A 115,343-nucleotide genomic window follows, 5' to 3' on the forward strand; every position below is an offset into this window, starting at 1 on the left:
TTGATCTAACTTAAGATCTCTTACTTGATTAGCATAAGTTTTGTAATATGTATCAGGATAACCATAACGAACAATGTCAAGAATAGAATTTAGTACTCTACCATTAGTTTCCCAACCGCCTGGCAAGCCTAAAATTTGATTAGTTTGGTCTTTTAAGAATTCTTCTTGAGTAATTGGACGTTTATCTAAAACTTCACGAAGTTCTTTTACTACTTCAGAAATAGATTCTTTAGTTTTGTCAGTTTGTATTGGAGAAATGCTTAAGAAAGGACGTTGGGCAGCAGTATCAGCTAAAAAGCTAAATACTCCATATGACCAATGTTTATCTTCACGCAAATTTAAGTTAAGGCGGGAAGTAAACACACCACCTAAAACATTATTCATAGTGTTAACTGCTAGTTCATCAGCATTAGATCTTTGAGGAGCAATATGACCAGCAACAATAATAGATTGGAGTGAGCCAGGACGGTCAACTAAATAAACAACGGGTTTGTTTTGATGATTTACTTGGGCAATATTTTTCTTTGGTACTTCGCCAGATTTCCAATCTTTAAATAATTTTTCTAGTTTTGGAACAATTTCTGAAAGGGTCGTATCGCCAACAACTACCAAAGTAGAATTATTTGGCTTAAACCAGGTTTGATGATATTTAACCACATCAGCTTGGGTCATGTTTGTAATAGATTGAGGTGTACCAGAGCCGGTAAATGGTTGGCTGTAGGGATGACCTTTTCCATAAATTAAACCTGGCATTAGTCTTAAAGCAATAGAAGTTGGGTCAGCTTTTTCTTGTTCTATCCCATCAAGTTGTTGTTTTTGTAAACGCTTAAATTCTTTTTCTGGGAAAGAAGGGTTTAAAACAACATCAGCAAAAATATCTAAACTTTGGTCTAGGGTAGATTTAAGGCTACCTAAACTGACGCGGGAAGTATCTAAATCAGAAAATGCACCTAAATTAGTTCCTAAATTAGCTAAATCTTCGCTAATTTTTAAGGAATCACGGTTTTTTGTTCCTTCAGTCAACATTGACATAGCCATATTAGCTGTTCCTGGATTTGGATCTGCTGCATAGCCCGCATCTACTACTAAATTAAGGCTAATAAGTGGAGCAGAATGACGTTCTGCTAGGATTACTTTTAAGCCATTGGATAAAGTAGCACGTTGAAGGTCTGGGAAAGTTATTTCTGGTGCCGGGCCTAAGTCAGGCAATTTGCTACGGTCAACACCTTTTGCTTCATTGGTAAACTCAGGAAATGGAGTAACGGTTAAAGTGTAAGAACCATCTGAAAGCCATTTTTTAGCAGTTTCTTGTAAATCTTTAGCAGTCGCTTCTTTAACTCTTTTAAGGGTAGTTTTGTAATAATCTGGATTTCCTGCATAAATTTGATTCATAGCTAAAATGTCAGATTTACCACCAAACCCGCCAATACGCTCTGCACCACGAATAAATCTAGCGGCATATTGTGCTTTAATACGTTTAAGCTCGGCTTCTGTTGGCCCTTCAGCTAAAAATCGCGCTACTTCTTCATTAACAATAGTTTCTATTTTATTTAAGTCTTCACCAGGGCGAGCAAAAACTTGAACATAAAATTGTCCACCAATTTCATTTATATCAATTGACGCACTTGCTTCAGAAGCAATTTGTAAGTCATAAACTAGACGTTTGAAGAGTCGGGAATTTTTACCTGCTCCAAGTACATCACTAGCTAGGTCTAAATAATCAGCTTCTGCTGATCCCCATTGTGGAATATTCCAAACCTTAAACATTGCTGCTTGTGGTACTCGGTCTTGGACTGTTTGACGGCGTTCACCAGTCATTTTAGCAATTGCTACTTGATGTCTAGCAATAGGAGGGCCAGCAGGAATATCACCAAAGTATTTTTCTACCTTTTCTTTAACTTCATTGGCGTTAACATCACCTGCTACAACTAACACAGCATTAGCCGCGCCATAATAGGTCTTAAACCATTCCTGCACATCTGGAAGCGATGCAGCATTAAGATCTTCCATTGAACCTATTACAGTCCAAGAATAGGGATGTTGAGCCGGATAAGTAGCTTTAGTTATTAGCTCAAAGGCTACTGCATAGGGTTGATTTTCACTTTGACGTTTTTCGTTTTGCACTACACCGCGTTGTTCATCAAGTTTTGCTTGATCAATTGCTCCTAAAAGATGCCCCATTCGGTCAGATTCTAGCCATAAGACCATATCTAAGGCAGATTTAGGGACATTTTGAAAATAGTTAGTGCGATCATTATTAGTTGTTCCATTTAGATCTGTTGCACCAATTGTTTCAAGAGCTTGAAAATAATCTTTGTTATAGTTTTCGCTACCGTTAAACATTAAATGTTCAAAGAGGTGAGCAAAGCCGGTTTTACCAATTTTTTCATTTTTTGAACCTACGTGATACCAGACATTGACAGCAACTATTGGAGCTTTGCGGTCTTCATGTACAAGTAAGGTTAAACCATTTTTTAGGACAAACTTTTGGTAAGGGATATCTAAATCGCTACTAGCATCAACAGTTGTTGGAGATGATGGATTATCTCCAGAACTTGCTTTTACACTAGTAAAGACTAAGCAGGCTAGTATAAAGAAAAATACTAGTAGCTTTGTTTTTCGTAGCATACTTTTAACTCCTTTTTGTAAGGTTGAATTTTAATTAACCTATGTAGATAGAATAATTACAAATTATAAATAATTTAACAAAACTAGCATTATTTCAAAGCACCTGATAAAAACTCAACTTTAAATGGCGATAAATAATCCAAGTTTGTATCTTTATGTATTTATTGATTTTTGAGTTAAACGGCGGGCGAAAACTTTTTGTTTTTGTTTTAAGCAACTATTAAACAAATTATAAAAAGCCCAACAAGCAGTTGTTGGGCTTAATAACTTAAAAGCTTATCCTAAAGCCAATTTGAATTTGGCGAGGAGCAAAAGCAGAACGGAAATTTTGTTTTGGAACAATAAAACGTCCATTATCTTGAGTTGGTAAAAGTGAATTACCTTGAGCATTTGGAGAGAACACCCTAGCAAAATCACTAATATTTACACGATTAAATAAGTTAAAAAATTCTACAAACCCTTGTATTTGAATAGTTTCACCTATTCTTACTTTTCGAGATAGCCTTAAATCAACATTAGCAAATCCTGGAGTAATGCCAGCATTTCTACCTATGCCATTAGGACGATCACCAGGCGGGTTATCCCCATTTTGGTTAAGATCAACACCTGCTAATAAATTGTAGGGGCGACCAGAATTTAAGTTAACAATTGTAGAAAGTTGGAAGTCCCCCAACAGACGATTTTTTAAGTAGCCAAAATCTAACACACCAGATAAGACAAAACGACTACGTAAGTCTTGTATAGACAGGGAACGCTCATTGCCAATATTTAATGGATCTTGGGTTTCTTGTACAATGGTACGAAAATCTAAACTATCATCAATGGCTTTTGAAAAAGTGTAATGAGCTAGTAGGCTAAAGCGTTTATCAAATTTTCTTTCAAATTGAAAAGTTACAGCATGGTAGTTGCTATTAAAAGCTGATTCATATTCAAAAATTCCACCAGTACGAGGATTAACCCGGCCAGTTAAGGCACTTTGGACAGCACTGCCAGCAACCGGGCGAACAATAGGATTAATTTGACGCACGGCAAAAAGTTTTACACCTTGAGAAAAGTTATAACTGAGGCTAAGAAAAGTTTTTGGATCTAAAGCATAATCAATTGTAGCTGTAAGTTGTTGGCTATAGCTGTCTTGCAGGTTAGGATCAACATTTATTTCCTGGCTTAATTGTTCAACAAATTGAACTTGTGCAGGAATTTTATCATTACCTGGAAAACGTCTATTAGGTTGGTTATAGGCCAGAACAGAAAGAGGAAAGGGAAGTACAGGAATTTTTACAGCAGCACCACTTACTTCTGCTGCGCCTAATACGCCTACTAATGGCACGCCAGAAAAAATTCCATAAGACAATCCAACTTTTAATTTTTCTAATGGACGATAGGAAATACCAATTCTAGGAGAAAAAATTCCACTATTTCGAGGAGTAAAACCAGCCTGGTTAGTATCAAATCTAATGCCTGCGTTTAAGAATAAGTTTGGTTTTAATTTAATTTTATCTTGAACAAAAAGAGAGATAAACCGAGCATAAGTTATTAATTGTTCATTTCCAAAGCCTTGTAAGAAAGTTCTTGGAATAGGTAAATTAGCTAGTCCGCTAATTCCAAATTGCTGACCTACAGCATTAAGAAATTGGATTTGTTCAGGAGTTCGTAAATTAGGGTCAAAGGCTTGAAGTCCAGAAATTACAGGTGCAGTTGGGCTAAGTTGTAGCGGAGTAAAAGTAGCTTGCCCACCAAAGAAAAAAGGCAATTGGCCCTGCATATCAAGATAGCCAAAGTTAATCCCAAACCTTATATCATTTCTTCCTTTAGCAATTGAAGTGTTATTAACAAATTGATAAGAATTTTCTAGTCTATTACCTGGCAATACTTGGTTACGTCCTAGAATTATTCCCCCTTCAGGAGCAATTAAAGTTAGCAGTGGGCCTTGGTTATTGTCTAAAGAAAGTAGTTTAGTAGTCCGACGACCATAAAGCACACGAGTTTCATTAACTAAGTTTAAGTTAGTATTAATGTAAGTGTTGCTAGCTGCAAAAGAGTTATCATCTTGGCGTAAAACTGCGCCATTAGTTTCAGCTATTAGACCACCAAAAGGCTCAAAAGCACCATTATAATTAAACCCGCCATTGTAGCGAACCCAAAGTAAATTGCTTGGAGTGATGCGAAAATCTGCACGTGCTAAAAACGCGCTACTTCCAACTGCTAAAGGCACAGCACCATTTTTTACATCTAAAAAACCTTGTCGTCTTAGAGCAGCAATTGTGTTATCAGTAATAGTCACAATATTACTTTGTTGAATAGTCAAACGTTCAAATGAGGTAAAGAAAAAAGCTTTATCTTTTTTTATTGGCCCGCCCAAAACAGCACCAAATTGATATTGTTCATAAGGGGGTTCTTTGCTTACAAAAGTATCTCGCGCACTAGTTTCATCATTACGCAAAAAGAAAAATAAATTGCCATTAAATTGATTGCCGCCAGTTTTAGTAACAATGTTAATTGCTCCTCCAACTGCTCGACCAAACTCAGCAGAATAAGTGTCGGAAACTACTTGGAATTCCTGCACAGCTTCCTGGCTAAATGTTGAACGGGATGTTCCTGTCACCACGTCATTATTATCTACACCATCAATAGTAATATTGTTAAATCTAGCAGGTAGGGCATTAAATGAAATTCCTGAAGATGGAGCAGTACCTTGTGCAGGTACTCGGTCGGCGGTGGCACGTGCTGAAGTAAGCGTAAAATCTAAAAAATTTCGTCGGTTAATTGGCAAATTATTAATAGAGTTTTGGCTAATATTGGTGCTAGTTTCTGTTTTAGTTTGGTTAATACCTGCGTCTGCAAACACTTCTACTATTTCAGAATTTTGACCTAATTTTAATTTAAAGTTAATTAGTGAAGTTGTTCCAAGTGCTAAATCTCGTGTTGTTATTTGTTGGGAAAACCCTTCTGCTTCTATGCTTATTTCATAAGTTCCGGGGGGTAATTGCACTAAATTAAATGCTCCATCTTGATCAGATGTAATTTCACGGGTGATATTAGTCGTTAAATTTTTTGCTCTAATGGTTGCTGCTATAATAGTAGCACCTTGTTCATCTGTAACACTTCCTGAAATATTTACTGTTGTTGCTCCACCTTGTGCATAAATTGATTTAATTGATAGAGTTAAGAAAAGACATAAAAACATAATAAAGATAGATCTTCTCATAGAGTATTACCTTTGTTTACTTAGGTTATGGAGTTTAATTTTAGGTTTATTTATGATAATTTGCTTAGTAAGTTTTTAGAGTGGATATTGTTTCAAAGTTAAGAAAAAAAGTAAAGAGATTAGTTATGCTTACTTAGATTATAAATGTTAATTAGTTAATAAATTAGAAAATAAATTAGAAAATAATTGCTAAGAAATAAGGAAATTATTAAGTGCGTTATTTGTATATAATTGAAAAATAAATAGATAGATAAGAATATCTATTATTTTTGCAGCAAATTTATAATTAAAAAGTCTTGGAAACAACAGACTATATTCAATTAGTAATTTGTTGTTTCCAAGCTATATTGTTAGGCAACAGCCTTACCAGTGCGTTTTTTGGTTTGTTCTTGAGATTCTTCTGTTTCTACAGTTGCTAACTCACTAGCTTTAAGTGGGCGAGTTGTTGATGTTGCTTCTTGACGATTTTTAGGAACTAATTGATAACGCAACATTAGTTCTTGTTTAGTTAAAAAAATATGTTTTGGTTTTCTGCCATTTTCAGCAGCTTGTAAAACTTGTTCAAATGTCATTACTTCTGCACGATCATCTTGATCAATCCAAACATAGGTATCACTCATATTTCTTAAGACCTCCAGGCGATATTGAATAATTAATAATGAATTCGATGGTAAACTATGATGAGTTTCGATATATTCAGCTACGGCTACTTCTTGAGCCGCCTGATTTTCAGCATAAAATTTTTGAAAATCTTGACATTTATGTTTAATTGAACAACAAAGACTACAAACAATTGTGTTTTTAATATGGTTAAAAACAGGACAGTATATTTTTAAGCTATTTTTTGTTATTTGAATATTATTTGTTGTTTGTCGCTTATTCATAAATTAAAAAATTTTGCTCAATAGTAAATTTTTAAACTAACAATAAATTTTTAAGAAAAAGTTTTGTTAGTAGTTAAGACATACAAAATATAGACGATTTATAATAAAAATAAAATAAAATAATGTCAAGTCAAATAAAATATTTTATTTGACTTAAAAGAGGATTTTGGCAGATTATTGAAAAGCATTAAAAAAAATAAAAATTTTAGCTTTATCTAAAACAAACTTAGCTTCTATTCTATATAACAAAAAAGTAACCCTGTTCCTAATAAGTTTAACGTGGAGTTTGACAGCGAAAATCTATGAGGCCAATAGATGTCATCAGAATTATTTTAGTTGGAATATTAGCGGCAATAGTTTTTACCCCACCAATTCTAGTTGGTTGGACAGTTCCAATGCTGCATAGAAGAAAAATTTTTTATTTTCCCTGGTTAATTTTTGCTCGAGGTACTTGTGCCATATGTCGAATTGATATGCATGTAAAAGGCAAAGAACATATCAAGAGAGATTCTTATTTAGGAAAACTTTATATTTCTAATCATCAAAGTGCTTTAGATATAACTTTATTAGTAGCAAATTATCCATTACCTTTTTTAACAAAAAAAGAAAATCTTTATCTTCCTTTTATTGGTTTAGCAGGACTACTAGCAGGAAGTATAGCTTTTGACCGAGATAGTGGTTCAGAACGTCGTAAGGTTTTAGAAAAAATTGTTGATAGAGCAAAAAACCATACTGCACTTTATATTTTTCCTGAAGGCACTCGTAGCAAAACTGGCGAACTACAGAAAAAAGTTTTTCCCGCATTACTTAGAATGGCTTGGCGTGCGGGTTTAGAAGTTGTTCCAATTGCTTTACATGGTTCTTATTTAGTTGTTGGACATAAGGCCCCACCGGGCGGGCGTTATCCAGTTTTTATTGAAATAGGGGAACCTATTGCGGCTAACAAATTTGATAATGACAAAGTATTTGCTAATTATTGTTGGGAACAGGTTATAAAACAGCATGAAAGTGTTTCTGCTGAATTTGCTGAACTAGAAGCAGTAACTAGTAAAAAAGTAATTAGTGCAGAGTCTTAATATTTTAGCTATTTATTAATTACTTTTTTTGGCTTTTATTCAAGATAAATTGTTTTTTGCTAAAACAAAATTAGGGTCTATTTTTATTGCTTTCTCGCAACTTTCTATTGCTTTCTCCCATTGACTAAGCCCATTATAACAAACACATATATTGTTATAAATTATTGGATTATTAGAATCTATTTCTAATGCTTTTTTGGAAATATAAATGCTTTTTTCAAAATTCCCCACATTAAGAAAAGCTAAACTTAAATTTATATAATTGGCTAGAGTTGCTTTTGGTGCATTCTGATCAGCTTTTCTTGATAAAGTAAAATCATAATTATTTTTTGCTAATTCAAATTGAGGGTTTATTTCTAGAGCTTTTTTGCAAGCAATTTCCGCCTCTGAATATATAAAAATATTGTTATAAGCTATACACATATTATTATAAGCAATAAAACTATTTGGATTAATTTCTACTGCTTTTTCAGAAACTAAAATAGCTGAATAATTGTCACCTTTTTGAATTAATTCTAAACTTAAATTAACAAAATCCTTGTCTGTAAAATTAGCTGGAGGGGATTTAATATAGCCAATAATATCTTCTGAGGAAGTTAAAATTTTACCTGTTGCTGCTAATTGAGATTTAGCAAAATTAAGATTATTTCTTGCTAATTGATAGTTTGGATTAAGCCTTAAAGCGTTGTTTCCTGCTTCTATAGCTTTTTCCCATTCTTGAAGATTATTGTAAGCAGAACAAAGATTATTGTAAGCGTCTGGATTATTAGGATTTATCTTAAGTGCTTCTTTACAATCTTCTACTTCTTCTTGATAAAGTCTAACTTGACCATGAAAGTAACTAAGCATCAAAAAACTTTTTTCTTTTAGGTTAACTTCTCTAATTTCTTTTGTTTCTCCATTAATATAGTAAAAATGAATTGCATTGTTTATAAAAAGATCTTTATAAGTGCTAATAGAAATGATTACTAAAATAGTTAATGTAATAGCAAAAGAATATTTTTTAATCCAAAGATTAGTAAAATACTCATCAAATGATAAGTTTTTTAACTTTACTATATATACTATATAGCAAATAGTTATTATTACTATAGAAAACCAGCAAATATACTCATGCTTAATAATAAAAAACTGGTCATGATTAAAGGCAAAAGCACGGTTCCAAGGAAACCCACTTGACCAAGAGTTATAGATCATAAAAGCAAAAATTCCACTGGTTAAGTAGTAAAGCAAGGTTAATTCAATGCTAAGGCCAACAATCCAGGGAACAAGCCAAGTAAGATATTGAATTCCAAAACCAGGACTCAAAAATAAGAAAAGGGAAAAAGTAAAACCTATTTGAAAAAACAAAGGTATTTTTTTCCCAACAAAGTTTATTAAAAACGCAAATAAAGCTATAAGAGCTATTATTAAAAATTTGCCTTGATTAGCATAAAAATCATTTAGCCAAAGATTATCGCTTAAATATGTATTAAAGATTCTTGACGCTCCCCATAGTCCATAAAAGCTATTATAGCCAAAAGTATGTTTAGCTATTTGCATAGGAACTTGGACAATATAGGGCATGGAAAGGAGCATCCAAATAATTGCTGCTGATAAAAAATATTCAATGCGCCTTTTATTATTACTTAAGTAAAAAAATATACAGGGCGCAACAATCATTGGGACAATCTTAACATTCATGCTTAATCCATAAAATAAGCCAGCTAGAGTTAAGTTGCTTAATCCAAATCTAGTAAAATATTTATAGATTGTTTCTGGTAAATAACTTCTTAATTTGTCGCCACTTACATCTATTAAATAAACAGAGAGCAATAAAAAGAAAATAAAGTTAGGATCTGTATTTCCATGAAAACCAGATACCATTATAGAAATTGGCGCAAAAATCATTAAAATTAAGGCCGTTTTTGGTAGATTTTCCTTTCCCTTTATTTTTAAAAGAATTTTATAAGTAATTAATAAACTACCTATATCAGATAGTGATGAAAAAAGTCTTAGCCAAAAAGCTAAATCAATTTTTGTCAAGGATTCTAGTAGTTGTACAAATTTAACTACATTTACTGTAAATGGTGGGTGGTTAAAATAGTCTAAGTTAGTGTAAAGACCTGCTCCTGTTTGCTTTTGTGTGATTTCAGAAAAAAGCCTCCAAGTTGTTATATCATTTGTTCCTTCTGTTTTGGCTGCAATAAATATCTTAAGTAAAAAAACTCCTATAACAAGAAAAATAATGTTATTCCAAATCACATCAATAAAATTACTAGTTAGGGTTTTCTTATTATTGATAGTTATTTGAGACTGTTGATCAACTTCATGAATTTGAGGCTCTTCAGACAAAGTTTCTTGGCTAGTTTTCTTATCATTTACTTGAACAACAGGTAAAACTTTATTTGTTATAAGAGCTTTTTCAAGAGGTATTTTTTTAGTTTTATTATTTTTCGTGAGGTTTTTCATAAAATTTAGGGGCTTTTTCTATTTTTTAATTAGTAAAATCTTCTGCTGGTAAAAAATTAGCTTTTAAGTAACTTACTGTATCATATAAAGTTTCTTGGGGATCCCGCGAAACAAAACCAAGCTCACGTTCTGCTTTGCTTGAGTCTAGATACCAAAAATAATCTGCCATTTCCACAGAAACTACTTCAATAGGTGGGACTTTTCCCCAATGTCTATAAAATGAGTCGGTTATTTTAGCTCCCCAAATAGATGCTTTAGAGGGAATACTTAATTTTGGCCCAGATATTTTGGTTATTCTTTCAAGCTTTCCAAAAAACTTTTCAAATGTCCAATTTGGGCCACCTAGTAAGTATCTTTCCCCGTTTCGACCGCGTTTCATTGCATTAGCAAAAGCAATTGCTGTGTCTCGAACATCAACAAAATTTATTCCACCTTTAGGAATTACAGGAATATCCCGCGACATAAATTTCAAAATGTCATTAGTTGAGCTAAGGCGGTCATCTCCAGGCCCAAGCAGTAAACTAGGGTTAAGTATCACTAGTTCAACCTTACCCTTACACATATGGCGGGCAGTTTCTTCTTGATAGACTTTGCTACCGTAATAGGGCCAGCGGGAACAAATTTCTATTGGAGTAGGCCAGGTTTCGTCTGGAATTTCTTCACCTGTTTTAGTAATGGCAATTGTTCCACTAGTTGAAGCCATCACAATACGACGGACATTAGCTTTTTTGGCTGCCTCGCATAATATTCTAGTTCCATCAATATGAACTTCATGCATTTGTCTTTTATCATCTAGGTTTCGGGAAACTTTACCTGCTAAATGGTAAATTTCCGTCACTCCTTCAACTGCTTCTGTTACAGTTTTAGAATCAGTGATTGAGCCTGTAATAATTTCTAAGTTATTTGATAAAAAATCTGGTATAGTTGAGCTAGCTAATATACGTAAATTTTCTTGGCCTTTCTCTAAAAGGTGATTTATCAAATGTTTACCTAGAAAACCTGTTGCTCCAGTAATTAAAGTTTTTGACATGATGACTCCAAATTGCTTTTGATAACTTGCAAAAATATCACAACAAAAGCTTAAATGTGGAGTTAACACCGCTAACCACGTATTAATCATTAATTTTAAGGCTAAATTTTATGGATAACTTAGTAGAAAAACTAGACCCAATATTTGTAGTAGATTTATTTCCAAAACTTAATGGTAAATTAATAAATTTATTAAAAAGTCTTGAGCCTCAAGAATGGCAAAATCCTACAATTTGCCCACTTTGGACTGTTAAAGATATTGTTTCTCATTTGCTAGATACTAACTTAAGGAAAATTTCTATTTATAGAGATAATTATTTTTGCGAAAGTGGGCAAAATATAAATTCCTACCAAGATTTAGTTGCTTACTTAAATCAACTAAATGCTGATTGGGTAAAAGCGACTAGTAGAATTAGCCCTAAAATTTTAATTGACCTGCTAGATCAAGCAACTAAAGAAGTTTATCTAGTCCTAAAAGCCTTAGATCCTTTTCAACCTTCTATTTTTTCAGTTGCCTGGGCAGGTGAAGAAACGTCTGATAACTGGTTTGATATTGCTAGAGAATATACAGAACACTGGCACCATCAACAGCAAATTCGCCTAGCTACTAATCGAGTTGAGCAAGATAGAATTGACACTAGAGAGCTTTATTTTCCTGTCCTAGATGCTTTTATGCGAGCATTACCATACACTTACAGAAATACTAATACAGAAGAAAATACTTTACTTAAATTTAATATTACTGGTAAATCTGGAGGCAGTTGGTTTTTACTACGACAAAACAATAATTGGCAATTAGTTAAAAAGTTAAGTTTAGCTATTACTACAGAAGTTAATATTGACCAAAATATTGCTTGGAGACTTTTTACCAAAGGAATAGACAGGCAATTAGCTCTAAAAGATATTAGTATTATTGGGGATACAGAGCTTGCTCAACCTGTTATAAATATGCTTTCTGTGATGGCTTAAAATAAAGTAAATCAAAGATTTCTTCTTTTTAAAGAAAGGAATATAATTTAATAGTAACTCCTCTAAATACAATATGTTATTAAAACGGTAGTAAAAAGGGGGACTATTATGCTACAGACAAAATTAATTCCTTTTTTAAGTATGTTGCTAGTACAAATACTAATTTTATTTTTACTAGTTCAACCTATCAAAGCAACGTCAGCAGTAATGCTTACAGATGAAGACTTAATTGTTAGCTCAAGAGCAATAATTTATGGAAAAGTTATTTCTATAGAAAGCCAATATGATGAAAATCAGGAAAATATTTCTACCTATATCAAAATAAAGGTCAAACAAGTTTTTAAGGGAAAGTTGTTTGAAAAAGAAATAGTTATTCGTCAAATGGGCGGCACAGTAGGTGATATAACACAAAAAGTTATTGGCACCCCAGAGTTTAAGCTTAACGAAGAGGTGTTACTTTACCTAAATACGGCTGATGATGGAGCCTTAAGAGTTGCTCATGTTTTTATGGGCAAGTTTTCAGTAATTAAGGATAAAGATAAAACTTATGTTCTGCGTCAAGTAGGCTCTGCAACAATTATTGAGCCTCAAGGACGTTCTAAAGAGCAAACCATTACTAACAAAATGGAATTTGCTGCTTATGTTGACAAAATTAAATCTGTTCTTAGCTCAAAAATTGAGCGAGTTAATGAATATGAGTTAATTAATAGAGATCGTCCGTTGCTAGCTATACCTAAAGAATATAAACCTAATATTAGTAATGGAGTAATTCAGCCACAATTTACATTTGCTGGTGGGCCTAGTCGTTGGCAACAAGCCGACAATGGAACCCCTATACGTTATAACATTAACACCGCAAATGCTCCGGTTTCTGGGGGAGGTGTAGCAGAATTAGACGGATCTTTAGCCGCTTGGACTAATGTTTCTGGGGCTTCAATAATTTTGCAACGTGCAAATAACACTTCTTCATGTGGTTTTACTAACAGTGATAGCACTAATACTGTATCTTTTGGAGATTGTAGAAATGAAGTTGATGACCTAGTTAATTGTGCTGGAACTTTAGCTGTAGCTAGGTTTTCTTTTAGTAATTCTGTCACCAAAGTTATTAATGGGACTACATTTAACCAACTTATAGATGCAGATATTGTTTTTAATAGTTTTGGTAGTTGTAGTGTTTCTTCTAGCTTTATTGCAGAAATAATGGTTCATGAAGTGGGCCATACAATTGGATTAGGGCATTCTTCAGAGGATGACGGCGAACCAAGCCAAGTCCTTAAGGATGCTACAATGTTTTTTTTGATTCATAATGATGGACGTGGAGCTAGTTTAAGAAGCGACGATATTGCAGGCGTTTCTTTTATTTATCCTGCTGCTGGTGGAAACCCAACAAGCTCTGTAACATTAAATGTAACTAAACTTTCAGGTACTGTTAACCCAGGACAAAGTAGCGTTTATCCTGTAGCAATTAACCGGACTAATTTTACTGGCCCTGTACAACTTGGATTAACAATTTTAGCTAATGATGTTCCACCTGGGATAAGTTTTTCTTATTCAGCTAATCCAGTTACAGGAACAAGTAGTAATTTAACTATTGGGACAACTACAGCTACACCTGCTGGAACATACACTTTTGTTGTAACAGGAACTGCTAGCGGAATTACCATTGCTAATAGCAATCAATTTACTTTAATTGTAAGTCAAAGCACTCCAAATAGAGATTTTTCTATTTCTGTTGCTCCTACTTCTCAAACAATTGCAGCAGGACAAACAGCTAACTACTCATTAAATGCTACATTTACAGGTGGATTTTCTGATCCTATTAGCTTTAGTTTTAGTAGTTTGCCTCCGGGCGCAAATGTTCCACAATTCCAAGGTAATTTTCCTATACCATTTCAAGTTGTAACTAGCTCAACAACACCAGCAGGAACTTATACTTTTACCGTTACTGGTACTGGTGGAGGCTTAACACGCACTACAACTGCTGTTTTAATTGTACAATCTGCCGCATCTGTTTCATTAAGAGTAGAAAGAAATTCTGCTACAGTTACAGCCGGTCAAACAGCAAGCTATCCTGTAACAATTAGTCGAACTAATTTTTCTAGTGCTGTGCAATTAGGTCTAGCAATTTTAGCTAATGATGTTCCCGCTGGAATTTCATTTTCTTACTCTAACAATCCTACTACTAGCTCTAATGTAACTCTTAACTTAAGTACAACTATGGCTACACCACCTGGGACTTATAATTTTGTTGCAACTGCTACAGCTAATGGAGTTACGATTCCTAATAGTAATCAATTTAGTTTAGTTGTAACAGCAGCAACACAACCTGATTTTGCTATTGCTATTTCTCCAACTTCGCGGACTATTTCACCCGGTCAATTAGCTGATTACACAATAAATGCAACATTTATGGGAGGATTTTCAAGCTCTATCTCATTTACATTTAGTAATTTACCACCAGGTGCAAATGTTCCACAATTCCAAGGCAATTTCCCGTTACCATTTCAAATTGCTACAAGCTCAACAACACCACCAGGGACTTATAATTTTACTGTCACCGGTACTGGTGGAGGTTTAACACGTACCTCTACAGCAACTTTAATAGTCCAAGCTCCTTCTTCTGTATCAATTAGAGTAGAAAGAGATTCTGCCACCGTTACATCAGGTCAAGCAGCAAGTTATCCTGTAACACTAACAAGAAATAACTTTAATGGTAATGTAGAGCTTGGTTTAAGTATTTTAGCTAGTAATGTTCCACCAGGAGTTACATTTTCTTACTCAAATAATCCTACTACTAGCTCAAATGTGACTTTAAACATTAGCACTACATCAGCTACACCAGCAGGAACTTATAATTTTGTAGCTACAGCTATAGCTAATGGAATCACCATTCCTAATAGCAACCAATTTAGCTTAGTGGTAATGAGTGCAGCACAACCAGATTTTTCTATTTCTATTTCTCCAAGTTCTAGGACGGTAATGGCTGGTCAAGTGGCCGATTACACAATAAACGGCGTATTTACAGGGGGATTTTCAAGCGCGATTTCATTTGCATTTAGCAATTTGCCACCAGGAGCAAATGTTCCACAATTCCAAGGTAATTTCCCACTTCCTTTCCAAGTTGTCACTAGTTCATCTACTCCAGCCGGAACTTATATTTTTACCATTACTGGCACTGGTGGAGGGCTAACGCGAACTGCTACAGCTACTTTAATTGTTCAAACACCTTCCGGGCCAATGATTGATAACGCGTCTTACCGTAAACCAATACTTACAATTTCAGGTGCTTTATTTGTTGGTAATGTTCAAGTTAGGGTAAATGGTGTAGATGTCACTTCACGAATAATCGATCTTTCAGATAGCCTTATTACTCTAAAAGGAAATAAGAAAAAATTGCGTTTGCAAAAAGGCACAAATGTTGTCCAAGTTATTTCTAATGGTATAGCTTCTAATAACTTTACTTTTAATTTTGTTGCTGATGAAAATCTAATAAACCTAGAGCAAGCAAATAGTAATATTTTTGGTAGCGGACGCAGTGAAGATTATTATCCTAATGTTTTTGGAGAAGGTAGTAGTAACTAAACTGTTTCCTTGTATTTTCTTGAAAAGAATAAAGATGCAGACAACATAGTTTGCATCTTTAATTCTTTTAGGCCGTTTTTGCTATTTCACTTTTCTTAAGAGAAATAACTAGTTTTAAGTAGTTAAAAGCAACTAATACAACTACTGCCCAACAAAGTATTTCATAGTAAATTATGTAACCTGTCCAGGGGCCTGCCACATCAGAATTAGCAAAATTCCAAGGAAACCCTTGTGACCAAAAATTGTAAACCAAGAATAAAAACAGTCCACTAGTCAAGTAAAATGAAGCAATTAAGCTAATATCTAGTAAAATTACCCAAGGTACTAACCATGCCATATATTGCACACCAAAACCAGAGCTTATTGCAAGAAAAACAAAAAACAATAATCCACATTGAATAAAAAGAGGTACTTTTTTTTCTGATGAGTTCATCCAAAATGACAGTAATGCAATAACACCTAAGACAACATATTTTCCTTTTGTTTGATAGAATGTGTTAATCCAAGATAAATTTTCAGGTAATGAGGAACTTAGCAGTCTTGGCAGTCCCCAAATACCATATTGGCTATTATAACCAAAAACATGGTCAATAATTATTTTAAGATCTCCTTGGAGAATATAAGGTAAAGAGCCAACTAAGAAAGTAATTCCAACAGCTAGAAAATACTCCCACCTTTTTTTCATATCTGGCAAATAAAAAAACATACAAGGCATAAGAATTAAACATACTACTTTAATGTTTAAGCTCATTCCTAACGCAGCACCAGCTAACCAAACAGGGTGATTATTGCTGAGTAAGTAAATAGATAAGATAAGAAAAAATATCATTACTGGATCTGTGTTTCCGTGAAAACCTGAAATCATCATTGAAGTAGGAGCAGTAGCTAAAAGCATTAAAGCCAATATTGAGAATTTATTAGGAGCTATCTGATTAAATATCTTAATGATCAATACAATAATAGCTATATCAGCTATTATTGCAGGAAGCCTTAGCCAAAATGGAAAAGCTATTCCTGAAAAATTTGCAAAAAAATCTAAAATAAACAGCCAATTGAGCATAAAAGGTGGATGGTTAAAATACCAAATTCTTTTATACGTCTCTAATCCTCCAAATTCTTTAGCTGTTTGTAAAAAAGTTTCCCAATATTTGACATCATTTGTCCCATAGGTATTAAAGGCAATCATTAGTTTTGCTAGGGTTACTAAACCAAGAACTAGCCAAAAAGTATTTGCCCAATTACCTAAAGTTTTAGATTGCTCTTGAAGAAAAGAAGTAATTTTTTGCATGGCACTAAATTATATAAATAAAGTAATTTATGTAAATAAAAACAAGTAGTATTCTAAGGTTAGTAAATAAAATAAAAATAGCTAGCAAAAACTAGCTATTTTTACACTTAAAATTATAGTAAATATTCTTAGTTTGTTATTCACAACCACAATCAGCAAGGAAAGTTCTATTTGCATCAAGTTTAGTAAAGAAAGAACAGAATTTCTTTCTAAAACCTTTGCTAGTGCTTGTTTGGATATCTAAAACAAAAGTTTTATCTCCATTTTTCTTATAAACCGGCCAAATAGGTAAATCTGTTGAATTAGGATCACCAGTTTTTGCAAAGTTTGACCAATATTTAAGCATCATTTCAGATAGTCTAAGCTCTTCAGCCGTTGGAGCTACAGTATTAATTTTAGCTAAAGTATTAAAAACAAAGCCTAACTCTAAGCCATGTTCAGCACCACGAGCTTTTCTTGACTCTAAAGCACGAGTAAAAAGATAAACATAAGCATTAGCTTTATTTGCTGCAAAAGCACGAAAAGATGTTCGTGTAGGGCAGAAAAAGAATTTATCGGTTATTATGGCATCAGCAGTTAAACGAGGTGTTCCATAGTCAGAGATAGGATAGCGTTTAACAACAGCATTTAAGTCTTCTGCACCAAAAACAATTTGTAGAGCTAATCTAAACTGGGCTTCCGTTTCTAACGGAATATTTTCAATAAAACCTAAAGCCTCATTTTTATTTGTTCCAATCATTAAAGTTACTGGATTTTGTTGACCACTAGAAAAAATTTCTTCGCTAGCGGTTGGTAGTACATAACCATCCACATTAGCACCATAAGGAATGCCTGTTGTGCCAGCAACATCGGCTGTTTGGTCAGGCGCAATAGCTTTTAATAATTGATCAGGGGTTTTGCTACGTAAACAGTCAGCTACATTGCTAGCTTGACCGCAACCAAGCTGAGTAGCCATTCTTAAACCAAAATCCTCGGCTGAAACTCCTCGAAGACTGCGACTACTATCTTTTAAGAAACGCTGTATTAATATTGGAAAAGCACTTTGGATAATAGCCTTTTGAAATAAGCCTTTTGCCAAGGGTGAAGCAACTAAAGTAGAAACATCACTTCCGCCAGCAGATTCACCAAAATTGTAATATTATCTGGATCACCACCAAAATTAGAAAGATTTTTCTTTACCCATTGAAGCGCGGCCAATTGGTCTAAAATCCCATAGTTACCAGAGCTACCATTAGCATCTTCCATTGTTAGGGCAGGGTGAGCAAGAAATCCTAGTGGGCCTAAACGATAATTAATATTTACTAGTACCACACCAGCTTTTTCAGCAAAAGGTTGACCATCATAAATTAATTCTCCATTAATTCTTTGATCTCCTGATTGAGTAATATTACCACCACCATGAATAAAAAGCATCACTGGTTTTAGGTCAGTGGTTAATGTTTTAGGTGTCCAAATGTTTAAGAATAAACAATCTTCACTGCCAACAGTTTGTCCTCGTTGGGGTTGTGCGCAGGGTGAGCCAAAACTTACTGCATCAAAGATATCTGTGCGCATTTCTGCTGCTTGAGGTGGTTTCCAACGCAAATTTCCAACAGGAGCAGCAGCATAAGGGATTCCGCGAAAGACTGTAGAGTTTTCTAAAACTTCCCCACGTACCGGGCCTTCTTCAGTCATAAATACATTACTTAATTCTATGTTTTTTGTTATTTCAGCTTTGGATTTTGATAAGTTGTTTGTATTAGCAGAGTTAACAAATAAATTATTGGTTAAAAATAAACATAAGATAGCAATAAAGGCTAAAACAGCCCTTCGTAGAACCATAAAAATTTCTCCTTAAAAATACTTAATAGAATAAAATTTTTGATGATAGAAAAATTTCAAAGTAACTAAATATAACACAACAACTACTAGTTTCTAAGACAGGCAGCATAACCTAAAATTTCCTCTCCCGTTTGTAAAAGTGATGGAGTCGGCTGCCAACCTCTTTCTAATCTAGCATTAAGCAATTCTTTAGCATTAGGTATATGATCCCACACGGAGATGCTATTGATTGCTCCTAATCAAGTAACATCAGGCACTAAAACTAAGTTATTTTGCCAGGGAATAATAATATCAAAAGTATATTCATCCAGTTTTACTACTTCTGAAACAAAAGCATTTTTCTTTTTTCCCCAATTAATTAAATTTAGTAGCGAAGTAGTGTTAGGGATCTCTAATTGTAAATTTAAGAAATCCGTTTCTAAAAGGCTAGTTTTGTTAATAAATTGCATAAAATGGAAGTCTCTAACCACAAAATTAAATATTTAGAAAAATTATAGTACAAGAGCTTTTTTTGCGCTTGTTAAAAGTTAAATCTCTAATCCTGTGATAAAAGGTTGTTTGGCTAAAGACTATTCTCTAAAATAGAGAATCTTTTCCATCCTAAAATCCTATTTTGGAGTACCAAGAATGAATCAACAAGAATTCAAAATTCCCCGCCGAGAAATAAAGCTGTCTGATGGTGAACCATCTTTTTATTTATATGATACAGCAGGCCCCCAAGGTTATGACGTTAAAGAAGGCTTACCAAAGCTAAGAGCAGAATGGATTAAAAAACGTAAAGAGCGTGGCGATACAAACTTTTCTCAAATGCACTATGCCCGTCTTGGTGAAATTACTGAGGAAATGCGCTATATTGCTCTTAGAGAAAATGTTTCTCCTGAGTTTGTACGCGATGAAGTAGCTCGTGGTCGTGCCATCATTCCTGCCAATATTAACCATCCAGAAAGCGAACCAATGATAATTGGACGTAATTTTTTGGTCAAAATTAATGCTAATATTGGTAATTCTGCTGTAGCTTCTTCAATAGAAGAAGAAGTGGACAAAATGAAATGGTCTGTTAAATGGGGTGCTGATACTGTAATGGATCTTTCTACAGGTAAAAATATTAAAGAAACTAGAGAGTGGATATTAAGAAATTCTCCAGTTCCTATTGGTACAGTCCCAATTTATCAAGCCTTAGAAAAAGTTGATGGACAGGTGGAAAAGTTAAATATTGATATATTTATGGAAACCTTAGTTGAACAAGCTGAACAAGGTGTAGATTATTTTACTATTCATGCTGGTGTTTTACTTAGATATATTCCTTTAACAGCAAAACGATTAACAGGAATTGTTTCTCGTGGAGGTTCAATTTTAGCTAAATGGTGTTTGGCTCATCACAAGGAAAACTTTCTTTATACAGAATTTGATCGTATTTGTGAGCTAATGAAAAAATATGATATTAGCTTTTCTTTAGGTGATGGCTTGCGCCCAGGCTCAATTGCTGATGCTAATGATGCTGCTCAATTTGCTGAACTTGACACTCTAGGCGAACTTACAAAAATTGCTTGGAAACACGATGTTCAAGTAATGATTGAAGGCCCAGGACACGTTCCCTTACACTTAATTAAAGAAAATGTTGATCGTCAAATGGAAGTTTGTCATGAAGCTCCATTCTATACCCTAGGGCCTTTAGTTACTGACATTGCCCCAGGCTATGATCATATTACTTCTGCAATTGGCGCGGCAATGATTGGTTGGTATGGGACGGCAATGCTTTGTTATGTAACTCCAAAAGAACATCTAGGTTTACCTAATAAAGAAGATGTTAAACAAGGTGTAATCGCTTATAAAATTGCTGCTCATGCTGCTGATTTAGCTAAAAACCATCCTGGAGCTAAAGAGCGAGACAACGCACTTTCTAAAGCTAGATTTGAATTTCGTTGGCGAGATCAATTTAATTTATCCCTTGATCCAGAAACGGCACTTGCTTATCACGATGAGACTTTGCCGGCTGAAGGTGCTAAAGAGGCGCATTTCTGCTCAATGTGCGGGCCAAAATTCTGCTCTATGAAAATTACCCAAGATGTCCGTGACTATGCTGCTCAAGTTGGAGTAAATGAAGAGGAAGCCTTAAATGTTGGTATGAAAGAAAAAGCTCAAGAATTTGTCGCGCTTACTCGTGGTGGTAGTAAATAAAATGCTATACATAAGCAAAACAACAGTATAAACGATAATGCGGGTGAGTTAGCCCGCATTATCATTTATAGCAAATCCATTTACTTAGGGAAATTTAATTATGAAAGCACTAGTTCTTTCTGGGGGTAAGGGTACTCGCTTACGTCCATTAACCCATACATTACCCAAACAATTACTTCCAGTTGCAGCAAAACCTATTCTTTATTTTGTTATGGATCAAATCAAAGAAGCTGGTATTTCTGAAGTTGGCGTAATTATCGCACCTGAAACTGGGGATATGATCCGCGAATCTTTACAAGAAAATCCTTGGCAACATAAATTTACTTTTATTATGCAAGATAAACCTGCTGGACTTGCTCATGCAGTAAGAATTGCTCAAGATTTTCTTGGCAATAGCTCTTTTTTAATGTACTTAGGAGATAATTTAATTGGAGATTCTGTTAAAGGCTTTGTAGATACTTTTGTTAAAGAAGACCTGGACGCAATTATTTTACTTAAGAAAGTTCCAGATCCACGCGCTTTTGGCGTTGCTGTTGTAGATGATAGCGGTAGAGTCCTAAGATTGATTGAAAAACCTAAAAAACCGCCTTCGGACTTAGCCCTAGTTGGCGTTTATCTCTTTAACCCAACAATTCATAAAATTATTGAAGATCTAAAACCTTCTGCTCGTGGAGAGCTAGAAATTACTGATGCAATCCAAAATCTAGTTACTGCTGAAGGTAAAGTAAAAGCTCATTTTTTAGAAAAATGGTGGCTAGATACCGGTAAAAAAGATGATATCATCGAAGCTAATCGAATGGTTTTAGATGAATTTACTGAGCGAGATATTCGAGGTAGTGTAGATAATAATTCTAATATTGCTGGTCGGGTTTTTATTGATTCTAGCTCTATTGTAGAGAATAGCGTTATTCGAGGCCCTTCTAAAATTTGTAAAAATGTAGTAATTAGAAATGCTTATGTTGGCCCATACACTAGCATTAGTGATGGCTGCCATATAGAAAATTCTGCTGTAGAATGTTCCGTAATCCTAGAAGATAGCAAAATTATTGCTGTTGAACATTTAGACGAGTCTTTAATTGGTAAACAATCTATAGTTACTAAACATAAGGGAATAAAAAAGTCTTTACGCTTAATGGTAGGAGATGATGCTATTGTAGAATTACCTTAAAATATCAAATAATATTTATTTTACAATAAGTTAGGAGCAATAATTTTTTATGGCTTTTACTCTAACAAAAATGGCAATCCCAGAAGTGTTGCTTTTAATTCCAAAGATCTATCCTGACAGCCGAGGTTTTTTCCTAGAAAGCTATAACAAAAAAGAATTTGCTGAATTAGGAATTTTGATAGATTTTGTCCAAGATAATTTTTCTCGCTCCTTCAAAGGTGTTTTACGAGGTCTTCATTACCAAGCTGACCCAATGGCACAAGGAAAGCTAGTTCGCTGTGTAAGAGGTGAAATCTTTGATGTTGCCGTAGATATTCGTAAGGGTTCGCCTAGTTATGGTAAATGGGTTAGTGCAAATCTTTCAGAAGAAAATCAACATCAATTTTATGTTCCACCAGGTTTTGCACATGGGTTTTGTGTCCTAAGTGATATAGCTGATGTTATTTATAAAGCAACTAACTTTTATGCTCCTAGTTTAGACAGGGGAGTTCTTTGGTCTGATAAAACTATTAATATTGATTGGCCTGTAGACAGTCCAATTTTATCTGAAAAAGACAATAACTTACCAAATTTAGCTGATGCTCTTGATCAGTTCACTTATTAGTAATTACTGATTATGTCAGATCACTTACAAGAAGAAATAAAAGAAACCATTAGTTCAGCCGAAGAACGCTTTGAAACGCTACGAAAATTTGCAGGTTGGATTATTGCTCCAATAGTTTTTTTTATTTTATGGTTTCTTCCTTTACCTTCACTTAGTCCAGTAGCCCATAAACTAGCAGCTTTAATGGGTCTTGTAGGTACTTTATGGATTACTGAAGCCTTGCCTTTAGCCGTAACAGGGTTGCTTGCCCCAACCTTGGTTATTTTGTTAGGAATTGCACCAGCCAAGGAAGCTTTTAATGCTTTTGCTGACCCAATAATGTTTTTATTTTTGGGTGCTTTTATTACAACTAAAGCAATATGTATTCATGGTTTAGATCGTCGTTTTGCTTATCTTGTTTTGTCAAACCCTTTAATTGCTGAACGTCCTAGCCGAATTTTATTTGCTTATGGTGGAGTTTGTTGCCTAATTTCAATGTGGATTTCTAACACTGCTACGGCTGCAATGATGTTTCCTATTGGACTAGCAATTATTCGTACATTACAAAACCTTAAAGGTGATCTTGTAGGTAAGGCTTACCCATGCGCTATTATGCTAATTTGCGCTTTTGGTGCTTCTATTGGTGGGCTTAGCTACTCCTGTTGGCACACCAACAAATTTAATAGGTTTAGGGTTTATTGAAAAACAATTGCTAAGACGAATTTCTTTTTTTGAATGGATGACATTTGCTGTTCCAATAGTAATTGTCATGTATTTGCTACTGTTTTTTTACTTAAACTTTCTTTGTCCAACTCCAGTAAAAAAACTTGAAGGTGTTAGAGAAAAATTTTTAGCTGAAAAAAATAAATTAGGCAAACTTACTAGAGGCGAGTTTAACGTAATAATTGCTTTTTCGGTTACTGTGCTGCTTTGGATTATGCCAGGAATACTTTCTTTAACTATTGGAGATGGACATAGCTTTACAAAAACTTTTATAGCACATGTTCCTGAAAGCGTTGCTGCACTTACTGGTGCTTGTCTTCTTTTTTTGCTTCCCATAAATTGGAAAAAACAAGAATTTACCATCAATGTTAAACAAGCTTTAGAAATTGATTGGGCAGTAATGGCACTTTACGGGGGAGGGATACTTTTAGGACAACTAGCTTTTTCCACTAAATTGGCTGAATCTATTGGAACATATTTAAGTAGTTTTATACCAAGTTCAGGTTCAGGGTTAATTGCTAGCGTCTCAATAGTGGCGATTTTAGTTTCTGAGCTAACTTCTAATGTTTCTTCTGCTAATATGGTTGTTCCTGTAGTAATTGCTATTGCTGGTGCTAATGGATTTCAAGCCGCAATAGCCGCTTCTATGGCCTCTTCCTTGGGTTTTATGCTACCTATTTCTACCCCAACAAATGCAATAGTTTATAGTTCAGGTTATATTTCTATAACAAATATGGTGAAATATGGCGTTTTGCTAGATATTCTAGGCTTTCTTGTAATTGTGATAGGTAGTAAGCTACTTATTCCTAATTAAGTTATTTGTTTTAAGGATTATGAAAAATGAAAAGTATTTATCTTGACTACAATGCTACTTCTCCGCTTGATCCAGAAGTTTTGGAAGTAATGCTTCCATACTTAACAGAAAATTTTGCTAACTCACTTAGTTTTCATAGCTTTGGACAACGTGCTGCACAAGGGTTAAATCAAGCTCGAAATGAAGTTGCAGCTTTAATTAATTGTCAGCCAAGCGAAATAATTTTTACTGGTGGAGGAACAGAAAGCAATAATTCAATAATTCGAGGTGTTGCAAAATCTCGTGCTAGCCTAGGTAATCATATTATTACTAGCCAAATTGAACATCCTTCTATCATTAAATGTTGTCAAGAATTAGCTTTGTTAGGATTTGAAACAACTTTTCTACCTGTTAATCATTTTGGTCAAATTGATATTAATGAGCTAGAAAAAGCCATTACTCCAAAAACAATTTTAATTAGCATAATGCACGCTAATAATGAAGTAGGGACAGTCCAACCTATTGCAGAGATTGGACGTTTAGCACGTCAAAAAAACATTTATTTTCATACAGATACAGCACAATCAATTAGTAAGCTACCAGTAGATGTGCAAGCAATGAATATTGACTTACTGACTATAGCAGCACATAAGTTTTATGGGCCAAAAGGCGTTGGGGCTTTATTTGTACGGGAGGGCGTAGAAGTTGCACCGTATATGCTAGGTGCTGGTCATGAAAATGGACGACGTGCAGGAACAGTTAATGTTGCTGGTGCTGTTGGGCTGGGTAAAGCTTGTCAAATAGCAAAAAACAGCAGCACAATTGCTAGTGTAAAAGAAAAACGAGATAAATTTCATCAGTTAATTATTGAATCACTAAAAAATATTAAATTAAATGGTCATCCTACAGAGCGATTACCAAATACACTTAATTTAAGTTTTCCTGGGCAAGATGGACAAAAGCTTTTACTAGCAACTGAAATAGCAGCCTCACTTGGGGCCGCTTGTCATACTAGTTCAAGGCAGCCTTCAGCCGTGCTAAGTGCAATGGGCGTTAGTGCAGAAGACTCGCTTGGAGCAATTCGCTTTAGTTTTGGTAAATTTACTAGTATGGAAGATGTAATTGAAGCCGCAGAGCGAATAATTAATGCTTGTAAAAGCTAAAAGCCTACTCTAACGCTCTTTGTCTATTAGGATTTTTTTGTGGTTCAGAAGGTTCTGAATAATTTGTTTGGATTGGGTCAAATGGTAAAGCGGGTTTTTGTTCTGCTAAAAAGCTAGAAAATAAATAAATACTGTTTCCTTCATCTGTAAATTGAAGATTTGCTACACCTTGAGCCGCAAATTTATCTAAAATGGCTTGGCTATCTTCAATAGATAGATTGCAACGAAGCGCAACTTCTGCAACTGTAAGCTTGCCTTTAGCAGTTTTTGCAAGAGCTAATATTATTTGCTCTTGTTCAAGGTTGCTTCCACCTTTCTTAAATCCTTGTCGTGCTAGCAAAATCCCACAAAAACTTGTTCCTGAAAAAAATACTAACAAACCTAATAAAACACCTACACTAGTACCTGTTTTGCTTCCAAAAATTAAGTCTCCAATCGCAGCAAAAACAAAAAACAAGCTAAATAATGTAACTAGCACACCAAATAAACCTATTAATTTCTTTCCCATACTTTAGACCTAATTTTTGTAAGATTATGTAAATCTATGATATAGAAAACTAAAAACTATTGCTAGAAGTTTGTTAGTTAATAATGCTAAACCAGTAAGTTAAATATAATGAAGGAATTATTTTTTTAATGAGTTAAAAATTTCGGAGATATGAGAAAGTTTTTGGCTTTCACAGTATGAAAGAAGCCCATCTATGATTTTTATTGATACACAAGGATCATAATAGTTAGCTGTTCCAATTTGTATTGCACAAGCTCCAGCAATAAAAAATTCTACTGCATCCATCCAATTAGCAATTCCTCCTATACCAATGATTGGTATTTTAACGACTTGAGCCACTTCATAAACCATTCTAACTGCAACAGGTTTTACTGCTGGCCCGGAAAGACCGCCTGTAACATTAGCAATTCGTGGACGACGGCTATAAACATCTATTGACATTCCTACCAAAGTATTTATTAAGGAAAGAGCGTCTGCACCTGCTCCTTCTACGGCTAAAGCTAATTCCTTAATACTAGTTACATTAGGAGAAAGCTTTACAATAACTGGACGTTTTGCTACTTGTTTTACAGCCGTTGTAACTTCTGCTGCTGCATCTGGAGAATTACCGATTACAATTCCGCCTTGTTTAACATTTGGGCAGGAAATATTTAATTCATAAGCTGAAATTCCATCACCATCATTAAGTATTTCTATTGCTTCAATATATTCTTCTAAAGAATAACCAAAAACATTAGCAATTACTTTGGTGTTATATTTTTTTAATTGTGGCAGCGTATCAGTTACAAATGCTTTAGCACCAATGTTTTGCAGTCCAATAGCATTAAGCATTCCTCCATGAGTTTCTACAATACGTGGAGGAGGATTTCCTTTCATTGGTTTAGGCGAAAGTCCTTTGCTACAAAAACCGCCTAAACGGTTTAAGTCTATTAAATCAGCAAAATCTAACCCATAACCAAACGTCCCACTAGCAGTTAAAACAGGGTTTTGAAACTTAATACCAGCAATTTCTATTTCTAGCCTGTTTAGGGAATTTGTATTAGTAGAAGGTTGAAGTTTTTCTAAATCACTCACCAAATCACCTCGCTAGCGTCAAAAACTGGCCCTTCAACGCAAACACGTTGATAGCTAGAGTCTTGCTTTGACTCAATTTCAACAACACAACCGACACAAACACCAAAACCGCAGGCCATACGAGCTTCTAAGGAAGCATAGGTTTTTAAGTTATATTTAAGGCCAATTTTTGCTGTTGTTTCCATCATAATCTCTGGCCCACAAGTATAAATTACAGAGTTAAAAGGTTTGTTTTGTTCTAAAGTTTGTTTTAAGAAATTTTCTAACGAATTTGTTACAAAACCTTTATCTCCAACCGATCCATCATCAGTAGCAATAAAAAGTTTTGCTGGTAGTTGGCTAAAGTCTTCCATACCAACTAGATCCGCTTCACTCCGCGCACCAAGAAAAATAGTTGTTTCAATTTTTTCTTTGCATAATTCTTGAGCCAACATCAAAACGGCGGGCGTTCCTACACCGCCAGCAACAATTATTGCATTTTGAATAGTTTTAGCAGGCAAAACAGAAAAATTTTTTCCAAGTGGGCCAAGAAATTCTACTTTATCGCCAACATGCATTTGAGCTAAAACTTGTGTACCTCGACCAAGGATATTAAAAATAAAATCTACAAAAGTTTGGTTTTTTATTGTACTCACTTGATAAAAAGCCATTGCACGTCTTAGAAGTGGTTCAAATGCTCCAACAGGCTTAAGCATTGCAAATTGGCCTGGTTCAATCTTTAATTCTTTATCAATGACTAATTTTATTTGGCAATATGACCTTCCAAAATGCTTAATTTCTTTTACTCTAGCAATTGTTTCTTTCACAATAATTTTAGTTTAGAAAATCCTTTAAAAATTTAATGCTTAAAAAATAAAATCGCTAGTCTAGCATTTAGTTACATTAACAAACAAGCCAAGCTGATTTATTTTTGATAATCTATAATTAAAAACTAAGAAATATACTTAAGCTTATTAAATTATTTGTTCAAGAATAGAAGAAGTTGAATGATCTTTTGGATCGCCCACAATAGCAACTCTACCACCATAACTTTTAACAATTTCACGTTCTGGGACAGTTTCAATTGTGTAATCTGTTCCTTTAGCATGAATATCCGGCTTAAGTAATAATAGTAGCTCTGTAACTGTTGGAGTATCAAAAATTGTTACATAATCAACACAAGAAAGTGCTGCTATGATCTCTGCACGCTCATTTTCAGATGTTATAGGTCTATTACTTCCTTTAAGTTGCTGGACGATTCTATCACTATTAATTGCTACTACTAATAAATCTCCTAGAGCTTTAGCTCCATATAAATAACGAACATGGCCTACATGCAAAAGGTCAAAACAACCATTAGCAAAAACTATTGTTTTTGCTTCTACACGCGCTTTTAAGATTTTTTCTTCTAAGACATTTATTGATAGTATTTTATTTAAGTAGTTATTTATCATAGGTTTAACATTTCTAAGTCTTTTGTAATTGATGTTAATAATTCTTTTTGATAGTTACGTAAAAAGAAATGATCTCCTGCAAACATTTCTATTCTAAAATTATTTGAGGTTTCTTTTTCCCATTCCACTAAACTATCAGCATCAACAAGATGATCTTTTGTTGCGCCAAAGACTGATATAGGGCAAGTTAAAGGGTCGTTTTGTTTATAAACATAAGTTTCACAAATAGAAAAATCTGCTTTTAAGATGGGTATTAGTAATTGCATTAGTTCATCACTTTCTAAAACTGCTTTAGGTGTCCCACCATACATTTTTAACTTTTCTCTAAAATCTGCATCAGATAATATATGTAAGCCTTTATTATCAATAGTTTGAGGAGAAAAGCGAGCAGAAATAAAAAGATGTTTAGTTAATAAATTAAAATTTTTCTCTAAATGATGTGCTAGTTCAAAAGCTATCCATGCTCCCATACTATGACCAAAAAGAGCAAAAGGTAGGTCTAAATAAGGCTTTATTGCTTGTGCAACAGATGGGACTAAATCAGCCATTTGATAGAAAGGTTTTTCTAAAATACGGTTCTCTCTTGCTGGAAGTTGGATGGGACAAACTTCTAACCAATCAGGTAAATCATCTGACCAAGTGCGGAAAATACTGCTTCCACCCCCTGCATAAGGAAAACAAAATAATCTTAGTTTGGCTTTGGGTTTTGGTTTATAGCAACTAAACCATTTTGTATTGGTACTCATTAAAAACTTTAAACCTCCTATTCACTTTAATTTAGTTTAACAGCAAAAAGAAAAAGCTCAGAAGTGGAAATCTATTTTCCCAAAAACGGACACATTAAACATAGTAGCTAAATAATGCAATACTAGTTTATCCTGTTAAAGCTTATAAATAACTTATCCAAGCTTATATTGCTATAAATATTAGTTGGCATAAAATTTGTTTAATAACCTACTAAACTTATTTACAATAAAGCTTTTTTCTTAATCAATAGTTATCAAATTTATCTAAGAAAGGATCAAAGATGCGAAAGTTATGCTTGCTTTTTGCATTAATGCTGCTATTTCCTTTGTTGGCCCTAGCTCAACAAAATGACCTAACTAGGCTTTTACGCTTTCCTGATGTGCATACAGACAAAGTTGTTTTTGTTTATGCAGGAGATATTTGGATTCAGGAAGGAAACAACCCAAATGCACGGAAATTAACCTCACACTCAGGACAAGAACTTTTTCCTAAATTTTCACCTGATGGAAAGCTAATAGCTTTTTCAGCAGAATATAGCGGAACACGACAAGTTTATGTAATGAATGTTAATGGTGGTGAGCCAAAACAATTAACTTTCTATAATGATGTTGGCCCAATGCCGCCCCGAGGAGGCTATGATTACCAAATCCTAGATTGGACTCCTGATGGAAAAATGTTGTTTTTCGTGGCAATCGTCTCCCTTGGGGAGAACGTATGGGAAAACCTTTTCTTATTCCTGTAGCTGGTGGAATGGAAACCGCAATGGGAATTCCTGAAAGTGGTGGCGGAACTCTTTCACCTGATGGGACTAAATTTGCTTATACCCCAATAGAAAGAGAATATCGCACCTGGAAACGTCATCGTGGCGGACGCGCTCAAGATGTTTGGATTTATGACTTAAAAACTAATGCTACAGAGAAAATTACTAATCATATTGGTACAGATAACCAGCCTATTTGGATAGGGGATAATATTTATTATACTTCTGACAAAGAACACACACTTAATCTTTATGCTTACAATACAAAAAATAAGCAAACTCGTAAAGTGACTAATCATAATGATTATGATGTACTTTGGCCTAGTAGTTCAGATGGACAACATATTGTTTATCAATTAGGAGGCTATGTTTATAAATTTGATACTAAGACAAAAAAAACTGAGCAAGTAGCTATTAAAGCTATAGGAGATCTACCACAAACGCTTCCTTACTATAAAAATGTAAGAGATTTTATTGATAACTTTTCACTTTCTCCAAGTGGGGCTAGAGCCGTTATAACAGCTAGAGGAGATATTTTTACAGTTCCAGCCAAAGATGGAGAAATTCGCAATATTACTCTAACTCCAGGAATTAGAGAGATGGACGCTGTTTGGTCGCCTGATGGTAATTGGATAGCGTATCTTAGTGATAGATCTGGGGAGTATGAAGTTTACTTAAGAAAATCTGATGGCTCAGGTGAAGAAAAACGTATCACAACAGGCGGAGACATTTGGACATTTGCTCCTATTTGGTCACCAGATAGCAAGATGTTAGTGTTTGGAGATAAAAAACAACGTCTGCGCTATGTCAATATTGATACAGGCAAAGTAGTTGATGCGGATCGTAGTACAAATAATGATATTAATACTTATACTTGGTCGCCAGATAGCAAATGGATTGCTTACACAAAAAATGCTGATAACACTTTGTCTACAATTTGGCTACATTCAGTTGCAGAAGGAAAAAATTACCAACTAACTAGTGGATTGACAGATGATGATTTTCCAGTTTTTGATCCAAAAGGGCGATATCTTTATTTCTTGTCTAACCGAGATATTAACTTAACCTTTAGCGGACTTGAGTTTAACTATATTACTACCAATCCTACTAGGGTTTATGTTGGACTTCTTGCAAGTGATGGCCCGGCTTTACTACTTCCTACTAGCGATGAAGAAAAGCTTTCTAGTGAAAAGCCTGAGAAGGGTGAAAAAGCTGATAAGTCTACAGAAGAAAATAAAGATAAGAAAAAAAGTGAAAAAACAGATATTAAAGTTGATATAGCTGGATTTGAAAGCCGTGTTCGAGCTATTCCTGGGTCTGCTAGTAATTACCGAGGACTTACCACTAATGACAAAGGTATATTTTATCTAACAGGGCCTAACCTAAAGTTTTACAACATTGAGTCAAAAAAAGAAGAAACTATTTTAGAAGGAATCGCTGGCTATGATATTTCTGCGGATGGAAAAAAAGTAATTTTCCGTCGTGGCAGAGATTACGGTATTGTACCAGCACAAGCAGGGCAAAAACCAACAGATGGACTACTTGGACTTGATAAATTAGAAATGAAAATAGAACCTAAAGCAGAATGGCAGCAAATGTATGTTGATGCTTGGCGTGTTTGGAGGGATTGGTTTTATGACCCAAATATGCATGGTGTAGATTGGAAAAAAATGCGAGATCGCTATCAAGTAATGGTTCCTTTTATTGGTACACGCTATGACTTAGATTTTATTTTGGGTGAATTAGGAGGCGAGCTTAATGCGGGCCACGTTTATGTTAATTCAGGTGATAATCCAAATGTAGCTAGAAGAGAAGGAGGTCTTTTAGGGGCAGAAATAGTTGCTCATTCTTCAGGCTATTTTAAGATTGAAAAGATATTTCCTGGGGAAAATTGGCATGAAAATTTCCGCTCACCATTAACTGAGCCAGGAATAAAAGTAAAGACAGGAGATTTTATTCTAGCTGTAGATGGGCGTTCTAGTAAGGATGTGAAAAATTTCTATCAATTAATGGAAAATCGAGGTGATAGAGTTGTTTCTTTACTCGTCAATGATAAACCTAGTTTAGAAGGTGCGCGTGAAGAAAAGGTGCGTCCTGTAACTGAAGAAGGTAATTTACGCTATTTAGATTGGATACAATCAAGACGTGAATATGTTGAAAAACTTTCTAATGGTCGTATTGGCTACATTCATTTACCTAATACAGCAATGGAAGGCAACCGAGAGCTTTTCAAAAATTTCTTTCCACAAATTCATAAAGAAGCTTTGATTATAGATGATCGCTATAATGGAGGCGGATTTATACCTGATCGTATGATAGAGCTTTTAGACCGTCCTAAGCTAAATTATTGGGCGCGACGTGGAGTTACACCAGCAGGTGCGCCTAATGCAAGTCATGATGGGCCAAAAGCAATGTTAACTAATGGTTATTCATCTTCTGGTGGTGATGCGCTACCTTATTATTTCCGTAAACGTCAGCTTGGAAAAGTTATTGGAACTAGAACTTGGGGTGGTTTAATTGGTATTACTGCTAATCCACAACTTGTTGATAACGGTTCTGTTAGCGCACCATCGTTTCGTATTTTTTAGTACGGATGGACAATGGGTAGTAGAAAATGAAGGTGTTTCGCCAGATATTGAAGTTTTAGACCGCGCAGATCTAATTAACAAAGGACAAGATCCTAGTTTAGAAAAAGCTGTTGAAGTTCTTTTAGAAGAGTTAAAGAAAACTCCTGCACTACGTCCTAAACAACCTGCCTATATTGATGAATCTAAATAGTTTAATTAAATAATAAGGATAGAAGAATTTAAAAACTCTCTATCCTTATTATTTTTACTAATGGATTTTCCATCCACTAATTTACTAAACTAAAGACTCTTAATCTAAGTAAAAAATTAGTCTGTTAAAGTTATTATTTAATTTTGTGGAGCTAGCTTATTGACTAATACACATTTAAGTTTTAAGCTATGCTGAAATATAAAAATAAAAACTACTAGAACTAAAGAGATATTATTATGAATGGTGAAAACATTTCTAATAATAAAGTGATATACCAAATAAGCTTAAACAGTAGAAGTTTAGGTTTAGTTAACCCTTATTTGTTTATAGAAAAACTTCGAGATGAAATTTATGCTAGTTTTCCTAGTGTTAAAATAAGGATTATTTATCACACTAAAGGTAAAGGACAATCTCTAATTCAATTAAAATGTTTTGTTTCCTTTCAACTCTCACAATCTCAAGCAGATAATATTCAAGAAGAAATTAGTTTTATTGCTACCAACTTACAAAAAGAACTAAGTAATAGAATTGAAGAAGCCAAGCGTTCTGTTGCTTAATCGCTAAATTCTAATCCTCAATCTAATTTGTATATTCACCAACTTTTAACTTTCTGGAGAAAGTGTCTTTTTTGGTCTTAGCTTGAATGATTCTGACAACTTTGACAAGAATGCCAGTTTTGACATTTAGTAATCTGCCAGAACTGGCAGAATTTCTAGTTTAAGGCTAAAAAGTAACTAAAATATTTTTTTGCTGCTATCTATAAATCTTTATTATTCAGTAAATAAGCTAAAATATTATTTTCTTAGATTTTTAATTTCCTCTTTGGAACAAGCCTTGCCATTACTCTTGGTCAGAAAGACACACTAAATCAAAAATTAAAAATTTAAGGAGATTACAACAATGGCTATCAACAATATTTCAACAAACAACAATCAAGGAATCAACACTCAATCAATTAACCAACGAAACACTTTTGACCCAAATAGTAAACAAGAATTAGCTCCAAAAGGCAATTTAGCTGGTATCCCAGTAAGTAAAGCTAACGAAAACTTAAAACCAACCAATGAATCAATTGATAGATTTGGTAATACACAAAACTGCTATCCAAATCAAATGGATAAACCAATGATGAGAAATTATCCACAAATGGAAAGTCCAACAATGAAAGATAGTCCAAATTCAATGATGAAGATGAATGATATGTCTAAAACAACTGGTGCTGATGCTGCGGATAAAACTAAAAATAAAGGCAATGAAAAATTAGATAAGGCTTTAGAAGGATTAAACAGTGCTTTAGAAGCCATCAATGGGCTAGTCAAAAACCAAGGTGAGTTAATCGGCGCAATCAAAGATTTAGTTAGCCAATTAACAGGTGCTGGTAAAAATGATGGTGCGAAACCTGCTGACCCAGGCCAAATGAAAGATTCCGGTCAAATGAAGGGAATGGAAGGAATGCAAGGTAGTGGTGGGGCAAATCAAGGTGGTATTAATGAAATATTAAATCAATTAGTTGGACTATTAGAAAAACTACTAGAATTGCTTAAGTCTTCTAAAGGTGGCGGCCAACCTGATGCCGGTAAAGGAACCGACCCAGCTAAAGGAACTGACCCAGCTAAAGGAACCGACCCAACAAAAGGAACCGACCCAGCTAAAGGAACTGACCCAAGTAAAGGTGTTGGTGGTCAAGACAAACAAATCGGTGAAATTATTCAAGCTTTAGAGAAAATTATTGAGCAACTTAAGCAATTACAAGGTCAAGGTAAAGATGGTGGTGATGTATCAAAAACACAAGCTCAAGATACTTTAGCAGCTAAAATGTCAACAATGAGAGTTTAACTTCCTCGCAAATCTCTCCTCTCATAACCTCTCACTCAGTAAAAGCACAAATTCTAACAGGTGATTAATCTCACCTGTTATTTTTTTTTGATAAGTAAATTTTTAATAGAATAAAGTAGTAAATATTAGTTAGTATTTATTACTTTATTCTATTTTGAGAGATTTTAATTAGTTAGCATTAGTTGCGGGACGAGTAGTTTTTTTGACTTCCTTAAAATCTTCTTGAGGTTCTTCTGGGAAGAGTCTATCAATTATAGGAATATTTAAGGCTTTGCGTACTTCTTGATTGATTCGTTCACATAGTTCTGGGTTTTGTTGTAATGAGTTCTTTACATTATCACGGCCTTGACCCAAACGTTCACCTTTATAAGAGAACCATGCGCCACTTTTATCAACAATTTTATTTTCTACAGCTAAATCTAAAATATCACCTGCGCGGGAAATACCTTGACCATACATAATATCAAACTCTGTTTCCTTAAATGGAGGAGCAACTTTGTTTTTTACAACTTTGACACGAGTACGATTACCTACGATATTTTCCCCGTCTTTAATTGGGCCAACTCTACGAATTTCAATACGTACAGAAGCATAGAATTTTAATGCTCGACCGCCAGTAGTTGTTTCTGGCGAGCCAAACATAACACCAATTTTTTCACGAATTTGATTAATAAAGATTAAACAAGTATTTGAGCGAGATACAGCAGCAGTAAGTTTACGCATTGCTTGTGACATTAAGCGAGCTTGTAGTCCTGGTAAATTATCTCCCATATCTCCATCTAATTCAGCACGGGGTACAAGTGCTGCTACTGAATCAATAACTATTACATCAAATGCTCCTGAACGGCATAATTGTTCTGTAATTTCTAGGGCTTGTTCGCCGCTATCAGGTTGGGAGATAAATAATTCTTTAGTATTAACGCCCAATTTTTCAGCATATTCTGAATCCATTGCATGTTCAGCGTCTATATAAGCTGCATTTCCTCCAAGGCGTTGGGCCTCGGCTACTACATGTAATGCTAAAGTAGTTTTACCAGAACTTTCTGGCCCATAAACTTCTGTAATACGACCGCGAGGAAAACCGCCAATACCAACAGCAGCATCGATGCTTAAACAAGTAGAAGAGATTGCTAAAACATCAGAAACTTTTTTATCGCCTAAGCGCATAATAGCACCTTTACCAAATTGTTTTTCAATTTGTGCAATAGCTGCTTCTATTACTTTACTACGTTCTGTTTTAAAGTCTGCCATAATTGTTGCCTTTCATTGTTTTTATTGATTTTTGGGCGTTTTGCCAATAAATTCTTATTAATAAAGTATATAGTGAAATATAAGCAAAAGGTGTCCAAAAGTCAAGCGATAAGTGCAGAAGAAAAATTTTTATTGAGTTTGGAATGAATAGACGTAAAAATTCTTATTTTTATGTATGCAAATTAGCTAATAATACTACTAATTTGCAGGTGGTTTAGTAAGTTGGTTTTCTAGTTCTTGTTTTTTATTCTTGCGTTGTTGTTCAAGGGTATTTTCTAAATCAGTTAATTTAGTTTTTAGTTGATTAATTTGGCTTTGTATTTGTTCTTTATCATATTCTTGTTCATTGATTTTAATAGACTTACTATAAATTTGATTTCCTTTATCATCAATAGAAGTAACATCAAACAAAGGAACTGCTGCTTGAAATTGTTCTAGTTCTTTTAGCACTTTGCTACGTTCTGTTAAGGTTTCTTTTTCTCCTTCATAAGTAGCTAATTTTTCTGAAGCTTTTTTGAGGGCTTGTTCACGACGATAGCGGTCTAATTCGCCAGCAGGTAGCCCAATAATATCTAATTCTCCTTCTGGAACTTCTGTTAGTTCTGCAATTGGTAGTTTAAAGCCCCCCGTACCACGTTTTGCTTGATAACTTAGAGGAATACCTAAAATAGTACGTTTATAATCAACTCTAATGATTACTTGTTGTTGTGGAGGATCAACCGTAATATGTATGTCTTCTTTAGGAACTTCTAAACCTCTTTGTTCAATAGCAGAATTAATGCGTTTACGTAGGGTTTTTATGGTAATGTTTGAATCACCTAATACTATTCTAAGATCATCTTCTAGTAAGCGTCTTTGAGAATACTGCATAGTAAAATTAACAATAATATAAATTAATAGCGTAGCAACACAAAGTTCTATAAATCTTCTTAAAAAGCGTTGACCTGCTTGTTGTTCCTCTGAACGCTTTTCATCTACTTGAATTTGTTCTAAAGGTTGAAAGACATTAGGGTTAATTTCTTCTATTATTTGTCGAAAATTACTTATAGAACCAATATCTTGCCAAGAATTTTTACCCTGTCTTGCTCTATGAGTATGGCGTAAGCGACCAACACGAATCATTGCTTCTATATCTGCTGCTGTTTGGTTTTCATAAATAAAACCATTTATATCAATATCCCAATTTTTATCTGTTGCTAAATTAGTGGTTTGATATAAAGTTTCATTTTGGCTAGATGATTTAGTAGCAGAATTACTTGAGTTAGTAGTATCACTATCTACTTGAATAGTTTCTATTTCTGAAGAGCTTAGAGCTTTAGACTTAGCATAATTTTCTGTGACATAATTTAGCATCTCACTACCATCTAACATTACTAACGGATCTAAAGCAACATCATTGGAATTACTATTTTTGGATGGTTGGCTAGATTGAGCAGAAAGGGTTTTTTCTTCTTGACGTAAGGGTGAGGAATCTTGTTGATAAGCAATAGTGTTAGTATTTTCTTTATTTTCTAGCTTTTCTGGTATAGCTTCAATTACAACATCTGCTCCGATGGCTCTTAACTTTTCAGCATATTTAGTTGCTTCTTGTTGTGAAGAAGTCTTTTTACGCTTAATTTACGCCCTTTTAAGAGTTCTTGAGCGTTTGTTTGAGAAATTCCAAAACTACGTTGTAAGCCATCTAATAAGCGTGCGCGACCGCTTTCAGAATTATCTAATACTCCTTGAAAAACCACTCTCCATTGAGCCGGCTCGTTAGATGCTATTTTTCCCGAATTTGAAAGACCAGAAATTGCTAAAGCTGCTTCTAGTTGGCTTGCTAATTCTGAGGCACTTTGTTGACGGCGTGAAGGTTGTTTTTCTAATGCACGCATAACTACATGAGAGATTGGTTCTGGGATATTCGGATAAAGTTTATTTAGCGGTTGTGGGTCTTTGGTGACATGTTGAACAATAATTGCTGGAGCAGAAGCCGCTTGAAAAGGAACATGCCCTGCAAGCATTTCATAAGTCATTACACCTAAAGAATAAATATCCGATAAATGATCTACAGTACCTCCACTACATTGTTCAGGAGACATATAATGAGGTGTACCTAATACACTATCAGTTTTAGTAATTTGTGTTAACTGTTGTGTATCTCTAAGTTTAGCAATGCCAAAATCTAGCACTTTTGCTACTTCCTGACCATCAATAATTTCAATCATTACATTGTCAGGCTTTAAGTCTCGGTGAACAATATTAGCGCGATGTGCTGCTGCAATTCCAGCACAAATTTGTTTTGCTAAATTTACAGTTCTTTCAGCAGAGAGGCGTTTTTCACGTTCTAAAATTTTTCTTAAAGTAGGGCCATCAACATATTCCATTACTAAATAAACAATACCTGTTTCAGTTTGCCCAAAGTCTGTTACAGGAACTGCATTAGGGTGTTTAATCCGACCAGATGTTATAGCTTCTCTTTTAAATCGTTCATAACAAGTTGGATCTTCTGTCATATCACGAGAAAGCACTTTGATTGCAACTTGTTTGTTAATTGTTATATGTTGAGCAGTGTAGACAGATCCCATTCCACCGCGACCAATTCGACGTTCTATTTTATATTTATTGTCTAAGGTTAGTCCTATTAATAAATCGCTAGCAGTTTTCTTAAAAATCAATTCTTTGCCATCTTTAGGACAAACTATGCGGTTATCTTCAAATTCCTGTTTGCAGGCAGGACAAATTTTCATATTTACCTCAAGATAGAGCTATAATTTATGTGCTAGCAAGCTTTAATAAAATATTTAATAAAAATACTCTATATTATTACCAAAAACTAATTTTAAGCAGAAATCTTTGTTGTGTCTGCAATTATTTTTGTTATTTATAACATTATTGGGGTAGATAAAATCTAGTTTCAATTTGTTTATAGTTAATAATTGGTTAGTTTTTAACAAAATGATAAATAAAAATTTTGTGAGGTTGAAAATGTCTGTTACCAAAGAGCAATTTAAACAAACAATGAGTAATTGGGCAAGCGGTATTACTATTATTACTACTTGTAGAGAAGAAGGACTATTAGCTATGACAGCTAGTTCATTTACTTCTTTATCTATTGAACCACCTTTTAATACTAGTAGCAGTAAATAAAAATAGCCGCACTCATAAGCAAATACTTCAGCAAGAAGCCTTTGGAGTAATGATCTTGGCACTTGGACAAGAAGAGATTTCTAATTCTGGGGCTGGTTTTTATGGTGAAGAAGGAAATTTCTTGGTTGGAGTTGCTTATCATAAAGAAATAACAGGTGCGCCAATTTTAGATCAATGTTTAGCTTGGATGGATTGTTCTTTATATACCACTTGTGATGCAGGAGATCATACAATTTTTATTGGTAAACTAGAAGCTGTAGGATCTCAAAGCGGTGAACCTCTACTTTGGTATGGTCGAGGATATTATAAAATTAGTAAAATAGATTAATAAATAATCTAACATAATATTAATAAATAACCTAAAAAAAGAAAAAATATTATAGATAAAAATATAGAAGTATTAACACCATTAAGTAATCAAAAACACTTAAAAATAGCTTTGATAGCAACAGCTTTGTTAATGCCAATAATAGGATTAATACTTTATCAAGGCTACTCTACCAATCAACTAATAGAAATATTTGCAGGTGTTTATGGTGTAGTAGTTTTAATATTAGCCATAAACATAATGTACAAACAACTAAATAATCCAGAAAAATTGATTATTAATGAAACAGGAATTATTTATGAGTTTCTAAATATTAAATTTAGGATAGGTTGGGAAGATATTGAAACTGTTAAGTTTGATGGAAAAAAGTAATTTATATAAAGGCTAATTCACCAGAAAAAGTAGCTGCTAATTCGTTAATTTTGCAGGAAAAGGCTGTAGGCAGAACAAATTTTAATCCCTATACAAAACAACTAGTAAAGAAAACTTTTTCCTTTAAAAATCCTTGGGTAAAAAACAAAGAAGAACTAGCAAAACTCTTAAAAGAATCTAATAAGCAAAATGCTTACACAATAGCTATTCCTTTTTTAGAATCTTCAGAAATAGCAGAAAAAATTTATAATCAAATACACCAAAAACATATTAATTTTCAACCTCAATATAAATCTGCTTTTTTGTCAGCACAAACAAATGAAGCAAATGCTGATGATTTTGCTAGAGCAAAACAAAGAGAAATAAAATATGAGTAAAAACATAAAACAGTAAGTTAAATTTTATTTAAACAAATTTTTATTACTAAATGTTTATCTTCAGCATCAAATCCTAACAAGTTTATTAATTAAATACTCGAAACCAATAAATCTTTATAGTAAGATTTATTGACCCTAAAATTGCTCACAGAAAGTTTTAGTGCTAAAACTAAACAATATTTAGAAAATATCTATGGTATTTTGTAATAAAAGTGGATACTTAAAATTTATCAGCCAGATGTTGATAAGTTTTTGCGCGTTACTAGTAATAAGCTTTAGTGCTTATTCTCAACAAGGTGGGAGAACTTATACAGGGGATAGTAAAATAAAGACTCCACCTCCAACTAAACCCAATAATCCAACTAAACCCAATAACACAACTAAACCCAATAACGCAAAACCTAAGCCAACAGTAGATAAGCCTATAGAAAAATTTACTGCACCTGCTAACTTAAAAATACCAGAATTAGTTTTAATTAAATCTGGTGGTTTTATGATGGGGTCAAAAAGTTCTCGGGCTGATGAACAACCAATGCACAATGTTGAGTTAGGGGAATATGAAATTAGCAAATATGAAATTAGTAATAAGGAATTTGAAATTTTTGCTAGTGCTACTAATTATGTAACTCAACCAGAGCAAGAAAAATCTCCTGTTTGCTGGAGAGATTATTTTACTCCTGATAGAGAAAACTACCCTGTAGTTTTAGTAAGTTGGCAAGATGCAATGGCTTATTGTAAATGGCTTTCGGCTGTTACGGGAAAAACTTATCGACTTCCTACAGAGGCAGAATGGGAATATGCTGCTCGTGGAGGAACAACAAAAGCCTATTCTTGGGGTGATGAAATTGATCCAGAACAGGCAAACTATGATAGCAATGCAGAAAGAGGTTTGATTGCTGGGGTGGTGTTAGATTTTATTGAACCTGTTGATAGCTATTCTGCTAATGGATATGGATTACACAATGTTTCTGGCAATGTTGCTGAATGGTGTTATGACTGGTTTGATGCAGATTATTATAAAAACTCTCCTTCTAAAAATCCTGTTGGGCCAGAAAAAGGATTTTATAAGGCTATTAGGGGAGGAAGTTGGGTAAGTTCAGCAGATATTTGTAGAGTTAGTCGACGTAGTAATAATAGTAGTACTTTTACGGCTCCTTATCTTGGATTTCGTATAGTTAAAATAAATTAAGGTAAATCAATGGTTACTAGGGTTTTAATTGAAAATCTTAACTCAAATAGAACAGTTGCAGACATTAATAAAATGTTACAAAACTACGGGCCAATAGCCTGGATTTTTATTGAGCTTGATGTTAATACAAATATGCCTTGGGGTTACGCCTATGCTGCTTTGGTTAATGATGAAAAGGCTAGAATTTTGGTAGCTGATTCTTTAGAAACCTCCTTAGATGTGGGTAATGATAGAAGCCCTTTAAGATTACGTCGCGTTGAGTCAGGCCCAGATAGTTATACTGATAAAAGCTCAATACTTACTTGTCCAAAAGAATATGTTTTTTCTGCTAGTAGCTTAATTCTTAATGATGTTCCTGCTAAAACTACAGTTTTTTTAGATGGTATTACTAAAGCCTATGTTGAAGTAAAATCTAAATTAGAAATTACTAGCCTTTTACCAGGTAAATACAAATTAGTAGTAAAAGATGATAAAAACTTTCTTTTTCAACAAGAAATACAAATTCTACCTCTAAAAGTAACTGAACTAACTGTTGAAAAAGATAAAGACAACCAAACGTTACCTTTTAATACAATTCTTAAAAAAGAAGAGAAAAAAAATCTAATTATAAGTATTTAGTAGCATTAATAGGTATTCTTATCTTAGCGACTAGTTATTATTACTATAATGTAACTAAAACAAATAAAATAGTTGTAGACCTTCCACCACCTCCACCACCTCCAAAGGGGATGGTTTATGTGCCTGCTACAAGATTTGTTATGGGACGTAATACTAGTAAAGATCCACTAGGGTTTGAAATACCTGCTCATGCTACGGCTGTAAAACAAGAATTTTTTATTGATAAAACAGAAGTTACTAATGGGCAATATGCTGAATTTGTTACTGCAACTGGACATGAGAGTCCGCCTAATTGGAAAGCTAAATTACCATCAAAAGATATCTTAAATTTGCCTGTTACTTTTGTTAGTTGGCAAGATGCTGTTGATTATTGTCAATGGCGTACCTACAAGGATCGTCCATGTCGGCTACCGCAAGAAGTTGAATGGGAATTAGCTGCAAGAGGTTCAGATAGTTATATTTATCCTTGGGGAAATGAATGGCGTGATAAATTAGCAAATGCCAATAAAATAAATGATAAATTGTTGACTGTTGGACAAAATCCAGCTAATGCAAGCCCTTTTGGTGCTTTGGATATGGTTGGAAATGTTTGGGAGTGGGTTTATAACGATTTAGAACTCTATGAATTAAGCAAAGCACCTGCTCAACCAGGGGTTAAAGTAATTCGTGGAGGTGCATTTGATAGCGATAAAGAAGAGGCGACAGGAAGTTTTCGAGGCTTTTTAATTCCAAATAAAAGAGAGTATGACCGAACAGGTTTTCGCTGTGTTTGTGATGTTGTTAGGGGACAAAATTAAATTGTCCCCGCCTGAAAACAAAATAAAAATATTTGTATAAACTATGCAAACAAACTATTTACATAATCTTCTGGTGAGAACTCTACTAAATCATTAATCCCTTCACCAATACCAACATAACGAATAGGAATCCCTAGATCTTTAGCAATTGCTACTACAATACCACCCTTAGCAGTTCCATCTAATTTAGTTAAAACAATACCTGTAACAGGGACTGTTTTAGTAAATTGACGCGCTTGTTCTAAGCCGTTTTGACCTGTAACAGCATCTACAACTAATAAAACTTCATGAGGTGCAGAAGGAACTTCACGCGCAGCAACACGCTTCATTTTTTCTAGTTCTGCCATTAAATTAGATTTATTATGTAGTCGTCCGGCAGTATCAACAATTAAGACATCTGCATCACGGGATTTTGCTGCTGCTAAAGAATCATATAAAACTGCTGCTGGATCAGTGCCTTTTTTCTGTTGAATTAATGGGACACCAGTTCTTTCTGCCCAAATTGCTAATTGATCACTAGCTGCGGCTCTAAAAGTATCAGCAGCACAAATTAAAACTTCATTTCCTTCCGCCTTAATTCGATTAGTTAATTTACCAATAGTTGTAGTTTTACCAACTCCATTAACCCCAACAATCATCATTACATACGGGCGAACATCTAGATTAACTTCTGCCTCTGATTTTATGCCTCTGGTTTTAGTACCTTTAAGAATTTCTAATAGATTATCCTTAACGATTCTTTTTAGTTCATCAAAATTATTTATTTCTTTTCGGTCTATTTTTTTACGTGCATTTTCAATAATTTCGAGTGTAGTTTGTACTCCAATATCTGCTCCAATAAGTGCTTCTTCTAGGCTATCTAGCACTTCAGCATCAATAACTTTTTTACCTTTAATAACGTCTTCTAAACGCCCCATTAAATTTTCGCTAGTGCGATTAAGGGATGCCTTCCAGCGTTGAAAACGAGTTTGTTTTTCTATTTCTTCAGAAATGACTTTTGGTTGTGTTGCTAGGCTTGTAGCAGTTTCACCTTCAGATTGACCCCATCCAAAACGCTGCCAAAAACTTTTCTTTTCCTGCTCTGGAACGCGAACTATCGGTGTTTGGGGAAGTTCTGTTATAGCAGGTTCGCTTATTGTTGTTGGTTGGGCTGAGTCGGCTTGTTGACCTTTAAAAAGCTTCTGAAAAAAGCCTCCCTTTTGTTCTGGACTAGTAGCAGATGTAACGGGTGTTGAATCAGAAGAAATATTTACATCAATAGCAGGTTGATCTTGTGTTGTTTGTGGACTTTGTTGAGTTTCTGCTACGGGAGCAGTTTCTTCTTGTTTTTTTGTGCGCTTCCAAAAAAGTGCCATAATTCCTCAATGATTTTTAATGTAAATCTAAGATTTTGCAAAGATTATAATATAAAAATATTATTTTCCTTGCTTAAGATTGCAACTATTTGCTTACAAACTAGGTAAAGTAAATTTTACTAGATCTTTAGCTAGCGTAATTTGACCCGTGTAAAATTTTTGACATTGGGCAATTAAATCTGTGGTCTCACACATTGGATAAAAATGACTTAAAACCAAGTGTTTAACTTTTGCTTGTTGAGCAATTTTTCCTGCAAGAGAGGGAGTTAAATGTCCCTGAATTTTTTGTTCATCTGGTGTTGAACATTCTAAAACAGCAATATCTGCCATTTCGCATAAAGAAATAATATTTTCACAATAATCTGTGTCCCCTGAATAAGTTATTGTGCCAGAAGGCGTTTCTATACGATAACCTAAAGCTGGATAGGAATGATTTACTAGTTGTGCTGTGACTTGATAGTTAGAAAAATTTACTTTAACAAGAGATTCTTTAGCGTCAAGTTCTGTAAGTTTTAGCTCATAATCTTTAGATATTAGCCAATTACCAAAAGTGTCTATTAATTTTTGATGGTGATTTTTAATTCCTATTGGGCCAACTATCTCTAAAATTTCTGAACGACTATAGCCAGGTATTCGTGAACCAAATAAAATTGCTACTAGATCACAAATATGATCAGGATGAAAATGAGAGACAAAGACTTTATTTAGACTAGTTAGGGAATGTCCTGCTTGGGCAAGTTTTCTACTTGAACCTGGCCCGCAATCAAACATTAGTTTTTCTTCTCCAACTGTAACTAAATAACTGGCTGCTCCACGATCGGCAGTAGGAACAGCCGTTCCAGAACCAAGAATTGTTAATTCTACTTTCACTAAAATATATCCTTACTAGCACTAGAGTTTTGCAAATTAAGTCTATTGTCTACAATGGCTTGACAAAAGCTAGTAGTTGCTAAAATAATTTGCCAACTTAAATTATCTGACACTTTGAGGTTATTATCAAAAAAATAGTTTATTCCACTAATATTAATCAGTTAAAGGTATTTCGACGGGGCAAAGTTCGGGATGTTTATGAAGTCAATCCAGAACAATTACTTATAATTGCTAGCGATCGTATTTCTGCTTTTGATTGTATTTTGCCAAATGCAATTCCAGATAAAGGTGTTTTACTAACACAAATTTCTTTATTTTGGTTTGAATTTCTAAAAGATATTGTTGCCAACCACCTAATTACTACAGAGATAAAAGATTATCCATCAGAAATACAGAAATATAGAGATGATTTAATAGGTCGTTCTATGCTAGTTAAACGTACCAAAGCCATTTCAATTGAATGTGTAGCACGAGGCTATTTAGCGGGATCTGGCTTAAAGGAATATCAAAAAGCAGGTTCTGTTTGTGGTATAAAATTACCTACAGGGTTAGTAGAATCAGACTCATTGCCAGAAGTAATTTTTACTCCTGCTACAAAAGCCGAGTCAGGACATGATGAAAATATTTCAGAGAAACAAATGTCTAATTTAATTGGGGAAGAACTAACTAAAAAACTAAAAGAGTTAACTGTGACTATTTATCAAAAAGCGTCCCAATATGCTTTAACAAAAGGTATTATTATTGCTGATACTAAGTTAGAATTTGGTTTATTAGATGACCAAATTATTTTAATTGATGAAGTTTTAACCCCAGATTCTTCAAGATTTTGGCCTGCTCATAGTTATACAAAGGGCCGTAGCCAGTCGTCTTTTGATAAACAATTTGTTCGTGATTACTTGGAGACTCTGGATTGGGATAAAACTCCTCCAGCACCAGACTTGCCCTCAGAAATTATTGCTGCTACCAGCAGAAAATACCATGAAGCTTACGGCCAGTTAACTGGTTTAAGTTTGCCAACTTAGGATTTTTCATGCGAGATAAATTAGAAAACTTAATTGATGAAATGATAGAAAATGGTATCCTTTTTGAAGATGCCATTGCAGAATTTGAAAAAGTGTTTATTCTAAAAATACTTACAATACATCATGGCAATATCTCTAAAGCTAGCGAACAATTGCACATCCATAGAAACACTTTAAGTAAACGCCTAGAAAAATATAATGAACAATTAGTAGAAAATAAAAACTTTTCTGTTAGCAAAATTAAATTTATTAAGTAATTATTATCTACAAAACTTCTGTTTTTAGGAGATAACTATAATGTTACGCATAAGCCTCTTAGTAGGTATAATTGCTATACTTTTAAGCTTTACTCTTTCTGTAATAGCACAAGAAAAATATGATGTACGTCAGATAAAGTTTGTGGTATATGACAAAAGTGGTTATGCATGGAATGACACAACTGCTATTTTAGGTGTTAGGTTAGATGCTACTAAAACAGATACATTACAAGATCAAGAACTTACTGCTAGCACTACTACTTATTCAGTAGGGGCCGAATATCAACGCTTTGGCTTAAAACAAGATGCTAGTGGTAATGTTTATGCGGATGTTAATTTTATTGTCTACAAAAATGTTGATGAACTTATTTACTATGAAATTGCACTCCTAAAAAAAGAAGGTGATAAATACATAGCAATTCCTTTAACTAATCGTAGTTATGCTATTAGTCGCACTACTCCTGATAAATACTTAATCAATACAACTATTTTTCGACCTTTGCTTTTAACAGATTGGGCAATTTACATTGGAATAATGATAGCAAGTCTTGGTTTTATCTATTTCTCTATCTTTCGTTGGTTATTTACTATTTTGCTTTTTAAGCATAATTGGCCCGTAAGTCGTGCAGAATATTTCACTACATCACTAAGTTTATTACTAGTCTTAGGTGTTTTTGCTTTGCTAATGGTGCTATTCTTACCACAAACTATAGTTGTATGGACAGTGCTAGTAGTTTTAACAGTCTTTTGGGCAGGTCATCTGTGACCTGGGCATTATCTTAAGTATAAAACAATAAAGTATATGATAAGTCATGACAGAATATTTAAGGAATTATTAACAGTATTTTTTATAGATTTTATAGAACTCTTCTTTCCAAAAGTAGCTAACTATTTGGAAAAAGACAGTATAGTATTTTTAGATAAAGAAGTATTTACTGATATTGTAAAGGGTGAAACCCACGAAGTAGATATTGTTGTAAAAGGAAAGTTTGTTGGCAAAGAAGCCTTTTTCTTGCTTCATTTAGAAAGTCAGGCACAACAGCAAGCAGATTTTGGAGAAAGATTATTTAAGTATTTTGCTAGATTATTTGAGAAATATCACTTGCCAATATATCCAATAGTAATATTTTCCTTTGATAGCCCAAAAAAACAAGAGCCAAGCAACTATAAAGTAACTTTTCCTGATCTAGAAGTATTAAGTTTCAACTATCAAGTAATACAATTAAATAGATTGGATTGGAAAGACTTCCTAAATAAACCAAATCCTCTAGCAAGTGCGCTAATGGCAAAAATGCAGATAGCCAAATCAGAGCGTCCTAAAGTAAAATTAGAATGTTTAAGAATGCTAGCATCGCTTAAACTAAATCCAGCAAAAACAAAACTTATATCAGGATTTATTGATACTTATCTAAAATTAACTGCTGCTGAAGAAACTATACTTCATCAAAATATAGATAAAACTAATTTAGTGGAAAAGGAGGTTGTTATGCAAATAGTTACTTCTTGGATGCAAAAAGGAATTGAACAAGGGCTACAACAAGGAAGACAAGAGGGAAGACAAGAGGGAAGGCAAGAAGGGGAAATATTGATAATAAAAAAACTGCTAAATCGTAAATTAGGGAATTTAGATTCAGAAATACTTGAAAAAATAGAGAAACTAGATTTAGCAAAAATAGAAGAATTAGCTGATGCGATACTGGAAATCAATAATATTTCAGATTTAGAAAACTGGTTAAATAAATATAATTAGAATTATTTATTAATTTTTATTAAGTAAGGAGCAAGCACTTTTGCTATAGTTAGAAAGCCTATGGCTTTTGTGTGATAAAGTAATGAAAATATTAAAAGCTATTTTACTAACATTAATTCTTTCTTTTACATTATTAAATCCTAATCTTGTCATAGGTGTGCAATCTTCAGCAAATCCACAGGAAGCTGAAATGATGCAATACTTAAAGACAGGTGCTGAGCAAGTCCAAACAGGAAAATTTCAAGAAGCTATTGAGCCGCTAAAAAAAGCATTGGAATTAAAACCTGATACAACAAAAGAAGCCATTGCACATTATTTATTAGGAGTTGCCTACACTGGTTTGCAAAAGGCAGATGAAGCAATTGCTGAATATAAAAAATCTGTAAGCTTAAAAGCAGATTTTCTTAATGGGCAATTTGCTTTAGGAAAAGCTTGTTTTGCAGCAGGACAGTTTGAAGATGCTTTAGTTGCATATAAAGAAGTTGTAAAGCTTGACCCAAAATCAGCTAATGGATTTTTTAGCGTTGGTGCTACTTATGTCTCTCTAAAACGCTATCAAGAAGCAATTGAACCATTGCAACAATCAGTTAAATTACAACCAAAATTAGCTGAGGGTCATTATTACTTAGGCCAAGTTTACCTGCAACTAGCAAATAAAGAAGAAGCAGACAAGGAACTTGAAGTTCTAAAAAGTCTTAGCAGCCCATTAGAAAAACAACTTGCCAAGCAAATGGAAAAATTTGCTGCTGCTACAGAAAGTAAAGAAATTGCCCCTGGCAACACAAAAGTTGAAGGTAGATTTTTAGTTGGTATTGCACCTATTAAAAATATAGCAGGCGTGTCTATGCCTATTAATGAAATGCGTGCGCGTTTAGTGCGCCGGGTCTTAAATGCCTATTTTGATTGTACTCCGCTAGATGGAGAAAATGCAGAAAAAGTTATTAACACTGCTAAAAATCAAAATTGTGACTATATTGTTTATACGGAAATCTTAGCTGGTATAGATGAACGTCCTCAAACAGATAGAGTTGAAGGTATTGGACAACAAACTACAACAATAAAAGTAAGAATAAAACTTTTAGCTGTTGGTAGTGATAAACCAGAGTTTGAAACAACTGTACTTACTAGGGAAAATAAAGCTGCTCTAGGTGATTTTATTGGCCTTGCTGCTGTTGATACGGCTATCAGAGATATGTTAAATGAGCTAAGAAAAAAAGTTCAATAATTTTACCAATAATTTGGGAACCAAATTAGATTATAAAAGTTTACTCTCCTAGAGAAATGGAGGTAGGCATGATAAAAAATTTAATCCTCATTTGTGTATTTTTGTGTTTTGCCTTAGTTAGTTCTGCCCAAGCAAATGATTTAGAGTCACTAGCAAAAAAAACTATCTCAAACAACCCAGACGAAGTTGCTAAAGCTATTGCTGAGTTAAGACAATCTAAAAACAACGGTTTAGAAACCTTATTAAAAGTTTTTGCCCCAGATATTGAAAAACATTTATCAGGTATTAGCCCAGAACAAGAACCCAATTGGAAAAAAATTAGCCAAGCAATAGACACTGTTAGCCAACAAAAAGACGCTCATTCAAGCAAACTTTATTGGTATACAGACTTTAACCAAGCTCAAGAAGCCGCTAAAAGAAGCGGAAAACCTATTTTATCATTACGACTATTAGGTAATTTAATTGATGACTTAAGTTGTGCTAATAGTCGATTTTTCCGCACTATTTTATATCCTAATAAAGAAATTTCTGAATATTTACAACAAAATTATATTTTGCATTGGAAATCTGTTCGTCCTGCTCCTAAAATGACGATTGACTTTGGAGATGGGCGTAAATTAGAGCGAACAATTACAGGTAATAGCATCCATTATATTTTAGATAGCGAAGGAAATTTAGTTGATGCTTTACCAGGACTTCATAGCCCAAAAGCTTTTTTATTTTGGTTAAATAGATCTTTAATTTTTGCTAAACAAAGCTTTATTGGGCCAAACAAAGAAGGACTACTTCTTGATTATTTGCGACAATATCACCGTGATAGCATTGCTGAAACAGGAAACCGTTTAGCTAAAGAACTTGAGCAAATAGGCGAAAAAGATGCTTTAACAGCTTTAACTCTTGGTATGATACCTAATCTTGGGCAATTAACTTTTGAGAATAACCAACAACAAAGCGGTCAAATAGTACAAACCTCTAATAATGAATCAAAAGCAAAGGCTTTAGATGCTGCTCCTATTGCAATGACAAAAGCTATAGTAGAAGTGCCAATCATACGCCAAATGAACAATAATCTTGATGAATTTAAGACAGTTGCTAATGATTCTACCTGGAATAAACTAGCAAGTATTTATCTTAGCGAAGTTCAATTAGATAATAACAGTCTAATTTTAATGCGCAGTAAGCTATCTAAGGGAGAAAATACAGATTCAATAGCTAAAATTATGAGTAAACTAACTTTTTCTATAGCAAAAGATACAGTTTATAATGAATACTTGCTTCATACACAAATACATCAATGGCTCTTAGACGCTCGTAACTACAAGGATTTAGAAGCCTTTAATGATAAAGTTTATGCAGAATTATTTTTAACTCCAAAGACTGATCCTTGGCTTGGATTAAAATCAGATGATGTTTATAGCGCGATTGAAGCAGATGGACTAGTAAAATAGATTAAGAATAAATAAGTGCAACAACCATTTTTAGTTTCAAGCTAAAAATGGTTGTTTGATTTTAAAGAACTGAAAATCTGGCTAAAGAGACTGTGCAATAAAGACTAGCTAGAGTATCATAGTAGTTTCTTTAATTAAGCACAAATTAATCACATCACCTAATTCATCATGAAAGAATGCCCTTCGTGCCGACGTTGTTATGAAGATAACTCGAATTTTTGTCCAATTGATGGAGTTGGACTAAGTTATAGCGTTGCTGGCCCTCGTCTACTAGTTGGAAAATATCGTTTGGAACGCTTAATTGCCCGTGGTGGAATGGGCGGAATCTATCAGGCTATCCAAGAAGGTTTAGCACGTACTATAGCAGTTAAAATACTTAATCCAGAATTTGTTAATAACCAAAATGCTTTAGAACGATTTCGCCGCGAAGCCCTAGCAATTGCAGGACTAAAACACCCTAATATTGTTACTATTTATGATTTTGGTGTTACTCAAAATGGTAGTTCTTATATTGCAATGGAATATCTAAAGGGGCGTTCACTTAGTCGTATTCTTGCTGATGAAAAAAAACTTTCCTTAGAACGTGTAGTTTCCATATTAGAGCCTATTTGCCAAGCTTTAAGTGAAGCTCATGAAAAAGGCATTATCCACCGTGACTTAAAGCCTGATAATATTATGTTAGAGCAAGTAAGTAACTCACAGGTGGTAAAAGTAGTAGATTTTGGACTTGCTAAACTAAAACAGCGTGCTGAACAAAGACGTATTACGGGAAATTTAGTAGTAGGTACATTTGATTATATGTCTCCAGAGCAATGCCAATCTTTAGAGCTAGAAGCAACGTCTGATATTTATTCTTTAGGCATTGTTATTTATGAAATGCTAACTGGACATGTCCCATTTCGTAATGCTTCAAGACTAGCAACTATTTATCAACATATTAACGATCCTCCACGTCCACCGCGTGCTTATGCTTCGGAGATTCCTGATAGGGTAGAGAAAGTTATCCTTAAAGCTTTGTCTAAGGAATCTAGCGAACGACAGCAAACAGCAATGCAACTATTAGAAGAAATGCAGGTAGCAATCCAAATTTCTAATCAATCTAATGGTGTTGCTGTTAAAGATACACAACGAAGTAGTACACGTGGGACAGGTTATCTTAATCGTGTAGAAGCACGTAAAAGCGCGAATGAAACTCTAAAAAAACATTTAGTATTTGGCTATTTTTTAGGACGAGAAAAGGAAATTAATCGACTAACTACAGAGTTTGCTTTTATTCGTTCTGGGCGGACTAAGCCTATTGTAATACTAGGAGATGCAGGAATTGGTAAAACTGAGCTTATTACAGAATTTCGCCGCCGATTAGGAGAAGGAGAAGCCTTATTCTTAAATGGAAGATTTTTTGATTATTTAGGCAGTAGTCCTTATAAACCTTTACTAGATGCTTTAACCAATCAGTTGCGTTCATTAATTTCTCAACAAGAATTATTTGAAAAAATTTTTGGAGAACTAACAGATAGAGTTAGGGAAGATTTAGCAGAGGATTAGAATTTTTGGACTGTTGACAAAGCTAAGTCAGGTTCTTTGCAAGGCGGGCCAGAAGGCGAAAAATATAGAGTCTTTGAATATTTAGCCCAGGTTTATATCAAATTAGCACGTCATAAACCAATAGTAGTTTGGATGGATGATATGCAGTGGGCCGATGGTCTAAGTCTTAGCTTTATGAGTTATTTGCTACGTCGGGCATTGGGTGAAGCAATACAATTTATCTTTACTGCCAGAATCCAGGATGTAACTCAAAAAGGGCATCCCTTTCAACAATGGCAAAGTGCTATGACTACAGCACGAAATATTGAACAATTACAACTTAACGGGCTAAACAATAGTGAAGTAGAGCAATATATCAAACTAGTATTTACTGAAATAGATATTAGTAAAAATTCTATTGAACGTATTTGGCAAGAAACTCATGGTAATCCATATTTTTTAAGTGAAATCTTGCGACTTTTAGTAGAAGAAGAAAGAATAATTTGGACAGGAAAAAAATGGCGTTGCCAACAATTAACGGAAATAAATGTCCCTTCTTCAGTTGTAAATATTGTAGAGTCTCAACTTCGTCGTTTTAGAGAAAATGAACTAGATGTTTTTATGCAAGCTGCTGTGCTTGGCGATCAGTTTTCCTTTGAAACGCTACGATTACTAACTAATTTAGAAGAAGATCCATTGATTGATATAGTTGAGACTGGGCTGGTTGGTTATATTTTTAAGGAACAGCCTTTAATTACAGGTCAAAATGTGCAACCTACTATTTCAAATGTAGATGAATTTTATAGTTTTTATCATAGCACTGTAAGAAAAGTCTTATATTCTAAAATAAATACTCGTCGTCGTCGTCGCCTTCACTTAAAAGTTGCTGAAGCACTTGAAAAAGCAAAAAAAGACCGTCTAGATCAAATAGCTCCGTTACTGGCTCATCATTATTATAATGCAGAACAATATCAAATGGCTTTTAAGTATTCTGTTGAATCTGCTACAGCGGCCTGGCAAGCCTTAGCAGTTGAAGAAACAGAAAAACTCCTGGCTCGTTTAGCAGAACTTTTAGAAAAAATGGACGAAGTCCGTTCAATGGAATATCAAGCCCAATCAGGCCAAATAACAAATCAATTTGAAAATCAATTACTTGCTACAGCACTAGCTCAATATAGAATTCTTTCTGGAGAAGTATTAACTGCATTAAGCAAGTTTACTGATTCAGAACGTTCCCTTTTACAGCCTTAAAGCTAAGTGAGCATATTGGAGACGGTAAAATTGCAGGACGGGCAATTTTAGCAACAGGGGAAATGTATAAAGAAAAAGGAGATCCTGAAAGAGCATTAAAATTCTTCCAGCATGCTTATGGAGTTTATCAAAAACTCAATGACATAACAGGTCAATGCCAAGCTCTTAACCGTACCGCACTAGTAAATTATGAAAGAGGCAATTACAACCAAGTAAACGAAGTAGCAGGACGTTGTGTTAAGTTAGCTGAACAAGCAGGAGGAAAGCTTTCTCAAGCAGGTGCGCAAATTATTTTAGCTGCAACAGACTTTCGCACAGCACGCTATAGCCGAGCAATTGAACAAGCACGGGAAGTTTTAGAAATAGCTCAATCTGTCCAAGACCGAGTTTTAGAACGTCAAGCGGCTGGGCTGCTTGGAGCAACATCATCTGCTTTAGGTTTTTATCCATCTGCTGTTAATTGGTTGGATCAAGCCATACAAATTAGCCGCGATACAGGCGCACGACGAAGTGAGGCACGTTTTTTAGTAGAATTTGGCGAAGTCCAACGCCGTCAAGGACAATATCAAGAAGCTATAGATTATTTTACCCAAGCTTATGAAATTGCAACCGAACTCAAGGCTAAACGAGAGCAAGAAATGGCTTTGTTAGACTTAGGGTTAGTCTATAAGGGGCTAAATTATCCAGATCAGGCATTAAATTACTTGAATCAAGCTATTAATCTAAGTAAAGAAGTTACAGATCCTATTTTAATAATTGAAGAAAAATGTGCCTTAGCTGAGTTAGAATCTCTAGCAGGAAAACATATAGAAGCCTTAAATTTAACTGAGGCTGCAATCGAATTAGCTAAAAAAATTAATTTACGCGCTCAACTTTGGTATTTGCTCTATTTGCAAGCGCGTATTTTGAAAGAACTTGGTAAAAAACAACAAGCACTGGAAACTATTCAGGAAAGTGTTAATTTGCTAAAAATCATTTCTTCAGAAATTACTGAAGAACCAGCCAAAAAATCTTTTTTAAGTGATAAAAACTTTGTAATCCAATTATTAAATCAATTGAAAGGATAAAAAATATAACAAATTTGTTATATTTCTATTTGTATCAATGCCAAAAAATGACCGACTTATTAAAGCTTGCCAACAACAACCAGTAGATCGTCCGCCAGTTTGGTTAATGCGCCAAGCAGGGCGTTATATGTCTGAGTATCGTGCAGTTAGAGCGCAAACCCCTTTTTTAGAACTGTGCAAAACTCCAAAATTAGCCGCAGAAGTCACCCTGCAACCTTATGAACATTTTGGCATGGATGCGGTAATTATCTTTTCTGATATTTTAATTCCTATTGAAGCTATGGGAATGGGGCTAGAACTTTCTGAACGTGGCCCGGTACTGCATAATCCTGTAAGAAATGCTGAAAGGCTAGCAGATATTAGAGTTGCTGACCCCTACCAAGATACTCCGTTTGTTTTAGAAGTTATTCAGGAAGTAAAAAAACTTATCAAAGATGAAGTTCCTGTAATTGGTTTTGCTGGCGCACCTTGGACAATGGCTTCCTATATGGTTGAAGGCGGCACGACAAAAAACTTTATTGAATTAAAACGCCTACGTTTCGCCGAGCCTCAACTTTTACACACATTGCTAGAAAAAATTACTGAAACTGTAGCTAAATATTTAGCTGCTCAACTAGAAACAGGTGCAGATCTTGTCCAACTATTTGATACCTGGGCAGGTGAACTTTCCCGCGATGACTACCGCATTTTTGCTAAACCCTATATACAACAAATAGTTAAACATATCCGTACTGTTAGCGATCGTCCAATAATTCTTTATACAAATGGTTGTGCATCAATTTTAGAAGATATGATAGAAACCGGGGTAGATTGTGTTAGTGTAGATTGGCGAATTGATTTAGCTGAAGCTAAACGCCGTGTAGCAGGTAGGACTGCAATTCAAGGCAATATTGACCCTTGTGCTTTGCTTGCACCAGCCGACGAACTAACTAAAATTGTTCAATCCAATATTGATAAATTTGGCGGTGATCCTGGCCTTATTGTTAATCTTGGGCATGGAATCTTGCCACCAACACCACCTGCAAGCGTGCGTGTTTTTGTTGATGCTGTAAAAAATTATCAAAAAAAATAATCTAACTTTTATGCTTATCATCAACAAAATTAAATATTATTAGATAGTTTTGTTGATGATAAACGCCGTCCAATGAGTAAGCTAATTGCAATAATGATTGTTAGAAAAACTCCATAAACCGCTGCATTACCTAAGTGAAATGCTCGTAGTTGAGCAGCAATTTCAATTGAAATTGGACGGCTATTAGGTACATAAACTATTACAGAAGTAACAAATTCTCCCATTGCAGTAGCAAAAGCTAAAGCCGTCCCAGAAATTGCTCCAGGTAAAATCAATGGCAAAATAACATGTCGTAGAGTATAAAAAAAACTTGCTCCTAAACTTCTGCTTGCTCCTTCTAAATTTGCGTCTACTTGCTCTAAATTCGCTTGGGTACTACGTAAAACTAAGGGTAATGTCCGTAAAAAATAAAGAATTGGCAAGATCCAAAATGTCCCAATTAAAACTATTCCACCGTTTGACCACTTAGCTTCATTAAAACTAGCTGCAAAACTTAAACCTAAAACAGTCCCAGGTAATGCCCAAGGTATCATAGTTAAAATTATTAGGGCTTTTTGACCAAAAAATTTTGTCCGAGTAAATAAATATGCTGCTGGTAGGGAAAAGAAAAATGCTCCAGCGGCTGATAAAGCACTCATTATTAAACTGTTATAGATTGGTTCTATAAATCTAGGATTAGAAAATACTTTTTCATAATTTGAGAAAGTATAACTAGGTGGTAGGATTTCAACCGTCCAACTACCATCTTTAGCAAAACTAATTAATAGTAGAGTTAATAAAGGTAAAATAATTATAGTTATAGCAATAAATGTAACAAATAGTGTAGTTAGCTTTAACCAAAAATTTGTAATCGTCCGCCGTGTTATTGATGCAGTTCCTTTGCTACCACCAATTGTAGTTTCTTGATTATAGGTTAGCCAAATTAATGCAAAAATGGAAAGTATTGCTAACAAAACACTTTCAGCCATTGCTAGCTCCCATTGACTTCCAACTTTAGCATTAAAAATTTGTAGCGTTAGCATTGGAGTCCCACCACCAAAAAGGTAAGGTGCGCTAAAAGAAGCCATTGAATTCATAAAAGTAAGTAAACTTGCTCCTATCAACGCTGGTTTTAGTAAAGGTAAAAGAATAGAGAAAAATATTTTTTGTCGGCTTGCTCCTAAACTTCGTGCTGCATCCAGCAGAGAATAATCTAAATTATTTAAGCTGGTACTGATAAAAGTATAGAAATAGGCATAAAATGAATAAATATGGACGGCTAAAATTGCTCCTGGGCCATTTAATTGCCAAGCAGGACTAGTTAAAGAAAAGGTTTTGATTATAACTCTAGAAATAATCCCACTTTCCCCATAAAGGAAAATAAATGCAATAACACCAATTAAAGGCGGCATTAACAAAGGCAGTGGAGCAAGTGCAGCAAAAATTCTACGGCCCGGAAATTCAAGAAAATGAAAGATTAATGCCATTGCTCCGCCAACAATGGCCGATCCAATCACAGTTGCAATTGAAATCCAAAAACTATTAAAAGTTGCTCGTAAAATTAAAGGACTGATAAAAATCTCTTTATAGTTTGCTAATGACCAAGTATTTTTCTGTTGAAAACTAGTAAGTAAAACTGATAGGTTTGGATAAAAAACTCCCCAAAATAGCACTAAGCAAACAATTAGTAGAAAAAAAATAAATATAGGTTTATCTCTCATCTTATTAGCACGTTAAGCAAAAACTGTAATTGCTTCTGATGGTATTTTTACCCAACAATCCTTTAGTTCATTAATTTCTGTTGCATTTTGAGGTGTTAAACGAACAACTTCTAATTCAATATCTTGTATTTTTAAGTAGTAATGCAGAACAGTTCCAGCAAACCTAGTAGTTAACACTTTAGCAGGAAGACTATTTGGCCTTTGTTCTTTAGTAATTTCAATTGCTTCAGGCCGAATACGTAAAGTTACTTTTTCTTTGTCTGTTACTTTAACAGCAGAAAGACAGAAACCTTTGCTAATTTCATATTCTGCTTGTCCATTGTTAGTTGATACTAATTGAGCAGGTAGCAAATTACTATGTCCAATAAAACTTGCTACAAAAAGATTTTTAGGCTGGAAATAAACTTCAAAAATGCTGCCTATTTGTTGCAACTGTCCTTGATTAATTAGAGCAACGCGATCTGCAAGCGCAAAAGCGTCGGCTTGGTCATGAGTAACAAATATAGTAGAAATATTTAACCGTTTAATAAGTGTGCGTAATTGTTGGCCGGTTTGAGCGCGTAGGGTGACATCTAAATTAGATAAAGGCTCGTCTAGTAGTAGGATTTCAGGCTCAATTGCTAAGGCACGTGCAATTGCTACTCGTTGTTGTTGTCCGCCAGAAAGCTCATAAATTCGGCGATTGGCTAAACCTTGTAATTGTACTAGTTCTAAAGCTTCACCAACTTTTTTGCTAATAAATGCAGTAGGTTTTTTACGTGCTTTTAACCCAAAAGCTACATTTTCTCCTACTGATAAATGAGGAAAAAGAGCATAGTTTTGAAAAACAAAACCTAAATTGCGGCTTTCAGGTGAAGTTTTAGTAATATCTCGCCCTGCTAAAATTACTGAACCTTGATTAGGAGCTTCTAACCCAGCAATTATCTTTAGCATAGTAGATTTACCACAACCTGAAGGCCCGAGCAAAGCCAAACATTCACCCTTTTCAATACTTAAGGAAATATTGCTTACTGCTTGTACAGAGCCATAATTTTTAACTAAATTTGATAATGCTAAATGAGATGTTGTGCTAGTCAAAGAATGATACCCACAAAAGATATTTTGCCCGTTATCTTAGTCGAAAACTAAGACTCAGGGCTAGTCTTTAGCGGTAATCTTTAGCGGTTGTTCTGGTTTCTAATTTGGCTGTCCCAATAACGCATCCAATCTTGAATATTTGTTTTATAAAGCGTTTGGTCAACAGGCATTGGTTTAATTTCTATTTTTCTTAACCAGTCAGGTAGTTTTGCTTTGTCAATATCTGTACGTAAAGGGGGGTGGTAAAATTCGCTAGCTGCAAGTAGTAAATTTTCTTCTGTAGTAACAAATTCATAGAATTCTTGAGCTAGTTTTAGTTGTTTAGTTCCTTTGATAATTGCAATGCCATCAATAACTAATGGTGTACCACTAGCAGGAATAACAAATTCCAGTGGCATTTTTTGACGATTAATTGCTAATGCTACATCAGGCAAATCCCATAAAGACACTACACCTTCTTGGCGGGCTAGTTTTTGTAGTAGCAACGTACCATCAACGGTATATTCTTTAGTATTAGCATCTAATTTACGTAACCAATCATAACCTGCATCAGGAGTTTGAGCCGCAGACCATTGGCGTAAGATCATAGCACCAAAAATCGTTCGCATAGTGTCAGAACGCACTGGATCACGAACAATTAGACGACCTTTCCATTTTGGATCAAGTAGATCGTCCCAATCTTTGGGAATGTCTTCTGTTTTTAATGCTGTTTGGTTATAAACAATTACTTCAGGAGTTTGGAAAGTCCCATACCAACGATCTTGACTATCACGGGCTATTTCTGTCACTTTGTCTGCCCAAGTAGGTTTATAAGGCTCAAAAAGCCCTTCTTCGGCTGCTTGTCCAAATGTTATGGCTGATGCTCCCCACCAAATATCAGCTTGTGTATTGGCTCGCTCAAGCTTTACACGATCATATATTTCTTGAGAGCTAAGGTCTAAAAACTGTATTTCTACTTGAGGATTTTTTTCTTCAAAACGAGCCTTCATTGCTTCTAAAAGTTCTGTGCCATGAGGGGAATAAATTAATAGGCTGGTTTTAGACTCTTTTTGACAAGTTGCTAAAGAAAGAATACTTAGTAGGATAAAAATTAATAGAAAGTAGCGACGAGACAAACTTTTCTTAATCACCATAAAAATAAAATGGAAAAAATTTAATAAACTTTATAGCTAATTAAAGCTTTATAATTCTAAAAAATCTCTAGTTGTGATACTTAAATCACTTAACTTGACTCTGATTTTTAGTAAATTGCTTCCAGGTTTACGATCTAACTCTAATGTAACAACATGAGTACACATAGCAGGAGAAAGAGTTTCAAACACTGGTTCCATAGATGTTATAGCCTTGCCATCATTTCCACTAATTGTAAAAAGCCATTTTCCAGTACCAGATTTTTCTTCTCGAAGACCCAAGTTATAAGTACCTGGTGATAAAGTAAGGCTAGTAGTTTTAATTGGGTTTTTAACAATAACACGAGCAAAATTTTCTAAATACTTACGTACTTCTCTAGTGGTATTTCCAGATTTTAAGTTTGAAGTATTGATTTTGCTAGTAGGAATTTGTTTATAGTGAACTTCTAGGCTAAGACTGCTGATCATTACATCATTTGAAGTGTTTAGAAATTTATTCCAAAGTTTTGTGTCCTGGTCAGGCAAATCAACTGCGGCAATATTGGTCTGGCTTATTATTAGTATAAGCAGGACACATAGCGTACCGCTTAATGTTTTTATCATAAAAGGAAGATTACCTCCAAAACTGCTAGAACTATTAGCTTTAGCAACAAATCAGTATACCCAATGTTTTAGAGCTAGCTCAATAGCAAAAAGCTAAGATTTTGGATAAAAATAAGGGTTTTTGGATAAAAATTAATTTTATTTATCGGCTATTATTGTAGCTAGTAAGTTTTGTAAGGTAAAAGATTTAGGCAAGAAATAGGCAATAGTTTCCAGTTCTTCAATAGGTTCATTGTCACCAATAATGACAATTGCTAAACGGCTTGGATCAAATTCTTTTCTAAGTAGTGAAACTAAAACAGATAGATTTAACTCTCCAACATCAGCATCAATTACTAAAATTGTTGGAACTTCACTTGTCACCATATCTAACAATATTTTGTCATTTTCTGCACTAGACTGTACCCATTTTTCTTCAGCAGGTAAGATTTGGCTAATTTTATTTATTAATTCTGTATTGCTACTAAGAGTTAGTAGATAAGGTTTTCCTATAGGTAAATTAAACGTAAAAGAAGTATATTCATTTAATTTACTCTCAACAGTTATTTCTCCTGAATGAGCTTCTACATTTTGTTTACAAATAGCTAAACCTAACCCATAACCTCCTTGAGGTTTATGAGTAGAGACTTGAAAATACCTGGCAAATAGCTTAGGTAAAGCATCTGCTGGGATACCTTCACCTTGATTAGTAATTGTAATAATTATTTGTTCTAAGTTAAGAGGATCATGAGAAATATCTATAGTGATTTCTTTATTTTCAGGAGTAAATTTAATAGCATTATCTATCAAATTATCAATTACTTGAGCAAGCTTAAAACGGTCAGCGCGAACAAGTTTTTTAAAGTTATCGCGAATAGTAGCTTGGACTTTTTTTGTAGCTAGACGGTCTTCTATTTGTTGGATAGCTTCCTGAGCAATTCTACTAATAGAAACAGATTCTAAACGAAGAGGAACATTACTTTCTAGGTAACGAGCGCGTACCAAAAGATTTTGTACTAAATTATTAATCTTTTCGCTACTTCGGTGAATATGGCTTAAATAACGCTGTTGTTTATCATTAAGGCTACCACTAGTTAACAGTAACTCTGCATAAGAAATAATTGCTGTTAAAGGAGAACGTACATCATGCGCACAAATAGAAAGAACTTCATCTTTTAATTTATTTGAATCTCTTAGTCGTTCATTTACTAAATTTAATTGGTTTAAGCTATGTTCTAAACATTCTGAAAGATGGCGGTAATTTTCCTTTTGACGGTTTAATTCTTCTAGTTGGACTTGTTTTTCTACAGCTATTGCAGCCAGATTAGCTAAATTTTCTAATAATTTTAAGTCTCGTTGGTTAAAAGCCTCTCCAGATTTTTTATCATTAAGAAATAATACGCCTATAACCCGTTTACTACTATCAATCATAGGTGCGCCAATAGTATGTTTAAGTTGTTCTTGAGTAGTGATTTGATGGAAATTTGCTAATTCTTGGTCATTAGTGACAAAAATTTGTGGTTCACCAGAAGTAAAAATTTTTCCTCCACGTCCTTCATTTGGTTTTAAGACATAAGCTTCAGCATTTTCTGACCTAAAACCAAAATAAGCTTTAATACGTAAAAGACCTTCCATGTCTGGCATAACAATAGAGCCGGATTTTACTTCTAAGATTTGACCAGCACGTTCTATTAAAGTTTGAAGAAATTCTGCCATATTGATGCTTTGAATTATTGTAGTACATAATTCTTGCAAAACATCTAGTTCAGAATTAGTGCAAAATAGTGAAGTTGTTTTAGAATTAGGTGGAGTATTAGAATTATCCATTATTTTTGATAGATTTTGGCTTTGGAATGCTGCCATCTTAACATATTTTGGCAGTATTTAATATTTATTATTTTTACAAGCTTATAAAAAATATTTATTTGTTTTTTGCTAAATAATTTTTTGCCCAGTCTCTTTGTTTAATTTCATGGTCAACTAAACGGGCAAAAAACTCAGGATTAATTGCTCCCCACCTACTTTGTTGTGATTCATATAATTTAAGTGCATGTAAAGTAGAGCGATAAATTAAGTGTACCCAAAGTTTAGTAGGAAGAATTAATTTTATTGGTAGTAGTAGAACATAAGAAATAACTTGAAGCCATAAACAACGCCCCATTTTTACTCCATATTTAGCTAATTCTTTTGCAATTAAATCTCTTGTATCTGCTTCTAGCTGAGCAAATTCTAGAGCTTTATTTGCTACTTCTTTTTGAGATGTTAATTTGGCTTGAAGGCGAAAGTTAATTTCTGTAGAAACTTCTCCTAGGTAATCATATTTGAGCGCACGAATAAAAGCACGATCAACAGTTTTTGCCATAGTTTATAAATAGTTGAATAATTTAAGTTTATTGTACTTGTAAATAAATATTTAATCTGCTACTAGCTTTACTTTCTATACTTTTTAAGGTTAAATGCCAGTTTCCTAAAGCTAAATTACTAGGTAATTTAACTTTTATAGTCCCTGGGTCTAAAGAAGTTGGAGTTAAAGTAAAGCTACTAATAGAGTTTTTTAGCACAAGGCGTAAATTTTCTGCATTAGCAACAGGGAATCTTCCACGAAGTATTAGAGAGTCTTCTGGTTTAACAGCAAAAGTTTCTGGGGTGTTAGGGCCTAAATAAATAGGCTCATTCCATCCAATTACTTCAATACTCATTACTGTTGGTGGTGAGAGTTGTGTTGCTAAGGTGTAAGTAATAGGTTCTGACCAAACAGAAGAATTATTTTTTTGCCAAGTTCTAGTGGAAATACTTACACTACCAGATTGTAAAGTGGCTGGAACATGTACTCTAGGGTATGTTTGTCCATAAATAGGAACAGTTATTTCTTGCCCATTTTGTTGAAATAGGGCTTCTGCATAATCAGCTATTTCTAGAGGTTTAAGGTTAGCAGCTACTAAATCTAGCCATTGGTTAGGGGCCACACTAGGTAAGAAATTAGATAAGAGTTCTAAGGGAATTGGGCCCCTACTAATTTTTAACGATATTGGATTACTAGCTTGTCTATTACCGCTACGACGCTCAATTACTCTAATAAGTGCTGTACCATCAACAATTTCTTTTGGAAGGCTAAAGGCTGTCTTTACACCTGAAGAGCTAGAGCCTGTTTCAATAAAAAAGGTTTGTCCATTAGCATCAGTAACTTCAATTTCATCTGAAACAGCAAAACCTGTTCCAGTAATCCAAATTACTTGTCCAGGGCTTGCCCAATTTAAGCTAGCTTCAACAATAGTTGGAGGGTTGATGGTTCTATCAATATGAAAACTTAAAGATGTACTAGTAAGACCATTGTTTTTAATAACAACAACACATTCACCAGGTGAAATAGTATCAGGAACAGTAATTTTCATTTGTTGTAGACCATTACTAAGATCTCTAGCTTGCCAGCCTCCACCTATAGGATAAGTAGTATGTTGAATTCCATTTTGATAAAAAACTACTTCTACATCCTTTAATATAGGCCAACCTAATCTATAACCTTCTATTTCTAACTCTGTTCCTGGAGTTCCTTGATTAGGAGTAATACGTAGTAATTGAGGGTTTTTTCCTGAGTTGCAGCCATTTCTTGGGCTTTTCCTGTTACATATAAACCTGCTAGAAACACTAAAAATAAAATAGTAATCCAACGTTTACTTAAAGAATTTAAAAACATAATTGGCCCTCAAATTGTTAAATTAAGTATTTACTACTTAAGAACTTAAAGGAATTTATTTTAGTAAAACTAAATTGTTTAGAATGCGTAATAAGAAAACCTGGAAAATTAAAAGAACTTACTTAATAACAACAGGCTCAGTTTTGGGCCTTGTTGAATGTTGCTTAATAGCACGTAAATATTGATTATATTTTTCTATCCAGGCTAGTTTAGTTTGAGCTTGTTCATCTTTAGCATTTAGCTTTATTGCTTTTAGATAAGCTACTTGAGCTTGTTCATATTGTTTTAACATTAAACAAGAATCTGCAAAAGCGCAGTGCCAAACATAATTATTAGGCTCTAACTTAATTGCCAATATGTAATGTTCTTTAGCTTTTTCATACTGACCTTGATAAAAGTAACAAGCTGCTAGACCAACATGAGCATTAACAGCTTCTAAACCAGCATTTCGCACTAGACTTAATGTTTTAGTAAATTCATTACGGGCCCTTTTATAGTCACGTCTCTGTAAGTATATGTTACCTAAACCTAAATGAGAAGGCGCACTTGAAGGATAAAGGGAAAGTGCTGTACGAAAAGAGCTTTCTGCTTCATCTATCTTGCCTTGTTCATACTGGCTGATAGCTTGATTAAGATAAGTACCAGCATAATTAGGAGGAATACTACGAGCTTTTTCATAAGCTAGGCGTGCTTGATCAAAAAACTTATCAGTTGAGTAGATATTGCCCATTTGCATATAAGCAGGAGCAAAATCTGGATCTAATTTAACTACTTCTTCATAAATAACCAAAGCTTCATCCTTTTTGTTATCTTCAAATAACTGGTTAGCTAAAATAAATTTTTCTAATGCTGCTTTTGCTTTGGCGGGTTTTTCTGGGTCGCTAGGAGCTATATCAGGTGATTTATCGCTTAAAATACATTTTAATTCTACAGTTTTAGGTAATTTGGCAAAATCTGGTATTATTTCTGGCTTATTTCCTTTGCCTCGGCTACGTAGGACAACAGATAAGCTATTATTAGGTAAATCTTTTAATTGTTTTACTTTCTCTTCTTCACTTAAAGAAATTATTTCTATATCGCTATCTATTTTTTCTCCATCAAAGTTAAAAACAAAAATTTTATATTTATTAATTGCTAAATAACTTTTTAAGTTTTCCTCTAATTTATTTAAGTCATATTGAAAGGCTTGTTCAAAGGCTGATTCTATATCTTGCCCTTTTGATTGGCGTTCTAAAAAATCTATTAGTTTTGCTCTACGTTCCTCATCCATCATTAGATAATGAGTTAAAAACCAAGACTCGGCATAATAAAGATCTAAAGTAGTTTCCTTTATTACTTGGCTATAAGCATTAAACTTTAGTAATTTATTTAATGGTATAAACCCGCTTAACTTAAGTACATGTAGTCTTGAAGGGTTAACTTCTCCTAAACGAACTTTATGATCAGAGATTTCAAAAGTTTCATAAAATTCTGCTATACCTTCAGAAAACCATAATGGATAAGTAATATCACTACGAGTTAATAAATGTATATATTCATGATAAGAAACATTGTCAGAAATATTAAAGAGGTCATTAATAGAAATTAAATCCGACCCAGGTTGAAAATAACCAGAAATTACTTGTTGATTAGCAATTGGTAGGCCAGCCGAATAAGATGAGCCATTACGATAAACATGCACTCTAGCTGGAATAGGTGACGAAGCCACTAGATTTGGAGTTAAAAGCGAAAGAGCATAGCGATATTGTTCTAACTTATATGCGATTAGTTTAGCTCTTTCTGGATCAGTATTGCTAACAACAGCAAAATTCTCAGTTTTTACTAAAAGCCAATCTGAAAGTTGGTTAGTTTCTATTGCTTTATCTTCAGTAGTTTGAGCAGGAGATGTATTTACAAGATATATGGTAAGGAAAATAATTGTAAGAATAATATTTTTCCACATAATACCCTCTGCTTTAACTTTATAAAATTAAAAAATTATAACAGATTGCTTAAATTCTTAGAGCGTTTCTTTTGCCAAACTAATCCAAAATTTTTACTCTTCTATAGAACTAATTTGATTGTACAACCACATTTTTGCTAATCGCCATTCACGGTTTACAGTAATTGGAGAAATATTTAACACTTCTGCGGTTTCTTCTACTGATAAGCCTCCAAAAAATCGTAGCTCTACTATCCTACTTTGTCTAGGATCAAGTGCATTAAGTGTATTAAGTGCATCATCTAGCGCGATAAGTAAACCTTCTTGTTCTGTTGCAAGTTCTGCCACTTCATCTAAGGACAACTTAAAGCCTCCACCGCCTCGTTTGGATGCTTGGCGGTTACGGGCGTTGTCTACAAGTATTCGCCGCATCATTTGTGCAGCAACTCCAAAAAAATGTGCGCGGTTTTGCCACTCAACTTCTTGTTGTTTAATAAGTCTTAAATAAACCTCATTGACTAATGCAGTTGCTTGTAGTGTGCCTCCTATACGTTCACGTGCTAAATAATGTTTTGCTCGTTTGTGTAGTTCATCATAAATTGATGCCATTAATTCAGCTTCTATGGATTGATCGCCATTACTCCACTTAACTAACATTGCTGTAACATCTTGTGAGTCATCAGACATAGATTAAACCTCCCAAATCTGACATAATTTTATTTCTTATATACAATAAAAAAAGTTTTTAATCTCCTGCTTTTGCATGATGTTTTTTTTTATAATTTTACGCGTCATAAAGTAGCAAAATAATATTTTTCCATATCTATAAAATAAGTAAAAAATAGTATAAGAGGTTTGTATGCAAGTTAAAGTAAACAGAATCGTTTTATTTTTTGTTATATTGCTCTTAAGTGCTGCGTTATTAATTCCTTTTAATAAATCCATAAATAAATTAATGGGTTTTAACACTTTAGCTAATACAAATCTACAAAATAATATTAAGATAAAACAACGTAATCCAGTAGTAAATGAAGGTAATCGTATTTTTTTAACTGCTACAGATCTTTCGGGCCAAAACTTATCAGGAGTGCTTTGGCAATCAGGTAGCCCAGATATTGCACAAGTTGATCCTAATTCGGGAGAAGTTCGAGGAGTCAAACAAGGCTTTGCTACTATAACAGCTAAACAAGGTAGTAATAGCATTTCTACTTTTGTCACAGTTGCTAGGGTAAGAAAAAATAATGGTGTAATAGTACCAGGTGATACTAAAACAGATAGCAACGGCCAACTTTATCTAAGTAACCCAAAACAACATGTAATAATGAAAGCAAGTAAAGCACTTAGCTCTTCATTAGAAATCTTTGCTGGTGTAGATAAAAAGGCTGGCATTCAGGATGGTATCAGGAGAAATGCTTTGTTTGCCGGGCCCACAGCAATTGCAATAGATAATAGCGTCAATGGTGGAATTTATATTAGTGATACCTTAAATCATAGTATTCGTAAAATTAGTTTTAATGACCAAGTAGAAACTCTTTTAGGACTTGGCTCACCTGGACTAAATTCATTTGATCTAGAAGGAAAAAAAGCTCTTTCTAACACTCTGTTAAATGGCCCAAGAGGAATTGCCGTTGATTCAGGTGGCAATCTTTATATTGCTGATACAGATAACCATGCAATTTATTTTGCAAATGTTTCTCAAGGAGAACTTTTTTTTACTAGCTGGTAAACCTGGTGAAAGTGGAAATAATGATGGAACTGGGCAACAAGCTAGGTTTAAGCGTCCTGCTGGAATGGCTCTTAGTTCTGATGGGAAAATATTAACCGTTGCTGATGAAGACAATAACAGAGTTAGAATAATAGAAATTATTCGTAATAATAACCAAGTAGTTACCAATGTATCAACCCTAGGTGCTGTTACTAGTACAAATAATATAGCTAGTCAAAGTTTTGAAAATAGTAGCCAAAACCTAGCTATAGAATTTGATAAGCCTTCATCGGTTGGGTTTGATGGTGCAGGAAATCTTTATGTTGTTGATAATAGTAGTGTTAAGATTATAACACGTCCACTTAGTCAACAAGCTGAGGTAATAGAGCTAGCACAACCAAATGTATCTTTTAATCAAGCTGTTAGTGTTTCAATTGCTGGAAATGAAGTTTTTGTGCTTGATGCTGAAGCCACTAATGAAACAGAAGCAATCAAGGTTGTTACGGTAGGTGCGCCAGAAATTGAAAGCGTTACTCCAAAATCTGTATCTATGGATAATGGCGGAGTAGTTACTATAAAGGGAAAAAACTTTGCACCAGAAAGTATTGTTACATTTGCTGACAAAGCTATTGAAAATATAGAAGTAATTAGTGCTAATGAAATTAAAGTAACTATACTTGCTCAAAAAGCTCCTGGGACTAGTGTTTTAAGTGTTTTAACTAGAGGTGGGTTAGCCCAACAAGAACTTAATGTTGTAGCTAAACCAGTAGGTGAGCTTGCTTTAGGTGAAATTACTACTATTGCTGGAGGATTAATTTCTAATGGTGATGGTGGTTTAGCTACAAAAGCAAGTTTATTTGGTATAAGTAGTTTACTTGTTGATAGTAATAGAAATTTATTTATTGCTGATAGCATAAATCAAAGAGTGCGTAAGATAGATTCACAAACAGGAATAATTACTACTATTGCTGGTGGTGGAACTACTTTTAGAGATGGGGAACTGGCTCTTTTATCTCAAATAAGACCTGGGGATTTAGCCTTAGACAGCAACGGCAATCTATTTATTGTAGATAACTTAACTGCAAGTGTCCGACGTGTAGACTTAACTACTAATATAATCACTACAGTTGCTGGTGGAGAACTTGGTCAAGCTTCTGGTGATGGTGGACTAGCAACAGAAGCTATTCTTGGAGATATATTGAGCAAAATAACTATTGCCTTTAAACCTAATGGTAATTTGTTAATAGGTGCTAGTAATAAAATCCGAGAAGTAGACAGTAAAACAGGTATTATTACAACAATTGCTGGTACAGGTAATCGAGAATTTGCTGGTGATGGTGGGCCGGCTACCCAAGCAAACATTAACCCTTTTGATATTTTAGTTGATTCAATAGGCAATATTTTTATTGCTGAATTTGATAATAAACGGATACGTAAAATTGATGCAAATACAGGCATTATTAATACTATTGCGGGTAATGGAAATGGGTATACAGGTAGAATAGAAAATAATAAACCTGCAACAGAAGTTGCTATAATACCCATTTCTTTGGTTTTGGGGCCTCAACAATATACTTTTTTGCTAATGCACCAGTATTAGTAAAAATAGATCTAACAACTAATATAATCAATCGTTTAGATTATAAAGATCCAGACAACATAGATGGTCTAATTTCATCCAATGGATTAGCAATAGATGGTTTAGGAAATATTTTTATGGATGTTATTAGCAGAGTTATTATGTTGCCAATAAGCCAAACTTCTGTTGAAGCAAAAACTGTCGCTGGCAGTAATTTAGTTAATTTGCGTGGAAATGGAGACTTAGCTGTTAATGCTGGTTTAGGTTTTGCTAGTGGTGTAGTTGCTGACTCACAAAATAATTTATTTATTTCTGATTTAATAAATGAAGTAGTAAGAAAAGTTGATAGTTCTACAGGTATTATAAGCACTTTTGCTGGTAGTGGGCCAAAAATAATTTTTACTCCTAGCCAAGGAGATGGAAAAATAGCTACAGATCCAGATGTTGTTTTTAGCCCAGATTCTTTAGAGGTTGACAAAGCAGGAAATCTTCTAATTTTAGATACTTTAAATGAACAAATTAGAAACGTTAATGCCAATACTCAAATAATCAGCACTGTTGCAGGCTCTTTTCCAGGTTCTAAAAAAGATGGTATAAAAGCTAAAAAAGCAAGCTTAACCGATCCTATTGATTTAACTATTGATAATAATGGTAATATTTTTCTCTCTGAAATTAGGCGTGTTCGTAAAATAGATGCTAAAACCAAAAAAATTACTACTATTGCTGGTACTGGTAGAGTAGGAGACATTAATAATATTCCTGATAATGTTCCTGCAACAAGTGTTGAAATTGGCCCTAGAGAAATAGTTGCAGATCCACAAGGCAACATTTTTATTAATGATAGAAATCGAATTCGCCGTATTGATGGGCAAACCAATATAATTACTACAATTGCAGGTAATGGAAAAATAGGTTTTAGAGATGCTGACACACCTCTTAATACTAGTTTAGGAACCGTTTCTGGGTTAGCAATGGATAAAGCAGGTAATATTTTTATTGCTTCATCTGAGTTTGTATCAGGAACGTCAGTTTCTGGAGGCTTTTTTAATACTCGTATTTGGCGACTAGATGCACAAAGCGGAAAATTAACAGTTTTTGCTAGTGGTCAAGCAGATGAATACAGCGGTGATGGTGGACAAGTTGCTAATGCTCGTGTTGCTGGTACACCAGTTTTAAGTATTGATGCTAATGGCAATTTGCTAATAGTTTCTACAGATATACAAACTTTTTCATATGTACGACTAGTAAAATTATCTAATTAATTTAATTGATAGCTATTAATTAATTTTAATCAGAGGTTAAGCAATTGACTCCCGAACATTGGCAGAAAGTAAAATTAATAATTGAAGAAGCTCTTGAATTTCAAGGTGCCAAACAAGAAGAATTTTTACTTTCTGTTTGTGGCAAAGATAAAGAGCTTTATGATGAAGTGAAAAATTTAATTGCTGCTGATGAGGCTGCAAATAGCTTTTTAGAAATTCCTGCTCATAAATTAGTTCCTGATAGCGACTTACACACAAAAAAATTACACAGGGAAAAAAACTGTTGCTCCTGAATTAAAAATAGGAGAGCTTTTTTTAGGTAAATATGAGTTAGTAAAATTAATTGGCACAGGTGGTATGGGCCAAGTCTATCAAGCACGCCATATTGATTTAAGCACTATGGTAGCAATAAAAGTGCTTAATACTTATTGGACACAAGACGACGATGCCATAGAACGTTTTAAGCGTGAAGCTCGCACAGCAGCTAAACTTGATCATCCAAATACAGTTAGAGTTTTTGATTATGGTGTAGCAGAAAAAACTTGTTATTTAATAATGGAGTGTTTAGAAGGTGAAACACTTCGTAAACGATTAAGGATAATAAGCAGATGTCTTTAACCCAAGTTATAGATTTTGCTAAACAAGTTTGTCAAGCTTTATCAATGATTCATAGCAAAGGTGTTGACCATCGGGACTTAAAACCGGATAATATTTTTTCCATCAAAAGATGGACGAGAAGTAGTTAAATTGCTTGATTTTGGTATTGCTAAACTTACCACTTTTACCAGGGTGGCGCACCACTAACTAATCCAGGAGATATTTTGGAACGCCACATTATATGTCACCTGAACAATGCCAAGGAAAATCCTTAGATGGACGTTCTGATATCTATTCTTTAGGAATTATTTTGTATGAAATGCTAGCAGGTCGTAATCCTTTTGAAGCTGATAGCACGCTAAGTTTTATGTATGCTCACGTTAATACACCTGCTCCTGATTTAATAGAATTTGCTCCTGATCTTCCTATGGCTCTTTGTCAAGTAGTGATGAAATCAATTGCTAAAGATGTTCGTGAGCGAACTCAAACAGCAGAAGAACTTTGGCAAGCTTTATCTGATACAGCAAATTCTACTATTTCTAACCGTGCTAATCTAGTAACTGTACAAAATAAACTTCCTATAAGTAAGTTACCTTCAGTTGCTACAACAGCTAATACTTTAATAGTAAAAAAACAAGAAGAAAAAGGCATTACTACTGATAAGTTATGGAAAATGAATTATTTATTAACAGCAGCAGTAATTGTTGTTGCTCTATCTAGTGGTTTTGGTCTTTGGAGTCTTAGCTGAAAGCTTTCTACATCAGCAACTCCAATAAACACTTCAGCTTCAACAGTTAATAAAAAATCTTGAAACGCCAAAATTTTAACAACTTCAACAAACATACCTGATTTATCTCAATTTGTCCTAATTCCAAGTGCAATGGCAAAAATTGGTCGTGAGTTAACAGATTGTTTAGAAATTCCAGGTTGTAAAATTCCAGATGAAGAAGTTCCAGAACATTTTAGTAGAGCTAGAGTCTTATTATTTAAGTAAATATGAAGTGACAAATAAAGAGTATCAAGAATTTGTTTTAGATTCCGTTCTACACACCACCAGAACATTGGAAAGGTAATAATTTCCCAATCAACACAGAAGATTACCCTGTCACCAAGGTTAGTTGGGAGGATGCTAATAATTATTGTAAATGGAGATCTAAAAAGATGGAATTTCTTACCGTTTACCAACAGAAGAAGAATGGGAATATGCTGCACGGAGCAACACTAATAATCATTTTCCTTGGGGAAATCTTTGGAAAGAAGGTCTAGCCAATATAGCAGTAGCGGACGAAAACAGAAACCCTTTACCTATAAATCAAGCTCCAAATATTACTACAGATAAAAGCCCTTTTGGAATTTTTATGATGGCTGGTAATATAAGCGAGTGGACTAGTTCAAGTTTTAGGTTATACCCTAATAGCAATTATAAATTTAAGAAATCAGACCTAGAATGCAAAATTATTCGTGGAGGAAACTTTAGTAATGCAGTTGTAGATTCTCGTACTAGTTCGCGGATTTGGGATCTGCCAAATACTTTGCAAGAAGATCTAGGTTTTCGTTTAGCCGTTTCAGCAAAATGAGTAAAAATTTTTTATCCTGCTTATTTATTATTTCTTTATTTTTTTTCTTGTCACCCTTAACTTTTGCCCAAAAAAAGCCTAGAAAAGTAGAAATTAAAAAAGCAGAAATTAAACTCCTGCTTATGGTCAATTAACTGTTTATTCTGCGCCAGAAGGGCAGAAATTTACATTAATAACCGCTTACAGGGAAAAATATTAGCTGATGGTAATTTAAGTAAACCAATTACACTAAAACCAGGCAAATACCAACTTAGAATTGAACATAGAGAATATTTTCCTTTTAACCAAGAAATTAAATTAGCAGGCGAAAAGCTTCTGCCAATAGAAGCTAAACTAGAAGCTAAATTTGGACTACTTGAATTAAAATTTGCAAAATTTTCTCCAGAAACAGTAATTAAAATTGATAATAAAATAGTTGATAAAGACCTTTTTACTTTATCCCCAGATAATCTTTTACTAGCAAAACTTCCTGTTGGTAAATATAACCTTACAATAGAGTTAGCTGAACATAAAACATTTTCCTCTCCAATTGAAATTTCTGGACAAGCTTTGCAAATTTCTGTAGTTCTGGAAAAGTTCCAGCTAAATTAAATTACTGCTAAACCAAATACACGTGTTTACTTAAATAAAGAACAAATAGGTATAGTTTCTAGCCTAGGTGTACTAGCTAAACAAGTTTTCTTCGTAATGGTAAATATTTGTTACTTTTAGAAAATAATGGTTTTGAAGCTTATCAAACAATTATTGATCTTGAGGCTGATAAAAACTACTCTTACAGTAGACTTAAAGCCTCGTTTAACAAGTGCTGAATTTGCAGATAACTTTGAAGGTGGTTTAAGTCTTTGGAATGCACCTGATTTATGGAAAGCTGAAAATGGAGTGATGACGGTTCAAGGTATTAACAAAATTGGGATGCCAAAAGACCTTTATTACTGCGAAAGTGAAGTAGTTTTTGGACTACGACTTTTGGATTCTCGCGGGGCAGCCTGGATTATTAATGCTCAGGATGAGAAAAATTATTATTTATTTTACTTAAATGGCCCTACAGGACAGGCCCCAAACAAATTTCAAGTTTTTCTTTGTCGTGATGGAGTATTAAACTTAAATTCTCCAATTGCTCCATCACTTCCAATTATTCCACCTATAAAAGTAGGTGATTCTTACCGTGTTTATATTAGGCTAAAATGGAACTATTGGCATGAAATCTTATCTGGTGCAACAGCAGAAAAAGTTTCTTTAGGATTTTTAAGGATCCTAAAAATAACTTTCTTTGTGGAAATGTTGGTTTTGCCAGCCCAAGCGGAGAAAAATTTCAAGTTCATGGTTTTGTTATTACGCCCTCAGTTAAAACTGATAGCGCAAAGCAAATTGAATAGTTCTTGGTGAAAGATTTGTGTTTACTGATGAGCCAAAGCTAGGAGATTCAAGTATTCTAACTGGCACTCCACGGCTAAATCTAGTGAAGCAATTCCAGCACTACGAAAAGTGTTGCGCTCAACAGCACCATTGCTTGGAGTGGCTAAATCTACTGGAGCAAGCAAAGACACAAAACTTGTATTAGGCTGAAGTTTAATGCGGCTACGACCATTTGAGGAAATTATCAAACCTTCAGTTGTGTTAAGTCTGTCGGTTAAATTGCCATCAAAATTAACGTCTACACTACTATTAACAGTAAATGGTTGTCCTGTTTGTAGAGTGGCGATAGCAGCTAACTCTAGGCCAGAGAGTATTTTACTGTTTGATAAAGCTGATAAATCAAAGTGTGCTGCGCCTGTAAAACGATGGCGAACATCAAAATTAGCACTTGCTCTTTCTGACTTTAAGCCTTCATTACGACCTAACTCGTCTTGTCCAACTGCAAAAGAGCCTGCCAATGTATAAATATCTGAGACATCATCAATTACATGTGAATAGTTATAAGCCACTTGTAAAGCTATACCTTCAGAAAACTTTCGAGTTAATGAGGCTTGTAGCGCGTTGTAATTTGAATTTGCTGCACTTTCAAAAACTGTTACTGCTCCTAAAGCTAAGTTTGGACGTTTTAAGGTAGGAATTACTTGAGTTGGAAATCCTGGAATCAACCTAATTCCAACCGAGCTAGATTGTCCTGCATTTGGAGTACGTACACGGGTTAGTTTTCTTGCGCTAGTGCCAACATAAGCCAAAGTTAAAGTGTAGCGATCTAATAAAACCTTTTCTAAAGATAGTGAATATTGATGTAGATAAGAGCTTTTTAAGTTTTTCAGGTAAAGTAACGCCAGCACCAAAACCGCTTCCCATAAAAGCCCGCCTTCTACCTGCAACAAAGCTCCAAGTCCAGTAATAAATTGATTTTGAGGTAGTCCAACGGTGTTTAATGTGCCAAATTGAATTAATGGAATATCTAAATTATTTCCAAAACGAATAAATGCCGGGTTAGCTGTAAGTGCTTCACTAAAAGGATATTAGAGCCAAAATTTACGGGATAAAGTTTGGAAAAGCGTTCCGAGATTGATTAACCAATGTTCCTAGAATTGGGTCATAAAATAACCCATAACCCCCGCGTAGAGCTAGACGGCCTTTTTTGCTTAAATCATAAGCAAAGCTAATTCGAGGAGCAAAATTATTGTTATCTACTTCATAAATCTTTTGGCGACCATCTAAAAAACTTTTTTGTGCTGCAAGGCTTCTTAAGAAAACTTGTGCTGTAGGTCGAGTTGGGTCAAATGGTGGAAGTTCAGAATCCATAATTGTTAAAGAGCGTTCTAACCGTCCGGTTGCATCTGTTGGGATGCTATTTCTTTCATACCTTAAGCCAAGTTCTAAAGTTAAATTTTGTTGGACTCGTAATTGACTATGAATAAAAAAGTTAGTTTCTGTAAAACGTAGCGCGAGTGTTGAATCAGGAACTATTGCCAGGGCTTGAGAAATATCAGCAGGCAAGCCAAAGCAGCAAAATTTGCTCCTGTGCCAACGGTTAAACCTTGTCTTGGACGGTTAATAAAGCCTGAGTTAAAAAGTTATTTGAGTTCTATAATTACGGTCTAAAAAGCTATTAAGCTGTACTCGGCGAATATCTACACCAAATTTTAGTGAAAGCATTCCTTTTGTTATTGCTGTTGTATTAGCAAACTGAAGAGTGTTATTAACACGGCCTTGAGAAAAGAATCTGTATCAATTCCTATTGGACTAAATGGAGCAAGTAATATTCTTCCTATTGGGCCAGTGCGTCCATCTGTTTGTCCATCTGCATTAAAATCTTGTCCAGTTGATCCCAGATATGAAAAATAAATGGGCTACCAGATAATTCTGAAAAACTTAATGCAGTACGTCCATAAGAAAACCTAGCTTGATTAGCGGTATTTGCACTTAAATCTATATTTAGGGCTAAAGCTAAGTTTTGAGTTCTAGTTTTTGCTTGAATGCTGGAATTAATAGCTTGATCAACACTTGGAATAGTAGTTTTATCATCAGTAAAATTATAACGAGTTGTTAGATTTGAAGCTTTTTCAATAGGTAATCGATAATCACTTTTAATTGAAAAAGTGTCCCACGTCCGCTAGCTGCTAAAATTCTAGTCAAAGTATTTTCTTGATAAGGGCCACCTAAATTATTAGGTAAAGGATAAAAATTTTGGTCAAGTATATCTAAACCTAATTTGCTAGAGCGTCTTGCTAGATTTAAGCTGCTAGCACGCTCTAAGGTTGTTCAGGACAGAAAAATGTCTTCCTCCTGTACACGGTTAATGCTTTTATGTTCAAAGTTAGCAAATAAATTTAATTTGTTTGCAATTAATGGAAAACCTATTGCTCCACCAACTTGATTACGTGTAAAAGGGTTTTTCTTAGGGTTACTTTGTTTGGAAAGGTCAAAAAATCACGAGCATTAAGGGCAGAATCATAAAAAAATTATAAACTTCCCCATTTATTTTATTGCCACCTGTGCGGCTAACGATGTTGATTTGTCCACTATTGCGTCCAGCTTCAGCATTAGAAAGTAGTGTAGAGATTTCAAATTCTGTAATGCTTTCTGCTGTTTGACTAGCAACTAAAGTAAAACCTTCGGCGACGAAACACCTACATCTTGATCATTATTGTCTGAACCATCAATTGTAAAGTTATTAGCTCTAGCTCTTGCCCCATTGACGGAAAATTGTCCTGCTGTCACAACTCCGATGCCAGGGCCGCTAACACCATTAGTTGTTGGTGCTGGTAAAACACCAGCCACTAGCAAAGCAAAAGCATCAAAGCTACGAATTCCTGTTAATGGAAGGGCAGTAATAAACTCAGTTGTAGCACTACCACGTAAGGTAGAATCAGCAATATTAGCTTGCAAGACTCCAGCAATATTTTGTGGGACGGTGACAGGTTGGGGGAAGGCTAACAGGAATAAGTTGTATTGGGGCGGTTTAATAACTTTTTCTCGATTTACTTCGCAACAAATCTTTCAATTATATTAGATTTATAACCTTCTTTTGATGCTTCAATTCGATATTCTCCAGCAGGTAAAAAATCAATACGATAGATGCCTTGTAAGTCTGTTTTTTTAGCATAAACAAAACCATTGCTTAAATGGGTGACTCTTACAACTACACCAACTAAAGGAGTTAAACTTTCATCAATTACTCGCCCAGAAAGAGTTCCTGTAATGGTTTGCCAAGCTAGAACTGGAGCGCAAAAGAAGTTGGAAACACTAATAACAAAGAAATATAAAATCTCAAAACTACCCCAAAAACAACAATTAATTTTATTTTGAGTTATAACAATAGACGCGCAATTTATTTACACTTTCTATCTTTTATTATCCAGTCAAAGCCACTTTCTATCTTTTCGGAAAAACTTTTAAGAAAGCTGATAGGGTTTTTAATTTTTTTGCGCGTCCCTAAATGAAAACAAATAATTTCATCTAGGGAGATAGTTTAATGAAGTCAAATAATATGTTATGCAATTATCGCCTACAAGTTTTTGCTTTGAGTACCAGAAATTAGCCAACTTAGCGAAACATCTTTTAGAATGGATAGCCTTTCAGAAATAGTTATTACTGGACGTAATTTTACTAATGATAGTTTAATAGTTTTTGGAGATCAATTAATTAAAAATCCAACTATTAGCTCTACACAAATAAGATTTGGCTTACCTCCCCAAAGTTTTGCTGGTGTAAAAACACTCTCTGTTATTACTCGTGCTGGCATAGCACAACAAGAAATAAATATTACAGCTAAACCAGTATCAGAATTAGCTGTAGGTGAAATAACAACTGTAGCAGGTGGAACATTTTCTTATGGTGATGGGCAAATAGCTAGTAAAGCTAATATAGCTGGTGTCGAAACGGTATTGTTTGACAAAGCTGGCAATATTTATTTTGCAGATACTTTTGGCGGTAGAGTTCGCCGCATTGACGCACAAACAAAAGTTGTTACAACTGTTGCTGGAGGGGGAAAAGTAGCGGAAGATGGACAATTAGCTTTACTTTCAAGTATTAGACCACGTGGACTTGCTTTAGATAATACTGGTAATCTATTGATTGCAGATGATTTAACAAAATCTATCAAACGAGTTGATATATTAACAAACGCTATTAACACATTAGCTGGAGGTATAGAGGCCCGTGCATTTTGGGGATGGCGATTTAGCTATAAAAGCTTCTTTAGGTAAATTGGTTTCTGATGTAGCAGTTGATCAAAACAACAATATTTACATTGCTACAGAAGGTCGAATCCGTCGAATTGATGCTAAAACAGGGATCATCACAACTTTTGCAGGTAATGGTGAAAAATTATTCTCTGGTGATGGTGCATTAGCAACTAATGCTGGACTAGGTGAATTCTTAAAAATTGCAGTTGATCAAAAAGGAAATCTTTTTATTTTATCAACTGAAAATAATAGAGTTAGAAAAGTAGATCCAACAACAAATATTATTACAACTATTGCTGGTAATGGAAAAAGTCCTTTTGGGTCTAGCAATCCACTTGGGGATCGTGATGGAAAATTAGCTACAGAAATTCCAATTTCTCCTTTTGCACTTTCACTAGATAAAGATAGTAATTTAATAATTATTGGTGTAGGGTTTGGCAAAATAGATTTTCAAACAGGTATTTATAATGAATTACAAACTAAATTTGTAGGTGCTAAAGATGATGGATTACTAATTAGTGGAGGAATAGCAGTTGATGCTAATGGCAATATTTTAATTAGTTCACAAACAGCTTTACTCTTAAGGGATGCTAGTACAGCAGAAGGCATTACTCAAATTATTGCTGGTAATAGACGGGTAAATTCTCGCGGAACTGAAGGACAAGCTAGCAATGCTTCTATTGGCTTGGCACTATCAGCTGTTAGTGATCCAGTAGGAAACTTATTTGTTGGGGATCTCCAAAACAACCTTATTTATAAAATAGATGCAACTACAGGAAATTTATTAACTGTTGCAGGTTCAGGGCCAAAACTAATTTTTAACAGTGGCGGTGGTGATGGAAAAGTTGCTACTGACTCAGACGTATCTTTTGCACTAACTAATATTACTGTAGATAATTCAGGAAATATTTTTATTGTAGATAGTCTTGATGAGCGTGTCCGTAGAGTTGATGCACGTACCAAAATTATTACAACTGTTGCAGGTGCTTTTAGTCAAAGAATGGTTGCTGATGGTGAACTTGCTACGGCTGGAAGTATTGGAGCCGTCACAGATGCTTTGGTAGATGATCAAGGTAATTTGTTAATTTCAACAGGTGGGCGTATTCGCCGAGTAGATGCTAGAACTAATATCATTACTACAATTGCTGGTACAGGTCAAAAAGGTTCTAGCGGCGATGGAGGGGTAGCAACTAAAGCAACAATTTTCCCAACTGCTTTAGCAATGGACAGTAATAAAAATGTTTTCTTGGTAAATAATGACCGCATTCGTCGAATTGATGCTAAAACCAATATTATTACTACGGTTGCTGGAAATGGGGAAACACGCTTTAGCGGTGAAGGTGGACTAGCTACTAATGCTGGACTAGGTTTTGTTTCTAATGTAAGTATTGGCGCAGATGGAGACTTGTTTATTAGTGCAGTTGATTTTGACCCTCAATCATTTAGAACTACTCAACGCATTTGGCGGGTTGATTCACAAACAAACGTTATTTCTAACTTTATTAGCGGTGATGAATCTATAGCTAAAGGTGATGGCGGGCCAGTTTCACAAGCAACCCTAAGTGGTTTTGGTGGTAGGGTATCTGCTGATAAAGATGGTAATTTATTAATTAGCACTTTTTCTGACGCTTCTTCTAATGTCCGTTTTGTTAAACTTTCAGAAAATGTTAGAAGCACTATGCAAATAGTTGCAGGTAGTGTTAGTTATCAAAAACAAGTTTTAACAATTAATGGTCGTGGTTTTGATGATGACACTAAAGTAACAATTAATGGTAAAGATGTAACAAGCTTAATGATGAACAAATCAGAAGATAAGCTTGATCTTCGAGGAAGTCGTAAGCAATTAAACCTTAGTAAAGCTAAAAATGAATTAGTAATTACTAATGCAGTAGGTGGTAGTTCAAGAATTTCTTTCTAAATTTTGTTTGGTGAAGGTGAATAAGGGGCAGTCTTTCGAGGCTGCCTTTTTATTTTTGTAACTTATATTTAATTTCTTTTGATTTTTTCTGGACTAGCACTTTGAAATGATCACTAATGCCACCAGGTATAAAGAAGTTTTTTAATGCCAGTCGAGTTTTTAATGACTTAAAACTATCAGGATCTTGTGTTATTAATTGCTCTAGCCGTTCTAGTAAACCTAACTTAATTAAAAAATCTGCTTGCCTAGTAAAAACCAAGTTTTCTAGCCCAAATTCTTGTCCATAATAAATTAATGCAGAAAAATTTACACCAGAAGTGATATCTTGTTCTCCAATATTTTCAAAAACTTGAGAGTTAAGTTTATGTTTAGAAAAACATTTTATTGTTCCTGTTAAATTTTCTGGGCTATAAAGATGATCTGACAAATCACCATAGTCAATAATAATGATAAAGCCTTCTATTAAAGAGTTAACAAGGGTTTTAAGCCATTTAATAGCGTCTAAATTGATTTCAATTACTTGATTTTCTATTAATTCAATTTTTAATTTTCTTAAGTATTCTTCTAGTTCAGCCGTTTTAGCCTTTTGCCAAAAGGGTTTTAAGCTCACGCCATCGCTATTTAAGTAAAGCTCTTCTAGCTTACCTTTGGAAAACTGCACTTTGTGAACTGCAAAAGCGTCCACAACTTCATTAGCAATAATAATTGCTGTTTGAGGATTTTCTTGTAACTCATTGTAATTTAACCATTTAACCTGGCCTAGAAATGGAGCAAGTTTTTCTTTTTGTAGTGTTTGCATTGTGGGGCTGATTTCGCAAACCGTGTATTGAATATTATTTTGAGGAAAATTATTTTCTGTAATTAAACTATAAATAATATCAAAAGCAAGTTGTCCGGTGCCAGCACCTATTTCTAAAATATTGATTTTCTGGGAGTTAGAATCTAATTGTTTATAAAGCCGTAAACATTCTTTAGCTAGCAATGCTCCAAAGCTAGCATCAACGTTTGCTGAGGTGTAATAATCGCCACGCACACCAATTTTTTCTTTATCATTAAAATAATAGCCTAAATTTTTATGATAAAGTGCTGTGTGCATAAACTCGTAAAAGGTAATAGCACCAGTGTTTTTTATTTGCTCAGTTAGTTTTGCTGTTAGCTCATTCATAAGCAAAATAGAAATATAGAATTATTGCCATTTGCCCGGAGCTAGCATAGCTGCCATTCGTGCAGGGTTTTTAATTTCTTGATCAATCATCCAAGTACTAGCATCCTTACTTAGTTCTTGACCTTGAGGACTGTTCATTAAAAGTCCTCGGTTATATCTAGCAGCAGCAGAATAAAGTGACATTTCTAAACTATCAAAAATGACTTCTGCTTCAGCCAATAATTCAATAGCTTTTTTATTATCTCGGCGCATTGTAGCTAAACTAGCTCGTATCAAGCCAGCTAAAGCATTGCCCCAAGACATTTTTTCTTGCTCAATTCTTTTTATATCTTGTTGTGCTTGACGTAAAAATTCTTCATTGTTATCAATAGTTTGCGCCATTGCTAGGGCTACACGGGCGTGTAAATGGTAGGTTTCAATAAGAAAAACTTGGATTCTAAACAGTAAAGACTTGTTTAAGCTTTGCCAGCAGTCATTTAATTTTTGCCAAGCTTGCTGAACATCTCCACTATAAAGAGCTACTTCTATTTCTCCAAATAACTCCCAGTAATGTTGTAATTGAAAATCACTTTCCTGCGAAGATTGCTTAATAGCTAAATTAAGCCCTTTTTTAGCATCTAAAACGCTATCTTGTGCCAAATTTATAATATAGTAGCGTGTATGTAGTAGCGTAATCGCAGATAAATCACCACGTTCTTTAGCATCTCTTAACAGCGGCGGCAAGCGGTGAATAAGCTCTTTTATCTCGCCCATAAAATATAATGAGCGTAATAAATAGATTTGAATTACATCTAACTCCCAGAAAATTCTAGTGTAATTTTCTCGTAGTGTTGTTTCTGCACGTTCTAACAACTCCTTAGCTTTTGCCCAATTGCCTACAAAATAAGCTGCCGCGCCAGCAGTTAAAGTTGCTACACCTAAAGCGTGTGGGTGGTGTATTCGCTCAGCTAAAGCTAAAGCAGTTTGAACTAGTTTTTCGGTCTCTTCTTTAGCGTGTCCACCTGCGCTTGCTGAATGAATAACATCTAAAGCAATAGCTCTTGCTACTCGGTATGGTTCACCTAAGTTCAACGCATACAACAAATGCCTAACTTGAAAATCTGCTGCTCGTACTGGATCAACAAATGTTAATCCAATTGTTACTGACCATAGAGTATCAACTTTTGCTAAATCTTCGTCTGATAAGTCATTAGCTTCTCGTTCTTGAAAACTTAAACCACGCACTTTTAAGTAAGTGCGTCTCAAGAAAGCAGAAAAAAAAGCTCTTTGTGGAGTTTTAGCAAAGCCTATATCTAAGGTTTTAAGAAGGTCTTGCAAAATAGTTACACCTTGGTCAACATAGCCATTAACTAAAAACTGCTCGCTTGCAAGTCGTTGTAAAGTAAGCTTTTGGGTAGACTCTGCTTTTTCTGCTGCTGCCAAATAAGCTTGTGCTGCTTCTAGTCCATGACCAGCATTTGCAAGAGCATCACCTAGTTTTACCCAAGTAGGCTGTTTTTTATCCTCATAATTAGAAAGTGAATCAATAATAAACCTATAAAGTTGAATTGCTCGATCAAAGGCTAATGCCTCAATAGCTTGTTCTGCGGCTAGTTCGCTATATTTAATGGTATTTTCCAAATCTCCAGCATCACGAAAATGAGCCATTAGTACTTCAGCATCTTGACATTGTGTTGCTTCTAGGGCCAAAGCAAGCTTTAAGTGATAATTTTTTAACTCTTCAGGAGTTAACTTAGATAAAATTATTTCTCTAATGCGATTATGATAAGGCTCTACGGTGTCACCTTGTGGGGTTCGTCGGACACGAATTAGCCTAGCAGATCGTAAAGTTGCCATTACCATAGGCTCTTCAGCACCTAATTGTATTGCTCGGCGAATTACTTCAACTTCTATTGGGCTACCATTAACTACAATTAATTGCAAAAATTCTTTTGCTGAAGGGGAAATACTTGCAAATCTAGCTTCAACTATATTATCTAGGCTAACTATTGTTTCAACTAACTTTAATTCAGCACTAATATTTTTGCTCTTTTTCTTTTCTTTTTCTGTTAACTCAAACCTAACTAATTCATCTATAAAATAAGGGTTTCCTTTAGATTCACGAGCAATTTTTTTAATTTTTTCTGGTGCAATTGTTTCTTTATCTTCTAGCAGTGCATAAATTAATTCTTCAGCCTCATCTAGGCTTAATTCTCCTACTTCTAGCTTACGTACTTCTAACTTATAGTTATGGTCTGCCAAAAAAGCTAGAAGCTCTTTTAACATTGGGCTAGTTTCTGTTTCTTCGCTTCGGTAAGTAGCAATTAAAAATATTGCTGGAGGCTCAGGATGGCGCAGCAATTCTGCCATCAAAGCAGCACTATCAGCATCTCCCCAATGAAGATCATCAATAAACATTACTAGCATTTCACGGTCTGCTAGCCTAACTAATAATTCACGTAGCGCAGTAAAAGAACGGCGGCGAAGTTCCCTAGTATCAGGGCTATTTAGTATTCGACGGCGTGCAGCAGCAACAACTTCTAGCTGTCTTAAAACAGGGAATAAGCGAACTAAAGCAAGTACATCATGAGGCAAAATAGCTTCTAACTCATTTGGTGTAAGCCCTTTAAGATAACGACTTAGAGCATCAACAATGCTATCTAGAGCTTTATAGGGGACAGATTCACGCTCATAGCAGCGGCCAGATAACACTAATGCTTTTGCTTCAAGTGATTGAATTGCATCAATATAATGGCGTGCCAACGCACTTTTACCTAAACCAGAACCTCCATGCACTAGAACTGTTACACCTTTTCCTTCTTTCATCTTTAAGAAGGCTTCATCCAAATTATTTAAAAGTTCTTCACGACCAACAAAGGGAAGAGATTCAATTGGAGAAAGTTGGGTTAGCTGAGTTAGGCTTTTTCTAAGATCTGAAGTATGACCAGTAAAAATGCGTTTTAAGATTTCTTTACCCTTTGGCCGATCTTCTGGCAGTCGCCTAAGTAAATCAATGCAAATTTCGTCTAAATCTCTTGGCACGCCAGAAACTAGATCGCTTGGTGGGAGTGGTTCACGGCGTTGTTTTTTTAGCATTATTTCTGCTGATGAGCCAGTAAAGGGAAGTTGACCAGTCAAAGCTTGAAAAAGCATTACACCAAAACTATACCAATCACTTGCTTCTGTTCCAGGCATTCCGCAAGCTTGTTCAGGTGACATAAATTGAGGTGTTCCAACTACTCTAGAAGCTTGTTCATTGCTGCTTTTTCGGCTTAACTCTATTGCTAGGCCAAAATCTAAGATAACAACTCTACCTTCCTTAGTTACTAAAACATTAGAAGGTTTTAAGTCTCGGTGTAATTTTCCTGCTGAGTGCAGTGCCATAACTCCCATAGCTAGTTGTCTTATTAAATCTCTTAACTGCTCTAAATCAATTATGCAGGGTGGGACTAATTCTTTAACTAGTTTTGTGGTTAATGCTTTAGTTGGAGTTTTTTTAGCTATGGCAGGCGAAAAAGCTATAGAAGCTAAGTTAGCTGGAAAATTATGTGTAGGGTCAGACATAGTTAGAGTTTCTGTTTCTACTTTTCTTGCTGCTGTTGCTCGTTTTCCTCCATCAGGCTTTACCGTTGCATCTCCTCGAATATATCTAAGAAAGTTTACTCCTTGAACTAATTCCATGGTAAAAAACCATTGATCCCCCTCACAAATTAGTTCATAAAGTGCAGCTAAGTTTCTATGGGTAATGTCTGCTAAGGCACGAAACTCTTGCTTAAAACGATAAATTGCTTCTGAATCGCTATTATGTAAAGTTTTAAGTGCTACAGGGGCATTACGTTCTCGGTCAAAAGCTTCATAAACCACGCCAAAGCCACCTGAGCCTAAGCGTTGTCTAATTTCAAAGCGTTCTGTTCCAGCAAAATCTTTTTCTACACTACCCATAAAACCTTACCTCAATACACCAATATTCCTAAAATTGTATCCTGCAATTTATTTAATGACTTTTATGCATGAACATGATCAAAAACTATTGCTCGTTTGCCATCAGGTAGCTTTTTAGTAAAAGACTCTAGTTGTGCTAATTGCTGACGTGCTTGGAGTTGAAAAGAACGTAAGTCCATAGTTTGACTAATTGAATGTTCTACTAGACTAAGCTCTTTTACTATAGTTCTACACATAGTGGATTGTTCGCAATAAGAAGCACCATCAGGGCCAATAATTTCTTGTTCTGGATAAATATTTTTGTAATACCAAGAGAGCAAAGCGTAGTATTGTAATAAATGTTGATTACTTTGTTTAACCCATTCTCGGCGACTTCTTGCCTGATAAACTAATTGTTCTCTTACTCTTTGGTCACGCTGCAATTCAAGTAAAGCCTTGGTTTCTACTCCAAGCATTCGCCGTTGTTCATTTAATCCAATCATTTCTGTATATTGATAAACAATCCGTTTACCATCAGTGACTGCTTGAATACAATCCAGCATTACACCTACTAGAAAACACTCATGAGCTTCTTCTAAAGTTTTACGACCTTGATCATCTAGCACCACGATATCATTAAATTTTGTTTCGTAACGGTTAATATGAAGTTCTTCCACTAGATGAAGGTTTTGATAATGGAGTTTCATATTTAGAATTTCATCAGCAAAATTTATTGGAATGCCACCTGTTTCATTATAAAAAACAATTTCTGCTGTTTCAGGAAGTGAAAAAATAGAAGGGCTAGGATCGCCTGGCAAAGGAATTTTATTTATTAAGAGTCGCTTTAGCTCTTGTAAATTTGTAGCATCGGCACGTTGAGGAAGCCCAATTAATAAGCGGTTGCGCTCATTGGTTAAGCGAAAACTTCTTTGTTGTCCACCTCCATGAAGCCAAAACTTAGCATTATCATAAACTAGGCGAAGTTGTGCTTCTCGGTCTTCAGTACGCTTAAATTTATCCCATAAAGCTTCTACTACATTAAAATCACGTCCTAAATCAGTAAAAACACTGCCAGTAAGATTAACTATTTGTTCTTCAACGCTGGCTAAACCTTCGGCTGAGACTTTACGCGGCAAATCCATTACAGTAGCACCAAGTTTTTGTAAAACCTGGTCGCCAACATCAGACACTTTTTTACTTGCGCTGTCTGGACTGCCTAAATATTTAGGATAGAATTTTTGTTCTATATCTTCTCGGCTATAAAGTAGCAGGGAAAGTTCTTGGCTTGGGACATCTGAAAAATAGTCGTATTTGGCAAGCAAGCCTTTTTTTAGATTAAGTAAATCGCTACCTAAAGTGTAGATTCTACCAATTAAGCCTTCAGTATTTACTTGACCGCTATCTAGTTTATTAATTGCTCCAATGTGTTTAACTAGCTCATCAACAACATTTGCAGCAGCTAAACGGACGCGACGATGAAGAATATTTTTTAAGTGTTCTTGGACGAGTTTTTCAAAACGAGTAATGTCATAGCGAATAATAATGGATTTGCGCCCATCCCAATTGCTACGACGTTCATGAGTTGCAATTTCAGCTAGCAGAGAATTAATTGCACGAGTAGAACGCTCAATTCGTCGGGCTAGCTCTTCGCTATCTGCTAGAAATTGGGCGCGGTAATTATGGGCCTTGTCAGTAAGAACAAAAGAAACTTGATTTAGCACATCAATAGCATAACCTACGCTTTGATGCTGCTGGTTAATTACTTTAGCTATTTCTCGCTCAACAGCTTGGCGGCCTTGTTCAATTAATTGCTGTTTATTGAAGTGAATAATACGGGCATAATCTCCCCATTGTTGTGGGTCTGGGCTTTTATTTTCAGCTTCTAACTTAACTAATTCGGCTTCTAGGGCTGCGCTAAAGAATTGTTTTAGACTTTGGCGTTTTTGTTCTGGAACGCCGTCTTGAGCTTGTCGGGCGGTTTCACTAGCCCAACGAGAAATTACAGAATCTAAAGAACGACTTTGATTAGAACCATCATCAACTAGCGGACGAAGAAAATCATGGCGTTGTTCAGATGTTCCTTGTCTAGTTGCAGTGCCTTCATAAAGATTTGCTTGGGGCAAAAATTTATCTAAAACATATTGAGTAATAGTACCAGCGTTATAACCAGTCCCAGAAATATTTCCCCATTGATCAACAACTTCTGCCGCTAATTTATAAGCACAAGCTAATTTAATTCTATCTAGCGGGACAGTTACAGAAGCTAAACCAAGGGATGAATAACGACAAATAAACTTTTGGTCAATGATCGTCCGACCATGTTCGTCTAAGTGCTTAAAAGCAAATTCATCAACTAAAAATTGGTCTAGGTTAACTCTTACACCTCGTTTATAACCAGCAAACTCACCTTGGGAAAAATCTTTGAAAATATTGTCAGCTAACATGTTGAAAATCAGCGTTTTAGAGTTTGCATCTACAGTTTTGCCGGCTGTATTCATATTATCAATTAAGTAACAATAATTAAATGCAGGTGGAGCAATATTTCTTTGCATCCTATCGGGCCATTCAACATTAAAATGGTTTTCAAAGCTATAATGCTATAGCTCTTTTAATGCAGCATAACTATTAGCAAAAACTCTTGGAACTTCTGTTCCAAAAAGTTTTGGTAGCACTAAAAAACCAACACTAGTAACAGGTTGACCAGCAAAAATATCTTTGACCAGAAAAGCTACATCTAAAAACATTCCGCTCCCCGTACCACCTGCAACCGAAGAAACCAGGTAAACATTAAAGCGGTTTGAGCCTTCAACTTCCATTCCATGCCGGTCTAGCATTAGCTTCATATTTTCAACATTGCGAATGCGTTCACCTGCTTTTTGAATAGCTTGGCGGATGGTGTGATAATGCTCAAAAAAACCTAACCGGCTATAAGCGCGAATTTGACCTGCTCCCTCGGTCATTGTTCCTAGCTTGTTTAAGCCTTCGTAAAACCAGCTTTTAATATGAGGATATTGGTTTAAGTCATTGGTAATGCGGGCTGTATCAGGAATAATAGCCATTACTTTTTCTGCTTGGGTAAATTTTACCTGGTCAGAAAATAGCCGCGCTCCTACATCTTTTTCTGTTAGGTCTGTATCAATCCACAGGTAATTTATAATAGGGAAGTTTTCTAGCAATCCATATTTTTCAAAAAAACGTTTGCGAATACGTAGTAGTACATCGCCGCCCGTACCACCAACACCAATAATTAAAGTAGGAGTAACTTTAACTTGGGTTAATTTATCAGCCGTTCTTTTACCTTGGATAAGAATCTGATCACTCAAAACTTTTTCCTCTTATGATAAAAATATTGAAAATCTTAAGCTTCACCACGTGCTAGTTTAAGAGCATTACCTGGTTTTAACATCAAAGTACAGCGTGAGACACATACTAGCCGGTTTTTTTGATCTCGAAGTTCTACTTGCCAGACCATTAATTTAGCACCAATATGTACAGGAGTTGCTATGGCTGTAATTGTCCCACGAGAAATAGAGCGTAAATGATTAGCATTTATTTCTACACCAACAGGTATATTTTGGCTTAAATCTGTATTGGCAGCAGCACCAATGGAAGCGGCAGACTCAGCCAAAACAACAGAAACACCTCCATCGCAAAATTCTAGTAAATTGGTGAACATGTTCTGTAACAGCCATAGAAATCACCACGCGTTTTGGATCTATTTCTTCAACCTTAATTCCTAATGTGTCATGTACAGTTTTAACTGAGTGTGATTCTAGTAGTTCTAATAATTGCATGTTTAGTTTTGCCTCTTTAATTTATTTGAAAATTTATATTTTTTAATTACCTGCCTGGTTTGCTGTTTTGCTAGTGGGAGGTAGCCAAGCAGTTCTAAGCTTTAATTGTTCTGTTGAGGGTTCTTGCATTTCTGTAATTTGAAAGCTTGTTTGTTCTTGAGAGCCAACCTTAAGATTAAGGCTTTTTTCCTTGCCTTCTCGTTTAATTCTTACTTTTACTTCTTGGTCAATTTTTCCTGCTAAATATTGGAATACTTCTCTAAGTCGGCGTTGTGGCTCTACTTCATCAATTAATAACAAAATATCACCTTTTAATAATCCTGCTGTTGCTGCTGGAGTGTTAGGAATTACATCTGTAATTTGAATTTCTCCTGTATTGGTTATAGCAGTATTTACACCTAAAACAGGAAATTTTATAGTGTTTTGCTCTAGGCTAAGACCTGCATATTTATAAAATTTTTCATAATGGATTGTTTCAATACCAAAGACATATTTTTGAAAGAAATCTTGATAGTTATTGCTAGTGATATTGCTGATAACTTGGATTAAATCATTGGTAGAAAAACCTTTATTTTTCTTGTAGAAATCTTGGTAAAGTGTGCGCATCACATCATCTAAGCTAGCTTTTCCTTTTGTATCATGACGGATGGATAAATCTAACAAAGCTGCTAAATTAGCTCCTGTTGTATAGTAGGAAATTTCAAAAGCTAGTCTTGTATCATAACCTAGCCAGGTTGATACAGAAGATTCAGCAGGTGATATATATTTATGGGCTTCATTATTTTCTATATTTGTTGCTAGATTAGCTAAAATACCTAAAAAAGTTTTTTGATCATAAATACCAGCACGATACAGGGCCAATGGGCCATAGTAGCTAGTAAAACCTTCAGATACCCATAAAAGGGGAGTTTCATTTTCCTTAGAATAATCATAAGGCCACATTTCTACTGGACGAATTTTTTTTACATTCCAAACATGAAAAAATTCGTGTGAAGCTGTACCAATTAAATTTTCTGGTGTAGTTAACGAACCAGCAGCAGCAAAGGCAACATAAGAATTAGAATGCTCTAAAGCTCCACCTGCATTAGATTCTGGACGTTGAAAAAAGTAAAAATGAATATATTTTTCATAAGGTAAATCACCAAAAATGTCTTTTTGTGCTAATACCATTTTACTTAGCATTTGGACATACTTTTCTGTTTTTTCCTTAGAAAATGTTCCTGCTGGAGTTGCTACAAAATAATGAGGTTTTCCTGCTACTTGAAAACGGGTTAAATCAAATTTTCCAAACTGTGTAGGAGAATCTACTAAAGTGTCATAGTCTGAAGCAGTAAACACTTTTGGGTTAGAAGTTTCTTTTAGTGCTGAAATAATATTCCATCCATCAGGAATATCAAAATGCACTGTTGCAGGCGTGTTTCTTTGCTTACCAACTTGTAAAAATAGTTGAATACCAGTAAAAAAAGCAAAATCTGATGAGATTTTTGCTTGATTAAGTGCTAAAACTGTAGCCTGATAATCAAAATCTATTTTTATAGAGTTAATTTTACTGGTGTTTACTACCCAAGTTTGTTTAAGTGTTCTTTGGTAAGAAACTACTTCGCCTTTGTCATTAGTTACACGAAAGCGTAAAATATTTTTGCCATAATTTTCTATTGTGTACCAACCAGGAGTCCAAACAGGTAGAGAAATCTCTAATTTATCTTGAGAGATATTTTTTACTTCTGTGCTGATATGAAAAAGTTGATTTTCAATACTAGCTAGTTTAACGGTGTAATTTATATCTAATTGTTTGCTTTGAGCATTTGCTAGATTAGGAAAAAAGAAAAATAAACAAAAAACTAAATAAATAAGTGATTTCATAAATCTATCTTCCAATTAAGTTTGTAAAAATTAAAGAAATATATTTATTAGGTATTTGACAGAGAATAGAAATTATAACTTAAAAGCTTGTCTTAGCTAGCATATTTAATATATAGTTAAGCGGATTTATTATTTACTATTTTTCTACTTTGCTTACATATTACTTACAATAAAAATTTATCAAATAAAACATCAATTAGTTAATCTGTTATAAAATCGACAAAAAACTTTTAACTATTCAAAGTCCTTATTAAGAACTAGAGATTATAATAATGCCCCTTGTAGTAGAATAAATTAATTATGGCTACACTAGAAAATAAATCTGTCATAGATGAGCAATTTTTTGATAGTTTAATAGGTAAAGAGTTAAATAATACTTATAAACTAGAGAAAAAAATTGGTGTTGGTGGTATGGGATCGGTTTTTCGTGCTACTGATATTCATTCAGGTGAAGAAGTTGCTATAAAAATAATTTCCCCTAATTTATCCCGTGACTCTGTATTTGTTAAACGCTTTCAAAGAGAAGCACAAATTTGCTGGATGCTATCACACCCAAATATTGTTAAAGTTCATGAATTTGGAGAAACTCCAGAAAAGTTTTTATTTATGGTTATGGAGTTTGTTGATGGTGAACCTTTAGACGATTATTTAGAAGGGAAGTTACCTCTAAAACCAAAACACTGCTTAAAAATTGCTAAACCCTTAGCAGGAGCTTTGGAATTAGCACATATACATAGTATTTTACATAGAGACTTAAAACCTTCTAATGTATTAGTAAAAGAAAAAGGCGATGAGATTATAGTTAAATTAGTAGATTTTGGAATTGTTAAAATGTTGGAATCAGATGGTTTAACAGATTCAAGTAGTTTAACTTTAGTTGGTGAAGTATTTGGTACACCCCATTATATGTCTCCAGAACAATTGATGGAAGATCCTATTGGCCCAATGTCTGATATTTATGCTTTGGGAACTATGGTTTATGAAATGCTTGCAGGGAATTTGCCTATTAATAGTACTAATGTAAATGATATTTTGACCTCAAAGATAAAAAATACGCCTATAGAGCTTTCTAGAAAATATTCTTTTATTCCTGAAGCTTTTGATCCAGTTATAAAAAAGGCTATAGCTTATAATCCAAAAGAACGTTATCAAAGCGCAGACGAATTTATTAGAGCTTTTGAAGAAGTAGTTAATAAATATCCTGATGGACAAATCGAACCTGTTGTTAAAAAAACAAATAGTGAATTTGTTGCTTTTCCTGAACTAACTACAGAAATGTTTGCTCCTGAAACAGAAAAGAAAGAAGTTGTAGAATCTAATGCTGAAGTTACAAATAGAAATTTAACAAATGCAACTATTGATAAAGTTGATAATAAAGTTGATAAAGTCCAACCTCTAATACAACAAACCCCGCAAGTGTTAGAAGTAAAACCAAACGTTATTGTACAGGGAAAAAATACCAACCTAGAAAAAATACTAATTAAAGCTACAATAGTGTTATTATTAGCTATAATAACTTTAATTATTATTTATTTTAGATCAATTTAACTATTAATTTTGTTTTCTTAGAGTGAAAAGCGTTCCTTTTGGTAAGTTAGTTTGCCATGAAATTTCTGCTTCAATTAAGCTAGCTCTCGAAGAAATATTACTTAATCCACGACCAGTTTTTGTTCCTACCTTAAAACCACAACCATCATCAGTTAAAGTAACAATAAATAAATTAGCTTTAGTAATATCAATAGTTAAAGAAACGTTTGTTGCCTGTGCATGACGACAAATATTGCTAATAGCTTCTTGTATAATGCGATATATTTGGATTTGAGTTGCTGAGTCAAAAGTTAATTTATCTTCTAAATCATCACTGCAATTGAATTGATATTCAAATTTTTTATCTTTTGGTAGATGCGCTACAGCTTCGGTTAATGACCATTCTAGGGCTGCGGTTAAACCTACATTAGTTAATACTGATGGGCTAAGGTCTTCACAAATCCTACGAATTTCTGTTGAAATAGACTCTATTTCAACACGAAAAATACTTGAATAAGAGCGGTTTTTATCAATACTTTCTTTTGGTAATTGGTCGGTCATCATTAAAAGTTGGCGCAAGTCTGATAAGGTTTGATCATGAAGGTCGCGGGCAATACGTTGACGTTCGTTTTCTGTCTCGCTTGCAAGTTGGAGACGAGTTTTTGCAAGCTGTTGATTAGCATTAGCTAAAGCTTTGTTGGTACTAAAAAGCTTAACATTTTGGTGATAGCCCCACCAAAGCGCGAGTAAAGCTAAAATAAGTAAAATAGAAAGTGAAAGTGTTGTCCAGGGGAATGGCGACTGGGCAACAGTAAAATATAAAGTGACAGGTTTTGAGTCTATTAAAGTGTTGCTATAGGCGCGAATTTCTATTTTATAAGTACCATGCGAGAGATTTTCTGTTAAAAACTGTGAGTCTTTACTTAATCTTTGTTTAAGAAGCTTTTCTTTACTATCAAAAAGTAAAAATAAATATTGAAATTGTTCTGAAAAAGTACGACTACTAATAGCTGCAACATCTATAACCAAACTATTTTGCGGATAATCTAAGTTTAAGCCCCTAGAAATGCTATCTAAAGGGTAAATTTGGCTGCCTAAAATTCTAGTTAAACGAAGTATAGGAGGAGTTTTTCCTGGTTTATATTCTGCCACTCCTCGATTAGTACCTATCCAAAGTGCTTCTTCATCATTGTTAAGCTCTGAAAAAACGCTAAATACACTATCAGAAGGAATGCCATGTTCATTGCCAAAACGACTATAAGTAATTCCATTCCAATTAGTATTAGTAATCTTAAATAATCCTTTTCCTCGTGTAGCACACCACAAAGAATTATTTTGACTAATATATAATGCCCAAACTTCAATATCTTTAATAATTAGATTTAGTTGATTGTTTTTATATTGGTAAAGTCCATTATCTGTACCAATCCAAAGTTGATTATCTTCTGATAAAATAGCTCGAATTGGATTAGTAGCTAGATTTAATTTGACAGATGTTAGTGCCTGACCATCAAAAAAGAACAAACCAGCATTAGTTGTACCAATCCAAAGTCTATCTTGATCAGCAGATAAGGAGATAACTTCTTTTTCTTTAGACATTTGCTTGTCTAAAGGCCAAATCAGCTTACGTTGATTATTTTCTAAAACTTCTAAACCTTTCTCAAAATTAGCTAAATAAATTTTATTCTTAAATTGACAAATAGCTCTAATTCTTTCATTAGCAACATTTGTGTCATTTATATCTACAAAATTTTCGCTTAGTTGAGCAAATTCTTTATATTTTCCTTCTTTGTCTAAACTACTAGTAAATAAGCCATTAGAAGTACCAATAAATAAATTATTTTCCCATTCATAAACCGAATGAATAGCCCGATTTCCTAACGCTAGAATTTGCTGCCAACCTATATTTTTAATTTCTCTAGTAAATAAACCAGCGTTTGAGCCTGACCAAAGTTGACCATTTGCAGTTTTGTAAAAGATGCGAATAAAATTATTTTGTGCTTGATCAGTTATTTTTTCTCCATGTGGGCTATTAGGATCATAGCGACAAACTCCGCGATCTGTGCCAAACCACATAACTTTTTCACGATCAATAAAAACACTATAAACTTGATTTGATTGCAGTCCACCACCGCTATTTTCAAAAGAAAATCTTTCTACTTCTCGACCATCTCTAAAATGAAATACTCCTTTTTGGTTTGTACCAACCCAAATATCTTCGTCAGATGAAATACTAATATCGCTAACTGTTCCGGTTGTTGCAGTAAGTTTTTGGGCTATGGATAAATTGCTAGTTTCTAATAGTCCGCTATCTTCTTTGCCTGTTTGAGTAGCAAGTAAAATACCATTTTTATTTTTAGCAATTTTCTCTATAAAAAAGCTACGAGGCCGTAAAGGTATTTCTTTTATATCTCTACCAACAATTTTTAATAATCCTCGGCCACGAGTGGAAATTATTAAGGAATTATCCAAAAAAATCGCACTAGTTATTGGTAATGGACTATCTTTAGCAATTTCAAGTAATGGATTATCCTTGGGCCCAATGGTTTTAACCTCTGTTTTAGCTCCATTTAAGCTACAAATAAAAATAACACCTTCTAAACTAGTTAAAATTACTTGGTCAGGCTTTGGATTTATAATAGAAGTTATAGAGTAATTAGCTGTAGGTAAAATAGGTTGAAATTCATTATTAATTAGGCGTACTGCACCTAAATCTGTTCCTATCCATAACTCACCATTTGTAGTTAGAGTTAGGACAGAAACTTTTTCACTAGGAAGACTGCTATTTACTATTTTTTCTGTACGGCGGCCATCATATCTAGCTAAACCGCTATCTGTTCCAAACCATAAGATTCCATCTAAATCTTGAGCAATTGCACGAACATGATTAGAAGGCAATCCATGAAAAAGCGTTATTGCACCCCATTTATGTAAATTAAGTGCGGAAGGAGACAAGACCGGTAATTTTTCTTCTTCCTGTCCATAAGTATAAAGTTTTGTAGTGGTTAGAAAGATAAATAGTAAAAAAAATAGAAATATTACTTGCTGCAATTTTTTTACTAAACTAGATAAACTGCTAAAAGTCATAGCAAAAATTTTAACTACGTTTTTGTTCTTCTGAAAAACGCTTGCGGTCACGATCTAACCAAGCGTCCAAATCTTTAGAGGCTTTTTCTAACTCATCACTATTAATTAACCCTCGTCTTAATGCTTCAAAAAAAGCACGAGTACGCATATTATAAACTAATTTATCATAGGCTTCATTTGGTGTACCTTCAGAAATTGTTACAAATAGCTTTTCATAAAGCGTTGCCAAACGACTTTCTACACCTCTTTGTGATAAGCTACACTTACGAGCAATTGCCCAATTAGATAATCCTAGGGCTAAATAATAAAGTGCTTCTGCTTCAAATTCAGTCAACAAAGGCTGCTTAAAAGAGTCCTTAAATGCAGGATCAATCATATCTGCACCATCTTCTAAAACAGCAGCGATAAAACGTAAAAACCGGGAGTCAGGATTATTTTTATGGATAAATCCATAAGCTGGTGGAGGTTCGACGGCTTTAACTATTTTGCGAATTTCATTGATATAAATTTCATGTGGGAATTGTGTCCAGAAAATAATTCTAGCTGCTGGGAAACTACGCCAAATCGAGCGTGCTGCTTTTACCCCAGAAAGCCCTGGCATTTGAATATCTAAAATACATAAGTTAGGTCTATGTTTTAAGGTTAAAGTAACTGTAGTTTCTCCGTCCGCAGCCTCAAAAATTGGGCCGTTACTGGAAAATTCTCTTTCTAGTAGTTCTCTAAGATAATGTCTTTGTGCAACATTATCTTCTGCAATTAAAATTGACATGTTTTTTAAGATTAAGGTTAAATGTTGAGTGTTTCAAATAAAGTAGCATAAAAATTAGTATCTGACATCTACTTTAAAGAATAGATCTAACTCTAAAATAGTTGAAGTAATTTCTAAGCAATTGTTATTCAAGTAATTAAAATTTATACTATTTTTGGCTTACCTTTAATCCCAGTTTTGCATTGCTTTTTTTTTATAAAAAGTGATACCCTTTAATACCACTAATAACCCTAAGTGCTTAAAGGTTAAAATATAGCAGAATTTTTACTATTATATTTAGCCTAAGTAAATAAGCTAAAAATAAGCCAACTTATTTTTTATAACTTTTAGTAATATTTCTAGTTATGCAAACAGCAACAAATAATTCAATGAGTATTGAAAAAGCACCAACTCGTTTTAATGAAGCAATAGGAATTGTGCTTTTAGCCTTTAGTCTCACGGTGATACTTAGTTTATTTTCTTATGATCCACAAGATCCATCTTGGAATGTAGTTTCTGAGCGTGAACAAGCAGCTAATTGGATTGGTAGTTTAGGTGCTTGGATAGCTGACTTTTTATTTCAAATATTTGGCTTATCTGCCTTTTTAGTGCCAGTGCTGCTAACTACTCTAGGTTGGCGGACTTTACGACTACGAGAGATCAAATTTTACATCGTAGATTTATAGGGTTATTATTGATTCTATTATCAATAGCAGGTCTTTTTAGTCTGCCACAAATGCCTTTTTATCGTGAAAATGTACAATTTGGCGGTGCAGTAGGTACTCTAATAGCACAACTTCTTGAAACTCAACTAAATAAAACTGGCACAGGTATTGCCCTAATAGTTTTGCTAGTATTTGCCTTAATGCTAATTACTGAACTATCTGTTAATGCTGTTCTAGAAAGCACTGGAGTAAAAGCAATGATAAGCGGGTTTAATGCTTTTACTATTTATTTAAGAGAAAAAAATTTAGCGACTAAAGAGAAAGTTTTTGCTATTCGTTCTAGCCGGAAAGAGCATCGTTTAGCACAGAAAAAAGCTAAGGAAGATAGGGAAAAACTCCGTCAACAGCTAAGGCAAGAAGAAGCTCTTAAACGTGAAAAAGAAAGAACATCCCGCTTAAAAGAGGAAAAAATAAAAATTACTGAAGAAAACCTTAGCACTAATGCTATTGAAGTAAATAAAAAATCCCCAATTAACGCCCAAGTTAATGGCAAAATAAAAACTGCTGCTAGTTCTGTTGCAACTATTGAAAACAATAGAGTACCTGTTGCTACAGTGCAAAAAACTGCAAGTGCAGTTGTTGAACCTGTTGGAGTTGTGAGAAATGCAGTAAAACAAAATATTGAAGCAAATAATTTTGTTTATGGTAATAAAGCCCAACCTGATTTAGCAGAATTACATAGATTAGTTTATGGGGATGACCAAAGAATTGAAACTTTAGAGGAGTTTTCCTTAAGTGGCGCACTAGCCCCTTTACCAGATTTAGTAATAAATCAAGCACATATTGTTACTCAAAATGCCGGTGAACCTGTTGTTAATCCTGTTAGAAGACCTAGTGATACTGCCCGTGTCCCTCAACAGCCTGCACGAGTTCCAAAATCACAGCAAGATACAGCACCAGCTATTGCTAAATCAGCTATTGTTCAAAAGAGTTTTGAACAAGAAGAAATCAGTTATTTAGGCAATGATAATAGCAATTCTACTAGTAATGAAAATGGTGAAATTGTAATTAACCGTCGAGTTAATACAGATGAACAAAATATCCCTACTCCTATAGCTTCCAAAGTAGTTTCTAAAGTTTCTAAATCTATTGCTTTTTCTCCTTTGCCAACTTATGAACTTCCTAGTTTTGATATGTTAGCTACACCAGCAGCAAAACAATTTCAAGCCGATGAAGATTTGCGAGAACGCGCCCATGTTCTTGTAGAAAAATTTAAGGAATTTTCTGTCACTGGTGAAGTTACTGCTATTAGTCCTGGGCCAGTTGTTACTACTTTTGAATTTAAGCCAGACCCAGGTGTTAAATATAGTCGTATCACTGGTTTAACCGAAGACCTTTGCCTAGCTTTAGAAGCTGAATCTGTTCGTATTGACCGTATGCCAGGTAAATCTACTGTAGGCATTGAAGTCCCTAATAATAATAGAGAGATAATTTATTTACGTGAAATATTTGAGTCAGATAAATATGAGAATATTACTTCACCTCTAGCATTAGCTTTAGGTAAAAGTATAGATGGAGCAACTTATGTAGCAGACCTAGCAAAAATGCCACATTTATTAATTGCTGGTGCTACCGGAACAGGTAAGTCTGTTTGCTTAAATTCGGTAATTGTTTCACTACTTTATAAAGCTTCTCCAGATGATGTAAAAATGATTATGGTTGACCCAAAACGCCTTGAATTAGGGCTTTATGAGGGAATACCACATTTGTTAACCCCAATTGTGTTAGATCCAAAACGTGCTTCTAACGCCTTGAAATGGGCAGTTGGTGAAATGGAACGACGCTATAAATTACTTGCGGGTTATAGTGTTCGTAATATTGCCCAATATAATCAACAGGTGCGCCAAGAATGGGAAATTATTCCTGCGCTTCATCCTGACCGCTTACGTAAGCCACTGCCTTATATTGTAATTATTATTGATGAATTAGCAGATTTAATGATGGTAGCTTCTAACGATGTAGAAACCTCTATAACTCGACTTGCTCAAATGGCTCGTGCTGTGGGTATTCACCTAATAATTGCTACACAACGTCCTTCTGTAGATGTAATTACAGGTCTTATTAAAGCTAATTTTCCTTCTCGTATATCTTTTAGAGTTTCTTCTAAAGTAGACTCACGAACTATTTTAGATGGTAATGGAGCAGAAACCCTTCTAGGACAAGGCGATATGCTCTTTTTACCACCTGGAACATCTCGCTTAGTTCGGGTACATGGTGCTTATGTAGGTGAAAGAGAGATAGAAGCAATTGTTGACCATATTCGCAGCCAAAGACAGCCAGACTATGACGAAAGTATTCAATCTTCAGAGGATGAAGACGAGTTTGGCGGCGGAATGGGTGAAAAAGACGAGTTTTTTGATGATGCCGTGCGAGTAGTTTGTCAAATGGGTAAAGCTTCAACCTCAGTTTTACAACGTCGTTTGCGTATTGGCTATGGTCGGGCTGCTGCAATTATTGATATGATGGAGCGTGAAGGCTTAGTTGGCCCACCTGATGGAAGTAAACCACGTGTAGTAAAACAAAGTGCTTATGATTACATAGAACGCCTAGATCAAATGAAAGAGGAATAACTTTCTAATGAGTAGTTTTATTGATGATAAAAAGTTAATGGATTATTTAAGGGATGAAGTTGTAACAATAGGCGATCCTTTACTAAGAGAACCTACAAAACAAATTACTAACCTAAAAGAAGCTGAAGAACTTTGTAATTTGATGGTTGAGAAAGTTAGAGAGCTAAAAGGGGCCGGACTTGCTGCTAATCAAATTGGAGTTCCAGCACGAATTTTTGTTGCTGAACTTAGGAAAAATGAGCTTTTTCCAAACCGTCCAGAATCTCCCCTCTACATAATGATAAACCCAGAAATTATTAGCACTTCTAAGGAAATGATTGAAGGTTGGGAAGGTTGTTTTAGCGTGCCAAATATGGTTGGTCTAGTCCCTCGTCATGAGTCAATTACAGTAAAATACCTTACTTTAGACGGAATTGAGCATCAAGAAACTTTTTCAACACATCTAGCCCGCACTATTCAACATGAAGTTGACCATTTAGACGGAATAATTTACTTTGAAAGAATGAAAGATCTAAGTAAACTGATGACAAAAAACCATTTTGTGCAATCTATGACACAAAAAAGCTAAGGTAAAATTGCTATAAAAAGTTTAATGTGGAGGGTTAAAAGATGTCTGACGAAAATAAAATTCAAATGGCCCAACAAATTGCAGGCGACGTAGTAACAGCAACAGCCGAAGTAGTAGCAGATCCAGTAATAGAAACTGTTATAGATACAGTGGTTGACACTGTTGTAGAAACAGCCTCAGCCGTAGCCGAAGCAATAATAAGCAATATAGTCTAACTTAATTTATTGGCACGTTCTCTTAACTCTACACGGCGAATTTTCCCGCTAATTGTTTTAGGAAGATCCTCAACAAACTCTATTTCTCTAGGGTATTTATAAGGTGCTGTTATATGTTTAACAAAATCTTGTAAAGTTGTAGCTAGAGCATCAGATTTTTCTACACCAGATTTAAGCACTACATAAGCCTTAACAATTTGTCCTCTTTGACTATCAGCTTTTCCAACTACAGCAGTTTCTAAAACGCTAGGATGCTCAACCAAAGCACTTTCTACTTCAAAAGGGCCAATTCTATAACCAGCACTGATAATTACATCATCAGCCCGGCCAATAAACCATAAATAGCCGTCTTGATCACGAAAACCACGATCTCCTGTAATATACCAATCACCTCGAATAGAATTATTTGTAGCTTCTGAGTCATTCCAATACTCTTGAAATAGTCCAACAGGGCGAACAGGCTTAAGTTTTACTCCAATATCTCCTTCCTCATGGTCTTGAGCAATATTTCCATCTTTATTAATAATATCTACAACAAAGCCTGGGGCAGATTTACCCATTGAACCAGGTTTTATTGTTTGGCCAGGAAATGTTCCTACTAGTAAACAAGTTTCTGTTTGTCCATAACCTTCACGAATCATTAAAGAAGTTTTTTGCTGCCAAATATCTATAATTTCTGGGTTTAGTGGCTCACCTGCACTAACACAACTTCGTAGGGAGGTTAAATTATATTTTTCAAAATCTGCTGTCACCAACATTCGGTAAGCTGTTGGTGGAGCGCAAAAACTAGTAATGTTATGTGTAGCTAGTAATTCTAATGTTAATTCAGGAGCAAATTTTCCTTTTCCATTATGAACAAAAAGTGTTGCTCCACAGTTCCAAGGGCCAAAAAGACTACTCCAAGCAGCTTTTGCCCATCCTGTGTCGGATAAATTCCAATGCAAGTCTTGGGGTTGTAAATCTAGCCAATAACGACCAGTAACTTGATGACCTATTGGATAACTGCTATGTGTGTGAAGTACCATTTTAGGATAACCAGTTGTCCCGCTAGTAAAATAAAGTAGTAGTGGGTCATCCTGGCGAGTTTTTTCTAACGGAATAAATTTTATTTTGGAGATTGCTATTAGTTCATCATAGCTATACAAATTATCTTGTGTTCCACCAACTAATAAAAAGTTTTTTACTTCTTTTAACTGATCACGTACAGAATCAAACTTAGTAAAATTATCTAGATCAGTAATTACAGTTGTTGCTTCAGCCATTTGGACACGATAAACAATATCTTTGCTTGTTAGCTGTGTGGTAGCAGGCATAAAAACAACGCCTAATTTTATCATTGCTAGCACTAGTTCCCACCATTCAGGAATTTTAGCAAGTAGCAGCAAGACCTTATCACCTTTTTTTAAGCCTAGAGATTCTAATAGGTTAGCTGCTTGATTAGATCGATCTTTAAAATATTCATAAGAAAGTTTTTTTGTTGTCTGGTTGTCTTCATCCACCCAAATCATAGCTAATTTTTCAGGGTCTTTTGCAAATGAGTCAAAAACATCAAAAGCAAAATTAAAATATTCTGGGATTTGCCAAGTAAACTGTTGATATGTGGTTTGATAGTCACCAATGTTGCTCATAAGTAAGTTTCCTAGAGTGTATTATTTTATTTGTTGTTCCCAAGCTTTAGCATATTTAAGAAAAACATAGTAAGCGGCAAAATAAGCGATAATTATTCCAGCAAAGCCATCTAAAAAACCTAGTCTCCAAAAATAGCTGCGAAATGTTGCAATAACAGGGCGTAGCAGCAAGTCTAATGAACTAACCTTTTTACCTCGAGAAACTAAATCATTAGCAGCTAAACTAGTATAACTATTTAAGCGGTTATGGTGAGCCGCCAGACTTTGAATAGAATAATGTGATAATTTAGCTTTTAATTTACCAACATTTCCATTAACTTTTACTGATTCATGGACAAACTGCCCTTGCCAAAAGCCTTTGCCACGACGATAAAGCCTTAATTGATAATCTGGCGACCAACCAGAATGATAAATAGCTTTGTTTAAGTAATAATTTTGACGGCTTAAGTAAAATCCATCATAGGTATTATTTTGGTCATAAATAACTTTTTGAATCTCTTTAGCAAGCTCTATTGTAACTTGCTCATCGGCATCAATGCTTAATATCCAGTCAGAAGTAGCTTGTTCAGAGGCAAATTGTTTTTGTGCTGCATAGCCGGGCCAAGAGTTAATAATTACTTTATCTGTAAACCGGTTAGCTAGTTTGATGGTGTTATCTGTGCTGTTAGAATCTACTACAATAATTTCATCAGCCCATTTTACAGACTCAAGAGCAGCAACAATATTTTTTTCTTCATTATAAGTAATAATGGTGACAGAAAGAGTCATAGCAATTAGAAAAGAGTTAAAACAATCTAAGAAAATAAATAAGGGCTGAGTTTATCCCAGCCCTTATTTTAAGAACAAGTTATTTTTATTAACTATGGTAGATTGTTTGCCATTACTCTTTGAAGGTCTGCTCTAGCTTTGTTGTAATCAGTTTTAGCACGTAACTCATTACCACGAGCAACAGAAAGTTCATTTTGACGTTGTAGGACAAAAAATGTTGTGGAAAGACCCGCCTCAAATTTTTGTTTTTCCCCTCTATATTGTTCTTCTGCTGCTTTTACAGAAGCACGTGCTGCTTCAACACGTTGTAGGGAAGAATCAACTGCCTGAAGCGCATTGCGAACATCAGCCATAATGGTTAGCACCATTTGACGTTTTTGGTTATCTAATTGTCTTGCAACTACTTCTGTACGGCCTAAACTAGCTTGTACTGCACGGTTTTTGTAAGGGAAGGTAATTGAGATACCGCCTTGATAGCTACGAAACTTAAATAAGTTAACAAGAGATTGACCAATGCCACCATCAAATTCAGTGCCATTTAATGAAGGAAAACCTGGAATAGCAGTAGCAGGTTGACCAGCTAAACCTTGAGCAGTAAATGTTCCTGTTATATCCACTTGGGGTTTAAGTTGATTTTTGAAAAATTCTTTGTCTATATCATTTAATTCGCCTTGTAGTTGAAGTTGTTTTAATTCTGGACGACGATCCATTGCAATACCAATAGCAGCATTTAGATCTATTTTTTCACCAGACACATCAATAATATCTGTAGGGATTATTTGATAATTCATTAAATCGCTAAGAGGGTCATCTATTACTAAGAGTTTTAAGGCATTTTCAGCTTGGGTAATAGGTACTAAGGCAGAAATAGCAGCGTCTTTACGGCGTTCAAGCTCAGCTTGGGCAGAAACAATATCAATTGGTGCCGCAGTACCAGCTTTGACCTGGATTTCGTTATTCTGTAGTTGTACAGCAGCAAGCTCTACAGAATCGCGTTGAATTTCTGCATTTTTAATTGAAAATGCGAGATCGTAATAAGAAGATTGAACACGAGCAATTAAGTCTACAAGTCTTTGTCTAAAAGCAACATCAGCTAGGTCTAATCGTTTCTTTAAGGATTTAATATTACGGCTACTTTGATTAATTTTATAATTTCTTAGTATTGGTTGACGGAAAGTCATTTCAAATCTTGGTTGGTAAACTGGGCTTAAGCCGGATGAATTACTATTAGTTGAAGTGCGGGTAGTAGAAAAAGTGGCATCTCCTGTAGCACCGCTATTAAATAGTTTAGTAGCATTTACCCCAAAGTTAAGATTTTGAAAACTTACTGAATTTGATCCAACACCAACGTTAAAAGGGTTAGCTGAAGGAACATTATTACGAGAATATAAAAGGCTACCACCAACTACAGGATCAAAAACTCCATATGCGCCTTCTAAATCAAATTGAGCAAGCTTAATGTTATCTTGATCATTTTTAATACCTAAGTTATGTTCCAGTACCATAGTGACAGCATCAGCTAAAGAAAGAGGCATTACTTTGCTTGGGTCAACTCCAGTTCGTAAGGTTGGTAAATCAACTTTAGGGGTGGGTGGTTGTTGTGGGGTTGGAGTATTGTTTTGAGTTTGGTTATCTTGAGTAATTGTTACAATACCGCTGCCTTCTGATGGCCCTTGAGCTTTAGTAATAGGAGTAAAATTACTAAGTATTAAAGTTAACATTCCATAGCTGACTATCTGCTTATGCCAAGACATGTATGATTTCTCCTAAATTAATGTTAGTTGAAGCTAACAAAATGATTAAATAATAGAAATAAAGAATTATTTTTGATTGATGTTTCTCGCGCTTTATACGCACAGCCATTTTTTGTAGTTTCAACAAATTTCTGTTTATCCGTCAAGTATATTTGTCTAACTACCTTCTGACAATAGTAGACTTGGCAAACTAAAACCAGTATGCTCCACTTTAACAGTTAATTACCTGTAATTTCACTAGTTTTTAGAGGAAATATTTATGTATGAAGTAATGATTGAAACTGAGTTTTCATCAGCACACGCGCTACGCAACTATCATGGAAAATGTGAAAACTTGCATGGTCATAATTGGAAAGTAGAGGTTTATGTTAGAGGAACAAAATTAGATGAAACAGGTTTATTGATCGACTTTAAAGAGTTAAAAACAGCTACCAAGCAAATAATGGATAAAATAGATCATAAAGTGTTAAATGAAATTCCACCTTTTGATGAAGTTTGTAACCCTTCTTCAGAAAATATTGCTCGATATGTTTTAGAAGAACTAGCTCCAAAAATAAACAATGTTAATAGAATTGTTTACAAAGTACGTGCATGGGAAACACCTTTTACTGCTGCTAGTTATCAAATTCCTGAAGAAAAATAAAAAGTAGCCTATTTAAGGCTACTTTTATAGATGTTTTACTTAGCGTAAACTCTTTTAATTTATAAAAATTTTAATGCTTCTTCAGGATGACTGCTAGCATCTACTTTACCAAATGAATGTGCAATTTTGCCGTCTGGCCCAATTAAATAAGAAATTCTTTTTGCATTAGCTGCCTGCGCATCATCACAAGCACCATAGGCGAGTCCTATTTCTCTTTTAGTATCACAAAGTAGAGGAAAGTTATATTCATATTTTTCTGCAAATGCTAGATTTTCTTCTACAGTATCAAAACTTACCCCTAAAATTTGAGCATTTTTCTTTTCAAATTCAGGTAGACGATCACGAAATCCGCATCCTTCGCGAGTACAACCTGGAGTATCTGCTTTTGGGTAAAACCAAAGAAGTACAGATTTTCCCTTATAATCAGAAAGTTTAAGCTCTTGACCTGTGTGAGACTTAACACAAAAATCAGGGGCCACATCACCAACAGAAAGATTTCCCATACTAACTCCTTAACCAAGAAATTTACTTAATACATAGTACAATAATTTATATTTTGAAAAGTTTATAGCTTATTGAGATAAGAAATTCTAGTAAAAGCTCCTAAGATTAACCTAATGATTTAGATTATTATTACTTTTACAATGATTTAGAGATTATAAAATAACTAAGATGAGGTGAGTTTTAAGGCTTGTTTTATTAGGTTAGTAGGAGGTATAAGAAAACTATTTACTTTATTTAGTAATTATTCAGCATTATATAAAACAATTTTCATACAAAATTTTGGCCCTAGACGAAGTTGATCACCTGAATTTATTTTTGATCTTGTAATACGAGACTCATTAATAAAAGTACCATTAAGGGAAGTGTCAAATATTTCTGCTGTTCCATCAGTATGAATCACTACAGAACAATGAAGACGTGAAAGCATTCTTTCTTCATCATAAATAACAATATCATTATCTGTAAAACGGCCAATTGTATTGCAACCTATTTTTAATCGATGGAGAGCAGTTCCTGTCATTAGAACAAAACCTGAGTCATTAGGAGAAGCAAATTGAGGTTCTTCAACAATAACTTAACCAACAGGTACTTCAGGATATTGATGTGATAAGGTTATGGTTTGTGTCCCAATAGTTTGTAGCATCAAATCACGCATCACTCGAAACTGTTCTTGTCTTAAACCGTTAAGGTGTGAGCTATCTAGTCTTTCGTAAATATCCATAAATCCTCTTAAATAAAAGCCAAGTTTATTGTTTACATGACTACAAAACTACTTTAACTATTTTGACACATTGACTTTTGATTATAAGCTTGGAAGAAGAGATTTGCAATTTTAAGATTACAATATAGTTACTAGTTATTGAGCTAATTCACTTTTTTCAACAGGTGAAATTACTTCCGTAAGATCTTCTAATTCATCAGATAAGTCTGTGTCTTCTGCTGTTTCTGATAGTAGCAGGGTATTGGATTCATTGGGGTTAGCAAAAATATCACCTTCAAACATAGCTAATATGGCAGTAACATTGTCATCTGCTGTTAGGTCATTAGCCGTAGTAATTAATTGTTGTGAAGCAGTGATAACATCTTTATTTTTAAGAATAATTTCTAGTATTGTTTCTTCTGGTAAATTTTTACTTAATCCATCTGAGCAGAGTAGCAGACGGTCATCTTGAGCTAGTTCTAAGCTAGTTACTACAGGAACAACTGAACCTTTTGCTCCTAGAGATTGCAAAACAACATTACGGTAAGGATGTATTTTGGCTGTATTTGGGGTAATAATTCCTCCATCAATTAGCATTTGTACCATTGATTGGTCTCTAGTAATTTGTCTAATTGTTTCCCCACGAACTAAATAACAGCGGGAATCACCTACTTCAACAATATAAACTTGTGGCGGTACTATCCAGGCGGCAGTTAAAGTGCTTGCCATACCAGCAATACTAGGGTTACGGTTGGATTGTTGCCAGATCATTTCATTAGCTGTAGTTGCTGCTTGAATTAATATATCTCCAATCCCTAAGTTATTATTATACTTAGAAAAAATTTCTGTTTGAAAAATATCTACTGCTAATTTTGCTGCTACACCACCTCGACCATCACCACCTGATCCATCACATACTACAAGTAAAAAACCTGTATTACCTACTTCTCCTTTATAAGTCTCAAAAGTATCTTTTGTAGCAATATTCAATATGGCAAAGCGATCTTCATTTAATTTGCGTACTTTACCTATATCACTAAGACCATGAATTGTTATAAAAGCAGATGGGTTTGCATTCACAGGGTTCATTTTTATATTTTGTGGGTAAGGCGAGTTACCTAGAAAGATTTAGTTTTCCTATTATAACGACATACTCTAGTAAAGTATATTTCTATATCATAATTTGTACTAAATTTTATTTTTGATGTAACTAAATATTTAATTAACAAATCCATAATTAGCTAGCTAAAATCAAAAACTTATAGTTCAAAAACTCATAATTTATAGGAGGTAATATTACTTATACTTTATTCTTAGTATATTTGATTAAAAACAGGAAAAAAATATTTTGATATTGTGGATCAACAATAAATATTTTCTATAGTTACTAATTTTTCTAAAATTTTAAAATTTAATTTTGTTCTTGGTTTTCTCCTTGTTGTTGTGGAGGAGTAGTTGTCAATAATGGTTGTGGAGGAGGCATAAAAATAAATAGCCATTTGTTATAATTTACTTCCTTGCCATATAAACGCCGAAAAGCCTTGCGTTTACTACTACTTACAACACCAATTATTGGACGACTAGAATCATCAATGTTTTCAAAAGCATTATTTCGTGTAAAAGTACTAGTTGAATCTACTCCTAGAGAACCTTGAACATTATTATTAGAAACTCCATTAGATGGAATAGTGTTTGGTTTTTCCTTATCGTCATCCTCATCATCCTCGTCGTCGTCCTCGTCATCCTCGTCATCATCCTCGTCATCATCCTCTTCTTCTTCTTTGTCAGTATTACCATCTAAACCATTTTGATCACCATTGGTTGTAGTAAAACCAGCGAGTTGTAAGTAATTTGGTGGAATCTGTTGTTTGTTATATTCTGCCCAAGCTTTTAAGTAATCTAAAATACGTGGATCACCTGCACGAACAGGAAGCCATTCACCATCTCCAGCTAAAATATCCTTCATAGCGAATTTACGTACATAGATTACCTTTTTGCCATTTAATGTTGCAAGTTTTCCTAAATCTTCTAATTTAGTAGGAAAGGGTGCGCCTAACTGTAAAGGAAGCAAAATGCCAAAGTGATTGAATTTAGCAATAGCTCTAGCCATCTCGTCACCACGAAAGATGAACTCTTCTTCTTTACTACGCATTATTTCTGCCTGATAAGTATCTATAGAGCTAGCTAAGATCATTGAAGTAATACCTATTACTATAACCAAACCTAATAAAGAATATCCCTTATTATTTTTTTTAATTATTTTAATTAAGTATTTGAGCATATTTTATTTCTTCTTTTCTTTATTTTCTCGCATAACTGCACGTTTTTCCCACAACTCTTTACTAGTCATAGGTTTATCCGATCGGACAAATAAATTTGTTTCTATTTTATTGTTGATTTTTTCTTCGATTTTTTTTGGTGTTTCAGCAATTAATTGTTTTTCAACAGAAGGCAATTTAGGTTGCTTTCCTTTTTGTAAACGGTGTTTTAAGTTTAGCTCTAGATCCTCAACAATTAAAAAATCACCTTCTAAAGAAACAAGTTGCCACTTTTCTTTTATTGTTTCGCCAACACTTGTAATTATCTGATTTTTTCCAAAGGTTAAAATAATCTTACTGGTATTTTCGTCAGAAATTGTTCCAACAAAAACAAAGTCTGGAGCAGAAGATTTTTCTATTTCTAAATATATAGCATTAGAACTTACATTATTTTCTTTAACTTCTATTGATAGTTTTCCTAGTTTAGAGACTAGGTTAACAGGTAAAAAACTTCTAGCTCTGTTGGACTAATAAAATTAAATTTTGCTAGCTCATTTTGAACATAAACTTGAGTTTTATTAGTAAAATTTAAGCCTTTAAGTAAAATAGTTATAGATTTATTTTGTTGGTATATTTTGTTAGGCGAAATTTCAACTAATGTTATAAATTTTGTTTTATTTTCAAATTTACCTGCAACTGGCAAAATATTTTGGTCAGAAGTGTTTTGAAATAAATTACGGCCAATTAATAAGGGAGGCCTTTCTGCCTCTTCTATTTGATCTATTGCTGAGAATTTATTTACTATGTCTACGGATTTAATTAAACGCTTATTATCTATTTCTATTTGTGAAGAAGTTTTTTCTAAAATTTTTTTATCTTCAACCTTTTTATTGGTAAATATTTGATAACATAACAATACTGCTAGAAATAACAGTGTTACTTTTAAGAAATTATATATATTTTTACTCTTTTTCCACATTTTATTTATGAAAATATGCTTTAACTTTTAGTTGGACAGTTAACTCTCCATTGTTTTGAGTAGAGCTTTGCAATGTACTAACTCTTTGGGGGCCACCACCTAAATTAGCCTTTTCTTCTTGATCAGGTGTTTCTAAAGTTAAGTCCTCAATAACAAAAAACATTTTACTGCTTTCTAAACTATATAAAAAACGTCTAAAGTTTGTATACGAGCCTGTTAAGGAAAATTGCGCTTCTAATGCTGGATAAATACTAACTTTATCATCTTGTTGATTAGTTCTTCTTCCTCTAGCATTTGTTGATGAGTCTTCTTCAACTTCTTTAATGGTTGCAAAATTAATACCATCAGTTAAAGTTATTTGGTTTTTCTTAGCTAAATCATTTAGTTCATTTACTACAGATAATCTTCCTTTTTGTGGATCTCGCAAAAATTTTTCTTGAAAAGATGTAAGCTTTTCTACTATTGACTGATTTGATTCAGAAAAATTTTTCTTATCCTTTAATTCTGTTTTTATTTCTTTAATATCATTTTTCAATTCTAAACTCTGTTTTTGTAATTGTGTAATTTTATCATTTTCTTTCTTAAGCAAAGTAATAGCTAAATAAGTAGTAAATGAAGTTACTGCAATCACAGTTACTATAGCAAATACTTCTATTAATCTAAGATATCCTGTTTGTAATTTATTAATTATTGGAATATTTTTCATAGTTTACTCCTGATTAATCCTCATCCTCATTATTAGCTACTTTTTTAATTTCTGCTTTATTTTGACTTTTCTTAGCTAAAAAACTTTTTGCTGGACGAGGGTTATATAAAACATCCAAAGTAAAACCAATATCCCCATTTTGAAGAGGAGTTTCTTGATTAACAGGGTTTACTTGAAAAACTCCTACTTTATCCATTTCAGCAATCATATCTGTAAGGTCTTTAACGCTTTTACTATAAACTTTGATTTTAAGAGGTATATTTAGAGCCTCTTCTTCTTTTGTAGGTCTTATAGAAATAATACGTATAGTTTTAGGTAATGCCAATTCAAATTCGCTTAACATCTGTGTCCAAGAAAAACTACGCTGTTTAATAAGTTGTGCAGATGCTTCAATTTCTTGAATTTGTGTTGGATTAAGAGGTTGTATAGGCACGTTGTATTGTTTTTCTAAGGTTTTTAATTCTGCTTGCTGTTTTTTAACTTCTTGTTCTAGCCTAGCAGCAACCATTTTAGCCGAAGATACTTCTTTAAGCATCCATTGACCAGCTAACAATAAAACACCCATAACAACTAAAAAGCTCAACCAAAACAACCGACGGTTATGAAAAGGTTTTTTTGCGAGATTGATATTTAATCTCATTCTTTTTCTCTCTTAAATATTAATACTAAAATTTACTATCAGACAACCTCTAAGAATAACAAAGACTATTATTAAGATGCTAGCATATATTGATATAGTTTATGTTATACAAGGTAAATTTAGTTCTTTTCACGTCCAAAAAACATTATGGTTCCAGAAACTTTCTTATTCTTTGCTTAACTCAAAGTTTTAAGTGAAAGCCTAATGCTTGAGTATTGAAGCTACCCTATCATTTACACTTTTAGACTTAATTAAATATCTTATAGCTTTAGCCAAAGTTTGTTTGGTTTAGACTTCAGGCTACTTTTTCCAAACCCACCTATCAATGGCTGACACTGCGCTTGCAAAGAAGTTTAAATGTCAAACTCAGCAGATCCTAATTGGTCAAACTCCTAAAGCTTATGGAATTTATGGAATAAATGCACCTGCCTTTTCTTATTAATTTCTTAGATTCCAATATTTTCTATCCACTAAGTAAAATAATTTAATATAATAAGAAAGTCTTTGCTCAATATTCTTTGCATACTTATTGCATAGTAAGAAAGTAAGAGAAAAGATTTTAACATTTCTGTGAAAGTGATTAACTTTATGAGCCATTACCGCAAAGTAGTTTGGAATGAAGGGATGCTCCTTACTCCTCATCATTTGCAACAATGGGATAATTATTTTGAAGACCAAATAGCTTCACGCCTAACAGCCTTTATCCCTTATCAATGGGGAGTAATTAACCTTCAAATCAACCATGAATCTATAAGTAATGGTATTTTTGAACTAATACATTGTCAGGCAATAATGCCAGATGGGTTATTAGTTAACTTACCACAACCAGACCCTTTACCAGAAACACGAACTTTAACAAAACATTTTGATACTACTACAGAAAATTTAGAAATTTACTTAGCAATAGCAACAAAACGCATGGGAAGTGTGAATTTTCAAGCACCTAATAAGGAAAAATCCGCAAACCTACGTTATAGCCAGGTGCCTGGCACTGTAATTGACGAAACAACAGGAGAAAATGAACAACAAATAGCTTTTGCTAAACCTAATTTTCGCTTGCTTTTCTCTGAAGAACTGAAAGAAGGTTATAGTAGTTTGAAAATTGCAGAAGTTGTACGTACTACTACAGGACAGTTAACTTTGTCAGAAAATTATATTCCACCAATATTAAATATAAGCGCATCTAGCTGGCTACTTAATATGTTAAGACAGTTAATAGAAATTCTTATTACCAAAAGTACAACTTTAGGGGATCAAAGAAGGCAAAGAGCTAGTTCTTTAGCTGATTTTACTACATCTGAAGTTGCTGTTTTTTGGTTACTTCATACAGTAAATGCTTCAATTCCAAAGTTAACGCATCTCTTACGCACTAGGATTGTACACCCAGAACGCTTATATGAAGTATTAGCTGAACTTGCTGGTAAGTTAATAACATTTTCTATTGATAAACATCCTAAAGATATAGTGCGATATGATCACGATAACTTATATTTGACCTTTAACCAATTAATGTTGCAAATTCGTGAACTTTTAGAAACCGTAATACCTACTCGATGTGTGGCAATAGCTTTAGAAAATGTGCGTGAATCTCTTTATGTTGGTAGAGTTCAAGATGATAGATTACTACATGACGCAGCATTTTTCTTAGCAATAAAAGCACAAGTAGCAGAGAGTTTTTTAATTGACCGTGTGCCTCGAATTATCAAAGTAGCCTCCAGAGATGTAATTGATGCTGTAGTGGGTTCTGCATTGCCAGGTGTTACTCTAAGACATGCATCTCCTCCACCTTCTCCAATACCTACTAGAGTTGGATTTCATTACTTTGGTTTTGATAGTATCGGCCCTTACTGGGATACAATTCGCGGCTCAAAAACAATCGCTATTTATGTTCCAGATGAGTTTCCAGAAGTAAAGTTAGAACTTTACGCGGTAAAACCTTAATTTTACGCCTAGCAGCGTTAAGAAAGAGGTAGTTTATGTCTAATGTAATAACACTTAACACTATTTCTAGTGCAGAGTTATCTAATCTATTAGATAATAGCCAAAATCCTTTGTTAGTAATGGCTACACCAATTTTAGAATTAATATTAAAGTTAAAATCAGGCATTGTTAGCCCCTCTAGTGATTTAAGAACTACTTTTAGTAATTTATTAAAAGAAATGGAGTTTCAAGCTAGTAAGTTAAGCTATTCATCACAAGCCGTTCAATCTGGCAAATTTGCTTTAGCCGCTTTTATTGATGAAACTGTGTTAACGGCAGATTTTCCACTTCGTCAAGAATGGGAAAAATATCCATTACAACTAGAATATTTTGGAGAACATCTAGCAGGGGTAAAATTTTTTGAACGTTTAGAAGAATTTCTTAAAGAAAGTCTACAGAATATAGATGTTATTGAACTTTACTATGTTTGTTTATTACTTGGATATAAGGGACGATATAAAATTTATTTAGAGGATCAACTTAAAGAATTAATTAACAATGTAGCCGGACATTTAACACAAGCAAATAGGTTAACAACTTCTAGTCTTTCACCACATGCTAAAGCTAATGATCAGCCTAAACCTATTATCAATCTTGGGCTACCTCTTTGGATAAAATTAACCACAATTACAGTTTTTGCTCTTAGTATATTTATTTATATTATTTTTAAGTTATTGCTCAATAACCAGCTAATAGATGCTAAAGAACAGCTACTAAGATAAGAATAGGATAGAAAACTTATGTATGAAGACATAAAAATAGCTTATTTTTCAATGGAAATGGGATTTGTTACTGATATGCCAACCTATAGTGGAGGATTAGGAGTTTTGGCAGGTGATACTATTCGTTCTGCCGCAGACTTAAAAATTCCTATGATTGGGCTTACGCTTATTCATCGCAAAGGCTATTTTTATCAAAAGCTTGATTCTACTGGAACACAAATTGAAGAGCCTGTAGAGTGGGTAGATAATGACTTTTTACAAGAAATGCCTGAGCGAGTTAGTATTATTTTAGAAGGTCGGCCAATACAATTAAGATGTTGGAAATATGAAGCTATTGGTGTCACAAATTATCGTGTAAATGTCTACTTTCTAGATAGTGATTTACCAGAAAATAGCCCGTGGGATAGAACTTTAACTAATCATCTTTACGGTGGGGACAAACGTTATCGCTTATGTCAAGAAGCTATTCTTGGCATAGGTGGCATAAGAATGCTAGAAGCATTGGGATATAAAAATATTTCTCGTTTTCATATGAATGAAGGTCATGCAAGCCTCTTAGCCCTAGAACTTTTAGCAACAGAAACATCTAAATGGGGACGTGACTATATTACAGATGATGATATTCAAGCTGTAAGAAAAAAATGTATTTTTACTACTCATACACCTGTTCCAGCAGGACATGATAAATTTCCAATGGATTTAGTAGAAAATGTTTTAGGTAAACATATTGCTCTTGAAAAAAAAGATATTTTTTATTGTGATGGCTTATTAAATATGACTTATTTAGCACTTAATCTTAGTCATTATGTTAATGGTGTAGCAAAACGTCATGGTGAAATTTCTCGCTCAATGTTTGGAGGCTATAACATTGATTCTATAACTAACGGAGTACATGCAGGTACTTGGGTTTCACCATCATTTCAAGAACTTTATGAACGCTATATTCCTGGTTGGCGACAAGATAATTTTAATTTTCGCTATGGCTTAAGTATTCCTAATCAAGAAATTTGGAAAGCACACTTTCAAGCTAAAAAGAAATTAATTCATTATGCTAATAAATTTACTAATGTAGGAATGGATGTAGATTTCTTTACTATTGGTTTTGCTCGTCGTGCAGCCGTTTATAAACGTCCTGACCTTTTGTTTTATGATATTGAACGATTAAAAGAGATGCAAAATAAGTTAGGGCCAATTCAAATTATTTATGCTGGTAAAGCTCATCCTAATGATTTAGAAGGTAAAGAGCTAATTAAACATATCTTTCAAGCTAAAAATGCTTTGAAAGATTATATTAAGGTATCTTACATTGAAAATTATGATATGGAATTAGGACAACTTTTAACTTCTGGTGTAGATGTTTGGTTAAATACTCCTCAACCTCCTTTAGAAGCTTCTGGAACAAGTGGAATGAAAGCGGCATTAAATGGTATCCCTAGTCTTAGTGTGCTAGATGGTTGGTGGATTGAAGGTTGTATTGAAGGCGTTACTGGATGGGCAATAGAAACTAATGGTTGGGGAGCAGAAGGTTCCAAAGATTCAATTGTCCGTCAAAAAGATGCTATTTCTCTTTATGAAAAATTAGAAAATGTTGTAATACCTATGTTTTACAATAATCAAGATAAATATATAGATATTATGAAGCATACTATTGCTTTAAATGGTTCTTTTTTTAATTCACATAGAATGCTGCAACAATATATGTTAAATGCTTATTTTCAATAAAGCTTAATAGATGCGAAAAATTTCGCTAACTAGCGCAAAACTCCTACCTATTCTTTTTATCTACAAAAACCTTCTTGATAAGTAGTTATAAAACAGTGAATTAGCATTTGGAATAAAGCTTGCTCATAATCTTTTAGCAGTGTCTAGGATTTTGAGTAAGGAGATTACCCATGCAAAAATTCTTAGAATATATTGAACAAATAAAGTCTTTTCTTAAAATCACTACAATAGTTTTTTTATATGG

At 34.3% G+C, this 115,343-nt stretch carries 100 protein-coding genes and 4 pseudogenes (2 of these 104 running past the window's edge); 52 read left to right on the forward strand and 52 right to left on the reverse strand.

The annotated features are described in order from the left end of the window. The 3 genes from IPK14_01950 to IPK14_01960 all read right to left on the reverse strand — a co-directional run. Nucleotides 1-2,628 carry the 5' portion of an insulinase family protein gene (locus IPK14_01950; GenBank protein MBK7992201.1) on the reverse strand. Its footprint begins 147 nt before the window's first position, so 2,628 of the gene's 2,775 nt are visible here — the first part of the coding sequence; the start codon lies at nt 2,626-2,628; the stop codon falls past the left edge of the window. Nucleotides 2,629-2,896: 268 nt separating this feature from the next. Further along, nucleotides 2,897-5,833 (reverse strand): TonB-dependent receptor, encoded by a 2,937-nt coding sequence (locus IPK14_01955; protein MBK7992202.1) that lies wholly within the window; start codon nt 5,831-5,833, stop codon nt 2,897-2,899. 350 nt (nt 5,834-6,183) lie between these two features. After that, nucleotides 6,184-6,717 carry a hypothetical protein gene (locus IPK14_01960; protein ID MBK7992203.1) on the reverse strand — a complete coding sequence of 178 codons (534 nt, stop codon included), beginning with the start codon at nt 6,715-6,717 and terminating at the stop codon, nt 6,184-6,186. Nucleotides 6,718-7,019: 302 nt separating this feature from the next. Here IPK14_01960 and IPK14_01965 point away from each other — a divergent pair, with 302 nt between their 5' ends. After that, nucleotides 7,020-7,793, forward strand: a complete 774-nt coding sequence (locus IPK14_01965) for a 1-acyl-sn-glycerol-3-phosphate acyltransferase (GenBank protein ID MBK7992204.1) — start codon at nt 7,020-7,022, stop codon at nt 7,791-7,793. Between the two features lie 39 nt (nt 7,794-7,832). Here the strand turns inward: IPK14_01965 and IPK14_01970 are convergent, their stop codons facing one another. After that, on the reverse strand, nt 7,833-10,244 hold the full coding sequence (locus IPK14_01970; protein MBK7992205.1) for a hypothetical protein: 2,412 nt from the start codon (nt 10,242-10,244) through the stop codon (nt 7,833-7,835). Between the two features lie 25 nt (nt 10,245-10,269). After that, the gene (locus IPK14_01975; protein MBK7992206.1) at nt 10,270-11,274 is read right to left on the reverse strand and encodes an NAD-dependent epimerase/dehydratase family protein; all 1,005 of its coding nucleotides are present in this window, start codon (nt 11,272-11,274) and stop codon (nt 10,270-10,272) included. 110 nt (nt 11,275-11,384) lie between these two features. Here IPK14_01975 and IPK14_01980 point away from each other — a divergent pair, with 110 nt between their 5' ends. Then, the gene (locus tag IPK14_01980; protein ID MBK7992207.1) at nt 11,385-12,242 is read left to right on the forward strand and encodes a maleylpyruvate isomerase N-terminal domain-containing protein; all 858 of its coding nucleotides are present in this window, start codon (nt 11,385-11,387) and stop codon (nt 12,240-12,242) included. Nucleotides 12,243-12,350: 108 nt separating this feature from the next. Beyond that, nucleotides 12,351-15,824 (forward strand): hypothetical protein, encoded by a 3,474-nt coding sequence (locus IPK14_01985; protein ID MBK7992208.1) that lies wholly within the window; start codon nt 12,351-12,353, stop codon nt 15,822-15,824. Nucleotides 15,825-15,891: 67 nt separating this feature from the next. On the opposite strand, the gene IPK14_01990 is transcribed toward IPK14_01985, so the two are convergent. The 4 genes and pseudogenes from IPK14_01990 to IPK14_02005 all read right to left on the reverse strand — a co-directional run bounded on the left by IPK14_01990 (nt 15,892) and on the right by IPK14_02005 (nt 19,382). After that, the gene (locus IPK14_01990) at nt 15,892-17,112 is read right to left on the reverse strand and encodes a glycosyltransferase family 39 protein (GenBank protein MBK7992209.1); all 1,221 of its coding nucleotides are present in this window, start codon (nt 17,110-17,112) and stop codon (nt 15,892-15,894) included. A gap of 136 nt (nt 17,113-17,248) precedes the next feature. Continuing rightward, nucleotides 17,249-18,241, reverse strand: a pseudogene (locus IPK14_01995) (carboxylesterase family protein). Continuing rightward, nucleotides 18,202-18,933, reverse strand: a complete 732-nt coding sequence (locus tag IPK14_02000; protein ID MBK7992210.1) for a carboxylesterase family protein — start codon at nt 18,931-18,933, stop codon at nt 18,202-18,204. The pseudogene IPK14_01995 and the gene IPK14_02000 overlap by 40 nt, the downstream one beginning before the upstream one ends. A gap of 239 nt (nt 18,934-19,172) precedes the next feature. Continuing rightward, nucleotides 19,173-19,382 (reverse strand): hypothetical protein, encoded by a 210-nt coding sequence (locus IPK14_02005; protein MBK7992211.1) that lies wholly within the window; start codon nt 19,380-19,382, stop codon nt 19,173-19,175. Between the two features lie 178 nt (nt 19,383-19,560). On the opposite strand from IPK14_02005, the gene thiC reads away from it, so the two are divergent. From thiC to IPK14_02035, 6 genes are all read left to right on the forward strand, one after another. Next, on the forward strand, nt 19,561-21,111 hold the full coding sequence (gene thiC / locus IPK14_02010) for a phosphomethylpyrimidine synthase ThiC (protein MBK7992212.1): 1,551 nt from the start codon (nt 19,561-19,563) through the stop codon (nt 21,109-21,111). Nucleotides 21,112-21,211: 100 nt separating this feature from the next. Then, nucleotides 21,212-22,279: a glucose-1-phosphate thymidylyltransferase gene (locus IPK14_02015; protein ID MBK7992213.1), complete on the forward strand. Its 1,068-nt coding sequence runs from the start codon at nt 21,212-21,214 to the stop codon at nt 22,277-22,279. Between the two features lie 49 nt (nt 22,280-22,328). Then, nucleotides 22,329-22,883 (forward strand): dTDP-4-dehydrorhamnose 3,5-epimerase, encoded by a 555-nt coding sequence (gene rfbC, locus IPK14_02020; GenBank protein ID MBK7992214.1) that lies wholly within the window; start codon nt 22,329-22,331, stop codon nt 22,881-22,883. A gap of 12 nt (nt 22,884-22,895) precedes the next feature. After that, nucleotides 22,896-23,564: an anion permease gene (locus tag IPK14_02025; GenBank protein MBK7992215.1), complete on the forward strand. Its 669-nt coding sequence runs from the start codon at nt 22,896-22,898 to the stop codon at nt 23,562-23,564. Next, nucleotides 23,506-24,399, forward strand: a complete 894-nt coding sequence (locus IPK14_02030; GenBank protein MBK7992216.1) for an anion permease — start codon at nt 23,506-23,508, stop codon at nt 24,397-24,399. The genes IPK14_02025 and IPK14_02030 overlap by 59 nt, the downstream gene beginning before the upstream one ends. Before the next feature lie 26 nt (nt 24,400-24,425). Next, a complete protein-coding gene (locus IPK14_02035) occupies nt 24,426-25,541 on the forward strand; it encodes a cysteine desulfurase (protein ID MBK7992217.1) in 1,116 nt (371 codons plus the stop codon). 4 nt (nt 25,542-25,545) lie between these two features. Here IPK14_02035 and IPK14_02040 read toward each other — a convergent pair whose 3' ends face one another. From IPK14_02040 to IPK14_02060, 5 genes are all read right to left on the reverse strand, one after another. Then, entirely contained in the window at nt 25,546-26,049 is a 504-nt protein-coding gene (locus IPK14_02040; protein MBK7992218.1) for a hypothetical protein, read from the reverse strand. 117 nt (nt 26,050-26,166) lie between these two features. Beyond that, nucleotides 26,167-27,123: a dihydroorotate dehydrogenase gene (locus tag IPK14_02045; GenBank protein ID MBK7992219.1), complete on the reverse strand. Its 957-nt coding sequence runs from the start codon at nt 27,121-27,123 to the stop codon at nt 26,167-26,169. Beyond that, nucleotides 27,120-27,929 (reverse strand): dihydroorotate dehydrogenase electron transfer subunit, encoded by an 810-nt coding sequence (locus IPK14_02050; protein MBK7992220.1) that lies wholly within the window; start codon nt 27,927-27,929, stop codon nt 27,120-27,122. The genes IPK14_02045 and IPK14_02050 overlap by 4 nt, the downstream gene beginning before the upstream one ends. 147 nt (nt 27,930-28,076) lie before the next feature. Beyond that, complete coding sequence (locus IPK14_02055) at nt 28,077-28,556, reverse strand: adenylyltransferase/cytidyltransferase family protein (protein MBK7992221.1); 480 nt, start codon at nt 28,554-28,556, stop codon at nt 28,077-28,079. Then, a complete protein-coding gene (locus tag IPK14_02060; protein MBK7992222.1) occupies nt 28,553-29,302 on the reverse strand; it encodes a thioesterase in 750 nt (249 codons plus the stop codon). The genes IPK14_02055 and IPK14_02060 overlap by 4 nt, the downstream gene beginning before the upstream one ends. A 281-nt stretch (nt 29,303-29,583) precedes the next feature. Here IPK14_02060 and IPK14_02065 point away from each other — a divergent pair. The 3 genes and pseudogenes from IPK14_02065 to IPK14_02075 all read left to right on the forward strand — a co-directional run bounded on the left by IPK14_02065 (nt 29,584) and on the right by IPK14_02075 (nt 34,677). Beyond that, nucleotides 29,584-32,841: pseudogene (locus IPK14_02065) on the forward strand (PD40 domain-containing protein). Between the two features lie 236 nt (nt 32,842-33,077). Further along, on the forward strand, nt 33,078-33,398 hold the full coding sequence (locus IPK14_02070) for a hypothetical protein (GenBank protein MBK7992223.1): 321 nt from the start codon (nt 33,078-33,080) through the stop codon (nt 33,396-33,398). 343 nt (nt 33,399-33,741) lie between these two features. After that, nucleotides 33,742-34,677, forward strand: a complete 936-nt coding sequence (locus IPK14_02075) for a hypothetical protein (GenBank protein ID MBK7992224.1) — start codon at nt 33,742-33,744, stop codon at nt 34,675-34,677. A 168-nt stretch (nt 34,678-34,845) separates the two neighbouring features. Here the strand turns inward: IPK14_02075 and recA are convergent, their stop codons facing one another. The 3 genes from recA to IPK14_02090 all read right to left on the reverse strand — a co-directional run bounded on the left by recA (nt 34,846) and on the right by IPK14_02090 (nt 38,657). Continuing rightward, entirely contained in the window at nt 34,846-35,928 is a 1,083-nt protein-coding gene (gene recA, locus IPK14_02080; protein ID MBK7992225.1) for a recombinase RecA, read from the reverse strand. A gap of 198 nt (nt 35,929-36,126) precedes the next feature. Further along, nucleotides 36,127-37,281, reverse strand: a complete 1,155-nt coding sequence (locus IPK14_02085) for a hypothetical protein (protein MBK7992226.1) — start codon at nt 37,279-37,281, stop codon at nt 36,127-36,129. Between the two features lie 206 nt (nt 37,282-37,487). After that, the gene (locus tag IPK14_02090) at nt 37,488-38,657 is read right to left on the reverse strand and encodes a serine/threonine protein kinase (protein MBK7992227.1); all 1,170 of its coding nucleotides are present in this window, start codon (nt 38,655-38,657) and stop codon (nt 37,488-37,490) included. A gap of 238 nt (nt 38,658-38,895) precedes the next feature. Here IPK14_02090 and IPK14_02095 point away from each other — a divergent pair, with 238 nt between their 5' ends. From IPK14_02095 to IPK14_02125, 7 genes are all read left to right on the forward strand, one after another. After that, the gene (locus IPK14_02095) at nt 38,896-39,057 is read left to right on the forward strand and encodes a flavin reductase (protein ID MBK7992228.1); all 162 of its coding nucleotides are present in this window, start codon (nt 38,896-38,898) and stop codon (nt 39,055-39,057) included. Then, nucleotides 39,023-39,385, forward strand: coding sequence for a flavin reductase family protein (locus IPK14_02100; protein MBK7992229.1), 363 nt, complete (start codon nt 39,023-39,025; stop codon nt 39,383-39,385). The genes IPK14_02095 and IPK14_02100 overlap by 35 nt, the downstream gene beginning before the upstream one ends. A gap of 132 nt (nt 39,386-39,517) precedes the next feature. Further along, nucleotides 39,518-39,757, forward strand: a complete 240-nt coding sequence (locus tag IPK14_02105) for a hypothetical protein (protein ID MBK7992230.1) — start codon at nt 39,518-39,520, stop codon at nt 39,755-39,757. A gap of 50 nt (nt 39,758-39,807) precedes the next feature. Next, complete coding sequence (locus tag IPK14_02110; protein MBK7992231.1) at nt 39,808-40,134, forward strand: hypothetical protein; 327 nt, start codon at nt 39,808-39,810, stop codon at nt 40,132-40,134. Nucleotides 40,135-40,327: 193 nt separating this feature from the next. Beyond that, complete coding sequence (locus IPK14_02115; protein ID MBK7992232.1) at nt 40,328-41,323, forward strand: formylglycine-generating enzyme family protein; 996 nt, start codon at nt 40,328-40,330, stop codon at nt 41,321-41,323. Between the two features lie 9 nt (nt 41,324-41,332). Next, entirely contained in the window at nt 41,333-41,941 is a 609-nt protein-coding gene (locus tag IPK14_02120; GenBank protein ID MBK7992233.1) for a hypothetical protein, read from the forward strand. Nucleotides 41,942-42,060: 119 nt separating this feature from the next. Then, nucleotides 42,061-42,738 (forward strand): SUMF1/EgtB/PvdO family nonheme iron enzyme, encoded by a 678-nt coding sequence (locus IPK14_02125; protein ID MBK7992234.1) that lies wholly within the window; start codon nt 42,061-42,063, stop codon nt 42,736-42,738. Nucleotides 42,739-42,779: 41 nt separating this feature from the next. Here the strand turns inward: IPK14_02125 and ftsY are convergent, their stop codons facing one another. Both ftsY and IPK14_02135 read right to left on the reverse strand, forming a co-directional pair. Next, nucleotides 42,780-44,093, reverse strand: a complete 1,314-nt coding sequence (gene ftsY / locus IPK14_02130; GenBank protein ID MBK7992235.1) for a signal recognition particle-docking protein FtsY — start codon at nt 44,091-44,093, stop codon at nt 42,780-42,782. 93 nt (nt 44,094-44,186) lie between these two features. Continuing rightward, the gene (locus IPK14_02135) at nt 44,187-44,963 is read right to left on the reverse strand and encodes an MBL fold metallo-hydrolase (protein MBK7992236.1); all 777 of its coding nucleotides are present in this window, start codon (nt 44,961-44,963) and stop codon (nt 44,187-44,189) included. Nucleotides 44,964-45,088: 125 nt separating this feature from the next. Between IPK14_02135 and IPK14_02140 the strand changes: the two genes are divergently transcribed. From IPK14_02140 to hemE, 10 genes are all read left to right on the forward strand, one after another. After that, on the forward strand, nt 45,089-45,985 hold the full coding sequence (locus IPK14_02140) for a phosphoribosylaminoimidazolesuccinocarboxamide synthase (GenBank protein MBK7992237.1): 897 nt from the start codon (nt 45,089-45,091) through the stop codon (nt 45,983-45,985). An 8-nt stretch (nt 45,986-45,993) separates the two neighbouring features. After that, nucleotides 45,994-46,242, forward strand: a complete 249-nt coding sequence (locus IPK14_02145) for a helix-turn-helix domain-containing protein (protein ID MBK7992238.1) — start codon at nt 45,994-45,996, stop codon at nt 46,240-46,242. 40 nt (nt 46,243-46,282) lie between these two features. Then, nucleotides 46,283-47,008: a hypothetical protein gene (locus tag IPK14_02150; protein ID MBK7992239.1), complete on the forward strand. Its 726-nt coding sequence runs from the start codon at nt 46,283-46,285 to the stop codon at nt 47,006-47,008. A 36-nt stretch (nt 47,009-47,044) separates the two neighbouring features. Beyond that, the gene (locus tag IPK14_02155; protein ID MBK7992240.1) at nt 47,045-47,992 is read left to right on the forward strand and encodes a DUF4351 domain-containing protein; all 948 of its coding nucleotides are present in this window, start codon (nt 47,045-47,047) and stop codon (nt 47,990-47,992) included. Nucleotides 47,993-48,074: 82 nt separating this feature from the next. Then, the gene (locus IPK14_02160; GenBank protein ID MBK7992241.1) at nt 48,075-49,217 is read left to right on the forward strand and encodes a tetratricopeptide repeat protein; all 1,143 of its coding nucleotides are present in this window, start codon (nt 48,075-48,077) and stop codon (nt 49,215-49,217) included. A gap of 68 nt (nt 49,218-49,285) precedes the next feature. Beyond that, on the forward strand, nt 49,286-50,665 hold the full coding sequence (locus IPK14_02165; GenBank protein MBK7992242.1) for a hypothetical protein: 1,380 nt from the start codon (nt 49,286-49,288) through the stop codon (nt 50,663-50,665). Between the two features lie 168 nt (nt 50,666-50,833). Beyond that, entirely contained in the window at nt 50,834-52,210 is a 1,377-nt protein-coding gene (locus IPK14_02170; GenBank protein ID MBK7992243.1) for a serine/threonine-protein kinase PknK, read from the forward strand. 36 nt (nt 52,211-52,246) lie between these two features. Continuing rightward, nucleotides 52,247-53,440, forward strand: coding sequence for a hypothetical protein (locus IPK14_02175; protein MBK7992244.1), 1,194 nt, complete (start codon nt 52,247-52,249; stop codon nt 53,438-53,440). 62 nt (nt 53,441-53,502) lie between these two features. After that, the gene (locus IPK14_02180) at nt 53,503-54,507 is read left to right on the forward strand and encodes a tetratricopeptide repeat protein (GenBank protein MBK7992245.1); all 1,005 of its coding nucleotides are present in this window, start codon (nt 53,503-53,505) and stop codon (nt 54,505-54,507) included. A gap of 37 nt (nt 54,508-54,544) precedes the next feature. Beyond that, on the forward strand, nt 54,545-55,579 hold the full coding sequence (hemE, locus tag IPK14_02185) for a uroporphyrinogen decarboxylase (protein MBK7992246.1): 1,035 nt from the start codon (nt 54,545-54,547) through the stop codon (nt 55,577-55,579). Nucleotides 55,580-55,608: 29 nt separating this feature from the next. Here the strand turns inward: hemE and IPK14_02190 are convergent, their stop codons facing one another. The 9 genes from IPK14_02190 to IPK14_02230 all read right to left on the reverse strand — a co-directional run bounded on the left by IPK14_02190 (nt 55,609) and on the right by IPK14_02230 (nt 66,370). Beyond that, a complete protein-coding gene (locus IPK14_02190; protein ID MBK7992247.1) occupies nt 55,609-57,279 on the reverse strand; it encodes an iron ABC transporter permease in 1,671 nt (556 codons plus the stop codon). Nucleotides 57,280-57,291: 12 nt separating this feature from the next. Then, nucleotides 57,292-58,356 carry an ABC transporter ATP-binding protein gene (locus tag IPK14_02195; GenBank protein MBK7992248.1) on the reverse strand — a complete coding sequence of 355 codons (1,065 nt, stop codon included), beginning with the start codon at nt 58,354-58,356 and terminating at the stop codon, nt 57,292-57,294. An 80-nt stretch (nt 58,357-58,436) separates the two neighbouring features. Further along, nucleotides 58,437-59,471: an extracellular solute-binding protein gene (locus tag IPK14_02200; protein MBK7992249.1), complete on the reverse strand. Its 1,035-nt coding sequence runs from the start codon at nt 59,469-59,471 to the stop codon at nt 58,437-58,439. Nucleotides 59,472-59,537: 66 nt separating this feature from the next. Continuing rightward, on the reverse strand, nt 59,538-60,089 hold the full coding sequence (locus IPK14_02205) for a hypothetical protein (protein ID MBK7992250.1): 552 nt from the start codon (nt 60,087-60,089) through the stop codon (nt 59,538-59,540). A gap of 138 nt (nt 60,090-60,227) precedes the next feature. Further along, nucleotides 60,228-61,931: a GAF domain-containing protein gene (locus IPK14_02210; GenBank protein MBK7992251.1), complete on the reverse strand. Its 1,704-nt coding sequence runs from the start codon at nt 61,929-61,931 to the stop codon at nt 60,228-60,230. Between the two features lie 58 nt (nt 61,932-61,989). Continuing rightward, nucleotides 61,990-62,430: a hypothetical protein gene (locus IPK14_02215; protein ID MBK7992252.1), complete on the reverse strand. Its 441-nt coding sequence runs from the start codon at nt 62,428-62,430 to the stop codon at nt 61,990-61,992. A 28-nt stretch (nt 62,431-62,458) separates the two neighbouring features. Then, entirely contained in the window at nt 62,459-63,736 is a 1,278-nt protein-coding gene (locus IPK14_02220) for a hypothetical protein (protein ID MBK7992253.1), read from the reverse strand. 144 nt (nt 63,737-63,880) lie between these two features. Continuing rightward, nucleotides 63,881-65,704, reverse strand: a complete 1,824-nt coding sequence (locus IPK14_02225; protein MBK7992254.1) for a tetratricopeptide repeat protein — start codon at nt 65,702-65,704, stop codon at nt 63,881-63,883. Nucleotides 65,705-65,797: 93 nt separating this feature from the next. Beyond that, nucleotides 65,798-66,370: a sigma-70 family RNA polymerase sigma factor gene (locus IPK14_02230; GenBank protein MBK7992255.1), complete on the reverse strand. Its 573-nt coding sequence runs from the start codon at nt 66,368-66,370 to the stop codon at nt 65,798-65,800. 172 nt (nt 66,371-66,542) lie between these two features. Between IPK14_02230 and IPK14_02235 the strand changes: the two genes are divergently transcribed. The 10 genes from IPK14_02235 to IPK14_02280 all read left to right on the forward strand — a co-directional run bounded on the left by IPK14_02235 (nt 66,543) and on the right by IPK14_02280 (nt 73,789). Continuing rightward, nucleotides 66,543-67,409 carry an Ig-like domain-containing protein gene (locus tag IPK14_02235; protein MBK7992256.1) on the forward strand — a complete coding sequence of 289 codons (867 nt, stop codon included), beginning with the start codon at nt 66,543-66,545 and terminating at the stop codon, nt 67,407-67,409. Further along, nucleotides 67,372-68,988: an IPT/TIG domain-containing protein gene (locus IPK14_02240; GenBank protein ID MBK7992257.1), complete on the forward strand. Its 1,617-nt coding sequence runs from the start codon at nt 67,372-67,374 to the stop codon at nt 68,986-68,988. The genes IPK14_02235 and IPK14_02240 overlap by 38 nt, the downstream gene beginning before the upstream one ends. 116 nt (nt 68,989-69,104) lie before the next feature. Next, complete coding sequence (locus tag IPK14_02245; protein MBK7992258.1) at nt 69,105-70,229, forward strand: hypothetical protein; 1,125 nt, start codon at nt 69,105-69,107, stop codon at nt 70,227-70,229. 44 nt (nt 70,230-70,273) lie between these two features. After that, nucleotides 70,274-70,522: a hypothetical protein gene (locus IPK14_02250; GenBank protein ID MBK7992259.1), complete on the forward strand. Its 249-nt coding sequence runs from the start codon at nt 70,274-70,276 to the stop codon at nt 70,520-70,522. A 64-nt stretch (nt 70,523-70,586) separates the two neighbouring features. Continuing rightward, the gene (locus IPK14_02255; protein MBK7992260.1) at nt 70,587-70,847 is read left to right on the forward strand and encodes a protein kinase; all 261 of its coding nucleotides are present in this window, start codon (nt 70,587-70,589) and stop codon (nt 70,845-70,847) included. Beyond that, the gene (locus IPK14_02260; protein ID MBK7992261.1) at nt 70,838-70,975 is read left to right on the forward strand and encodes a hypothetical protein; all 138 of its coding nucleotides are present in this window, start codon (nt 70,838-70,840) and stop codon (nt 70,973-70,975) included. Before IPK14_02255 ends, IPK14_02260 begins: the two co-directional genes overlap by 10 nt. Nucleotides 70,976-71,067: 92 nt before the next feature. After that, a complete protein-coding gene (locus IPK14_02265) occupies nt 71,068-71,574 on the forward strand; it encodes a protein kinase (protein MBK7992262.1) in 507 nt (168 codons plus the stop codon). Between the two features lie 287 nt (nt 71,575-71,861). After that, on the forward strand, nt 71,862-72,092 hold the full coding sequence (locus IPK14_02270) for an SUMF1/EgtB/PvdO family nonheme iron enzyme (GenBank protein ID MBK7992263.1): 231 nt from the start codon (nt 71,862-71,864) through the stop codon (nt 72,090-72,092). Then, nucleotides 71,993-72,403 (forward strand): SUMF1/EgtB/PvdO family nonheme iron enzyme, encoded by a 411-nt coding sequence (locus IPK14_02275; protein ID MBK7992264.1) that lies wholly within the window; start codon nt 71,993-71,995, stop codon nt 72,401-72,403. Before IPK14_02270 ends, IPK14_02275 begins: the two co-directional genes overlap by 100 nt. 750 nt (nt 72,404-73,153) lie before the next feature. After that, nucleotides 73,154-73,789, forward strand: a complete 636-nt coding sequence (locus IPK14_02280) for a hypothetical protein (GenBank protein ID MBK7992265.1) — start codon at nt 73,154-73,156, stop codon at nt 73,787-73,789. 11 nt (nt 73,790-73,800) lie between these two features. Here IPK14_02280 and IPK14_02285 read toward each other — a convergent pair whose 3' ends face one another. From IPK14_02285 to IPK14_02300, 4 genes are all read right to left on the reverse strand, one after another. Next, a complete protein-coding gene (locus IPK14_02285) occupies nt 73,801-74,706 on the reverse strand; it encodes a hypothetical protein (GenBank protein ID MBK7992266.1) in 906 nt (301 codons plus the stop codon). Between the two features lie 154 nt (nt 74,707-74,860). Then, nucleotides 74,861-75,325: a TonB-dependent receptor gene (locus IPK14_02290; GenBank protein MBK7992267.1), complete on the reverse strand. Its 465-nt coding sequence runs from the start codon at nt 75,323-75,325 to the stop codon at nt 74,861-74,863. 1,104 nt (nt 75,326-76,429) lie between these two features. Then, entirely contained in the window at nt 76,430-76,717 is a 288-nt protein-coding gene (locus tag IPK14_02295) for a hypothetical protein (protein MBK7992268.1), read from the reverse strand. A 92-nt stretch (nt 76,718-76,809) separates the two neighbouring features. Then, nucleotides 76,810-77,163, reverse strand: a complete 354-nt coding sequence (locus tag IPK14_02300; GenBank protein ID MBK7992269.1) for a carboxypeptidase regulatory-like domain-containing protein — start codon at nt 77,161-77,163, stop codon at nt 76,810-76,812. A 231-nt stretch (nt 77,164-77,394) separates the two neighbouring features. Between IPK14_02300 and IPK14_02305 the strand changes: the two genes are divergently transcribed. Together IPK14_02305 and IPK14_02310 are read left to right on the forward strand one after the other, a co-directional pair. Next, on the forward strand, nt 77,395-78,036 hold the full coding sequence (locus IPK14_02305) for an IPT/TIG domain-containing protein (GenBank protein ID MBK7992270.1): 642 nt from the start codon (nt 77,395-77,397) through the stop codon (nt 78,034-78,036). Continuing rightward, a complete protein-coding gene (locus IPK14_02310) occupies nt 77,990-79,933 on the forward strand; it encodes a hypothetical protein (GenBank protein ID MBK7992271.1) in 1,944 nt (647 codons plus the stop codon). The genes IPK14_02305 and IPK14_02310 overlap by 47 nt, the downstream gene beginning before the upstream one ends. A 49-nt stretch (nt 79,934-79,982) precedes the next feature. On the opposite strand, the gene IPK14_02315 is transcribed toward IPK14_02310, so the two are convergent. The 6 genes and pseudogenes from IPK14_02315 to IPK14_02340 form a co-directional block, all read right to left on the reverse strand. Beyond that, nucleotides 79,983-81,098: an SAM-dependent methyltransferase gene (locus IPK14_02315; GenBank protein MBK7992272.1), complete on the reverse strand. Its 1,116-nt coding sequence runs from the start codon at nt 81,096-81,098 to the stop codon at nt 79,983-79,985. Nucleotides 81,099-81,119: 21 nt separating this feature from the next. Beyond that, nucleotides 81,120-85,019, reverse strand: a complete 3,900-nt coding sequence (locus IPK14_02320; protein ID MBK7992273.1) for a protein kinase — start codon at nt 85,017-85,019, stop codon at nt 81,120-81,122. Between the two features lie 62 nt (nt 85,020-85,081). Next, nucleotides 85,082-87,550 carry a hypothetical protein gene (locus IPK14_02325; protein MBK7992274.1) on the reverse strand — a complete coding sequence of 823 codons (2,469 nt, stop codon included), beginning with the start codon at nt 87,548-87,550 and terminating at the stop codon, nt 85,082-85,084. Between the two features lie 45 nt (nt 87,551-87,595). Continuing rightward, nucleotides 87,596-88,321, reverse strand: a complete 726-nt coding sequence (locus IPK14_02330; protein MBK7992275.1) for a hypothetical protein — start codon at nt 88,319-88,321, stop codon at nt 87,596-87,598. A gap of 35 nt (nt 88,322-88,356) precedes the next feature. Beyond that, a pseudogene (locus IPK14_02335) lies at nt 88,357-88,792 on the reverse strand (PaaI family thioesterase). Between the two features lie 42 nt (nt 88,793-88,834). Continuing rightward, entirely contained in the window at nt 88,835-90,655 is a 1,821-nt protein-coding gene (locus tag IPK14_02340) for a M61 family metallopeptidase (GenBank protein MBK7992276.1), read from the reverse strand. Nucleotides 90,656-90,955: 300 nt separating this feature from the next. On the opposite strand from IPK14_02340, the gene IPK14_02345 reads away from it, so the two are divergent. Beyond that, nucleotides 90,956-92,203, forward strand: coding sequence for a serine/threonine protein kinase (locus tag IPK14_02345; protein ID MBK7992277.1), 1,248 nt, complete (start codon nt 90,956-90,958; stop codon nt 92,201-92,203). Between the two features lie 3 nt (nt 92,204-92,206). Here IPK14_02345 and IPK14_02350 read toward each other — a convergent pair whose 3' ends face one another. Together IPK14_02350 and IPK14_02355 are read right to left on the reverse strand one after the other, a co-directional pair. Further along, nucleotides 92,207-95,269 (reverse strand): hypothetical protein, encoded by a 3,063-nt coding sequence (locus IPK14_02350; protein MBK7992278.1) that lies wholly within the window; start codon nt 95,267-95,269, stop codon nt 92,207-92,209. Between the two features lie 10 nt (nt 95,270-95,279). Then, the gene (locus IPK14_02355; GenBank protein ID MBK7992279.1) at nt 95,280-96,038 is read right to left on the reverse strand and encodes a response regulator transcription factor; all 759 of its coding nucleotides are present in this window, start codon (nt 96,036-96,038) and stop codon (nt 95,280-95,282) included. A 344-nt stretch (nt 96,039-96,382) separates the two neighbouring features. On the opposite strand from IPK14_02355, the gene IPK14_02360 reads away from it, so the two are divergent. From IPK14_02360 to IPK14_02380, 5 genes and pseudogenes are all read left to right on the forward strand, one after another. Further along, entirely contained in the window at nt 96,383-96,703 is a 321-nt protein-coding gene (locus IPK14_02360) for a DNA translocase FtsK 4TM domain-containing protein (GenBank protein ID MBK7992280.1), read from the forward strand. Beyond that, nucleotides 96,595-96,930 (forward strand): annotated as a pseudogene (locus IPK14_02365) (DNA translocase FtsK 4TM domain-containing protein). Before IPK14_02360 ends, IPK14_02365 begins: the two are co-directional and overlap by 109 nt. A gap of 9 nt (nt 96,931-96,939) precedes the next feature. Beyond that, a complete protein-coding gene (locus IPK14_02370) occupies nt 96,940-99,312 on the forward strand; it encodes a hypothetical protein (GenBank protein ID MBK7992281.1) in 2,373 nt (790 codons plus the stop codon). 7 nt (nt 99,313-99,319) lie between these two features. After that, a complete protein-coding gene (gene def / locus IPK14_02375; protein ID MBK7992282.1) occupies nt 99,320-99,880 on the forward strand; it encodes a peptide deformylase in 561 nt (186 codons plus the stop codon). Nucleotides 99,881-99,921: 41 nt separating this feature from the next. Further along, the gene (locus IPK14_02380) at nt 99,922-100,095 is read left to right on the forward strand and encodes a hypothetical protein (GenBank protein ID MBK7992283.1); all 174 of its coding nucleotides are present in this window, start codon (nt 99,922-99,924) and stop codon (nt 100,093-100,095) included. Here IPK14_02380 and IPK14_02385 read toward each other — a convergent pair. The 3 genes from IPK14_02385 to IPK14_02395 form a co-directional block, all read right to left on the reverse strand. Beyond that, nucleotides 100,092-101,723, reverse strand: coding sequence for an acyl--CoA ligase (locus tag IPK14_02385; protein MBK7992284.1), 1,632 nt, complete (start codon nt 101,721-101,723; stop codon nt 100,092-100,094). The genes IPK14_02380 and IPK14_02385 overlap by 4 nt on opposite strands. Before the next feature lie 21 nt (nt 101,724-101,744). After that, nucleotides 101,745-102,491: a glycosyltransferase family 2 protein gene (locus IPK14_02390; protein MBK7992285.1), complete on the reverse strand. Its 747-nt coding sequence runs from the start codon at nt 102,489-102,491 to the stop codon at nt 101,745-101,747. Nucleotides 102,492-102,583: 92 nt separating this feature from the next. Further along, on the reverse strand, nt 102,584-104,245 hold the full coding sequence (locus IPK14_02395; protein MBK7992286.1) for a TolC family protein: 1,662 nt from the start codon (nt 104,243-104,245) through the stop codon (nt 102,584-102,586). A 259-nt stretch (nt 104,246-104,504) separates the two neighbouring features. Between IPK14_02395 and queD the strand changes: the two genes are divergently transcribed. Then, nucleotides 104,505-104,888, forward strand: coding sequence for a 6-carboxytetrahydropterin synthase QueD (gene queD, locus IPK14_02400; protein MBK7992287.1), 384 nt, complete (start codon nt 104,505-104,507; stop codon nt 104,886-104,888). Nucleotides 104,889-104,947: 59 nt separating this feature from the next. Here queD and IPK14_02405 read toward each other — a convergent pair whose 3' ends face one another. The 9 genes from IPK14_02405 to IPK14_02445 form a co-directional block, all read right to left on the reverse strand. After that, complete coding sequence (locus tag IPK14_02405) at nt 104,948-105,391, reverse strand: peroxiredoxin (protein MBK7992288.1); 444 nt, start codon at nt 105,389-105,391, stop codon at nt 104,948-104,950. Between the two features lie 242 nt (nt 105,392-105,633). Next, a complete protein-coding gene (locus tag IPK14_02410; protein ID MBK7992289.1) occupies nt 105,634-105,912 on the reverse strand; it encodes an FHA domain-containing protein in 279 nt (92 codons plus the stop codon). A 54-nt stretch (nt 105,913-105,966) separates the two neighbouring features. After that, the gene (locus IPK14_02415) at nt 105,967-106,113 is read right to left on the reverse strand and encodes a hypothetical protein (GenBank protein ID MBK7992290.1); all 147 of its coding nucleotides are present in this window, start codon (nt 106,111-106,113) and stop codon (nt 105,967-105,969) included. 135 nt (nt 106,114-106,248) lie between these two features. Further along, nucleotides 106,249-107,172 (reverse strand): serine/threonine-protein phosphatase, encoded by a 924-nt coding sequence (locus IPK14_02420; GenBank protein ID MBK7992291.1) that lies wholly within the window; start codon nt 107,170-107,172, stop codon nt 106,249-106,251. 331 nt (nt 107,173-107,503) lie between these two features. After that, complete coding sequence (locus IPK14_02425) at nt 107,504-108,373, reverse strand: hypothetical protein (GenBank protein ID MBK7992292.1); 870 nt, start codon at nt 108,371-108,373, stop codon at nt 107,504-107,506. A gap of 3 nt (nt 108,374-108,376) precedes the next feature. Then, nucleotides 108,377-108,547, reverse strand: coding sequence for a hypothetical protein (locus IPK14_02430; protein MBK7992293.1), 171 nt, complete (start codon nt 108,545-108,547; stop codon nt 108,377-108,379). A 293-nt stretch (nt 108,548-108,840) separates the two neighbouring features. Continuing rightward, nucleotides 108,841-109,329, reverse strand: coding sequence for an IPT/TIG domain-containing protein (locus IPK14_02435; GenBank protein ID MBK7992294.1), 489 nt, complete (start codon nt 109,327-109,329; stop codon nt 108,841-108,843). A 1-nt stretch (nt 109,330) separates the two neighbouring features. Further along, entirely contained in the window at nt 109,331-110,035 is a 705-nt protein-coding gene (locus IPK14_02440) for a hypothetical protein (protein MBK7992295.1), read from the reverse strand. Between the two features lie 13 nt (nt 110,036-110,048). Further along, on the reverse strand, nt 110,049-110,675 hold the full coding sequence (locus tag IPK14_02445) for a hypothetical protein (protein MBK7992296.1): 627 nt from the start codon (nt 110,673-110,675) through the stop codon (nt 110,049-110,051). Between the two features lie 588 nt (nt 110,676-111,263). Between IPK14_02445 and tssK the strand changes: the two genes are divergently transcribed. The 4 genes from tssK to tssM all read left to right on the forward strand — a co-directional run. Further along, a complete protein-coding gene (gene tssK / locus IPK14_02450) occupies nt 111,264-112,616 on the forward strand; it encodes a type VI secretion system baseplate subunit TssK (protein ID MBK7992297.1) in 1,353 nt (450 codons plus the stop codon). 35 nt (nt 112,617-112,651) lie between these two features. Beyond that, a complete protein-coding gene (locus tag IPK14_02455; protein MBK7992298.1) occupies nt 112,652-113,377 on the forward strand; it encodes a DotU family type IV/VI secretion system protein in 726 nt (241 codons plus the stop codon). An 18-nt stretch (nt 113,378-113,395) separates the two neighbouring features. Next, nucleotides 113,396-115,099 carry an alpha-glucan family phosphorylase gene (glgP, locus tag IPK14_02460; protein ID MBK7992299.1) on the forward strand — a complete coding sequence of 568 codons (1,704 nt, stop codon included), beginning with the start codon at nt 113,396-113,398 and terminating at the stop codon, nt 115,097-115,099. Between the two features lie 170 nt (nt 115,100-115,269). Continuing rightward, on the forward strand, nt 115,270-115,343 hold the 5' portion of the coding sequence (gene tssM, locus IPK14_02465) for a type VI secretion system membrane subunit TssM (protein MBK7992300.1). 3,343 nt of this gene lie beyond the right edge of the window; 74 of the gene's 3,417 nt are visible here — the first part of the coding sequence; the start codon lies at nt 115,270-115,272; the stop codon falls past the right edge of the window.

The organism is Blastocatellia bacterium (genome assembly GCA_016713405.1).
Taxonomy (GTDB): domain Bacteria; phylum Acidobacteriota; class Blastocatellia; order Chloracidobacteriales; family JADJPF01; genus JADJPF01.

What these genes read in the sequence shown, in the direction of transcription:
- IPK14_01955 (MBK7992202.1), bottom strand. Translation starts at nt 5,833, where the DNA reads ATGAGAAGATCTATCTTTATTATGTTTTTATGTCTTTTCTTAACTCTA.
- IPK14_01960 (MBK7992203.1), bottom strand. Translation starts at nt 6,717, where the DNA reads ATGAATAAGCGACAAACAACAAATAATATTCAAATAACAAAAAATAGC.
- IPK14_01965 (MBK7992204.1), top strand. Translation starts at nt 7,020, where the DNA reads ATGAGGCCAATAGATGTCATCAGAATTATTTTAGTTGGAATATTAGCG.
- IPK14_01970 (MBK7992205.1), bottom strand. Translation starts at nt 10,244, where the DNA reads ATGAAAAACCTCACGAAAAATAATAAAACTAAAAAAATACCTCTTGAA.
- IPK14_01975 (MBK7992206.1), bottom strand. Translation starts at nt 11,274, where the DNA reads ATGTCAAAAACTTTAATTACTGGAGCAACAGGTTTTCTAGGTAAACAT.
- IPK14_01980 (MBK7992207.1), top strand. Translation starts at nt 11,385, where the DNA reads ATGGATAACTTAGTAGAAAAACTAGACCCAATATTTGTAGTAGATTTA.
- IPK14_01985 (MBK7992208.1), top strand. Translation starts at nt 12,351, where the DNA reads ATGCTACAGACAAAATTAATTCCTTTTTTAAGTATGTTGCTAGTACAA.
- IPK14_01990 (MBK7992209.1), bottom strand. Translation starts at nt 17,112, where the DNA reads ATGCAAAAAATTACTTCTTTTCTTCAAGAGCAATCTAAAACTTTAGGT.
- IPK14_02000 (MBK7992210.1), bottom strand. Translation starts at nt 18,933, where the DNA reads ATGGTTCTACGAAGGGCTGTTTTAGCCTTTATTGCTATCTTATGTTTA.
- IPK14_02005 (MBK7992211.1), bottom strand. Translation starts at nt 19,382, where the DNA reads ATGCAATTTATTAACAAAACTAGCCTTTTAGAAACGGATTTCTTAAAT.
- thiC (MBK7992212.1), top strand. Translation starts at nt 19,561, where the DNA reads ATGAATCAACAAGAATTCAAAATTCCCCGCCGAGAAATAAAGCTGTCT.
- IPK14_02015 (MBK7992213.1), top strand. Translation starts at nt 21,212, where the DNA reads ATGAAAGCACTAGTTCTTTCTGGGGGTAAGGGTACTCGCTTACGTCCA.
- rfbC (MBK7992214.1), top strand. Translation starts at nt 22,329, where the DNA reads ATGGCTTTTACTCTAACAAAAATGGCAATCCCAGAAGTGTTGCTTTTA.
- IPK14_02025 (MBK7992215.1), top strand. Translation starts at nt 22,896, where the DNA reads ATGTCAGATCACTTACAAGAAGAAATAAAAGAAACCATTAGTTCAGCC.
- IPK14_02035 (MBK7992217.1), top strand. Translation starts at nt 24,426, where the DNA reads ATGAAAAGTATTTATCTTGACTACAATGCTACTTCTCCGCTTGATCCA.
- IPK14_02040 (MBK7992218.1), bottom strand. Translation starts at nt 26,049, where the DNA reads ATGGGAAAGAAATTAATAGGTTTATTTGGTGTGCTAGTTACATTATTT.
- IPK14_02055 (MBK7992221.1), bottom strand. Translation starts at nt 28,556, where the DNA reads ATGATAAATAACTACTTAAATAAAATACTATCAATAAATGTCTTAGAA.
- IPK14_02060 (MBK7992222.1), bottom strand. Translation starts at nt 29,302, where the DNA reads ATGAGTACCAATACAAAATGGTTTAGTTGCTATAAACCAAAACCCAAA.
- IPK14_02070 (MBK7992223.1), top strand. Translation starts at nt 33,078, where the DNA reads ATGAATGGTGAAAACATTTCTAATAATAAAGTGATATACCAAATAAGC.
- IPK14_02075 (MBK7992224.1), top strand. Translation starts at nt 33,742, where the DNA reads ATGGCTATCAACAATATTTCAACAAACAACAATCAAGGAATCAACACT.
- recA (MBK7992225.1), bottom strand. Translation starts at nt 35,928, where the DNA reads ATGGCAGACTTTAAAACAGAACGTAGTAAAGTAATAGAAGCAGCTATT.
- IPK14_02085 (MBK7992226.1), bottom strand. Translation starts at nt 37,281, where the DNA reads ATGCTAAATTATGTCACAGAAAATTATGCTAAGTCTAAAGCTCTAAGC.
- IPK14_02090 (MBK7992227.1), bottom strand. Translation starts at nt 38,657, where the DNA reads ATGAAAATTTGTCCTGCCTGCAAACAGGAATTTGAAGATAACCGCATA.
- IPK14_02095 (MBK7992228.1), top strand. Translation starts at nt 38,896, where the DNA reads ATGTCTGTTACCAAAGAGCAATTTAAACAAACAATGAGTAATTGGGCA.
- IPK14_02105 (MBK7992230.1), top strand. Translation starts at nt 39,518, where the DNA reads ATGCCAATAATAGGATTAATACTTTATCAAGGCTACTCTACCAATCAA.
- IPK14_02115 (MBK7992232.1), top strand. Translation starts at nt 40,328, where the DNA reads ATGGTATTTTGTAATAAAAGTGGATACTTAAAATTTATCAGCCAGATG.
- IPK14_02120 (MBK7992233.1), top strand. Translation starts at nt 41,333, where the DNA reads ATGGTTACTAGGGTTTTAATTGAAAATCTTAACTCAAATAGAACAGTT.
- ftsY (MBK7992235.1), bottom strand. Translation starts at nt 44,093, where the DNA reads ATGGCACTTTTTTGGAAGCGCACAAAAAAACAAGAAGAAACTGCTCCC.
- IPK14_02145 (MBK7992238.1), top strand. Translation starts at nt 45,994, where the DNA reads ATGCGAGATAAATTAGAAAACTTAATTGATGAAATGATAGAAAATGGT.
- IPK14_02150 (MBK7992239.1), top strand. Translation starts at nt 46,283, where the DNA reads ATGTTACGCATAAGCCTCTTAGTAGGTATAATTGCTATACTTTTAAGC.
- IPK14_02155 (MBK7992240.1), top strand. Translation starts at nt 47,045, where the DNA reads ATGATAAGTCATGACAGAATATTTAAGGAATTATTAACAGTATTTTTT.
- IPK14_02160 (MBK7992241.1), top strand. Translation starts at nt 48,075, where the DNA reads ATGAAAATATTAAAAGCTATTTTACTAACATTAATTCTTTCTTTTACA.
- IPK14_02165 (MBK7992242.1), top strand. Translation starts at nt 49,286, where the DNA reads ATGATAAAAAATTTAATCCTCATTTGTGTATTTTTGTGTTTTGCCTTA.
- IPK14_02170 (MBK7992243.1), top strand. Translation starts at nt 50,834, where the DNA reads ATGAAAGAATGCCCTTCGTGCCGACGTTGTTATGAAGATAACTCGAAT.
- IPK14_02180 (MBK7992245.1), top strand. Translation starts at nt 53,503, where the DNA reads ATGTATAAAGAAAAAGGAGATCCTGAAAGAGCATTAAAATTCTTCCAG.
- hemE (MBK7992246.1), top strand. Translation starts at nt 54,545, where the DNA reads ATGCCAAAAAATGACCGACTTATTAAAGCTTGCCAACAACAACCAGTA.
- IPK14_02190 (MBK7992247.1), bottom strand. Translation starts at nt 57,279, where the DNA reads ATGAGAGATAAACCTATATTTATTTTTTTTCTACTAATTGTTTGCTTA.
- IPK14_02205 (MBK7992250.1), bottom strand. Translation starts at nt 60,089, where the DNA reads ATGATAAAAACATTAAGCGGTACGCTATGTGTCCTGCTTATACTAATA.
- IPK14_02210 (MBK7992251.1), bottom strand. Translation starts at nt 61,931, where the DNA reads ATGGCAGCATTCCAAAGCCAAAATCTATCAAAAATAATGGATAATTCT.
- IPK14_02215 (MBK7992252.1), bottom strand. Translation starts at nt 62,430, where the DNA reads ATGGCAAAAACTGTTGATCGTGCTTTTATTCGTGCGCTCAAATATGAT.
- IPK14_02225 (MBK7992254.1), bottom strand. Translation starts at nt 65,704, where the DNA reads ATGTGGAAAAATATTATTCTTACAATTATTTTCCTTACCATATATCTT.
- IPK14_02230 (MBK7992255.1), bottom strand. Translation starts at nt 66,370, where the DNA reads ATGTCTGATGACTCACAAGATGTTACAGCAATGTTAGTTAAGTGGAGT.
- IPK14_02235 (MBK7992256.1), top strand. Translation starts at nt 66,543, where the DNA reads ATGCAAGTTAAAGTAAACAGAATCGTTTTATTTTTTGTTATATTGCTC.
- IPK14_02240 (MBK7992257.1), top strand. Translation starts at nt 67,372, where the DNA reads ATGTTTCTCAAGGAGAACTTTTTTTTACTAGCTGGTAAACCTGGTGAA.
- IPK14_02245 (MBK7992258.1), top strand. Translation starts at nt 69,105, where the DNA reads ATGGATGTTATTAGCAGAGTTATTATGTTGCCAATAAGCCAAACTTCT.
- IPK14_02255 (MBK7992260.1), top strand. Translation starts at nt 70,587, where the DNA reads ATGGGCCAAGTCTATCAAGCACGCCATATTGATTTAAGCACTATGGTA.
- IPK14_02260 (MBK7992261.1), top strand. Translation starts at nt 70,838, where the DNA reads ATGTCTTTAACCCAAGTTATAGATTTTGCTAAACAAGTTTGTCAAGCT.
- IPK14_02265 (MBK7992262.1), top strand. Translation starts at nt 71,068, where the DNA reads ATGTCACCTGAACAATGCCAAGGAAAATCCTTAGATGGACGTTCTGAT.
- IPK14_02305 (MBK7992270.1), top strand. Translation starts at nt 77,395, where the DNA reads ATGGATAGCCTTTCAGAAATAGTTATTACTGGACGTAATTTTACTAAT.
- IPK14_02315 (MBK7992272.1), bottom strand. Translation starts at nt 81,098, where the DNA reads ATGAATGAGCTAACAGCAAAACTAACTGAGCAAATAAAAAACACTGGT.
- IPK14_02320 (MBK7992273.1), bottom strand. Translation starts at nt 85,019, where the DNA reads ATGGGTAGTGTAGAAAAAGATTTTGCTGGAACAGAACGCTTTGAAATT.
- IPK14_02325 (MBK7992274.1), bottom strand. Translation starts at nt 87,550, where the DNA reads ATGCAAAGAAATATTGCTCCACCTGCATTTAATTATTGTTACTTAATT.
- IPK14_02340 (MBK7992276.1), bottom strand. Translation starts at nt 90,655, where the DNA reads ATGAAATCACTTATTTATTTAGTTTTTTGTTTATTTTTCTTTTTTCCT.
- IPK14_02345 (MBK7992277.1), top strand. Translation starts at nt 90,956, where the DNA reads ATGGCTACACTAGAAAATAAATCTGTCATAGATGAGCAATTTTTTGAT.
- IPK14_02350 (MBK7992278.1), bottom strand. Translation starts at nt 95,269, where the DNA reads ATGACTTTTAGCAGTTTATCTAGTTTAGTAAAAAAATTGCAGCAAGTA.
- IPK14_02355 (MBK7992279.1), bottom strand. Translation starts at nt 96,038, where the DNA reads ATGTCAATTTTAATTGCAGAAGATAATGTTGCACAAAGACATTATCTT.
- IPK14_02360 (MBK7992280.1), top strand. Translation starts at nt 96,383, where the DNA reads ATGCAAACAGCAACAAATAATTCAATGAGTATTGAAAAAGCACCAACT.
- IPK14_02370 (MBK7992281.1), top strand. Translation starts at nt 96,940, where the DNA reads ATGATAAGCGGGTTTAATGCTTTTACTATTTATTTAAGAGAAAAAAAT.
- def (MBK7992282.1), top strand. Translation starts at nt 99,320, where the DNA reads ATGAGTAGTTTTATTGATGATAAAAAGTTAATGGATTATTTAAGGGAT.
- IPK14_02380 (MBK7992283.1), top strand. Translation starts at nt 99,922, where the DNA reads ATGTCTGACGAAAATAAAATTCAAATGGCCCAACAAATTGCAGGCGAC.
- IPK14_02385 (MBK7992284.1), bottom strand. Translation starts at nt 101,723, where the DNA reads ATGAGCAACATTGGTGACTATCAAACCACATATCAACAGTTTACTTGG.
- IPK14_02390 (MBK7992285.1), bottom strand. Translation starts at nt 102,491, where the DNA reads ATGACTCTTTCTGTCACCATTATTACTTATAATGAAGAAAAAAATATT.
- IPK14_02395 (MBK7992286.1), bottom strand. Translation starts at nt 104,245, where the DNA reads ATGTCTTGGCATAAGCAGATAGTCAGCTATGGAATGTTAACTTTAATA.
- queD (MBK7992287.1), top strand. Translation starts at nt 104,505, where the DNA reads ATGTATGAAGTAATGATTGAAACTGAGTTTTCATCAGCACACGCGCTA.
- IPK14_02405 (MBK7992288.1), bottom strand. Translation starts at nt 105,391, where the DNA reads ATGGGAAATCTTTCTGTTGGTGATGTGGCCCCTGATTTTTGTGTTAAG.
- IPK14_02410 (MBK7992289.1), bottom strand. Translation starts at nt 105,912, where the DNA reads ATGACAGGAACTGCTCTCCATCGATTAAAAATAGGTTGCAATACAATT.
- IPK14_02415 (MBK7992290.1), bottom strand. Translation starts at nt 106,113, where the DNA reads ATGGATATTTACGAAAGACTAGATAGCTCACACCTTAACGGTTTAAGA.
- IPK14_02425 (MBK7992292.1), bottom strand. Translation starts at nt 108,373, where the DNA reads ATGCTCAAATACTTAATTAAAATAATTAAAAAAAATAATAAGGGATAT.
- IPK14_02435 (MBK7992294.1), bottom strand. Translation starts at nt 109,329, where the DNA reads ATGTGGAAAAAGAGTAAAAATATATATAATTTCTTAAAAGTAACACTG.
- IPK14_02440 (MBK7992295.1), bottom strand. Translation starts at nt 110,035, where the DNA reads ATGAAAAATATTCCAATAATTAATAAATTACAAACAGGATATCTTAGA.
- IPK14_02445 (MBK7992296.1), bottom strand. Translation starts at nt 110,675, where the DNA reads ATGAGATTAAATATCAATCTCGCAAAAAAACCTTTTCATAACCGTCGG.
- tssK (MBK7992297.1), top strand. Translation starts at nt 111,264, where the DNA reads ATGAGCCATTACCGCAAAGTAGTTTGGAATGAAGGGATGCTCCTTACT.
- IPK14_02455 (MBK7992298.1), top strand. Translation starts at nt 112,652, where the DNA reads ATGTCTAATGTAATAACACTTAACACTATTTCTAGTGCAGAGTTATCT.
- glgP (MBK7992299.1), top strand. Translation starts at nt 113,396, where the DNA reads ATGTATGAAGACATAAAAATAGCTTATTTTTCAATGGAAATGGGATTT.